The sequence below is a fragment of the Polaromonas sp. P1_E11 genome, from assembly GCF_056405995.1.
Genome location: NZ_JBFUBA010000004.1, coordinates 223,322 through 315,238, shown reverse-complemented (window position 1 = coordinate 315,238; position 91,917 = coordinate 223,322). Strand labels below are relative to the sequence as shown.

The 91,917-nt window shown below is 61.7% G+C and carries 103 protein-coding genes, 1 tRNA gene and 1 riboswitch (1 of these 105 running past the window's edge); of the genes, 59 read left to right on the top strand and 45 right to left on the bottom strand.

Annotated elements, in window-relative coordinates; translation table 11 throughout:
• From AC1D11_RS17085 to AC1D11_RS17025, 13 genes are all read left to right on the top strand, one after another.
• Positions 1-276, top strand: a 276-nt coding sequence (locus AC1D11_RS17085; protein ID WP_477651471.1) for an EF-Tu C-terminal domain-related protein, incomplete at its 5' end; no start/stop codon positions are given.
• Between the two features lie 25 nt (positions 277-301).
• Complete coding sequence (gene rpsJ / locus AC1D11_RS17080) at positions 302-616, top strand: 30S ribosomal protein S10 (protein ID WP_007838118.1); 315 nt, start codon at positions 302-304, stop codon at positions 614-616.
• A 216-nt stretch (positions 617-832) separates the two neighbouring features.
• Positions 833-1,516, top strand: coding sequence for a 50S ribosomal protein L3 (gene rplC / locus AC1D11_RS17075; protein ID WP_011481229.1), 684 nt, complete (start codon positions 833-835; stop codon positions 1,514-1,516).
• Positions 1,516-2,136: a 50S ribosomal protein L4 gene (rplD, locus tag AC1D11_RS17070; protein WP_011481230.1), complete on the top strand. Its 621-nt coding sequence runs from the start codon at positions 1,516-1,518 to the stop codon at positions 2,134-2,136. The genes rplC and rplD overlap by 1 nt, the downstream gene beginning before the upstream one ends.
• Positions 2,133-2,468 (top strand): 50S ribosomal protein L23, encoded by a 336-nt coding sequence (gene rplW, locus AC1D11_RS17065; protein WP_457281637.1) that lies wholly within the window; start codon positions 2,133-2,135, stop codon positions 2,466-2,468. The genes rplD and rplW overlap by 4 nt, the downstream gene beginning before the upstream one ends.
• Positions 2,468-3,292, top strand: coding sequence for a 50S ribosomal protein L2 (gene rplB / locus AC1D11_RS17060; protein ID WP_011481232.1), 825 nt, complete (start codon positions 2,468-2,470; stop codon positions 3,290-3,292). The genes rplW and rplB overlap by 1 nt, the downstream gene beginning before the upstream one ends.
• A 9-nt stretch (positions 3,293-3,301) precedes the next feature.
• Entirely contained in the window at positions 3,302-3,580 is a 279-nt protein-coding gene (gene rpsS, locus AC1D11_RS17055) for a 30S ribosomal protein S19 (protein ID WP_007866503.1), read from the top strand.
• 10 nt (positions 3,581-3,590) lie between these two features.
• Positions 3,591-3,920, top strand: a complete 330-nt coding sequence (rplV, locus tag AC1D11_RS17050) for a 50S ribosomal protein L22 (protein ID WP_007866508.1) — start codon at positions 3,591-3,593, stop codon at positions 3,918-3,920.
• Between the two features lie 12 nt (positions 3,921-3,932).
• Positions 3,933-4,841, top strand: coding sequence for a 30S ribosomal protein S3 (gene rpsC, locus AC1D11_RS17045; RefSeq protein ID WP_457281636.1), 909 nt, complete (start codon positions 3,933-3,935; stop codon positions 4,839-4,841).
• Between the two features lie 24 nt (positions 4,842-4,865).
• Positions 4,866-5,282, top strand: coding sequence for a 50S ribosomal protein L16 (gene rplP, locus AC1D11_RS17040; RefSeq protein WP_122954483.1), 417 nt, complete (start codon positions 4,866-4,868; stop codon positions 5,280-5,282).
• Between the two features lie 12 nt (positions 5,283-5,294).
• The gene (gene rpmC, locus AC1D11_RS17035; protein WP_431098894.1) at positions 5,295-5,504 is read left to right on the top strand and encodes a 50S ribosomal protein L29; all 210 of its coding nucleotides are present in this window, start codon (positions 5,295-5,297) and stop codon (positions 5,502-5,504) included.
• On the top strand, positions 5,501-5,770 hold the full coding sequence (rpsQ, locus tag AC1D11_RS17030; protein ID WP_007866526.1) for a 30S ribosomal protein S17: 270 nt from the start codon (positions 5,501-5,503) through the stop codon (positions 5,768-5,770). The genes rpmC and rpsQ overlap by 4 nt, the downstream gene beginning before the upstream one ends.
• A gap of 216 nt (positions 5,771-5,986) precedes the next feature.
• Positions 5,987-6,493, top strand: coding sequence for a redoxin family protein (locus AC1D11_RS17025; protein ID WP_477648231.1), 507 nt, complete (start codon positions 5,987-5,989; stop codon positions 6,491-6,493).
• Positions 6,494-6,653: 160 nt separating this feature from the next.
• On the opposite strand, the gene AC1D11_RS17020 is transcribed toward AC1D11_RS17025, so the two are convergent.
• A complete protein-coding gene (locus AC1D11_RS17020) occupies positions 6,654-7,142 on the bottom strand; it encodes a GNAT family N-acetyltransferase (protein ID WP_477648232.1) in 489 nt (162 codons plus the stop codon).
• Positions 7,143-7,224: 82 nt separating this feature from the next.
• Entirely contained in the window at positions 7,225-7,911 is a 687-nt protein-coding gene (locus AC1D11_RS17015; RefSeq protein ID WP_477648233.1) for a cytochrome b/b6 domain-containing protein, read from the bottom strand.
• A 190-nt stretch (positions 7,912-8,101) separates the two neighbouring features.
• On the opposite strand from AC1D11_RS17015, the gene AC1D11_RS17010 reads away from it, so the two are divergent.
• A complete protein-coding gene (locus AC1D11_RS17010) occupies positions 8,102-8,557 on the top strand; it encodes a c-type cytochrome (protein WP_477648234.1) in 456 nt (151 codons plus the stop codon).
• Between the two features lie 214 nt (positions 8,558-8,771).
• Here the strand turns inward: AC1D11_RS17010 and AC1D11_RS17005 are convergent, their stop codons facing one another.
• Positions 8,772-9,287, bottom strand: coding sequence for a TlpA disulfide reductase family protein (locus AC1D11_RS17005; RefSeq protein ID WP_477648235.1), 516 nt, complete (start codon positions 9,285-9,287; stop codon positions 8,772-8,774).
• Between the two features lie 15 nt (positions 9,288-9,302).
• On the opposite strand from AC1D11_RS17005, the gene AC1D11_RS17000 reads away from it, so the two are divergent.
• The 5 genes from AC1D11_RS17000 (at position 9,303) to AC1D11_RS16980 (ending at position 17,091) form a co-directional block, all read left to right on the top strand.
• A complete protein-coding gene (locus AC1D11_RS17000) occupies positions 9,303-10,016 on the top strand; it encodes a DUF4197 domain-containing protein (protein ID WP_477648236.1) in 714 nt (237 codons plus the stop codon).
• A 541-nt stretch (positions 10,017-10,557) separates the two neighbouring features.
• The gene (locus AC1D11_RS16995) at positions 10,558-11,592 is read left to right on the top strand and encodes a cytochrome-c peroxidase (RefSeq protein ID WP_477648237.1); all 1,035 of its coding nucleotides are present in this window, start codon (positions 10,558-10,560) and stop codon (positions 11,590-11,592) included.
• The gene (locus tag AC1D11_RS16990; RefSeq protein ID WP_477648238.1) at positions 11,589-13,397 is read left to right on the top strand and encodes a DAHL domain-containing protein; all 1,809 of its coding nucleotides are present in this window, start codon (positions 11,589-11,591) and stop codon (positions 13,395-13,397) included. The genes AC1D11_RS16995 and AC1D11_RS16990 overlap by 4 nt, the downstream gene beginning before the upstream one ends.
• Complete coding sequence (locus tag AC1D11_RS16985) at positions 13,394-14,689, top strand: sensor histidine kinase (RefSeq protein WP_477648240.1); 1,296 nt, start codon at positions 13,394-13,396, stop codon at positions 14,687-14,689. The genes AC1D11_RS16990 and AC1D11_RS16985 overlap by 4 nt, the downstream gene beginning before the upstream one ends.
• Positions 14,686-17,091: a response regulator gene (locus tag AC1D11_RS16980; protein WP_477648241.1), complete on the top strand. Its 2,406-nt coding sequence runs from the start codon at positions 14,686-14,688 to the stop codon at positions 17,089-17,091. The genes AC1D11_RS16985 and AC1D11_RS16980 overlap by 4 nt, the downstream gene beginning before the upstream one ends.
• A gap of 392 nt (positions 17,092-17,483) precedes the next feature.
• Here the strand turns inward: AC1D11_RS16980 and phnD are convergent, their stop codons facing one another.
• The 8 genes from phnD to AC1D11_RS16940 form a co-directional block, all read right to left on the bottom strand.
• The gene (phnD, locus tag AC1D11_RS16975) at positions 17,484-18,449 is read right to left on the bottom strand and encodes a phosphate/phosphite/phosphonate ABC transporter substrate-binding protein (protein ID WP_477651128.1); all 966 of its coding nucleotides are present in this window, start codon (positions 18,447-18,449) and stop codon (positions 17,484-17,486) included.
• 213 nt (positions 18,450-18,662) lie between these two features.
• Positions 18,663-19,196, bottom strand: a complete 534-nt coding sequence (locus AC1D11_RS16970) for a DinB family protein (protein WP_477648243.1) — start codon at positions 19,194-19,196, stop codon at positions 18,663-18,665.
• On the bottom strand, positions 19,196-19,402 hold the full coding sequence (locus AC1D11_RS16965; protein ID WP_477648244.1) for a DUF1737 domain-containing protein: 207 nt from the start codon (positions 19,400-19,402) through the stop codon (positions 19,196-19,198). Before AC1D11_RS16965 ends, AC1D11_RS16970 begins: the two co-directional genes overlap by 1 nt.
• Positions 19,403-19,495: 93 nt before the next feature.
• The gene (locus AC1D11_RS16960; RefSeq protein ID WP_477648245.1) at positions 19,496-20,809 is read right to left on the bottom strand and encodes a D-amino acid dehydrogenase; all 1,314 of its coding nucleotides are present in this window, start codon (positions 20,807-20,809) and stop codon (positions 19,496-19,498) included.
• 122 nt (positions 20,810-20,931) lie between these two features.
• A riboswitch (glycine riboswitch) is annotated at positions 20,932-21,053 on the bottom strand.
• 191 nt (positions 21,054-21,244) lie between these two features.
• Positions 21,245-21,787: a GrpB family protein gene (locus AC1D11_RS16955; protein ID WP_477648247.1), complete on the bottom strand. Its 543-nt coding sequence runs from the start codon at positions 21,785-21,787 to the stop codon at positions 21,245-21,247.
• A 197-nt stretch (positions 21,788-21,984) separates the two neighbouring features.
• A complete protein-coding gene (locus tag AC1D11_RS16950) occupies positions 21,985-22,467 on the bottom strand; it encodes a thioredoxin domain-containing protein (RefSeq protein ID WP_477648248.1) in 483 nt (160 codons plus the stop codon).
• Complete coding sequence (locus AC1D11_RS16945) at positions 22,464-23,198, bottom strand: alpha/beta fold hydrolase (RefSeq protein ID WP_477648249.1); 735 nt, start codon at positions 23,196-23,198, stop codon at positions 22,464-22,466. The genes AC1D11_RS16950 and AC1D11_RS16945 overlap by 4 nt, the downstream gene beginning before the upstream one ends.
• Before the next feature lie 30 nt (positions 23,199-23,228).
• The gene (locus AC1D11_RS16940) at positions 23,229-24,461 is read right to left on the bottom strand and encodes a CaiB/BaiF CoA transferase family protein (RefSeq protein ID WP_477648250.1); all 1,233 of its coding nucleotides are present in this window, start codon (positions 24,459-24,461) and stop codon (positions 23,229-23,231) included.
• Between the two features lie 120 nt (positions 24,462-24,581).
• Between AC1D11_RS16940 and AC1D11_RS16935 the strand changes: the two genes are divergently transcribed.
• From AC1D11_RS16935 to AC1D11_RS16925, 3 genes are read left to right on the top strand one after another with little or no spacing between them, the layout of a single operon-like run.
• Positions 24,582-24,980 carry a GFA family protein gene (locus AC1D11_RS16935; RefSeq protein ID WP_477648251.1) on the top strand — a complete coding sequence of 133 codons (399 nt, stop codon included), beginning with the start codon at positions 24,582-24,584 and terminating at the stop codon, positions 24,978-24,980.
• A gap of 53 nt (positions 24,981-25,033) precedes the next feature.
• Positions 25,034-25,417, top strand: a complete 384-nt coding sequence (locus AC1D11_RS16930) for a DUF1801 domain-containing protein (protein ID WP_477648252.1) — start codon at positions 25,034-25,036, stop codon at positions 25,415-25,417.
• A gap of 14 nt (positions 25,418-25,431) precedes the next feature.
• Entirely contained in the window at positions 25,432-25,755 is a 324-nt protein-coding gene (locus tag AC1D11_RS16925; RefSeq protein WP_477648253.1) for a hypothetical protein, read from the top strand.
• A gap of 34 nt (positions 25,756-25,789) precedes the next feature.
• On the opposite strand, the gene cynS is transcribed toward AC1D11_RS16925, so the two are convergent.
• The 8 genes from cynS to AC1D11_RS16885 all read right to left on the bottom strand — a co-directional run bounded on the left by cynS (position 25,790) and on the right by AC1D11_RS16885 (position 32,678).
• A complete protein-coding gene (cynS, locus tag AC1D11_RS16920) occupies positions 25,790-26,233 on the bottom strand; it encodes a cyanase (RefSeq protein WP_477648254.1) in 444 nt (147 codons plus the stop codon).
• Positions 26,234-26,278: 45 nt separating this feature from the next.
• On the bottom strand, positions 26,279-27,076 hold the full coding sequence (locus tag AC1D11_RS16915) for an ABC transporter ATP-binding protein (RefSeq protein ID WP_477648255.1): 798 nt from the start codon (positions 27,074-27,076) through the stop codon (positions 26,279-26,281).
• A gap of 46 nt (positions 27,077-27,122) precedes the next feature.
• Positions 27,123-27,986, bottom strand: coding sequence for a nitrate ABC transporter permease (gene ntrB / locus AC1D11_RS16910; RefSeq protein WP_477648256.1), 864 nt, complete (start codon positions 27,984-27,986; stop codon positions 27,123-27,125).
• The gene (locus AC1D11_RS16905; RefSeq protein ID WP_477648257.1) at positions 27,983-29,350 is read right to left on the bottom strand and encodes a CmpA/NrtA family ABC transporter substrate-binding protein; all 1,368 of its coding nucleotides are present in this window, start codon (positions 29,348-29,350) and stop codon (positions 27,983-27,985) included. Before AC1D11_RS16905 ends, ntrB begins: the two co-directional genes overlap by 4 nt.
• 312 nt (positions 29,351-29,662) lie before the next feature.
• Positions 29,663-30,082 carry a CBS domain-containing protein gene (locus tag AC1D11_RS16900; protein WP_477648258.1) on the bottom strand — a complete coding sequence of 140 codons (420 nt, stop codon included), beginning with the start codon at positions 30,080-30,082 and terminating at the stop codon, positions 29,663-29,665.
• A gap of 152 nt (positions 30,083-30,234) precedes the next feature.
• Positions 30,235-30,894, bottom strand: a complete 660-nt coding sequence (locus tag AC1D11_RS16895) for a response regulator transcription factor (RefSeq protein WP_477648259.1) — start codon at positions 30,892-30,894, stop codon at positions 30,235-30,237.
• Positions 30,891-32,066, bottom strand: coding sequence for a sensor histidine kinase (locus tag AC1D11_RS16890; RefSeq protein ID WP_477648260.1), 1,176 nt, complete (start codon positions 32,064-32,066; stop codon positions 30,891-30,893). The genes AC1D11_RS16895 and AC1D11_RS16890 overlap by 4 nt, the downstream gene beginning before the upstream one ends.
• A 12-nt stretch (positions 32,067-32,078) precedes the next feature.
• Positions 32,079-32,678: a hypothetical protein gene (locus AC1D11_RS16885; RefSeq protein ID WP_457281607.1), complete on the bottom strand. Its 600-nt coding sequence runs from the start codon at positions 32,676-32,678 to the stop codon at positions 32,079-32,081.
• Positions 32,679-32,895: 217 nt separating this feature from the next.
• Between AC1D11_RS16885 and AC1D11_RS16880 the strand changes: the two genes are divergently transcribed.
• The 10 genes from AC1D11_RS16880 to AC1D11_RS16835 all read left to right on the top strand — a co-directional run bounded on the left by AC1D11_RS16880 (position 32,896) and on the right by AC1D11_RS16835 (position 41,446).
• A complete protein-coding gene (locus AC1D11_RS16880; RefSeq protein WP_477648261.1) occupies positions 32,896-33,453 on the top strand; it encodes a hypothetical protein in 558 nt (185 codons plus the stop codon).
• A gap of 15 nt (positions 33,454-33,468) precedes the next feature.
• The gene (locus AC1D11_RS16875) at positions 33,469-34,776 is read left to right on the top strand and encodes an MFS transporter (protein WP_477648262.1); all 1,308 of its coding nucleotides are present in this window, start codon (positions 33,469-33,471) and stop codon (positions 34,774-34,776) included.
• Entirely contained in the window at positions 34,773-35,216 is a 444-nt protein-coding gene (locus AC1D11_RS16870; RefSeq protein WP_457281604.1) for a PTS sugar transporter subunit IIA, read from the top strand. The genes AC1D11_RS16875 and AC1D11_RS16870 overlap by 4 nt, the downstream gene beginning before the upstream one ends.
• The gene (locus AC1D11_RS16865) at positions 35,185-35,454 is read left to right on the top strand and encodes an HPr family phosphocarrier protein (RefSeq protein WP_477648263.1); all 270 of its coding nucleotides are present in this window, start codon (positions 35,185-35,187) and stop codon (positions 35,452-35,454) included. The genes AC1D11_RS16870 and AC1D11_RS16865 overlap by 32 nt, the downstream gene beginning before the upstream one ends.
• Before the next feature lies 1 nt (position 35,455).
• Positions 35,456-37,219: a phosphoenolpyruvate--protein phosphotransferase gene (ptsP, locus tag AC1D11_RS16860; protein WP_477648264.1), complete on the top strand. Its 1,764-nt coding sequence runs from the start codon at positions 35,456-35,458 to the stop codon at positions 37,217-37,219.
• 207 nt (positions 37,220-37,426) lie between these two features.
• Positions 37,427-37,885: a Spy/CpxP family protein refolding chaperone gene (locus AC1D11_RS16855; protein WP_477648265.1), complete on the top strand. Its 459-nt coding sequence runs from the start codon at positions 37,427-37,429 to the stop codon at positions 37,883-37,885.
• Positions 37,878-38,336, top strand: a complete 459-nt coding sequence (locus AC1D11_RS16850) for a DUF4260 domain-containing protein (RefSeq protein WP_477648266.1) — start codon at positions 37,878-37,880, stop codon at positions 38,334-38,336. The genes AC1D11_RS16855 and AC1D11_RS16850 overlap by 8 nt, the downstream gene beginning before the upstream one ends.
• Before the next feature lie 31 nt (positions 38,337-38,367).
• Positions 38,368-39,387, top strand: coding sequence for an alpha/beta hydrolase family protein (locus AC1D11_RS16845; protein ID WP_477648267.1), 1,020 nt, complete (start codon positions 38,368-38,370; stop codon positions 39,385-39,387).
• Between the two features lie 8 nt (positions 39,388-39,395).
• The gene (locus AC1D11_RS16840; RefSeq protein WP_477651126.1) at positions 39,396-40,082 is read left to right on the top strand and encodes a response regulator transcription factor; all 687 of its coding nucleotides are present in this window, start codon (positions 39,396-39,398) and stop codon (positions 40,080-40,082) included.
• On the top strand, positions 40,079-41,446 hold the full coding sequence (locus tag AC1D11_RS16835) for a sensor histidine kinase (protein WP_477648269.1): 1,368 nt from the start codon (positions 40,079-40,081) through the stop codon (positions 41,444-41,446). Before AC1D11_RS16840 ends, AC1D11_RS16835 begins: the two co-directional genes overlap by 4 nt.
• Positions 41,447-41,458: 12 nt before the next feature.
• Here the strand turns inward: AC1D11_RS16835 and AC1D11_RS16830 are convergent, their stop codons facing one another.
• Positions 41,459-42,304 carry a DMT family transporter gene (locus tag AC1D11_RS16830; protein WP_477648270.1) on the bottom strand — a complete coding sequence of 282 codons (846 nt, stop codon included), beginning with the start codon at positions 42,302-42,304 and terminating at the stop codon, positions 41,459-41,461.
• A gap of 224 nt (positions 42,305-42,528) precedes the next feature.
• Here AC1D11_RS16830 and AC1D11_RS16825 point away from each other — a divergent pair, with 224 nt between their 5' ends.
• On the top strand, positions 42,529-42,741 hold the full coding sequence (locus tag AC1D11_RS16825; RefSeq protein WP_477648271.1) for a hypothetical protein: 213 nt from the start codon (positions 42,529-42,531) through the stop codon (positions 42,739-42,741).
• 13 nt (positions 42,742-42,754) lie between these two features.
• Here the strand turns inward: AC1D11_RS16825 and AC1D11_RS16820 are convergent, their stop codons facing one another.
• The 7 genes from AC1D11_RS16820 to AC1D11_RS16790 all read right to left on the bottom strand — a co-directional run bounded on the left by AC1D11_RS16820 (position 42,755) and on the right by AC1D11_RS16790 (position 47,605).
• Positions 42,755-43,456, bottom strand: a complete 702-nt coding sequence (locus AC1D11_RS16820) for a helix-turn-helix domain-containing protein (RefSeq protein WP_477648272.1) — start codon at positions 43,454-43,456, stop codon at positions 42,755-42,757.
• 10 nt (positions 43,457-43,466) lie between these two features.
• Complete coding sequence (lipA, locus tag AC1D11_RS16815; protein ID WP_477648273.1) at positions 43,467-44,492, bottom strand: lipoyl synthase; 1,026 nt, start codon at positions 44,490-44,492, stop codon at positions 43,467-43,469.
• Positions 44,493-44,517: 25 nt separating this feature from the next.
• The gene (lipB, locus tag AC1D11_RS16810) at positions 44,518-45,228 is read right to left on the bottom strand and encodes a lipoyl(octanoyl) transferase LipB (RefSeq protein WP_477648274.1); all 711 of its coding nucleotides are present in this window, start codon (positions 45,226-45,228) and stop codon (positions 44,518-44,520) included.
• 41 nt (positions 45,229-45,269) lie between these two features.
• Positions 45,270-45,587 carry an HP0495 family protein gene (locus tag AC1D11_RS16805; protein WP_477648275.1) on the bottom strand — a complete coding sequence of 106 codons (318 nt, stop codon included), beginning with the start codon at positions 45,585-45,587 and terminating at the stop codon, positions 45,270-45,272.
• Between the two features lie 14 nt (positions 45,588-45,601).
• Positions 45,602-46,507 carry a D-amino acid aminotransferase gene (locus AC1D11_RS16800; protein ID WP_477648276.1) on the bottom strand — a complete coding sequence of 302 codons (906 nt, stop codon included), beginning with the start codon at positions 46,505-46,507 and terminating at the stop codon, positions 45,602-45,604.
• A 68-nt stretch (positions 46,508-46,575) separates the two neighbouring features.
• A complete protein-coding gene (locus AC1D11_RS16795; RefSeq protein ID WP_477648277.1) occupies positions 46,576-47,121 on the bottom strand; it encodes a DUF2062 domain-containing protein in 546 nt (181 codons plus the stop codon).
• A 37-nt stretch (positions 47,122-47,158) separates the two neighbouring features.
• Positions 47,159-47,605 (bottom strand): DUF4149 domain-containing protein, encoded by a 447-nt coding sequence (locus AC1D11_RS16790; protein ID WP_477648278.1) that lies wholly within the window; start codon positions 47,603-47,605, stop codon positions 47,159-47,161.
• A gap of 263 nt (positions 47,606-47,868) precedes the next feature.
• Here AC1D11_RS16790 and AC1D11_RS16785 point away from each other — a divergent pair, with 263 nt between their 5' ends.
• The 13 genes from AC1D11_RS16785 to pdeM all read left to right on the top strand — a co-directional run bounded on the left by AC1D11_RS16785 (position 47,869) and on the right by pdeM (position 61,648).
• Complete coding sequence (locus tag AC1D11_RS16785) at positions 47,869-48,384, top strand: ATP synthase subunit I (protein ID WP_477651470.1); 516 nt, start codon at positions 47,869-47,871, stop codon at positions 48,382-48,384.
• Positions 48,385-48,396: 12 nt separating this feature from the next.
• The gene (atpB, locus tag AC1D11_RS16780; RefSeq protein ID WP_477648279.1) at positions 48,397-49,287 is read left to right on the top strand and encodes a F0F1 ATP synthase subunit A; all 891 of its coding nucleotides are present in this window, start codon (positions 48,397-48,399) and stop codon (positions 49,285-49,287) included.
• A gap of 61 nt (positions 49,288-49,348) precedes the next feature.
• Complete coding sequence (gene atpE / locus AC1D11_RS16775; protein ID WP_007868969.1) at positions 49,349-49,612, top strand: F0F1 ATP synthase subunit C; 264 nt, start codon at positions 49,349-49,351, stop codon at positions 49,610-49,612.
• Positions 49,613-49,686: 74 nt separating this feature from the next.
• On the top strand, positions 49,687-50,157 hold the full coding sequence (locus AC1D11_RS16770) for a F0F1 ATP synthase subunit B (protein WP_477648280.1): 471 nt from the start codon (positions 49,687-49,689) through the stop codon (positions 50,155-50,157).
• Between the two features lie 13 nt (positions 50,158-50,170).
• Complete coding sequence (locus AC1D11_RS16765) at positions 50,171-50,701, top strand: F0F1 ATP synthase subunit delta (RefSeq protein WP_477648281.1); 531 nt, start codon at positions 50,171-50,173, stop codon at positions 50,699-50,701.
• Positions 50,702-50,760: 59 nt separating this feature from the next.
• A complete protein-coding gene (gene atpA / locus AC1D11_RS16760; protein WP_457281583.1) occupies positions 50,761-52,314 on the top strand; it encodes a F0F1 ATP synthase subunit alpha in 1,554 nt (517 codons plus the stop codon).
• Between the two features lie 63 nt (positions 52,315-52,377).
• The gene (gene atpG / locus AC1D11_RS16755) at positions 52,378-53,244 is read left to right on the top strand and encodes a F0F1 ATP synthase subunit gamma (protein WP_457281582.1); all 867 of its coding nucleotides are present in this window, start codon (positions 52,378-52,380) and stop codon (positions 53,242-53,244) included.
• A 60-nt stretch (positions 53,245-53,304) separates the two neighbouring features.
• A complete protein-coding gene (gene atpD / locus AC1D11_RS16750; RefSeq protein ID WP_293400292.1) occupies positions 53,305-54,708 on the top strand; it encodes a F0F1 ATP synthase subunit beta in 1,404 nt (467 codons plus the stop codon).
• Between the two features lie 128 nt (positions 54,709-54,836).
• Positions 54,837-55,256, top strand: a complete 420-nt coding sequence (locus AC1D11_RS16745) for a F0F1 ATP synthase subunit epsilon (protein ID WP_477648282.1) — start codon at positions 54,837-54,839, stop codon at positions 55,254-55,256.
• 194 nt (positions 55,257-55,450) lie between these two features.
• On the top strand, positions 55,451-56,500 hold the full coding sequence (locus AC1D11_RS16740) for a ligase-associated DNA damage response exonuclease (protein WP_477648283.1): 1,050 nt from the start codon (positions 55,451-55,453) through the stop codon (positions 56,498-56,500).
• A complete protein-coding gene (locus AC1D11_RS16735) occupies positions 56,497-58,152 on the top strand; it encodes an ATP-dependent DNA ligase (RefSeq protein WP_477651124.1) in 1,656 nt (551 codons plus the stop codon). Before AC1D11_RS16740 ends, AC1D11_RS16735 begins: the two co-directional genes overlap by 4 nt.
• Entirely contained in the window at positions 58,149-60,944 is a 2,796-nt protein-coding gene (locus tag AC1D11_RS16730) for a ligase-associated DNA damage response DEXH box helicase (RefSeq protein WP_477648285.1), read from the top strand. The genes AC1D11_RS16735 and AC1D11_RS16730 overlap by 4 nt, the downstream gene beginning before the upstream one ends.
• Positions 60,944-61,648: a ligase-associated DNA damage response endonuclease PdeM gene (gene pdeM, locus AC1D11_RS16725; protein ID WP_477648286.1), complete on the top strand. Its 705-nt coding sequence runs from the start codon at positions 60,944-60,946 to the stop codon at positions 61,646-61,648. The genes AC1D11_RS16730 and pdeM overlap by 1 nt, the downstream gene beginning before the upstream one ends.
• 145 nt (positions 61,649-61,793) lie before the next feature.
• Here the strand turns inward: pdeM and AC1D11_RS16720 are convergent, their stop codons facing one another.
• The 4 genes from AC1D11_RS16720 to AC1D11_RS16705 form a co-directional block, all read right to left on the bottom strand.
• The gene (locus AC1D11_RS16720) at positions 61,794-61,925 is read right to left on the bottom strand and encodes a hypothetical protein (protein ID WP_477651123.1); all 132 of its coding nucleotides are present in this window, start codon (positions 61,923-61,925) and stop codon (positions 61,794-61,796) included.
• Between the two features lie 364 nt (positions 61,926-62,289).
• The gene (locus AC1D11_RS16715) at positions 62,290-62,832 is read right to left on the bottom strand and encodes a TPM domain-containing protein (protein WP_477648287.1); all 543 of its coding nucleotides are present in this window, start codon (positions 62,830-62,832) and stop codon (positions 62,290-62,292) included.
• Between the two features lie 4 nt (positions 62,833-62,836).
• The gene (locus tag AC1D11_RS16710; RefSeq protein WP_477648312.1) at positions 62,837-63,715 is read right to left on the bottom strand and encodes a TPM domain-containing protein; all 879 of its coding nucleotides are present in this window, start codon (positions 63,713-63,715) and stop codon (positions 62,837-62,839) included.
• A gap of 63 nt (positions 63,716-63,778) precedes the next feature.
• The gene (locus AC1D11_RS16705) at positions 63,779-64,378 is read right to left on the bottom strand and encodes a LemA family protein (protein WP_477648288.1); all 600 of its coding nucleotides are present in this window, start codon (positions 64,376-64,378) and stop codon (positions 63,779-63,781) included.
• Positions 64,379-64,429: 51 nt separating this feature from the next.
• Here AC1D11_RS16705 and AC1D11_RS16700 point away from each other — a divergent pair, with 51 nt between their 5' ends.
• The 4 genes from AC1D11_RS16700 to AC1D11_RS16685 are packed head-to-tail and all read left to right on the top strand — an operon-like array spanning position 64,430 to position 67,415.
• Complete coding sequence (locus AC1D11_RS16700) at positions 64,430-65,284, top strand: hypothetical protein (protein WP_477651122.1); 855 nt, start codon at positions 64,430-64,432, stop codon at positions 65,282-65,284.
• A 9-nt stretch (positions 65,285-65,293) separates the two neighbouring features.
• Positions 65,294-65,740, top strand: a complete 447-nt coding sequence (locus tag AC1D11_RS16695; protein ID WP_457281576.1) for a YybH family protein — start codon at positions 65,294-65,296, stop codon at positions 65,738-65,740.
• A gap of 10 nt (positions 65,741-65,750) precedes the next feature.
• Positions 65,751-66,791, top strand: coding sequence for a YheT family hydrolase (locus AC1D11_RS16690; RefSeq protein WP_477648291.1), 1,041 nt, complete (start codon positions 65,751-65,753; stop codon positions 66,789-66,791).
• 57 nt (positions 66,792-66,848) lie between these two features.
• Positions 66,849-67,415: a DUF2946 family protein gene (locus tag AC1D11_RS16685; protein ID WP_477648292.1), complete on the top strand. Its 567-nt coding sequence runs from the start codon at positions 66,849-66,851 to the stop codon at positions 67,413-67,415.
• Between the two features lie 111 nt (positions 67,416-67,526).
• Here AC1D11_RS16685 and AC1D11_RS16680 read toward each other — a convergent pair whose 3' ends face one another.
• Positions 67,527-68,393 carry a c-type cytochrome gene (locus AC1D11_RS16680; RefSeq protein WP_477648293.1) on the bottom strand — a complete coding sequence of 289 codons (867 nt, stop codon included), beginning with the start codon at positions 68,391-68,393 and terminating at the stop codon, positions 67,527-67,529.
• A 232-nt stretch (positions 68,394-68,625) separates the two neighbouring features.
• Here AC1D11_RS16680 and AC1D11_RS16675 point away from each other — a divergent pair.
• Positions 68,626-68,701, top strand: a tRNA-Arg gene (locus tag AC1D11_RS16675).
• Between the two features lie 216 nt (positions 68,702-68,917).
• Here the strand turns inward: AC1D11_RS16675 and AC1D11_RS16670 are convergent.
• Positions 68,918-70,642 (bottom strand): phospholipase D-like domain-containing protein, encoded by a 1,725-nt coding sequence (locus AC1D11_RS16670; RefSeq protein WP_477648294.1) that lies wholly within the window; start codon positions 70,640-70,642, stop codon positions 68,918-68,920.
• A gap of 66 nt (positions 70,643-70,708) precedes the next feature.
• Entirely contained in the window at positions 70,709-71,719 is a 1,011-nt protein-coding gene (locus AC1D11_RS16665) for a ribonuclease T2 family protein (RefSeq protein ID WP_477648295.1), read from the bottom strand.
• 861 nt (positions 71,720-72,580) lie between these two features.
• Here AC1D11_RS16665 and AC1D11_RS16660 point away from each other — a divergent pair.
• Entirely contained in the window at positions 72,581-72,979 is a 399-nt protein-coding gene (locus AC1D11_RS16660; RefSeq protein ID WP_477648296.1) for a hypothetical protein, read from the top strand.
• A gap of 15 nt (positions 72,980-72,994) precedes the next feature.
• On the opposite strand, the gene AC1D11_RS16655 is transcribed toward AC1D11_RS16660, so the two are convergent.
• Both AC1D11_RS16655 and rsmI read right to left on the bottom strand, forming a co-directional pair.
• Entirely contained in the window at positions 72,995-74,227 is a 1,233-nt protein-coding gene (locus tag AC1D11_RS16655; RefSeq protein WP_477648297.1) for a multidrug effflux MFS transporter, read from the bottom strand.
• On the bottom strand, positions 74,224-75,072 hold the full coding sequence (rsmI, locus tag AC1D11_RS16650; protein WP_477648313.1) for a 16S rRNA (cytidine(1402)-2'-O)-methyltransferase: 849 nt from the start codon (positions 75,070-75,072) through the stop codon (positions 74,224-74,226). The genes AC1D11_RS16655 and rsmI overlap by 4 nt, the downstream gene beginning before the upstream one ends.
• 50 nt (positions 75,073-75,122) lie before the next feature.
• Here rsmI and AC1D11_RS16645 point away from each other — a divergent pair, with 50 nt between their 5' ends.
• From AC1D11_RS16645 to AC1D11_RS16635, 3 genes are all read left to right on the top strand, one after another.
• Positions 75,123-75,578, top strand: coding sequence for a YraN family protein (locus AC1D11_RS16645; RefSeq protein ID WP_477648298.1), 456 nt, complete (start codon positions 75,123-75,125; stop codon positions 75,576-75,578).
• An 89-nt stretch (positions 75,579-75,667) separates the two neighbouring features.
• Positions 75,668-76,267 (top strand): phosphoheptose isomerase, encoded by a 600-nt coding sequence (locus AC1D11_RS16640; RefSeq protein ID WP_431098788.1) that lies wholly within the window; start codon positions 75,668-75,670, stop codon positions 76,265-76,267.
• A complete protein-coding gene (locus tag AC1D11_RS16635) occupies positions 76,264-76,923 on the top strand; it encodes a BON domain-containing protein (protein WP_477648299.1) in 660 nt (219 codons plus the stop codon). Before AC1D11_RS16640 ends, AC1D11_RS16635 begins: the two co-directional genes overlap by 4 nt.
• Before the next feature lie 78 nt (positions 76,924-77,001).
• Here AC1D11_RS16635 and AC1D11_RS16630 read toward each other — a convergent pair whose 3' ends face one another.
• The 3 genes from AC1D11_RS16630 to AC1D11_RS16620 form a co-directional block, all read right to left on the bottom strand.
• Positions 77,002-77,904 (bottom strand): NAD(P)-dependent oxidoreductase, encoded by a 903-nt coding sequence (locus AC1D11_RS16630; protein WP_477648300.1) that lies wholly within the window; start codon positions 77,902-77,904, stop codon positions 77,002-77,004.
• Between the two features lie 173 nt (positions 77,905-78,077).
• Complete coding sequence (locus tag AC1D11_RS16625) at positions 78,078-78,458, bottom strand: tautomerase family protein (RefSeq protein ID WP_477651469.1); 381 nt, start codon at positions 78,456-78,458, stop codon at positions 78,078-78,080.
• Positions 78,459-78,541: 83 nt separating this feature from the next.
• Positions 78,542-78,964 (bottom strand): 4-oxalocrotonate tautomerase, encoded by a 423-nt coding sequence (locus AC1D11_RS16620; protein ID WP_477648302.1) that lies wholly within the window; start codon positions 78,962-78,964, stop codon positions 78,542-78,544.
• A 116-nt stretch (positions 78,965-79,080) separates the two neighbouring features.
• On the opposite strand from AC1D11_RS16620, the gene AC1D11_RS16615 reads away from it, so the two are divergent.
• The gene (locus AC1D11_RS16615) at positions 79,081-80,028 is read left to right on the top strand and encodes a LysR family transcriptional regulator (RefSeq protein ID WP_477648303.1); all 948 of its coding nucleotides are present in this window, start codon (positions 79,081-79,083) and stop codon (positions 80,026-80,028) included.
• On the opposite strand, the gene AC1D11_RS16610 is transcribed toward AC1D11_RS16615, so the two are convergent.
• The gene (locus AC1D11_RS16610) at positions 80,025-81,161 is read right to left on the bottom strand and encodes a PilT/PilU family type 4a pilus ATPase (RefSeq protein WP_477651121.1); all 1,137 of its coding nucleotides are present in this window, start codon (positions 81,159-81,161) and stop codon (positions 80,025-80,027) included. The genes AC1D11_RS16615 and AC1D11_RS16610 overlap by 4 nt on opposite strands.
• Positions 81,162-81,349: 188 nt before the next feature.
• Positions 81,350-82,393: a type IV pilus twitching motility protein PilT gene (locus AC1D11_RS16605; RefSeq protein ID WP_477648305.1), complete on the bottom strand. Its 1,044-nt coding sequence runs from the start codon at positions 82,391-82,393 to the stop codon at positions 81,350-81,352.
• A 48-nt stretch (positions 82,394-82,441) separates the two neighbouring features.
• Between AC1D11_RS16605 and AC1D11_RS16600 the strand changes: the two genes are divergently transcribed.
• Entirely contained in the window at positions 82,442-83,161 is a 720-nt protein-coding gene (locus AC1D11_RS16600) for a YggS family pyridoxal phosphate-dependent enzyme (protein ID WP_477651120.1), read from the top strand.
• Between the two features lie 154 nt (positions 83,162-83,315).
• Here the strand turns inward: AC1D11_RS16600 and AC1D11_RS16595 are convergent, their stop codons facing one another.
• The 3 genes from AC1D11_RS16595 to AC1D11_RS16585 form a co-directional block, all read right to left on the bottom strand.
• Positions 83,316-83,876: a DUF3617 domain-containing protein gene (locus tag AC1D11_RS16595; protein ID WP_477648307.1), complete on the bottom strand. Its 561-nt coding sequence runs from the start codon at positions 83,874-83,876 to the stop codon at positions 83,316-83,318.
• Between the two features lie 79 nt (positions 83,877-83,955).
• Positions 83,956-85,098: an ABC transporter substrate-binding protein gene (locus AC1D11_RS16590; RefSeq protein ID WP_477651119.1), complete on the bottom strand. Its 1,143-nt coding sequence runs from the start codon at positions 85,096-85,098 to the stop codon at positions 83,956-83,958.
• Positions 85,099-85,291: 193 nt separating this feature from the next.
• Positions 85,292-85,771 carry an Lrp/AsnC ligand binding domain-containing protein gene (locus tag AC1D11_RS16585; RefSeq protein WP_457281549.1) on the bottom strand — a complete coding sequence of 160 codons (480 nt, stop codon included), beginning with the start codon at positions 85,769-85,771 and terminating at the stop codon, positions 85,292-85,294.
• 109 nt (positions 85,772-85,880) lie between these two features.
• Here AC1D11_RS16585 and AC1D11_RS16580 point away from each other — a divergent pair, with 109 nt between their 5' ends.
• Positions 85,881-88,880, top strand: a complete 3,000-nt coding sequence (locus tag AC1D11_RS16580; RefSeq protein ID WP_477648309.1) for an L-glutamate gamma-semialdehyde dehydrogenase — start codon at positions 85,881-85,883, stop codon at positions 88,878-88,880.
• Positions 88,881-89,538: 658 nt separating this feature from the next.
• Here AC1D11_RS16580 and AC1D11_RS16575 read toward each other — a convergent pair.
• Positions 89,539-90,441 (bottom strand): LysR family transcriptional regulator, encoded by a 903-nt coding sequence (locus tag AC1D11_RS16575; RefSeq protein WP_477646759.1) that lies wholly within the window; start codon positions 90,439-90,441, stop codon positions 89,539-89,541.
• A 157-nt stretch (positions 90,442-90,598) separates the two neighbouring features.
• On the opposite strand from AC1D11_RS16575, the gene AC1D11_RS16570 reads away from it, so the two are divergent.
• Positions 90,599-91,917 carry the 5' portion of an MFS transporter gene (locus tag AC1D11_RS16570; protein WP_477646754.1) on the top strand. The gene runs 124 nt beyond the window's last position, so only the first 1,319 of its 1,443 coding nucleotides appear in the window; the start codon lies at positions 90,599-90,601; the stop codon falls past the right edge of the window.

Below are 91,917 nucleotides of genomic sequence, written 5' to 3'. Positions count from 1 at the left end.
CACTTCACCGGTGAGATCTACGTTCTCTCCAAGGACGAAGGCGGCCGCCATACGCCATTCTTCAACAACTACCGTCCCCAGTTCTACTTCCGCACGACGGACGTGACCGGTGCGATCGAGTTGCCAGAAGGCAAGGAAATGGTCATGCCAGGCGACAACGTGTCGATCACCGTCAAGCTGATCAACCCGATCGCCATGGAAGAGGGCCTGCGCTTTGCCATCCGCGAAGGCGGCAAGACCGTCGGCGCCGGCGTCGTTGCCAAAATCATTGCGTAATTTCCGCAAACCATAAGGAATTACCATGGCCACCAAGCAAAAAATCCGCATTCGCCTGAAGGCGTTTGATTACAAGCTGATCGACCAGTCGGCAGCTGAAATTGTTGACACTGCCAAGCGCACCGGTGCGATTGTCAAGGGCCCCGTGCCCCTGCCAACGCGCATGAAGCGTTTTGACATCCTGCGTTCGCCCCACGTCAACAAGACGAGCCGCGACCAGCTGGAAATCCGCACGCACCAGCGTCTGATGGACATCGTGGACCCTACGGATAAAACCGTGGACGCCCTGATGAAGCTCGACCTGCCGGCTGGCGTGGACGTCGAAATCAAGCTGCAGTAAGCAAGAAATCGGGGTTTCGGCCACAAGCCGGGCCCCAAAGCGACAGGTTTTAGCCCGGGTTTGCCATTTTTGGCAGCCTGGGCTATACTCTTGGGCTGTCCTTTGCATATTGGCTTCGTGCCTTTGTGGATTGGACAGTTTTATTAACTGTCTTTCACATCAAAACGTCTGTGGCCAATTGAAGTCGCAGCGGTGAAAGTTACGAAAGAACACATCATGAGTCTGAGCAACTCCCTCGGGTTGCTGGGCCGCAAAGTTGGCATGATGCGTCTGTTTACGGATGATGGGGACACAGTTCCTGTCACCGTGGTGGATGTATCGAACAACCGCGTGACCCAGGTTAAAACCGAAGCAAATGACGGCTACGATGCCCTCCAAGTGGCATTTGGCGCGCGCAAAGCATCGCGCGTGACCAAGCCGGCCGCCGGCCACCTTGCGAAAGCAGGCGTTGAAGCTGGTGAAATCCTGAAAGAATTCCGCGTGACGGCTGATGTCGCAGGCAAATACGCTGCCGGTACTGTTGTGCCCGCAGCCGACGTGTTTGCCGTGGGCCAGCTGGTGGACGTGCAGGGCACCTCCATTGGTAAAGGCTACGCCGGCACCATCAAGCGCCACAACATGAGCTCGCAGCGCGCGTCGCACGGTAACAGCCGTTCGCACAACGTTCCCGGCTCCATCGGTATGGCGCAGGATCCTGGTCGTGTGTTTCCTGGTAAACGCATGACGGGCCATCTGGGTGACGTCACCGTGACCACGCAAAACCTGAACATCGTGCGCATCGACGAAGCCCGTCAGCTGCTGATGATTCGCGGCGCTGTGCCTGGTTCCAAAGGCGGTTTTGTCACGGTTCGTGCCGCGATCAAGGCCAAGCCCACCACCGCTGCTAAAGGAGCGAACTGATGCAGGTCGAACTCCTGAATGACCAAGGTCTGGCCTCGTCCAAAGTGGATGTGCCTGATACCGTGTTTGGTCGCGAATACAACGAAAGCCTGATTCACCAGGTGGTCGTGGCCTTCCAGGCCAACGCCCGCCAGGGTACCCGGGCCCAGAAGGACCGTGAGCAGGTTCGTCACTCGACCAAGAAGCCTTTTAAACAAAAGGGCACCGGTCGTGCTCGTGCTGGTATGACGTCTTCGCCACTGTGGCGCGGCGGCGGTCGTATCTTCCCGAACATGCCTGATGAAAACTTCACGCAGAAGATCAACAAGAAGATGTATCGCGCCGGCATGGCGTCCATCTTCTCGCAACTGGCGCGCGAAGGCCGCCTGGCTGTGGTTGATTCGCTGGCTGTGGATTCACCCAAGACGAAAGTCCTGGCTGACAAGTTCAAGGCCATGAACCTCAACTCGGTGCTGGTCATCGCTGATGTGGTTGATGAAAACCTGTACCTGGCTTCCCGCAATCTGGTGAACATCCTCGTGGTTGAGCCCCGTTACGCCGATCCGGTGTCGCTGGTTCACTACAAGAAGGTTCTGGTCACCAAGGCTGCCATGGACCAACTCAAGGAGATGTTCGCATGAGCGCCCGTAACCCATCTTCTCCAAAACTGAAATTCGACGAAGGCCGCCTGATGCAGGTTCTGGTCGCTCCCATCGTGTCTGAAAAGGCGACGATGATTGCGGACAAGACCAATGCCGTGACCTTCAAGGTGCTGCAGGACGCTACCAAATTTGAGATCAAGGCTGCTGTGCAGCTGATGTTCAAGGTGGACGTCCAGTCGGTTGCCGTCCTCAACATCAAAGGCAAGACCAAACGCTTTGGCAAATCCGTGGGCCGCCGCGACAACATTCGCAAGGCTTACGTGACGCTCAAGCCAGGTCAAGAGCTCAACCTCGGTGGGGAGTCTGCGTAATGGCTGTCATTAAAATGAAACCCACCTCTCCCGGCATGCGCGGGATGGTGAAGATCTCCCGGGATCACCTGCACAAGGGTGAGCCTTACGCGCCGCTGCTGGAGCCACAATTCCAGAAGTCCGGCCGTAACAACAACGGGCACATCACTGTTCGCCACAAAGGCGGTGGTCACAAGCATCACTACCGTGTGGTCGACTTCAAGCGCAACAAGGACGCCATTCCGGCCAAGGTCGAACGTATCGAGTACGACCCCAACCGCACGGCCCACATTGCGTTGCTCTGCTACGCCGACGGCGAGCGCACCTACATCATCGCCCCTCGCGGCCTTGAAGTCGGCGCCACGCTGATCAGCGGTTCGGAAGCGCCGATTCGCGTGGGTAACACCCTGCCGATCCGCAATATTCCTGTCGGTTCGACGATCCACTGCATCGAGATGCAAATCGGCAAGGGCGCGCAAATCGCCCGTTCCGCCGGCACCTCTGCAACCTTGTTGGCCCGCGAAGGTACCTACGCCCAGGTGCGTATGCGCTCCGGTGAAGTTCGCAAGATCCACATCGAATGCCGCGCCACCATTGGTGAAGTCGCCAACGAAGAACACAGCCTGCGCCGTCTCGGCAAGGCCGGTGTGAAGCGCTGGATGGGTATTCGCCCGACCGTTCGCGGTGTGGTGATGAACCCGGTTGACCACCCGCACGGCGGTGGCGAAGGCAAGACCGGCGAAGGCCGTCATCCTGTCGATCCATGGGGTAACCTGACCAAGGGCTACCGCACCCGCAACAACAAGCGCACGCAAGTGATGATTGTTTCGCGTCGCAAGAAGTAAGGCTAACCCATGACACGTTCACTCAAAAAAGGTCCGTTTGTCGACCATCATTTGGTAGCCAAAGCCGACAAGGCCGTTACCAACAAGGACAAAAAGCCGATCAAGACCTGGTCGCGTCGCTCCATGATCCTGCCCGAGTTCATCGGCCTGACCATCGCCGTGCACAACGGCAAGCAGCACGTACCTGTCTACATCACCGATCAAATGGTTGGCCACAAGCTGGGCGAGTTCGCACTCACCCGGACTTTCAAAGGTCATCCGGCTGATAAAAAAGTTGTGAGAAAGTAAGGAAAAGACCATGGAAACACGTGCAACCCTCCGGGGCGTTCGTCTGTCGGTCGACAAGGGCCGTCTGGTCGCTGACCTGATCCGCGGCAAGAAAGTGGATCAAGCCCTCAACATCCTGAATTTCACGCAGAAAAAAGCTGCTGGAATCATCAAGAAGGTTGTGGAGTCCGCCATCGCCAACGCTGAACACAACGATGGCGCCGACATCGACGAACTGAAGGTGAAAACCATCTACGTCGAACAAGGTGCCACGCTCAAGCGTTTCTCCGCGCGCGCAAAAGGCCGCGGCAACAGCATCAGCAAGCCCACGTGCCATGTGTACGTGGTCGTTGGCAACTAAAGGCAGCAGGATATGGGACAAAAAATCAACCCAACCGGGTTTCGCCTTGCAGTTAGCCGCAACTGGTCTAGCCGCTGGTACGCAAGCAACCGTGACTTCGCCGGCATGCTGGCCGAAGACATCAAGGTTCGCGAGTACCTGAAGGCCAAGCTCAAGAACGCTGCGGTTTCGCGCGTTCTGATCGAGCGCCCCGCCAAGAACGCCCGCATCACGATTTTCTCGGCACGTCCGGGCGTCGTGATCGGCAAAAAAGGCGAGGACATCGAGAACCTCAAGAAAGAACTGAGCCGCCAGCTGGGTGTGCCGGTCGCCGTGAACATCGAAGAAGTTCGCAAGCCTGAAATTGATGCCAAGCTCATCGCTGACAGCATCACGCAACAGCTTGAAAAACGCATCATGTTCCGCCGTGCGATGAAGCGCGCCATGCAAAACGCCATGCGTCTGGGTGCCCTGGGCATCAAGATCATGTCGTCCGGCCGCCTCAACGGCATTGAAATCGCTCGCTGCGAGTGGTACCGCGAAGGTCGCGTGCCCCTTCACACCCTGCGCGCCGACATCGACTACGGCACCTCTGAAGCCAAGACCACCTATGGTGTGATCGGCGTCAAGGTCTGGGTCTACAAGGGCGACACGCTGGGCCGCAACGATGCACCAGGCGCCAAGATGGTGGAAACACCAGCCGACGAAGAACGCAAGCCGCGCGGCCCACGCCGTGATGCCCGTCCTGGCGATCGCCCTGGTTCCGACCGTCCTGCTCCACGCGGTGCCCGTGCACCACGAGGTGCGACCAACACCGCTCCGGTAGATGGAAGCGACAAGCCGGCTGAAGCTACTCCTGGTAGCGAAGCCCCGAAAACCACCGTTAAGCGCGTCCGTAAAGCCGCGCCAGCTGCAGCAGCTGACGGTGCCAAGACCGAGTAATCGGTCTATTAACGGAGAATCAAAATGCTGCAACCCGCTCGCAGAAAATACCGCAAAGAGCAAAAAGGCCGCAACACCGGCATCGCAACCCGGGGTTCCTCGGTTGCGTTCGGTGACTTCGGTCTCAAATGCACTGACCGTGGCCGTCTGACGGCCCGTCAAATTGAAGCCGCACGCCGTGCGATTTCCCGTCACGTCAAACGTGGCGGCCGTATCTGGATCCGTGTCTTCCCGGACAAGCCGATTTCCCAAAAGCCTGCTGAAGTGCGTATGGGTAACGGTAAAGGTAACCCAGAGTATTACGTGGCTGAAATCCAGCCCGGCAAGATCGTGTTTGAAATCGTTGGCGTGCCCGAAGAGCTGGCCCGTGAAGCGTTCCGCCTGGCTTCTGCCAAGCTGCCGCTGCGCACCACCTTCGTCAGCCGCATGATTGGCCAGTAAGGGGAAATGACCATGACCAAATCCACTGAACTCCGCCAAAAAGACGTTGCCGGCCTGAAAACCGAAGTCAAAGAGCTGCAAAAAGCCCACTTTGGCCTGCGCATGCAAAAAGCCACGCAGCAACTGACCAACCTTTCCACGCTGCGGTCCACGCGTCGCAGCATCGCTCGCGCCAAGACTATCCTGGCCGAAACCATCGTCAAGCAAGGAGCCAAAAAATGACGGAAGCTAAAAAATCCCTCAAGCGCACCTTGATCGGCAAGGTGGTCAGCGACAAGCGCGCCAAGACCGTCACGGTCCTGGTTGAGCGTCGTGTGAAGCACGAGCTGTATGGCAAGATCGTATCGCTGTCCAGCAAGTACCACGCCCATGACGAAAAAGGCGAGTACCACACGGGTGACGTGATCGAGATCACCGAAAGCCGCCCGATCTCCAAGACCAAGAACTGGGTTGTGACCCGTCTGGTTGAAAAGGCTGCGATCGTTTAAGTCTTGGGTTTACCTCAAGGCTGACGTCAAGTCACTCTCTAAAAAATGGCTCACCTTGGTGGGCCATTTTTGTTTGCGCCGGCGATGTGTACGCTGTGTTCCCTGGTATGCCCTTCAAGGTCAGGTCGGTTTTCGCACAGTGAGCGCACGCTTTTCAGCTCCGCACTAAACTGCGGGAGTTGATTTTCAACCCATTTATTATTTGAGGAGCACACCATGATCAAAGTAGGCGACACCCTTCCGGCCACCACGCTGATGGAATTTTCTGAAATTGAAGGCAACGGCTGCAGCATTGGCCCCAACCCGGTCGACGTGGCCAAGGCCACCGCCGGCAAGACCATCGCGTTGTTCGCGCTTCCCGGTGCATTCACGCCCACCTGCTCGGCCAAGCATGTGCCTGGCTATGTGGAGAAATTTGCCGAGTTCAAGGCCGCAGGTGTTGACGAGATCTGGTGCCTGAGCGTGAACGATGCGTTTGTCATGGGCGCCTGGGCGCGCGACCAGAAGACCGGCGACAAGGTTCGTATGCTGGCCGACGGCAGCGCGGAATTCGCCAAGGCCACGGGCCTGACACTGGACCTGACGGCGCGCGGCATGGGCGTGCGCAGCAACCGCTATTCCATGCTGGTCAAAGACGGCAAGGTCACCAGCCTGAATGTTGAAGGCCCCGGCAAGTTTGAAGTCAGTGATGCCGCCACGCTGCTGGCACAAGCCAAAGGCTGATCACGCTGCCCTGGCCCTCAAGGGCCTGCCAAAGCCGCTGTCTCCCGGTCAGCGGCTTTTTTGTGTCCTGCTGGTTATGGCGGGCTGACTTCGGTCCGTTCCTTGCTATCAATACCATAGCTGCTTGCGCCCGGCATTATTGGTCTGTAGCCTGTCCTGGCTACAAGTCGACCTTGAGATAGTGCGCGCCCGGGATCGGGTTGTGATAGTAGGGCGGTATCTCGGAGAATCCCAGCTCGGCATACAGGGCACGCGCTGACTCCATGTCGTCCAGCGTGTCCAGCAGCACCGAGGAATAACCCGCCACGCGCGCCGCGTCCAAAATCGCCTCTGCCAGCTGCCGGCCCAGGCCGAGGCGGCGAAAGGGCTGGCGTACATACAGCCGCTTCATTTCCCCGGCATTCGGGTAGTCGACCGAGTCCAGTGCACGCAGCGCGCAACAGCCGGCGACTTCGCCGTCGACCAGGGCCAGCAGCAGCGCACCCTCAGGGTCATCGTACTCCCCGGGCAGTTCGGCCAGTTCGGCCTCAAAGTTCTGGAAGCACAGGTCAATGCCCAGCTGCTCCGCATACTCGCGAAAAATCAGGCGCGTGGCAGCCAGCTGCTCCGGCGTGTCGGGCGTGATGAACTGGATGAAGGGGCGTTGCACGGATCGGCGGGGGAGAAGTCGATAACCAGTTTACCGTGATTTGCAACTGGAGAGCAGGCCCGGGACGCCCCGGCCGGAGGCATCAAAATGCAGGCGCGGCCAGTGTAGACACCCAGTAAGCCACGCCGCCGCAGACCGCCAGGATCAGCGCCGCAGCCAGGCGCGAGACCGTGTCGTCCCGCGATGGCGGGGCCGGCACCACCAGCTCCTTGTCACCGTGCAGCATGGCGCCGACCAGGTTGTGCTTGCGGGTCAGGTAATAAACGATGGCCGCGATGTGCAATACCACCAGGGCCAGTAGCACCCACTTGCCAATGTTCTTGTGATAGTTGGTTGCCAGGCCAACGGTGGCATTGGAGACAAAACGTGTCAGCGGGCCGGCAAAGGCAATTTCGTCGTCGCTCAGCAGGCCCGTGCCGACCTGGGCCACCAGAAATCCCAGCATGGCGAACACCGAACCAGCGCCGATCGGGCTGTGGCCGACACCGTGTTCGGGCTTGCCCTGGCCCTTGAGGTAGCTGATGACGCTTTGGGGCGCATAGATGAACGCCCCAAAACGAGACCAGCGCCCACCCACCAGGCCCCAGACAATGCGAAACAGCAGCAGGGCCAGCACGGTATAGCCAAACCGGAAATGCCAGACCATGGCGTTGCCACCGATGGTGCCGGTAATGGCCAGCCCCAACACACAAGCCACCAGCGCCCAGTGAAAAAACCGCGTGGGGAAATCCCAGACGCGCACCTTGTGAAGATTTTTATTGGTGTACATGCTCACTCCTCGTTCTTGCTGGTTGTTTTATGCAACGGTGCTCTTTATACGGCCTCGCTGCCACTTGGTGCTTTCCCGTAGCGCATAAGTTCCTGCGGAACTTATCAGGTCTGGCTAAACTCAGCCCTATGGCAACAGGCAAAGTGTGTTGCCATTGCCCCATCTTAAGAAAAAACCTACGAGGAACCCCATGAAAGCTTTTGCCTGTATCGCCGCGGCCGCCACATTGATGGCCATGGCTGCTCCGGCCTCCGCGCAGTTTGCCAAACCCGAAGACGCCATCAAATACCGCCAGAGCGCGTTGTTTGTCATGGCCCAGCACTTCGGACGCGTCGGCGCCATGGCCAACGGCCGTGTCCCCTTCGATGCCAAAGTCGCAGCGGAAAATGCAGAAATCGTGGCCGACATGGCCAAGCTTCCGTGGGCCGGCTTTGGCCCCGGCACCGACAAGGGTGGCAACACCAAAGCCAAGCCTGAAATCTGGGCCGAACAAGCCAAGTTCAAGGAAGGCCATGAAAAGCTCGTCGCAGAGACTGCCAAGCTGGCCGCCGCAGCCAAAACCGGCAACCTTGATAACCTGAAGACCGCATTCACGTCCACGGCCGGCACTTGCAAGGCTTGCCACGACGCGTTCAGGGCGCAGTAAGTAACCCCCTGTTGAAGCTCACTTCGTGTAGCTTCCTCTCCCCCTCAGGGGGACAGGCGCCTTGCGACCGGCGAAGCCGGATCGCGGCCCCTGCTGGCTGAAATCGGGGATGTAGGTTCTGCTATTAAATTTATAGCAGGTTGCCCCATCCCATATGGTAAAAAGGCCTGTTTCATTGCTGAAACAGGCCTTTTTTTCGGGCGGGGAACGCTTATCAGGTCTCTTTGAGAAGCTTTTCGATCAGCTGGTGCAGCGCCGCAAAGTCGGGCTCGCCCACGTACTGTTTGACGATCTCGCCGCGCTTGTTGACCAGGTAGGTGGTGGGTGTGAGCTGCACATCGCCCCATGCTTTGGCCACTGCGCCCGTGTTGTCGATGGCCACCTTGAAAGGAAGCTGGCGCGTCTGCGTGTAATTGACGACATAGCTGGGCGGGTCGTAGCTCATGGCCACGGCCAGCGTGTCGTAACCCTGGGATTTGTATTTGTTGTACGTCGAAATGACCTTGGGCATCTCAGCCACGCAAGTCACGCAACTGGTGGCCCAGAAATTGACGAGGGTGACCTTGCCTTTCAAGTCGGCGGTGGTTTGTTTGCTGCCGTCCAGCAGCACAAAGGTCGACTCCGGGGCGGCCTCAGCGCCGCCACATCCCGGCAGGCAGGCAAGGGCCGCCACAGCCAAAATACCGGCCAGTGCCGTGCGGCATACTGTCAGGCGGGATGTCAATTTCATTGGAAGGACCTCATCATGCAACGTCGCAATTTTAACCAGGCCGGCGTCAGCGCGTTGGGCGCACTGATATTGGCCACTTACCACCAGGCCCACGCACTCTCGCTCGGGGACTTGTCAGGCATCAGCAATGCCGACGCCAGCGCCGGCCTGAAAACAGCCCTCGAGAAAGGCGCTGTCGCCGCCGTCGCCCTGCTGGGCAAGACAGATGGATTCCTCGGCAACCCAAAAGTTCGCATTCCTTTGCCCGGATATCTTGAAGACGCGTCGAAAATTCTGAAAACCCTCGGCAAGGGCAGGCAAATCGACGAGCTGGTCACCTCCATCAACCGCGCCGCCGAAGCCGCCGTGCCCATGGGCAAGGACTTGCTGGTCAGCGCCGTCAGGGGCATGAACGTCTCCGACGCCAAGAACATCCTGACTGGCGGTGAAACCTCTGTGACCAGCTTCTTTGCTGAAAAGACCCGCGCCCCGCTGGGCGTGAAGTTTCTGCCCGTGGTGACCAAGGCGACCGAAAAAGTCGGCCTGGCTAACAAGTACAACGAATTCGCCGGCAGGGCCGCCGGCTTTGGCCTGGTCAAGAAAGAAGACGCCAACATCCAGCAGTACGTGACCGGCAAATCGCTGGATGGCTTGTACCTGATCATCGGCGAGGAAGAAAAGAAGATCCGGCAAGACCCGGTAGGCACGGGCAGCGCCATCCTCAAGAAGGTCTTCGGATCCATGAAATAACGGTTTTGCTGAAGTATTGCAGCGCAAATCGGCTTTCAGCCCATATAGGGCGGGCACAAGCAGCTATCAAAAAGTGAGCGGTATAGAGGGCAGGGCGGCGGGATCTGATTCAGGAACAGGACGGCGTTCGCATTGGGGCGGGCGGCTCCGAAAAAACGCATTTGCTTACATGCGGTTGGTAAATATGACCACGCGGGAAATGCCTTAACAGCCTCGCCGATAAACGTGCTCTGATCAGGTTGCAGCGAACGGTCTGGAGCGGCTGCAGATACCGCGGATTACCGACGGTATGTGAAGAATGCCGCTCAAGCCGCCAAGCTGGGTTATGCAGGCTTCATCCCGCGGCTGGGGGGCAACGGATGGACGCCGGCATGAAGCGCCGCCACGTCAGCAAATCCGACAAATGCCGAAACAAGGATTTATCATCAAGAAGGACAGCCATCGCTTCCCGGTGTGTGGCAACCTTGCGGTTCACGCTTCGGGGTTGTGTCCGGTTCGGATTCGCGCTTCGCACTCCCGCACGAAACCCACGAGGTGAGCCATGAACGAGCACCCCGATCCATGCCCCAGAGGCGCCGGCCCAGACCCTTCTGCCGCCACGGTGTCGGCAGTCACGGGATCGGGTGTGCGGCGGAAGTTATTGCTGGCTGTGCTGATGTTCGCCTCTCATGCCGGCTTCGCGGCCCCCTTGCTCAATGAGCCCATCCAGCCAATCCCCCTCACGCTGAAGCAGGACCCGGCCCGTGCCGAAATCGGGCGGCAGCTGTTTCACGATCCACGCCTGTCCGGAAACGGGCGCGTGTCCTGTTTCAGCTGCCATGACCTGACAAAGGGCGGCGGTGACGGCCGTGACCGCTCCGTCGGGCTCAACGGCGGGCTGACGGGCGTCAATGCCCCAACGGTGTTCAATGCGGCGCTCAATTTCAGGCAATTCTGGAACGGTCGCGCCGAATCGCTGGAGTCCCAGGTGGACCACGTCATGCTGAACCCGATCGAGATGGGGTCGAAGTGGGAAGAAGTGGTTCGCAAGATAGCGGACGACACGAAATACAAAAGCGCGTTTGCCGCGGCCTACAAAGACGGCGTGACCAAAGCAAACATCCAGAACGCCATCGCGACATTCGAGCGGACGCTGATCACACCCAACTCACGCTTTGACAAATATCTGCGCGGCGACGCCAGCGCCATTACCGACGCGGAGAAGGTTGGCTACGCCAGGTTCAAGCAGTACGGGTGCGTCGCCTGCCACCAGGGCGTCAATGTGGGCGGCAACATGTTCCAGAAGTTCGGTGTCATGGGCGACTATTTCGCAAAGAGGGGCAACCCGACGGAGGCCGATCTTGGCCGGTACCTCGTCACGAAGGTGGAAAGCGACAAGCACGTCTTCAAGGTGCCGAGCCTGCGCAACATCGCGCTGACGGCGCCTTATTTTCACGATGCCTCGGCCAAGACGCTGGAAGATGCCGTCGATGTCATGTTCAGGTACCAGCTCGGGCGCGTTGCCTCCAGGGAAGACAAGGCGTCCATCGTCAAATTCCTCAATACGCTCACCGGCGAACGGGACTTCAAACCGTGAAAAAAAAGAATCAACTTGCCCTGGCGCCTATGGCGACGATCACTGCCGTGCTGCTGCTCATCCTGGTGTTCCTGTATAGCAAAACCCAAAGCTTCGACGAGTCGCACTACTTTGAGGATATGGCCGTGATGCGCCACCTGAAGCAGCTGGACGCGCAGTGGGAGCTGGATGTGCTGAAGTCCAGGATCGGGATTAACACGCACTACGATGCGCTGGCCGATAACCAGGGCGAGATGGCCCGGCTCATGGAACAACTCGAGTCGGGTACCGACGCCCACAAGCACGATGCATCCGGACAGGCGGACAAGCTCGCGGCGCTGGAACGCGCTGTGCAGGACAAAGCCGTCCTGATCGAGCAATTCAAGTCGCACAACTCTGTGCTGCGAAACTCGCTGGCCTTTCTTCCCACCGCAGCGGAAGATGTCCAGCAGTCGCTCGGGCCCGGCCGCGGTACCACAGAGCTGGCACTCCGGCAGATTTCGTCTGACGTCAGCAGGCTGCTGCTCGCGAGCATGCTGTACAGCCAGAGCCCGACCGACGAAAAGGGTGCCGAGATAGAAGAGGAACTGGGCCGGCTTGACGGCAAGCTGCGCCATACTCCGCCGGGCATTGCCGACAGGCTGGGGATCTTCCGCGCGCATGTGCAGACCATCCTGCGCGAACAAAAAACAGTCAATGAACTTCTCGCGGGTATTTCCTCGGCACCGACCGCCAAATTGCTCGATGCGGCCAACGATGCATCGACGATCGAGCAGCAGCGCGCGGGGGTGGAGGGCGAGCGCTACGGCCGCTACCTGCTGATTTTCTCGGCGGTGCTGGTGGCCCTGCTGCTGTATGCAGCCCTTCACGTGTTTCGCAGCCATGCCGTGATCCGGCGCGTCAACACGGAACTCCAGGCGGCCAATGAACACCTCGAACAGCGCGTGCAGGAACGGACGCAGGAGCTGCGCCAGGCGCAAAGCGAGCTGATGACCACTGCGCGCCAGGCGGGCATGGCCGAGATCGCCACCAATGTGCTGCACAACGTGGGCAACATCCTCAACAGCGTCAACGTCTCGGCCGACCTCATCGGCAGCACCTTGCACAAATCCAGGGTGCAGGGGCTTTCCCGGGGCGTGCAGCTGATGAACGAGCACGCCGCAGACCTGGCCCATTTTCTGGTTCACGACGAGAAGGGCAAGATACTGCCGGGCTATTTGAATGGAATCTCCCAGACCCTGGTGCAGGAGCAACAGGGCATGCTCAAGGAGCTGGAACTTCTCACCAGAAGCATCGACCACATCAAGGACGTCGTCGCCACCCAGCAATCGTACGCAGGCGGGAGCAGCATCGTTGAGCCGGTGCAGATCAGCGACCTGGTGGAGGACGCGCTGCGGATGAACGGTGTCTCACTGGCGCGCCACGGAGTCACTGTGGTGAAGGAGTTCGCGCAGGTGCCAGAAGCACTGCTGGACCGCTCACGGGTCCTGCAGATTCTCGTGAACCTGATCAGCAACGCCAAAAATGCCATGGCAGGCATGTCGCCCGGATCGCACAAGATCACGCTGCGGGTGGAGCCTGTTGGCGACTCGACCTTGCGGGTCTCCGTCATGGATGTGGGAGAGGGAATACCGGCAGAAAACCTCACGCGGATTTTCTCGCACGGATTTACGACGCGCAAAACAGGCCACGGCTTTGGGCTGCACAGTTGCGCGCTGGCGGTCAGCCAGATGGGCGGGACACTTTCCGCTCACAGCGACGGGCCGGGCCGGGGCGCCACCTTCACACTGGAGCTGCCAATGGATATTGCGCAGACTAAATCATGACGCAGCTCCAGAACCAGCGCATCCTGCTGATCGACGACATGCCGTCGATCCATGAGGACTTTCGCAAAATCCTCGCAGCGAAACCGCCGGCGCGTGATCTGGACGCTGCCGAAACCGAGTTGTTTGGTGAGGCCACGCAGATTTCCTACGGTGATTTTGAACTGGACTCCGCTTATCAGGGCGCTGAAGGTGTTGCCAAGGTGGAGGAATCCATCCAGACCGGGCGGCCCTATGCCATGGCTTTTGTGGACATGCGCATGCCGCCGGGCTGGGACGGTGTGGAAACCATCGAGCGGCTTTGGCGTGTCGACCCGCATGTACAGATCGTGATCTGCACCGCGTATTCCGACCACCCTTGGGAAGATGTGCTGGCGCGGCTGGACGTGCAGGACCGTCTGCTGGTGCTCAAAAAGCCATTCGACATGATCGAAGTCAGCCAGCTCGCGAGAACACTGACCGCCAAATGGGAACTCGCGCGGCGGGCGGCAGCGCAGGTGAGCAGCCTGGAAGATACCGTGCAGGATCTCAGGGCAACCGAAGCGGCTTTGCGCCAGTCCAACAAGGAACTCGAAGCCTTCTCGTATTCACTCGCGCATGACCTGCGCTCTCCCCTGAACTCGATTGACGGCTTCAGCCATTTGCTTCAAAAGGCCGTCAGCGGTGATGCGGCGGAACGCGCGAGGCATTACCTGAGCCGGATACGCGAGGGGGTCAGGCAAATGGGTGAGCTCACGGACGGCCTGCTCTTGTTGGCCCAGGTGTCCCGTACCAACCTGAAGGTCGAGACAGTCGACCTCACGGCAATAGCCGAGCGCGTGCGCGTTGACTGCCAGAAACGCAATACCGCGCGGGATGTGAAAGTCCACATAACGCCCAACCTTACCGCTGTGGGTGACTCCGCGTTGCTGTGCCAGGTAATGGAAAACCTTATTTCCAACGCATGGAAGTTCACCGCCCATGCCACTGCCCCCGAGATCTGGGTTGGGGCGCAGCAGCCCGACAACGAAAGTACGGTTTATTTCGTCCGTGATAACGGTGCCGGGTTTGACATGATGTATGCAGACAAGCTGTTCGGTACCTTCCAGCGCCTGCATTCGCCGGGTGAGTTTGCAGGAATGGGAATCGGGCTGGCAAGCGCTCACCGGATCATTTCCCGTCACGGCGGTCGTATCTGGGCCGAAGGCGCGGTGGGGCAGGGCGCCACATTCTTCTTCACCATACCATCGCCTGTGCGGCAACATTCGCCCGATGAAAGCCCGGCTGATGCGAAAAAACACAGGAGCCAGCCATGACTCAACTGCAGAACCGGCGCATTTTGCTGATCGACGACATGCCGTCCATCCACGAAGACTTCCGGAAAATTCTTGCGTCCAGGCCGGTTGCGCATGAGCTGGATGATGCCGAAGCCCTGTTGTTTGGCGACGCCGCGCCGGTGTCCGATGATGGCTTTGAGCTGGACTCGGCCTACCAGGGACGTGAAGGTCTGGACAAGGTCGAGGCATCCGTTCGGGCCGGGCGACCCTATGCCATGGCCTTTGTGGACATGCGCATGCCGCCGGGCTGGGACGGTGTGGAGACCATCGAACGGCTCTGGCGTGTAGATCCACAGATACAGATCGTCATCTGCACCGCCTATTCCGACCACGCCTGGGAAGACGTATTCGCACGGCTGCAAGCACGGGATCGCCTGCTGATTCTGAAAAAACCGTTTGACCCTGTTGAGGTCAGCCAGCTGGCAAGAATGCTGACCACCAAATGGGAGCTGGCGCAGCAGGCGGCCGCGCAGGTGAGCGGCCTGGAGGAAGCCGTGCAGGAGCGCACCCGCGCCTTGCATGACAGCGAATCACAACTGCGCCAGATCACGGACAGCGTGCCCGCCCTGATTGCCTATATCGACGCCGGGCAGCGCTTTCAGTTCCATAACCTTGCCTACGAGGAAGTTCTTGGCCTGAAGCATGGTCAGATTCACGGCAAGACCATGCGCGAGCTGATGGGCGACGAGCTCCACGAAAAAGAGCGGGGCAAGATTGAAGAGGCGCTTGCTGGTTACGCGGCGCAATACGACCGCACGCAGGCCACGTCGGATGGCCAGCTGCGCGACTACGTCATGCAGTACTTTCCACGCTACGGCGAAAACGAGGACGAAGGCAAGGTCGTCGGCTTTTTCTCGCTGGGTACCGACGTGACCGAACTCAAGCGCATTGACCGCATGAAGAGCGAGTTTGTCTCTACCGTCAGTCATGAGTTGCGCACCCCGCTGACCTCCATTCGCGGCTCACTGGGCCTGATCGCCGGCGGCGTGGCCGGAGAGCTGCCGGCCATGGCCAAAAACCTGGTTGGCATCGCCACCAGCAATTGCGAGCGGCTCATCAGGTTGATCAACGACATTCTGGACAGCGAAAAAATCGAATCCGGAAAAATGCGTTTTGACTTCCAGCAGATGGAACTGCAGCCTTTGCTGGCGCAAGCCCTGACAGCCAACGAAGGCTTCGCAGGCCAGCACAATGTCAAGCTGGTTCTGGATGCCCCGGCAGAAGCGGTAAGGGTTAGCGTCGACAGCGACAGGCTGACCCAGGTCATTACGAACCTGTTGTCCAATGCCGTGAAATTCGCGCCAGCCCAGTCCCGCGTGGAAGTCCGGCTGCTGTGCAAGACCGGCAGGGTTCGGGTGGAAGTCGCCGACAGCGGCCCCGGCATTCCCGAAGAGTTTCGAAAACGCATCTTTCAGAAATTCTCGCAAGCCGACACATCGGACACCCGAAAAATGGGTGGCACAGGCCTGGGCCTGAACATCTCGCGCGCCATCGTGGAGCGGATGGGCGGCCAAATCGGGTTCACGACGGAAACCGGCGTCGGAACTGTTTTCTTCTTTGAGCTGCCCGAGGCGGTGCCGGCGCCGATTCAAACCAGCATCAGGTCCGGCGCAGCGACCAGGCCGCTTATCCTGGTCTGCGAAGACGATCCCGACATTGCCCGCCTGATCAACCTGATGCTTGATAAAGGCGGCTTTGACTCGGACATGGTGCACAGCGCAGGGCAGGCGCTGGAGCAAGTCATGCTGATGCCCTACGCAGCCATGACGGTCGATCTGAACCTGCCCGACCAGGACGGCATCAGCCTGATCCGGGCACTGCGCCGCGAAGAGGCGACGAAAGACCTGCCGATCGTGGTGGTCTCGGCCAACGCCGAAGAAGGCGAGCTCGAGTTCAATACCCAGCCGCTGGCGGTTTCAACATGGCTGGAAAAACCCATCGACGAGAACCTGCTGATCCTCAGTTTGCACCGTGCCATCGGAAACATGGCCGAAGGCCGGCCGCGCATTTTGCACGTCGAGGACGACCTCGATATCCAGCGCATTGCCGCAGCCATTGCCCAGGACTTTGCCACCTTTGAATTTGCCGCCACGCTGCGCGAGGCACGCGACCAGCTGGCGCGCCGCCGCTACGACCTGGTGCTGCTCGACCTGACGCTGAAGGACGGCTCGGGCTGGGGGTTGCTGGACACCATTGAAGCGCTGGACATCGTCCCGCCAGTGGTCGTGTTTTCTGCGCACGATGTGGAGTCGAAGCAAAGCCAGCGCGCCGAAGCAGTGCTGGTCAAGGCACACACCTCCAACGAAGAACTGATTCGAACCCTGCAGCGAGTGCTTGATGAAAGCTTGTGGGGAACGGTTCACCCACCTCTAAGTATCTGATCCCCCTGTCCAAGCTCACTGCGTGTAGCTTGTTTCCCCTCAAGGGGACGGCGCCTAGGGCCGGCGAAGCCGGACCCGCGGCCCCCGCTGGTGGAATACCCCCGTTAGTTACGCCATCGGACTCTTCAAGCCAGCGGATGCCGCGGAACCGGCTTTGCCGGGCCGCAGGCGCCGTCCCCTGCAAGGGGAAAAGGGCTACACGCAGTGAGCCCGATAGGGGTGTGCCCATTGTGCGGCTTTGCCAGACCGCAGGCGGGCGGCCCCCGAGGGGCTGGAGCCCGCGGCTCCAAGCCTGCCTGCGCAGGCTTGGACGGGCGACAGAGGCGAAGCGTCTCGCGAGCCGCGGCCTGCAAGGCCTCGGGAGCTACACGAAGTGAGCGACCGTGGGGGCTCTACTTCTTTTGACTGGCGCGGTAGACCTGCATCACCGTCGCGAAGTCGCGATCAAAGTTGATAGGCAGGAAGGTGTCGTTGCCGGGCAGCTGCTTTTTCAGTGTGGGCGAGAAGCCGTAGCTGAACGAGCACTTTTTGACGCGTGCCTGCAGTTCGGGCGAAACGTCCTTGCTCATGGTCCAGGTTTCCGTCATGAAAGGCGGGCTTTCCCAGATGGTGCGGATGCTTGAGCCTTTGACGTCGCCCTTGACGACCATGCGCTGGTACAAATCGCTGGCCACGGCTGCGGCCGGATAAAAACCATGCATCACGCCCGTGACGGAGCGCTCGTGGCCGTTGGAGAACACGACTTCGTAGTCCTTGTCCGGCGTCAGGCCCAGCGCCGGGAACAGCGCGCGCGGCGCGAGGTTGCCCGAGTTCGAGGTTGGCGTGGTGTGCGCGATTTTCTTGCCGATCAGGTCCTTGGGCTCCCTGTACGGGCTGTCGATGCGGGTGATCAGAATCAGTTTGTAGGAGTTGCGCAGGCCCGTGGCCTTGTTGCCGGGAACGCCAAACGGCGCCGGCTGGCCGGCGGTGACCAACTGCGCAGCCAGGCCGGGGTTGACCTGTGCCAGTTGAACCTTGCCGGTCGAGATACCTTCAATCAGCTCTTTTTCACCGAGGATGTCGATGTTGCTGGTCTTGTCCATCGATTCGCCTTGCGCGTTTTGCAGGTCGATGTTTCCGCAGCGTGACAGGTGGCTGAAGTAGTCGCCCCACAAGGCCATGGTTTCGCTCTTGCCGTAGGTTTTGGGCATGGCCACGACCATTTTTTCGCGTGGGCCGGAATATTTTTCGGGCGCGGGGGTAGCAGCCGCTGCTTTCGCCTTGCGTGCAGGCTTCGCCTCGTCGGTCTGGGCTGTTGCCGAACCCAGGGCGCAAGCGGCGCTGGCCAATATTGCTGCGTGGCGCAGATAAAACTTCATGTTGATCATCCCGGTAGTTGTGGATAGAACCGCATTTGCGGTCGCGCGGCAGAGACGCCGGTTAACCCCAGTGTGCTTCCAAACTAACGTTTACTTACAGGTAGACCGACTCTAAAGGGTCATAAAGTGGGATTGCGTCAGAAAGTTTGTGGTTTTTTCGTTGAACGGAGGGCGCTGAGGTAGCGCGCAAAATGCCTTTCCTGATATGCGGCGTTACAAATCGCCCCCGGCATCCGCCATGCGAGCAGCATCCACCTTCCCGAGCAGCCATTGCAGACCGGCCAGGTGTTGCTGGTCATGGCTGCACAGGTAATGCACCAGGCTGCGCAAGGTGAGCGCGCCGTAACCTTCGAATTCCGCCGTGCGGCCCAGTTGTTCGGGCGTGATGCCCGACAGCATGGCCATCGTCCGGGTGCGCGCTGCGCGAAACGCCGCGATGGCCTCTTGCGCATCAGCGGCCGCATAGTTGCGTTCCTTTTCCACCACATAGCCGTCCAGTGACTCCAGCACCGGATTGGTTTCCGACAAGGTGCGCTGAAACCGCACGTGATAGCCGTCGGTCTCGATGTCCCTGATGTGGCAGACCTGCGCAATGGCCGTGAAGTGTTCGCTCGGAATGCCTTCCCACGACGGCGGCGTCCAGGCCTTGTGGCTTTCAGGAATTGCGTCGTAGAACTGCTCCAGCTGGCGCGGAAAATCCGCCATGGCTTGAAGCGTTGCGGGGTTCAGGGGCAGGGCAGGGCTCATCAGCCGGCCTTGCGCAGCGAAGGCCACAGCACCGCCTGCGCCACGATCACGTTCTCGCCATTGAAGGTCGCCGCCGGCGAGCCGTAAAGCTCGTAACCCCGCGCCAGCGCCTCGCTCACGCGGCGGCAAAAGCTCGCGTCATCCGGGCCGGTAAGGAGCCTGTAGGTGGGGAGACCGTCGGGGGGCGTGGTGGCGGGTGATGTCATGGCGGCAAGCGGCTGATGAACGGAGGGCGATATTACCGTTTCCGCCCACCTGCTGCAGGACGCTGTGCTCCAGACCCCCTTTTCAGGCCTTGCTCAGGCCTTCGCCATCCCCGGCAATGCCATCACACGCTCCGGCGCCGGCATCCCGGTAAACGCAAAGTCGACCTCCGGCACGCGCCCGCTCACGATGTCGGCAATCGCCGCGCCTGAGCCGCAGGCATGCGTCCAGCCCAGCGTGCCGTGGCCCGTGTTGAGGAAAACATTGGAGGCCTTGCTTTTGCCGATGTAAGGCACATTGCTCGGCGTGGCCGGCCGCAGGCCCGTCCAGAACTGCGCGCCTTCGCCGTCCGTCATGTCGGGAAAGAGTTGTTTTACACGGCGCACGATGGCGTTGCAGCGCACCAGGTTCAGCTCGGTGTTGTAGCCGTTGAGCTCGGCCGTGCCGGCAATGCGCAAGCGGTTGCCAAAACGCGAGAACACCAGCTTGTACTCGTCGTCGGTCAGGCTGACCTGATAGGAAGCGGCTTCGTTGATCACGGGCAGCGTGACCGAGTAACCCTTGGCAGGGTAGATGCGCAGGCTTTGCCCCAGCACCTTGGCCCACTGCGCGCTGAAGGCGCCCAGGCACATCACATACGCATCGGCTTTCAACATCGCGACTTTGCCGCCGGCCTCGCCGCTGCCCATCGCCACCTGCACGCCGTTCAGTTGCCCCTCTGCGGCATCCAGGCCCAGCACCGTGGTGTTGTACAAAAATTTCACACCGGCCTGTTCGCAGCGCGCGGCCAGCGCGGCGGTAAACGCGCGGGCGTCACCCGATTCATCGCTGGGCGTCATGCTGCCGCCCACGATGCTGCCGCGGCATTGCGCCAGCGCGGGCTCAATCGCCACACATTCGTCGGCCGTCTTCATGTCGAGTTCGCAGCCGTGTTCGCGCATGATGCGTGCGGGCTCCTGCGCCGCGTCGTACTCGGCCTGGCTGGTATAGAAGTGCAGGATGCCTTTGGTCTGCGCGTTGTACAGCAGGCCCAGCTCGGCGCGCAGCTTTTGCAGCGCGCCGCGGCTGTACATGCCCAGGTTCACGATCTGCTGGATGTTCTGTGCCGTGCGCGCCGGCGTGCAGTTGCGCAAAAACTCCAGCCCCCACAGCCACTGGTTCACATCGGCGCGCAGCCTGAAGAGCAGCGGCGCGTCTTCACGCGCCAGCCATTGCAACACCTTGAGCGGTGCACCCGGGTTGGCCCAGGGTTCCGCATGGCTCACGGATATTTGCCCGCCGTTGGCAAAACTGGTTTCCATCGCGGCTGCGTTGCGGCGTTCCACCACTGTCACCTCATGGCCGCGCTGCGCCAAATACCAGGCCGTGGTGATACCCGTGACACCAGCCCCCAAAACCATGACTTTCATGGCGATTCCTTTTCATTCAAGCAGAACATTGCAGTTGCGCAAGTGCTGCGGTACCTTGGGGGTGCTTGAATCAAAAAAGAAACGTGGCAACCGCCAAGCATCGCCTGTCAGCATGCTTGCGGCCGCTTCCACTGTCCTTGTTACCTGAGAGATTCAGCCGCAGCTTCCATGTCGATGAAAGGTCTCGGCTTTGCTCCTTCGGTGCGCTGCACCTTGCGTGCGGCGTCTCTCCAGACGGCTGTGTGTTCCGGGCAGTACGGGACCTGAGCGATTATGGAAGTTTGCGCCTTCGGTGGCTGCCTTGTGGGGGCAGCGCTCTCCTGCTTGAACGGGTTTGAATTTACCACCGAAGCCTGTTTTGCCAAGCGTGAATGCGGCGTTCAGTACAGGTCTAGCGGGTTGATTCAGCGGCTTAATAGTAGGAAGCAGGGAGGTTTAGCCTTCGCTCGCTGCGTTCACAAACGCGGCTTTGGCATCGGTGTAGGCCTCCCGGTCACCCGGGTGCCTGGCTGCCAGTTCCGCCTTGAGCGCGGCATAGCGCGCCGCCAGTGCCGGGTCCGAACGCAGGGCGTCGCGAAAATGCAGGCGCTGCGCCCACACCTCGCCGCCGTGCACCACGACGTGCAGGTGGTGGGTGCGCCGTCCGTTCGCCCAGCGCATGAACCACTTGCGGTCGGTCAGTGCCGCGTTGAATTTAGCGGAGGTCGTGTAACCGTTGGCGCACAGTGGCGCTGCAAGAGCTTCGGCCGCCACCATTGATTCGACGCCGGCCAGCATATCAATCACCGGCTTGGCCGCCAGGCCGGGCACGGCCGTGCTGCCGATGTGCTGGATGTCGATCAGGCGGGCCGGCAGCTGGGGGGAGAGTGCAAGCAGGCGGTCCCGCTCAGCCACAAACTGCAGGGGCCAGGCCGGGTTGTAGGCCTGCAGGGCCACCTCCTCGTGGATAGCGGCAAGCAGCGATTCCTGGTCAGTCATGCGCGTGACGGCGGGCAGGTTGTTGTACAGGGGCGAAACACGCTGCGCAGCACGCCAAAATCCTTTGCGGGGCCATTTTTAGGGCATTTTTGAGCATGAAAAAGGCCTTCAGCCCAATAAGAACGGGCGCGAGTAGCTACCAAAACAATAGCAACCAGAAATCCCCACGCCTGCGAATTTGGCGGCCCGCATTTCATTTACCTGAGAGCCAGCACAGCTTTGCGCGCCTGTGCCAGCCGCTCTTCCAGGTAGGCGCCATAAAAGTCGGTAGACGCCAGGCCAACCAGCCGTTCCGCCAGGTCTTGCCCGGCCGGGCTCAGAAACAGCACCGTGGGGGTGAAGCCGGCCTTCCATGCGGCCACTTGCGCCGCAGCCGTCGTCACCTGGCCGTCAAAGCCGGTCAGCGGCGTCGTGCGGTCGCTGATGTTGAGCTGCCAGGCGTGCAGGCTGCCATCGCGTTGCCCCGGCAACAGGTAGTTGCGCCGCACCAGTTCGCAAAAAGGGCAACCGGGCAGACTGACCAACAGCACGAGTGGTTCATTTTTGGCGAAGGCGATTCCCGCCGCAGCCCGCAAAGAGGCCGGCACAGGCAAGGCCGTGTCTTTGGCCAGCGCAAGCTGGGGCACGGCCAGCCCGGCTGCCAGCGCGGCAGTGAACTGGCGGCGGCCCACCTGGCTCATTCAGCGCTTTCCAGCAAAATCTTCGTCAGCGCAGCCGGTTCGCTGATCATGGGGTCATGGCCGGTCTTGATCTCCACCACGCGCGAATTCGGCAGCCATGCACCGTCCCAGAACTTTGCGTCCTTCACGCGCAGCCGGCTGGGTTCGATGGTGGCCAATGCGGGCTCGGTGCAATTCACAAAAGTGCGCGGCACGGCGGCTACGCGCTGCATATCAAAGTGCAGCGGTGCCTGGTAGGTGTTGCCGGGGTGCGGCGTCTGCCGGCGCTTTACCCATTCACGGTCGGCATCGTGCAGGCCGAACACCTCCGGGTCGGGCGCCGGAAAGCTGAAGCTGGGCGAAGCCTGCGCCGCCGCCATGCGCTGCTGCTGCGTGGCGCTGGCCTGCGTGCTGCTCCAGCTCTCGCCGGGCTTGGGCACCACCGCATCCACGTACACCAGGTGCTTGATGCGGTCGGGCATGCGGTCAGTGACAGCCGTGCCGATCATGCCGGCATAGGAATGCACCGCGAGCGTCACCTCATGCAGCTCTTCCGCCTCGATCAGGTTGATCACGTCATTGATGTGTGTGTCGAGGTTGATCGCAGGCGAGAGCAGGTGGGCGCGCTCGCCCAGGCCGGTCAGTGTCGGCGTGAACACCTTGTGGTGGTCCAGCTGCAGTGCCTGCGCCACGCGCCGCCAGCACCAGCCGCCATGCCACGCGCCGTGCACCAGAACAAAATTGTGTTTCATCGAGTCACCTCTTTGTGGAAGGTTGCTGCATCAAATGGTTTTGCCACTCTTCAGTTCAGATAGCTGGGCGTCTGAATAGTTCAGTACCTCGCGCAGCACTTCATCCGTATGCTGGCCCAGCAACGGCGGCGGCAGGTCGGTGCGCACCGGCGTGGCGCTCATGCGGATGGGGCTGGAGACCAGCTTCAAATCATCCTTCACCGGGTGCTTCCACTCGGTCACCATCTTGCGCGCCTCGATCTGCGGGTCAGCGAACACCTCTGCCAGGCTGTTGATCGCACCGCACGGCACTTTTGCCGCCTCCAGCGCACCCAGCCAGTCGGCCTTGCTGCGCGTTTTCATCACCGCTTCCAGAATCGGCACCAGCTGGCCCCGGTTCTGCACGCGGTTGCGGTTCGTGGCAAACAGTGGGTTGGTCGCCAGCTCCGGGATGTTGGCCACCGCGCAAAACTTCGCATACTGCGAGTCATTGCCCACCGCGAGGATTAAGTGATCTTTGCTGCCATCCGCGGCCGCGGCCACTTCAAACACCTGGTAAGGCACGATGTTCTGGTGCGCATTGCCCGCCCGGCCTGGCGCCTTGCCGCTGACTAAATAGTTGGCGCCCAGATTGGCCAGCATGGCCACTTGTGTATCCAGCAGCGCCATATCCACCTGCTGGCCCTCGCCGGTTTTCTCGGCATGGCGCAGCGCGGCGAGGATTGCCACCGTCGCATACATCCCCGTCATCAAATCCGCCACCGCAACACCCACCTTTTGCGGCCCGCCCCCCAGATCGTCGCGCTCGCCGGTCACGCTCATCAACCCGCCCATGCCCTGGATCGCATAGTCATAACCCGCGCGGTCGGCATAAGGCCCGTTCTGCCCAAAGCCGGTGACAGAGCAATACACGATGCGCGGGTTGATGGCCTTGAGCGACGCATAGTCCAGCCCATAGCGCGCCATGTCGCCGACCTTGAAGTTCTCCACAAACACATCGCAATGCGCCGCCAGCTCACGCACCAGCGCCTGGCCCGCAGGCTGTGCGATGTCGCAGGTCACAGAGCGCTTGTTCCGATTCGTGCCCAGGTAATAAGCGGCTTCGGTATCGGCCCCCTGCGCATCCTTCAAAAACGGGGGACCCCATGTGCGCGTGTCGTCGCCCGTGCCGGGCCGCTCAATCTTGATGACATCCGCGCCCAGGTCGGCGAGCGTCTGGGTACACCAGGGGCCCGCGAGCACGCGGGAGAGGTCGAGGATGCGGATGCCGTCTAAAGAGTTCATGAGGGCATTTTGCCTTTAGCTCTGGGCGCTATCGGCCCCCATTCACTCACGCTCCTCTTGATGTGTGCCTGTATGTTTGTACAGTATCGTCCTGACGTAAACAATAGGGGAGAAAGAAAGATGATCAAAGGAAGCTGCTGCTGCGGCGCCATTCAGTTTGAGTTGTCAGAGGTTCCGAGCATGATGGGCACGTGTCATTGCTCCCGCTGCAGGAAAGTAGGTGCGAGCACTTTTGTTTTTGTCAAAAAGAACGCTTTTCACTGGATTCGAGGCCGCGAGTTGGTATCCCGTTATGAGCCGGAACCGCCGTTCAAGTACGCGAGGTGCTTCTGCCAGAAGTGCGGTACGGCGCTCGGTGAAGTGGAATCGCAGCAGGACTCCTTTCCCGTTGCCGCCAACAGCCTGGATGACGATCCTGTGGTTCGCAACATGTTTCACGAGTTTGTTGCGAACAAACCGGCCTGGTATGAGATTTGTGATGTCGCCAGACAGTTTCAAGAGCATCCGGTCAAGGCCTGAGTGAGCTGCACGGGCACAAAATAAGCGATGGACAGATAACTTTGGAATTCGCCATGATGAAAAAGACCGTCCCTGCTTCGAGTCCTGATGCTTATGTCGCCGCACTGTCCGGCTGGCAGCGCGCGACGGTTGAGCAACTACGGACCGCTGTCCTGGGTGGCGCCGCGTTGGAAGAAGTCATCAAGTGGGGCCACCTGGTCTATCTGTCGGACGGCCCCGTGCTGCTGATCCGAGCTGAGGAAACCCGCGTGCTGTTCGGCTTCTGGCGAGGGCAGCGCCTTTGCGAGATGGACCCGCTGCTAAAACCCGGCGGCAAGTACGAAATGGCGACGAGAGAATTTCACGAAGGTGATGAGGTCAACACCGCCTTGTCTCGCCGCCTCGCCAAAGAGGCGGTGCGACTTAACAAGACGCTTGGCGACCCGACAAAGGGTTAACAGTGGACCGACCTGTGAAATCTTTGAAACCCCTGTCTCCAAGAGTCTTTGCGATCCTCGTTCTGGTGATCGTCGGGTGCATCTATGTTGCGCTACTCAAACCCGTCGCCTGGTTGGTGGATGCGGGCTACTTGCGACCCGGGCGCGGGCGTGGGTTGCAGGCAATCCCGCTGTATTTCATCCCTTACTTCGTCATTCAACTGGCCACGGGTTTGACCTTTGATCAGATTTGTGACGGGTGGCAACGCCTTTCAAGTCTTCTCAAGGTTGTTGCGGCAGTGGTCCTGGCTTGCACCGTTGCCGCCGTTGTCTTTGTTTATCTGACTTTTCTGGCGTAAGCGCGGCTTAGATGACGGGCCACACGCCGTCGGCTCAATACGTCTTGTACGGCAAGAACTTCCCCGACAACACCACATTCACCCGATCCCCCTTTGGGTCCGGCTGCCGCACGATGTCCATGCTGAAGTCGATGGCGCTCATGATGCCGTCGCCGAACTCTTCGTGGATCAGTTCCTTGATCGTCGTGCCATAAACGCTGACGATTTCATACCAGCGGTAGATGAGTGGGTCTGTGGGCACGGGGGTGGGCAGTGAGCCTTTGTAGGGCACGACTTGCAGCCATTTTTGTTCTTCAGCCGTCAGGCCAAAAATCTTGCCAATCACTTTGGCCTGTTTGGCGTCAAAGGTCATCTGGCCCAGGCAGCCGGCGGTGACCCATTCCTTGCTGAGGCCGACCTTCTTGGCAACGGACTCCCAGGTGATGCCTTTGCTGACTTTGACGGTGATGATTTTTTCGGTGATGTCGTTGCGGTTCATGGTTTGCTCCTGTATGTGAGATGGGTGAAGTGAAAGCGGAAATAGTCAATGCGCCTTGGCGCGGGTGACCAGGAAATCGACGATGTGGTTGCGCAGGTCGTAGTAGCCGGGCAGGTGGTGCAGGCCGGCGCGGGTGCGTTCGCGTGGCAGCGGGTTGATGACTTCTTCGGCGATGCGGCCGGGCGCGTAGACGCCGTCGTTGTCGGTGCCGTTGCTCATCAGCAAGATGCGGTCGGCCAGCAGAATGGCTTCGTCCACATCGTGGGTGATCATGAAGACGGTTTGTTGCGTCTCGCGCACGATGGCCATGAGTTCGTCCTGGATGGTGCCGCGCGTCAGCGCGTCGAGTGCGCCGAAGGGTTCGTCGAGGAGCAGCATCTTGGGCTGGATGGCGAAGGCGCGTGCGATGCCTACGCGTTGCTTCATGCCGCCTGAGAGCTGCGACGGTTTTTTGTCGATGGCGGGTGTCAGGCCCACCATGGCGACGAACTTCTCCACATGCGCATTGACTTGCGCCGAAGTCCAGTCGGCCCAGCGTGACACCACCGCAAACGCGATGTTCTTTCGCACGGTGAGCCAGGGCATGAGTGCATGGCTCTGGAACACCACGCCGCGCTCCAGGCTGGGGCCGCCGATCTCGCGGTTTTCCATGAAGATGTGGCCGGCGGTGGCGCTGTCGAGTCCGGCCAGCACATTGAGGATGGTGGTCTTGCCGCAGCCCGAGTGGCCGATGATGCAGACGAACTCGCCTTTGCTGATGGTGAAGGACACGTCGGCAAACACCGGCCGGGCGGGCGTAAAGGCTTTGCTCAGGCCTTCGATCTTGAGGAATCCCTGCTGCATGTTGTGTTCTTTCATTGGCGTGGCGACAGGGGCGCGCGCAATAGGCTCACTCCACATAAGTGACGACCTTCTGTAGTTGAGCAAAAGCCAGGTCCAGCAGCATGCCGACGATGCCGATGACCAGGATGGCGAAGATCACGTTGGTGAGTGAGAGGTTGTTCCACTCGTTCCAGACGAAGTAGCCAATGCCGGTGCCGCCCACCAGCATCTCGGCCGCCACAATCACCAGCCAGGCAATGCCCATGGAGATGCGCATGCCCGTCAGGATGGTGGGCGCCGCCGCCGGCAGGATCACCTGGAAGGCCTTGCGCAGTGGGCCGACTTCGAGTGTGCTGGCTACGTTGAGCCATTCACGTTTGACTGAAGCCACGCCAAAGGCGGTGTTGATCAGCATGGGCCAGACCGAGCAGATAAAGATCACAAAGATGCCCGAGATCGATGAGTCCTTGATGGTGTAGAGCGCCAGCGGCATCCACGCCAGCGGCGAGATGGGTTTGAGTACCTGGATGAAAGGGTCAAACGCCCGGCGCAGCAGCGGCGACATGCCGATCACAAAACCCAGCGGCACCGCGACCGCACACGCCAACAGAAAGCCCAGGCCCACGCGTGCCAGCGAATGGCCCAGCTGGATCAGGATGCCCTTGTCGTTGGGGCCGTTGTCATACAGCGGGTTGGACACCTGCTTCCAGATCGCTGTGCCCATCTGCCCCAGCGTGGGGAAACCGGTGGTCTTGGTGTTGCCCGGGTCCTTGCCCATCATCTTCTGGTATTCGATCTGCTCGGCGCTCAGGCCCGCCGTGCTGGCTGCCGGCGTACCGGATGCGGGCAGCGTGGCCACGTACCAGATGCCCAGGAAGGCGAAAAAGATAAGCAGCGAGACCAGACCCGCCTTGAGGTTCAGGGATTTCATGAAAGCTTGTTGATGCTGAAGCTTTTTACGTACTCGTCAGGCTTGGCCGGATCAAACTCCTTGCCCATCACCTTGAATTTTTTGTACGCGCCTTCGGGCGGCTTGAAGCCGGCCAGCGCCATCTGCTTCTTGGCATCGGTCAGCATGAAGACCTTTTCGGCGATCTGTTTGTAGTTAACCTCGCCCTTCACATAACCCCAGCGCTTCATCTGCGTGAGCATCCACACCGCCATGCTCTGCCACGGCACAGGGTCGAAGTTGGCGCGGTCCGGCACGTTGCGGATATTGCCCAGGCCGTCGGCGAACTTGCCGGTCAGCACCTGCTGCAGTACGGCCTCGGGCTGGTTGAGGTATTGCGTAGGCGCGATCACCTTGGCGATCAGGTCGCGGTCTTTCGGCTGGCTGGCCATGAAGGAGGCACCCAGCACGGCGCGGTAGAGCGCGGCAAAGGTGTTGGGGTTCTTCTGGATGAACTCGTCGCTGACGCCAAAGGCGCAGCAGGGGTGGCCGTCCCAGATTTCCTTGGAGAGGATGTGGATGAAACCGACCTCGTCGTACACCGCGCGCTGGTTGAAAGGATCAGGGCCGAGGAAGCCGTCGATATTGCCGGCGCGCAGGTTGGCCACCATCTCGGGCGGCGGCACAACCCGCAGCTGCACGTCGGTGTCGGGGTTCAGGCCGTTCTCCGCGAGGTAGTAGCGCAACAGGAAGTTGTGCATGCTGTACTCGAACGGAATCGCGAACTTGAACCCTTTCCAGTTCTTCGGGTCGCGGTTGTTCTTGTGCTTCACATGCAGCGTGATGGCCTGGCCATTGGTGTTCTGGATGCTGGCCACATTCATGTTGACCTGGTTGGAACCGAGGCCCATGGTCATTGCCAGCGGCATGGGTGACAGGAAGTGCGACGCGTCATGCTCTTTGTTGATCATCTTGTCGCGTATCAGCGCCCAGCCGGCGGTTTTGTTGAGCTGGACGTTCAGGCCTTCTTTTTTGTAAAAGCCCAGCGGGTCGGCCATGATGAGCGGGCTGGCGCAGGTGATGGCGATGAAGCCGATCTTCAGATCCTTCTTTTCCAGGGGCACGCGGTCTTGCGCCATGGCCTCCAGCGCGCCGAGCGGTAGCACCGAAGCAATCGCCGCGCGCGCCGTGTTGGCACCTACTGCGCGCAGGAAGTTGCGGCGCACGCTGTCAACCGGGAACAGCGCCTTCACCAGGCTGGCCTCCATAAAGCTGTGCGAGAGCGCTTGCGGGCAGGCGGCAGACGCATCGGCGGCAGGGTGATCGGCCGCGCTGTGGTCCCTGCCGCAGCTGCATTTGAGCATCAGGGGCTGGTCGGCGTCGTAGGGAGAAAAGAGGTCAGACATGGCGCGCACCTTTCTTTGGAAGATGCGGCTGTCTTGCAAGCAGCGGGCCAATTTTGGCCAATTGGGGCGAAAGCGCGGCAGGTGCCGCATTTCGCTGTGGATGCCATGACAGGGTGTAGGGCGTCCACTACAAAAACCGGCCCGCAAGCAACAACAACGGTGCCGCCATACTGGTTATGGCAGCGCGCAGGCCGATACGTCAGCTGGTTTCTTTCACCTTCAGCAGCGTTGCGCCGGGCTCACGGTGGCGCACAGTTTTCGTCACGCACCAAATTCGCGCAGGGCGCGGGCCCTGCCTCTACCTCTGCTGGCTCAGGCCGGAGACGAGATGTCGGCCAGTGACTGGCCCACATCCTCTTCGTCCTGTCCCTTGACCGCGATATCGCCGATGGAAATGATGCCGGCCAGGCGCTTCGAGCCGTCCAGCACCGGGAGACGGCGAATCTGGCGGGACGCCATGTCTGCAAGGACCGTGTCGAGGTCGTCAGTTTCACGTGCGGTATGGATGTCGGTGCTCATCACGGTAGACAGCGGCGTGCCGCCGTTCAGGCCCTCCGCGACGGCGCGCAGCACGATGTCGCGGTCGGTCACCATGCCGAGCAGCTTGTCGCCCTCGCACACTGGGATCACGCCCACGTCGAGCTCGCGCATGGCTTTCGCGGCGTCTGCCACGGTATTGCCGGGGGCCATGGTTCGCACGTTGCGGGTCATCACGTCGGTGACGGTCGTCATAAAAATACTCCTTGGATGGGTGAGCTTGGGTCTGGGCTGAGCGATATCGGAACGACATCGCCGTCTGCAGCCAGCATGCCCTGTGCGTGCGTGTTTTTTCGGGTCATGGGCACCCGAGCGGCCGTAGGACAAGGCCGTTTGACGTGTTGCGGTCAGCTGTCGGCAGGCGCCCTGCCATGGCGCTCGGCATACAGTGCCAGTTCCACGTCGTTTTTGGCGCCGGTTTTTTCCAGGATGCGCAAGCGGTAGGTGCTCACGGTGTTGGACGCCAGGCCCAGTTGCGTGCCGATCTCGCCCACGGACTTGCCGGCCGTGAGCAGGCGGAACACCTGGTGTTCACGGTGCGACAGGGCTTCTGCGCCGCTGCGTCCCCCGCTGCCGCCGATGGCGCTGGCCAGCGCTTCGGCCGTGGCGGCTGAAACGTACAGGCCACCGGCCGCCACCTTGCGCACCGCGGCAATCATGTCATCGGGGTTGGCGCTTTTATTCAGGTAGCCTGCCGCCCCCAGCTTGATGCAGCGCACGGCGTACTGCTTCTCAGGGTAGGTGCTGAGCATCAGCACCGGCAGGCGAGGCCATTTTTTTTTGAGCGCCTGCAACACGTCCAGGCCGTCGCGCTCGGGCAAGGCAATGTCCAGCAGCACGGCGCTCAGGCCTTTGTCGCCGCCCAAAGCGTCGACCCGCTGCAGGATGTCGGGGCCGGTTTCCGCTTCGGCCACCACTTCGATCTCGGGTGCGTCGGCCAGCACCTGCTTCAGGCCCTCGCGCACGATGCGGTGGTCGTCGCCGATCAGGATTTTGAGGGTGCTCATAACTGGATCCGAAGGTGAAGAAGAGAGCCGTGGCCGACCTGGCTGGTGATCTCCAGGCTGCCGCCCAGGTGGCGCGCGCGCTCCCGCATGCCCATCACGCCATAAGCATTGGCCGCTTCAAAGGCGGCGGCTTCGGCGCCGCGGCCGTTGTCCTGCACGGCGATGCTGATGTCTTTGGCCGTGGCCCGTATGGTGATAGCTACACGACTGGCGGCTGCATGGCGGCCTACATTGCTGAGCATTTCCTGGAAGATGCGGAAGATGGCAATCGCTGAAGGCTCGGGCAGTGGTGCCGCATTGGCCACGTCCATTTGCCAGTCCAGCGCCAGTTCGGCCGACTGCACGAATTCATGCGCCTGCCAGTCCAGCGCCGCCCACAGGCCCTGGTGGTCCAGGATGCTGGGGCGCAGGTCGGTGATGATGCGGCCCACGTTGTCGACCGCGCTTTCAATCAGCCGGCCCATGTTCTGGCATTTGCTGCGCATGGTGTCTCGCATGGCTTGCGCGGCGATGGGCTCGCGCTGCTGCTGTTCACCCAGGCGTTTGTCGAGCCAGCCCACGTCCATCTTCAGCGCCACCAGCAGGCTGCCCAGCTCGTCGTGTACCTCGCGCGCGATGCGCGTGCGTTCTTCCTCGCGCACAGTGTGGGTGTAGGCGGTGAGCTCGCGCAGGTGCTGCAGCGCTTCAGACAGCGCCTGCGTGCGCTCGCTCACGCGCTGCTCCAGCACGGCGTGCGCCTGGCGCAGCGCGTCTTCAGCCTGGCGGCGCGCCGAGATGTCGACGAAGGTGACCACCGCGCCCTGTACCACGCCACCTTCGACGATGGGGTGCGACGAATATTCGACCGCAAACGCACTGCCGTCCTTGCGCCAGAAGAATTCTGTGTCGATGCGGCAGGGCAGCGCCTTGCGAAAGGCGTTAAAGATGGGGCAGAGGTGCTCGGGGTAGTGCGCGCCGCCGGCATGGGAATGGTGCGCCAGCTCATGCATGTTGTGGCCCAGCACGTCGGCGGGGGCATAGCCCAGTTGCTCGGCGCCGGCACGGTTGATGAAAGTGCAGCGGCCGTCCATGTCGATGCCGAAGATGCCCTCGCCGGTGGACTCGAGCAGCTGCGATAGTTTGTCGCGCCAGACGGGCTGATTGGTGCCGGGAAGGTGTGCAGGCGAGGGCATGGCGTAGTTCGGTTAACCGCCGTAATCCGTAAATTCGGTAAACATCTTGTCAGGACAACGCCCGCCGGAGCCACTGCGCTCGTAGTAGTTCCAGCGGTAAGCCATTTCCGTGTTGTCCTGGCAAGCCACGCCCTTGTAGAGCTTGCCGTAAGTGGCTCTGGCGCCCGAAGATGACCGGAAGCTGTCAAGGCTTTCAACGACCAGCACACCATCCTTGGGGTAAACCTTCAGCACGCCAAAAGACGCATTGCTCGGTATGTCGTAATCAACATAGAGTTCGGTCCGCTCAGGGTTCGGGCGCGCCTTCTCTACCAATATAAAAACCGCCTGTTGCTGCTCAACCAGCTCCTGCTGCGTCAGGTGGATAAACGATTGGGACTGCATTTTTTTGCCGAACTTCAGCGCCGGACCCAGCACCAGCAAAGGTTTTCGCTCATCCGTAGAGGCAGGGTTGAACCGGTGTTGAAGCGGCTTTTTAAACCGGTTAACGACAGCCGAGAAAATTTCGTCGTCGCTAAAGTTTTGATTCTGCAGCTCCAAAGCCCAGACAGGGTTTGCAGCACATAGCAGCAGAGCAGCCAGTAATCGGTGTGTTTTGAAATCCATCATCATTGAACGGTTGTGATTGTTGGACCGCATCATGGCATGGCAAAGCCTGAGTTCTTTCCATACTGCACATGCGGGCATGAGCAAACATCGTGCCCAGCTTGGTGCGTGGCCGGGACTGTATCAACCCAAAATCGGTACTGAAGCGGGCTGGACGGAGCGGCTTGCCCCAGGTTCGCCCCAAAACGGGCTGCTTTTTTTGATTCCCTGTAAAGTCCAAGGCATGCTTACGATTTTCGGGGGCGCTGCGCACCTCTCTCCGCGGCCGGTCGCCGCCTTTTTCCTGTCAGTACTGGTTTTGCTCGTGGCCTGTAGCCCCACGCTGAACTGGCGCGAAGTGCGGCCCGAGGGCACGCGCCTGGCGCTGCTTTTGCCCTGCAAGCCTGACAAAGCCGAAAAAGTGGTTCCACTGGGCGGCCCGGCAACTACCTTGCGCATGCTGGGTTGTGATGCCGGCGGCGCCACTTTTGCTGTGGCGGTGGCCGACCTCGGCGACGCGTCAAAAGCGGCGCCCGTGCTCGCACAGTGGCAAAGCCTCACGCTGGCCAACATGAAAGCCGGGCCTGTGCCGCAAGTGTCGCCGCTCAAGTTACCCGGCGCCGCCGCCTTGCCGCCGGCCTCGCTGGTCAAGGCCGAGGGGCGGGGCCCCGACGGCAAACCGGTGAGCGGGCAGGCCGCCTACTTTGTGCAAGGCCCGCAGGTGTTCCAGGTGGTGATGTATGCCCCGCGCATCGCGCCCGAGGTGGCCGAGACATTTTTCTCCAGCCTCAAGTTTGAATAAAGTGGCTTGCCTTTCATGACCAGCGCAGAAGCTTCCTTGCCGACCTCCCCGAATACCGCTGCGCCGGCTGCCAGTTCCCACCCGGGCCGGTTGGATGCAAAAACCGGCGCCATTGTTTTCCTGGCGTTTGCCGCCGCGTATTTCTGCTCGGCGCTGGTACGTGCCATCACCGCCACGCTGGCGCCGGTGCTGACGCAGGAGTTTTCGCTGCATGCGCGCGACCTCGGCCTGCTGGCGGGTGGATATTTCCTGGGCTTTGCCGCCACGCAGCTGCCGCTGGGCACCTGGCTGGACCGCCATGGCCCCAAGCGCGTGATCCTGTGCTTTCTAGCGCTGTCGGTGCTGGGCTGCCTGGCTTTTTCGTTGAGCACCAGCTTTGCCTGGTTGCTGGCGTCGCGTGTGCTGGTGGGCATGGGCGTCAGCGCCTGCCTGATGGCACCGCTCACGGGTTACCGCCGCTGGTATGAGCCGGCCACGGTGCTGCGCGCCAATTCGTGGATGCTGATGACTGGTTCGCTCGGCATGCTGGCGTCTACCCTGCCGGTGCAGTGGCTGATGCCCTTGACGGGCTGGCGGCCCCTCTTCTGGATACTGGCCGCGATGATCTTGCTGTCGATGGCCGCGCTCGCCTGGGTGGTGCCGACATGGCACCTCAACAGAAAGCATGAAAGCACAGAGGCCGCCGCGCCGGCGGTACCGGCCGAAGCTGGCTATGCGCCTATCTGGCGCAGCCGCTACTTCCGCAAGATGACGCCGCTGGCTTTCTTCAATTACGGCGGGCTGGTGGCGGTGCAGACCCTGTGGGCCGGCCCCTGGATGATCAGGGTCGCGGGCTATACGCCGCTTGAGGCCGCCACCGGTCTCTTCTATATCAATGCTTCCATGCTGGTGACCTTCTGGAGCTGGGGCATGGTGAACCCCTGGCTGTCGCGGCTCGGCTGGGGCGCCACCCGTCTGATCACCTGGGGTGTGCCCTTCAGCCTCACGGTGCTGGCGGTCAATATCGCGGCCGGCACCTCCACCGGATGGCTGGGCTGGGCGCTGTTTTGCATGGGTTGCAGCGTCATGGGGCTGGCGCAGCCCGCGGTGGGCATGGCGTTCAGGGCCTCGCTCGCCGGCCGGGCGCTCTCGGCCTACAACCTGATGATTTTTGCCGGCGTGTTCACCGTGCAGTGGGGAATCGGCTTGCTGATTGACGTGTTTGCCGCCATGGGCCTGGCACGGGTGGCCAGCTTTCAGGCGGCGATGTCCGTGTTTTTGTGTTGTTGTATCGCCTCATATGGGTATTTCCTCAGTGTGAAAGCTGATAATTCACCGCAATGAACGGCATTTTCATCATCGCTCACGCTCCTTTGGCCTCTGCCCTGCGCCAATGCGTGTTGCATGTGTTTCCGGACAACGCCGCGGGTATTTCCGCGCTGGACGTTCAGCCCAACATGCCGCCCGAAGAAACCCTGGCCCAGGCGCGCATCATGCTGACGCAGCTCGGCACCTCGCATGCCCTGGTGCTGGTCGACGTGTTCGGTGCCACGCCCTGCAATGTGGCGCAAAAGCTGGTGGACGGCGTTCATTCCAAACTCATCACCGGCATCAACCTGCCCATGCTGCTGCGCACCGTGTCTTATCGCCACGAGTCGCTCGATGCGCTGGTGGCGCGCGCGCTGATCGGCGCCACGCAGGGCGTGATGCAGGTGGCCATCACCGCACCGCAAAATCAGGTACGCCGAAATCATGATAAAGACCAGCACGAACATCAGCAATAAGCTGGGCCTGCATGCCCGCGCCTCCGCCAAGCTCACCAAACTCGCCGGCAGCTTTGGCTGCGAGGTCTGGATGAGCAAGGGCGAGCGCCGCGTCAACGCCAAAAGCATCATGGGCGTGATGATGCTGGCTGCCGGCGTGGGCAGCATTGTCGAGGTTGAGACCAACGGCAACGACGAACAAGCCGCAATGGATGCAATCCTTGCGTTAATAGCAGACAAGTTCGGCGAGGGAGAGTGATTTGACTTTCTCGGTCCACGGCTTGGCGGTCTCGCGTGGCATTGCCATTGGCCGTGCCGTGCTGGTGGCTTCCAGCCGTGCCGACGTGGCGCACTATTTTGTGGACGATGCCAAGACGGCGGATGAGATCACGCGGGTCAGGGTGTCGCGCAATGCGGTGATGGAAGAAATCACGCGCCTGCAGCAAGACCTGCCCAAGGACGCGCCGCACGAGCTGGCTGCGCTGCTCGACGTGCACCTGATGCTGCTGCAGGACGAGCAGCTGATCAGCGGCGTGAAGCACTGGATCGTCGACCGCCACTACAACGCCGAATGGGCGTTGACCACGCAGTACGAAATCATTGCGCGCCAGTTCGACGACATGGAAGACGAGTACCTGCGCGAGCGCAAGGCCGATCTGGAACAGGTGGTCGAGCGCATCCTGCGCCACATGAAAGGCGTGGCCTCGCCGGTGCAGCCCGCGGCCCAGGCCGGCGCCAGCCGCAAGCAGTCGCAGCAAGACCTGCTGCTGGACGACACCACCGACGTGCCGCTGGTGCTGATCGCGCACGATATTTCCCCGGCTGACATGCTGCAGTTCAAGCAGAGCCTCTTTGCCGGCTTTGCCACCGATGTGGGCGGCAAGACCTCGCACACCGCCATCGTGGCGCGCAGCATGGACATCCCGGCGGTGGTCGGGGCCCGTAGCGCAAGCCAGCTGATCAAGCAGGACGACTGGGTCATCATCGACGGCGAGGCCGGAGTGTTGATCGTCGACCCGTCGCCCATCATCCTGGCCGAATACGGTTTCAAGCAGCGCCAGGGCGAGCTGGAACGCCAGCGCCTGAACCGGCTCAAGCACACCGCGGCGCTGACCATCGACGGGCAGAAAGTCGATCTGCTGGCCAACATTGAAATGCCTGAAGACACGGCCGGCGCGGTGGCTGCCGGCGCCGTCGGCGTCGGGCTGTTTCGCAGTGAATTCCTTTTCATGGGCCGCAGTGGCAAGCTGCCCGACGAGGAAGAGCAATACCAGGCCTACCGCAAGGCGATTGAAGGCATGCACGGCCTGCCCGTCACCATCCGCACCGTGGATATCGGCTCCGACAAGCAACTGGACCGCCACAAAGCGCAGGACACCCACCTCAACCCGGCGCTGGGGCTGCGCGCGATTCGCTGGAGCCTGGCCGATCCGCCGATGTTTTTGACGCAGCTGCGCGCCATTTTGCGTGCGGCCGCCCATGGCAAGGTCAACCTGCTGGTGCCCATGCTGGCGCACGGCAGTGAAATCCGCCAGACCATGGCGCTGATCGACCGTGCACGCGCGTTGCTCGACAACAAGGGCGTGCCGTACGGGCCGGTGCGGCTGGGCGCGATGATCGAAATCCCGGCCGCGGCGCTGACGCTCAAGCTGTTCCTGAAGTACTTCGATTTCCTGTCCATCGGTACCAACGACCTGATCCAGTACACGCTGGCCATCGACCGCGCCGACGAGGCGGTGTCCCACCTGTACAACCCCTGCCACCCGGCCGTGCTGCGGCTGATTGCCGACACCATCAACGAGTGCAACGCGCAGGGCAAGGGTGTCAGCGTTTGCGGCGAGATGGCCGGTGACGTCACCATGACGCGGCTGTTGCTGGGCATGGGCTTGCGCAGCTTTTCCATGCACCCTTCGCAGATCCTGGCGGTCAAGCAGCAAATCCTGCGCGCCGATGCCGCCAAGCTGCAGCCCTGGGCCGAGCAGGTGCTGGCCTGCGAAGATCCGTCGACGATGCTGCAAGGCTGACGGCTGCCAGGTTGCTGTTGCTATTAAAAACATAGCTGCTCGTGCCCGCCCTGATTGGGCTGAGGCCCGAAAACATTGCTAAATCTCGCCCATCTGCCCATTCAGGGCGGCTGAAACAAAGCGAAACACGCCGCAACCGCGCTGCAAACAGCCCCGGGCCCCCCGCAGGCACCATGAGGAACCTTCACTCCTTCTTCGAGGCTCTTCATGAAACATCGCGTTAAAAAAATCCTGCTCGGCCTTTTCGGCGGGGCGCTCATCGTCGGCAGCCTGGGTGCGTGCTCGCACGGCGGCCATGGCTGGCGCGGCGATGCCGGCTCCCCTGAGGCGCGCGCCCGCATGGTCGAAAAAATCGGCTCGCGCCTGGACCTGGACGCTGCGCAAAAGCAAAAACTCGCCGTGCTGGCCGACAAGCTGCAGGCACAGCGCGCGGCCCTGCGTGGCAGCGGTGAGCCACGGGAAGCCGTTCGCGGCCTCTTTGCCGGCAACAAGCTGGACCAGGCCGGCGCCAAAAAGCTGATCGAGGAAAAAACCGCCGCGATCCAGTCCGGCAGCCCGGAAGTGATCGCCGCAGCGGCGGACTTCTTTGACAACCTCAAACCTGAGCAACAGCAAAAAGTGCGCGACTTCATGGAGCGCGGCCGCCGCTGGGGTTACCGTGGCTGAGGCACTGTTCTTCCCGGTGGGCCGAACGGCGGCAACCGCTGTGCGCCGCATCGCCAAGGTGGCTGCCCCGGGCAGCGCCAACGGCGGGGTGCGCCTGATGCTGCGCGCCGAAGGGCTGGTGGTAGTGGCCGCCGCTGCGGCGGCCTACGCCCAGTTCGGCGCGGGGTGGGGCTGGTTTGCGGCGCTTTTCCTGGTGCCCGACCTGTCTTTCCTGGCTTACCTGGCCGGGCCGCGTATTGGGGCTGTGGCCTATAACGCCATGCATTCCTACTTCGGCGCCGTTGCCCTGCTGGCGGCTGGCGTTTTGGGCGCTGCACCCATGCTGGTGGCGGGTGGCCTGGTCTGGTGTGCGCATATCGGCTTTGACCGTGCGCTGGGCTACGGGCTCAAGTACGCGGCGGGTTTTGGCCAGACGCACCTCGGGCGCATCGGAAGGGCCGATCCGTGGTGAACAGCGCCTTTCTCCGCTTCAAAGGAACCCGATGCTGAAATCGCTGGCTTGCAGCATGTTCGTTGCTTTGGCGTCGATCGCCGGCGTGGTGGACGCCACGGAACTTTCCAGTGGCGCCGGCTTTCGTTTGATTCAGCTTCCCGATCCTGTCACGCAGCAACCGATGCAGGCGGCGGTGTTCTATCCGGCAGCGCCCACGTCTGAAACAACCAGGATGGGGGCTGTCGTTGTGTCCGCCGTGAAGGATGCGGCGCCGATGGGTGCGCGCCATCCTCTGGTGCTGCTCTCGCATGGCAATGGTGCCGGCCGGTTCAGTCACCACGATACAGCGACATTCCTCGCGCGTCATGGCTACGTGGTGGCCGCAATCGAGCATCCGGGCGACAATTTTCGCGACAGCAGCGGGGTCGGCACTGATCGGGTGCTGATTGGAAGAGCGCTGCAACTGTCCGCACTGCTGGATTTCCTGTTGCAGGCTCCAGCCTCTGCGGGCCTGATCGATCCCCGGCGGGTGGGCGTCGCGGGTTTTTCGGCAGGCGGCTATTCGGCCCTCTTGCTGATGGGCGCCAAACCGAAGTTCGAGCTGCTGAGTGCCTATTGCAAAGCCTTGCCGGCAAGTGTTCTATGTGCCGGTGGCGCAAAGGTTTCCCTGTCGTCTCCCCCGCTGATCGCGAAGACCGATGACCGCATCCGCGCCGCGTTCGTCATGAGCCCGCCGGGAGCCTTCTTTGACCGCGAAAGCCTGTCGCAGGTCTCAAGGCTGGTGAATCTGTACGCGGCCGGCGCCGATTCCGTGCTCCCGGTCAAGGAGAACGCGATCAAAGTGAAAGAACTGCTCCCCTCATTGGCCCAATACACCGAGATCCCCGCAGCCGACCACTTCGTGTTTCTCGCGCCGTGCACGTCGGAGATGCGCGGCGTCGCGCCCGCTCTGTGTACGGATCCACAAGGCGTCAATCGGGCTGCTGTGCATGACAATGTGAACCGCGATGCATTGATGTTTTTTCAGGAGCAACTCCAGGTCGATGCGAGTTTTCCGAAGCGAATGTAGCCAATCCCATGCCCCATATCCTGCTGATCGACGACGACGAGCACCTGGCTGCGCCGCTGGCCGCCTACTTTGCCCGTTTTGACTTTGTGCTCGAAAGCGCGCTGCGCCCCGGTGAAGGCCTGGCCATGCTGCGCGCCGGCGCGTATGACGCGGCCATCCTGGACGTCATGCTGCCCGAGATGGACGGCTTTGCGCTGTGCCGCGAGATCCGCAAGGAAAGCGACATTCCCATTGTGATGCTGACGGCCCGCGGCGACGTGATGGACCGTGTGGTCGGACTGGAGCTGGGCGCCGACGACTACCTGCCCAAGCCTTTTGAGCCGCGCGAGCTGGTGGCGCGCCTGCAGACCATTTTGCGGCGCCAGCGCAGCGCACCGGCTGCGGCTACCCAGCGCCATGTGTTCCAGGGGCTGGTGGTCGATGTGGAAACGCGCGAGGTGCTGCGCCTGGGTGAAAAGGTCGAGCTGACCGGCACCGAGTTTGAATTGCTGGCCCTGCTGGCGGCCGAGCCCGGCAAGGTGTTCAACCGCGACGACATCCTCAACCGCCTGCGCGGCCATGAGGCCGAGCTGTACACGCGCGCCGTCGACATCGTGGTGAGCCGGCTGCGAAAAAAACTCGAGCCGCTGGACTGCATCAAGACCTTGCGCAACGCGGGCTATGCCCTTGCCGCCGGCAAGGCGGGTACGCCATGAGACGGTGGAAAACACGCCGGGACTGCCGGGCCCGCGAACGCTCACGGCCCGAGCGCTGGCGCCACCGCTGGAAGCATTCGCTGCGACTGCGGCTGATCACCGTGTTCCTGCTGCTGGCGCTGGCCATGGGCGCGGTGTTCATGAGCGGCATGCAGCGGGCGTTTTCAACCGGCTGGCGCGACGCAGCCAAGCCGCTGATCAGCGACTACATGGACCGGCTGGTGGCCGACCTGGGTTCGCCGCCCGATGTGGGCCGCGCCCAGGCGCTGGCCGCGCGGCTGCCGATTTCCATCCGCATTGAAGGCCCGCAGGTCAACTGGCAGTCGCATCCCGACAGGCCCGACCGCAAGGTGTTCGACGCCCGCGCCAAAGACTGGCTGAGCCGGACCACGCCCGACGGCCATCGCGTGATTTTTGGCCCCGGCACCGCGCCCTGGCAGACGGCGCCCCACGGCGTGTTTGGCTGGATCACGCTGGCGCTGCTGCTGGGTTTGCTCATAGGCGCGTATGCCTACGTGCGGCGCCTGCTCCGTCCGCTGGACGACATCCGCGCAGGCGCCGAGCGTTTTGGCCGCGGCGAGTTCGCAACGCCGATTCCCCTGCGCCGCCGCGACGAACTCGGCGACCTGGCCGGGCGCATCAACACCATGGCGCACGATATTGAAGGCATGCTGAACGCCAAACGTGCCTTGCTGCTGGCGCTGAGCCATGAGCTGCGTTCCCCACTCACACGCGCGCGGCTCAATGCCGAGCTGCTGCCCACCACGCCCGAGGGTACCGGTGCCGGCGAGCGTGAGCGCGAGGCGCTGCTGCGCGACCTGGGCGAAATGCGTGACCTGATCAGCGACCTGCTCGAAAGCGAGCGCCTGGCCAGCCCGCACGCCGCGCTGCAACGCGAGCCGGTGGACCTGGCGGCGCTGGTGCGCGAGACGGCCACTGAGGTGCCGGGTGCGTCGGAGATGGTGCTGGACCTGGCGGCCGGCCTTGCGCCGCTGGCGCTGGACCGCATGCGCGTGCGCCTGCTGGTGCGCAACCTGATGGACAACGCCCTGCGTTACAGCAGCGGCGCCGGTCGGCCGCCGCAGGTGTCGTTGCAGCCGGCAGAGAGCGGCGTGATGCTGGAAGTGCGCGACTTCGGCCCGGGCGTGGATGCCGCGCAACTGGCGCATTTGACCGAGCCTTTTTACCGAACCGACGGCGCACGCCAGCGCGCAACGGGCGGCGTGGGGCTGGGCATGTACTTGTGCCGGCTGGTGGCTGAAGCACATGGCGCCGAGCTGCAGGTGCGCAATGCGGAGCCGGGCCTGGCCGTGTGTGTGCTGTGGCCTGCTATTGAATCAGGAGCTGCTCGCGCTCATATTTAAAGGGCTGCAGGCTTATTTGGCTCTTGTTCCCAGTAGCGCGGCGCCGATGATCATCACCGCCGCCAGGGCGATGCTCCAGCTCAGCGCGCGGCCGCTTACCCCCATCAGCAGGGCAGTCGAGCCCAGTGGCGTGAGGTAGCTGAGGATGCCGATCTGCTGCGCGTCGCCCAGCTTGAGGGCCTTGTCCCAGAGAAAAAACGCCGCGCCCAGCGGCCCCACGCCCAGCACCGCCAGCAGCAGCCAGTCTTGCGCCGACAGTGTGGCGGCAGGCTCCAGCGCCCAATGGCACAGCAGCGAAAGCACGCCGGAGACCAGGCCGAAGAGGCCGATGGCTGCAGTGGGAAAGGCCGGCACGCGTTTTGTCAGCAGCGAGTAGCTGGCCCAGATGAAGGCCGAGCCCAGCGCCGGCAGGTAACCCCACGACCAGCCTGCCGCGGGAGCTGCACCGCCACCGCCCGCGCCCAATATGGCAATGGCGGCGCCGGCAAATCCCAGCAGGCCCGCAGCCACATGCACGGCGCGCAGTTGCACGCCACGAAGAAACAGCGGCGCCAGCACCACGATAAAAAGCGGCCAGAGGTAGTTCACCAGGTTGGCCTCGACCGCCGGTGCATGCCGCAGCGCGATGAAAAGCAGGAAGTGATAGCCGAAGAGGCCGTATACGCCGAACGCCAGCGTGGCGGCCGGTATCTTCCATTGCCTGCGATCCCGCAGCACAAAAGGCAGGGCCAGCAGGCTGCCGGTCAGCAGCGCAACGCCAGTGAGCAGAAAGGGCGGAACGTGTTTGAGCGAGACCCCGAGCGAGGCGAGCAGGGTCCAGAGGGCGATGGCGCCCAGTGCGTACAGATTGGCTGGCATGGCGGCAAGCATAGGGGCGCGCGCCGGGCGCGTCGTCGCAGGGCAACGCTTTGTGGTCGCGCAACGACGGTTTCAGGGATTCAGGCGTATGTCCTACGCGCAGGCCTACATCCGGTAACCAGCTTCACGTGCGAGGGGTGCCGCAGACACTTTTCCGGCACGGGCTTCAGTTGCAATGGCATGGCAGATTTCACCGAAATCGCATGAAACCCAAGGAGACACTCATGAAAAAGCTTTCCATCCTCTTGCTGGCCCTGGCCGGCATGGCCGCCCTGTCGGGCTGCGTGGCTTACCCGGTGGCCTATGACAACGGACCGCAATACCGTGTCATGCCCGCCCCTGCGCCGGGCTACGGCCCCGGCTACCGGGGTGACCGCGATGGCGACGGTGTGCGCAACCGCTACGACCGCCGGCCGAACGACCCGAGCCGCTATTGAAAATCCGTAAAGGTCAGGCGCTGCCCGGCCCGGCGCGCCGCATCGCGGCCGTCAGGGCTGAGGGCGACTGGTAGCCGCAGTGCAGCGCGGTGTCGGCCACGCTCATGCCGCGGCTGCGCAGTTGCATGGCCAGCGCCAGGCGTTGCCGGCGCAGCCACTGCATCACGCTGAGGCCCGTCTCGCGCCGGCAGCGTGCGGCAAACTGAGTCGGGCTTAAAAACACCTGCGCGGCCAGCTGCGCGACGCTCAGTGGTTCGTGCAGGCGCTGCTGCGTCCAGGTGGCCAGTTGTTCCCAGTGGATGGGCCGTGCATGGCGCAAGGGCGTTGATGCAGGTGTTGTGGGTTGCCAGGCTTCCAGCAACAGCGCCGGGCCATGGCGCTGGGCCAAGCCGCCGGGTTGCTGCAGTGCTTCGGCCAGGTAATGGGCCAGCGCCAACGCTTGCCCGGTTCTGGCGGGGTCCGCTGCGCAGCGGGCCCAATCAGGTTGTGCGGTGTCCAGCACCAGGCAGCGGCTGCCTTCACGTGATTCGAAGTCATGCCGGTCGCCGGGTGTGATCACGCAGCCCTGGCCAGCCGCGATGCGCCGCCCGCGTCCGCGTACTTCCAGTTCCAGCACACCACTCAGCCCCAGCAGTACCTGGAAATGATCATGCGCATGGCTGCCGTGCGACGCGCCGTAGTGGCGCAGCGACAGGGAGCCTTGCGGCAGATTCATGGTGCGTGGATCAAAGGGCGGCGATGGCCGCGTCTGCCTTGTCGGCCACGCCTGCCGCGTGGGCCTGCTGGTCGGCGTGGTAACTGCTGCGCACCATGGCGCCCACGGCGGCGTGCGTGAAGCCCATCTTGTAGGCTTCTTCTTCAAACATCTTGAAGGTGTCGGGGTGCACATAGCGGCGCACCGGCAGATGGCTGGTGGAGGGCGCCAGATACTGGCCGATGGTCAGCATGTCGATGTTGTGCGCGCGCATGTCGCGCATGACCTGCAGAATTTCTTCGTCGGTTTCGCCCAGGCCGACCATGATGCCGCTCTTGGTCGGCACATCGGGGTGCAGGGCCTTGAACTTCTTGAGCAGGTTGAGGCTGAAGTTGTAGTCGCTGCCGGGACGCGCTTCTTTATAAAGGCGCGGCGCGGTTTCGAGGTTGTGGTTCATCACGTCGGGCGGTGCGGCCTTGAGGATTTCAAGCGCGCGGTCGTCGCGGCCGCGGAAGTCGGGCACCAAAATTTCAATGGTGGTGGCGGGCGAGAGCTCGCGGATCTTCTGGATGCATTCGACAAAGTGGCCGCTGCCGCCGTCGCGCAGGTCGTCGCGGTCCACGCTGGTGATCACCACGTATTTGAGCTTGAGCGCTGCGATGGTTTTGGCCAGGTTCAGCGGCTCGTTCACGTCCAGCGGGTCGGGTCGGCCATGGCCCACGTCGCAAAACGGGCAGCGGCGCGTGCATTTGTCGCCCATGATCATGAAGGTGGCCGTGCCCTTGCCGAAGCATTCCCCGATGTTGGGGCAGCTGGCTTCTTCGCACACCGTGTTGAGCTTGTTTTCGCGCAGGATCTGCTTGATCTCGTAAAAGCGCGTGGTCGGGCTGCCGGCCTTGACGCGGATCCAGTCGGGCTTCTTGAGCATTTCGCCCTGCACCACCTTGACGGGGATGCGCGACAGCTTGGCCGCGGCCTTTTGCTTGGCCAGCGGGTTGTAGTCTTCCTGGCTCTGGATGTCGCGAACAACAGGATTGACGGTTTCTGGGGTGCTCATGGTGTATTTCTTTGAAGGAATATGCTCAGGGCGCCAGGTAGGTGACGAGCTTGCGGCCCAGCACATCTGCGGCTTCCTGCCAGCTTGCCGATACCCCGATTGTAGAAAGGTCTGTGGTTTTGAGCCCCACATACCCGCAGGGGTTGATCCGCGAGAAGGGTTCCAGGTCCATCGCCACATTGAGCGCGACCCCGTGGTAGGTGCAATTACGGCTGACTTTGATGCCCAAAGCGGCGATCTTGCCCAGGCCGCGAAAAGGGTCGGCAGGGTGCATCGGGCCGGTCAGGGCGGCGTGAGAGGCCGGGTCGTCCAGCCGCACATAAATGCCGGGCGAGCCGGCCACCCGGTGCCCAGTGACGCCGAAATGCGCCAGCGTCTTGATGACCGATTCCTCGATGCGGTAGACGTATTCCTTGACGTAATAGCCGGCGCGCTTCAGGTCAATGAGCGGGTAAGCCACCACCTGGCCGGGGCCGTGGTAAGTCACCTGGCCGCCGCGGTTGGTCTGAACCACCGGGATGCTGCCGGGGTTCAGTACATGGTCGCTTTTGCCCGCCAGCCCCTGGGTGTAGACCGGCGGATGCTCACAAATCCATAGCTGATCGTGCTCGTCCTGATTGGGTTGCAGCCCGTTTTCGCTTGAAACCCCGGCGCTGCGCGCCGCCGTGAAGGCCTGCATGGCTTCGTAGGTGGGCAGGTAATCGACCCGGCCCAGCATGCGTGTTTCGGCTTGCATGTGCGTTGCTTTGCGGGTCCTGCTGGAGGCGGAGTCGGTGATTAAAGGACGACCTTGACCATCGGGTGCGTCGACAGCGTGCGGTAAAGCTCGTCGAGCTGCTCGCGGCTGGTGGCTGTGACGGTGATGGTGACGCCCAGGTACTTGCCGCCCTTGCTTTCACGCAGCTCGATGGTGGAGGCGTCGAAGGCCGGGTCGAACTGGTGTGCGATGGACGTGATGGCCGCGACCATGCCATCGACCTTTTCACCCATCACCTTGATCGGGAACTGCGAAGGGTACTCGATCAGCGATTCCTGGCGCGAGGGCTCCGTGCCGGGAACACCGATGATTTTGGGAATGTTGGGGGAAGTCGTCATGGCAATGGGTCCTTTCAGGCCGCTTTGGCACGCTGGTATTGGGCGTACAGCTTTGCATAAATGGGGCCAGGTTTACCTTTTTCCACTCCGTGGCCGACCGGCTGGCCATCCAGCAGGGTGATGGGCAGAACCTCCTTGGTGGCCGACGAGAGCAGCAGCTCGTCCGCTGCCAGCACTTCAGCGCGGGTGATGCGGCGCAGCTCAAAAGGAATACCCGCCGCGCGGCACATCTCTTCTATCAGGCCAAATCGGATGCCTTCGAGGACCAGATTGTCCCTGGGCGGCCCCATGACTTTGCCGTCCTTGACGATCCAGACGTTGCTGGAAGCGGCTTCGCTCAGGTAGTCGCCGCGGAACATCACGGTCTCGACCGCGCCGGCGTCGACGCTGATCTGGCGCGAAAACACCGCGCCCAGCAGGCTGGTGCTTTTGATATGGGCTTTTTCCCAACGGAAGTCGTCGGCGGTGACGCAGGCCACACCTTTTTCGCGCGCCTGGTCGCTGGGCAGCTTCATCGGGTTGCACATCACAAAGACGGTGGGCGTGAGGCCCGGCAGCATGGGGTGGTCGCGCATGGCCACACCGCGGGTGATCTGGATATAGACGAGTTGATTGCCTTTTTCGGTCGGAACGCCCGCAGACTGAGCGCAAGCAGCTATCAATTTCAGAGCAATAGTCAGCCACTCGTCGCGGGTCAGCGGGTTGGTGATGCGCAGCTCGGTGAGGCTGCGTTCCAGCCGTGCCATGTGCTGCTCAAAACGAAACGGCTTGCCTGCATACGCCGGCACCACTTCATAGATGCCGTCGCCGAAGATGAAACCGCGGTCCATCACGCTGATCCTGGCATCCTTGAGCGGGGTGAATTCGCCGTTCAGGTAGCAGGGGGTGTCGGGAAGGGCGTTGGCGAGAGGCGTTGTCATGGATCGGTTTGAAAAGGAAATGAAAGTGCGTCGGAACGGTTGCTGGTGGACGGCCTGTACCGGATTGTCTAACGTCTGGCCGTTTGCCGGTTGCGGCGTTTGAACCAGATGCGAACGCGCCAGCCCAGCTTGACCAGCAGATAGCCGGTAATCGAGCCCAGCACGGCAAAGATGCCCATGCCCAGAATGGCAGGCCCGCCGAAGGAGGCTGCCCACGCCACGATGCCTGCGCCTTCCGAAATGCGGATGGGCGGCGGTGCGTCCAGCAGCAGATCGCCCACCTGATAGGCCAGCCAGAGCCAGAAGCCGACGGTAAAAGGGTTGGTAATGAAGGTGATGCCGGCGGCCACCGGAATATTGGCGCGCCACCAGACGCTGTGGGCGGCGGCCGCCACGGTTTGTGCAAACGGCAGGGCAAATGCCCAGAAGATGCCGATGGCCACACCGCGCGCCACGGCCTCGTGCTGCAGCCGCCACAGCTGCGGCTCCAGCAGCCGGTGGGCCAACGGCTTGAGCCACCGGTTTTGGGCCAGGACTTCACGTGTCGGCACGGATGCTTTCAGCCGGTCCGTCCAGTGCCGGTGTTGCGGCGCCTTCTTTTTAGGGACGCTCATGCCAGGCTGCGTTCAAGATGACCGGTTCGCTCCGGCATCAGGCAATAAAGATAACGGCGGCGATCGCCAGCGCGCCCAGCACCAGGTTGACCATGGCCAGGGTGGCGATCTGCCCGACGCGGCGCCCGCCCTCGGGCCAGTCGGATGCGCTGACGGCGAGCTTCAGGCGCCGGAAAGGGCCGAAATACAGATGCCCGAACAGCGCGAACATCAAGAGGCCGATGCCGAACATCAGGTGCCAGCCCAGTGGGGCGGTTTTCATGCCCACGACCAGCAGCATGGCCAGGCCTGTCACCAGCAGGACGCCGATGGTGACCCAGACCAGAGCGAAAAATCGCTGCATGACCTTTGTGATGAGCGGCAGGCGTTGGGGTGGCGCCAGCTGTTCGGCGACGGCAGGCCGCAAGGCGAACAGCATGAAGACCACCCCGCCCAGCCAGGCAATGGCGGCGGCAATGTGCAGGAATTTCATCAGGGCGGGCATGGCATCTTTCGGTGAATGGGAGGTGACGATGCGGGGGCTTGGGCCATCGTGGAGCATCACGTGCAACTACGTAGGAGGGTCGGCGCGCCGCAGTCGCCGGACAATTGTGAACCACCCGCTGCGAGCCGCACCCAAATGATGCGAATCGCCCCTAATTCATATGCAAGCCGGGGGTTTTGTCGGATACGCAGGGGTTTCTACGTATAATCAAGGGCTTTGCTGATAACGGCCCCGTAACTTTTCCGTAATTTGTGACGACCAAAATGGCAAATTCGGCGAAGTCAGTGAAAAACCCGGGAAATCCGGGTGCGACAGGGCGAAGTGTCACAGAAGAGATGGAGACTGGCGATGAGGGTTTCAAGCCCTTGACGCGTGAAGAGGCCCAAAAGCTTCGTGAAACGAGCCCGTCTATCTCGCCCTGGTCGGTATTGGCAGGGCAATTGGTGGTTGGAGTTCTGGTGGCATGTGCCGCCTGGGCGCTGACCGGCCAGCGGTCAGTGGGCTGGTCGGCACTCTACGGAGGGCTGGCGGTCGTGGTTCCGGCGGCGCTGTTTGCGCGCGGCCTGACCGGCAAGGTGTGGTCAATGAATCCAGGCACTGCGGTGGCTGGATTCTTTTTGTGGGAAATGGTCAAGATCGCCTTGACGGTGGCAATGCTGTTTGCCGCGTCAAGGGTGGTTTCGATGCTGAGTTGGCCGGCCATGCTGGTCGGCCTGGTGGTGACAATGAAAATGTCCTGGCTTGCGCTGTTGTTCGCGGTCAGGAAAAATAAACTTTGAGGCGAGCAATAAATGGCTGCTGAGAATGCTGCTGGACATGGCGGTCCAACCGCTGGTGAATACATCCTTCACCATCTGACGCACTGGCGCAACAAGGAACTTGTTGGCCCGTTCGATCTGAGCGTTATCAATATTGACTCCACCATCTTCACCATTTTGCTGGGTGTGATTGGTTGCTTCCTGCTCTGGAAAGCAGCCCGCAAAGCCACTTCCGGCGTTCCCGGCCGTTTCCAGGCTGCGGTTGAAATCCTCGTCGAAATGGTCGACGCGCAAGCCAAGGGCATCGTGCACAACGCCGAAAGCCGCAAACTGGTCGCTCCTCTGGCGCTCACCGTGTTCGTCTGGATTTTCCTGCTGAACGCCATGGACTTGCTGCCGGTCGACCTGCTGCCGGTGCTGTGGGGTTGGGTTTACGGTGCTGCCGGCCATGATGCGCACCACGCTTACATGCGTTCCGTGCCCACCGCCGACCTTTCCATCACCATGGGCCTGTCCATGGGCGTGCTGATCACCTGTTTGGTCTACAACGTCAAAATCAAGGGCGTGGGTGGTTGGTCACACGAACTCGTTACAGCGCCATTCGGCACCAGCAAGAACCCCATCTTTGCGCTGATTCTGGGTGTTCTGAATCTGGCCATGCAGATCATAGAATTCGTCGCCAAGACCGTCTCCCATGGCATGCGACTGTTCGGCAACATGTATGCCGGCGAACTGATTTTCCTGCTGATCGCCTTGATGGGTGGTGCCTGGTCGCTCTCTGCGACTGGCATTGGCCTGGCCATCGGCCACATCATCGCGGGCTCGGCCTGGGCGATTTTCCACATCCTGATCATCACGCTGCAGGCGTTCGTGTTCATGATGCTGACCCTGGTGTACATCGGCCAGGCGCACGATCACCACTAATCAGTTGTCACCGTTTTCGTTTTTTCTTTTTCTCTCGTAACCAAAGTCCTAAGGAGTCATCATGGAAGTTATTAGTTTTGTCGCTCTGGCCGCCGGCCTCATCATCGGCCTCGGCGCTGTTGGCGCCTGTATCGGTATCGGCATCATGGGCAGCAAATACCTCGAAGCAGCTGCACGCCAGCCTGAGCTGATGGGCGAACTGCAGACCAAGATGTTCCTGCTGGCCGGCCTGATCGACGCTGCTTTCATTATCGGCACGGGTATCGCGCTGTGGTTCGCCACTGCCAACCCATTCCTGGCGCAAATCGCCAACCTGCCCAAGTAAGCAATCATCAAAGTCCCAAGAATGTCATTCCTTCGGGCCGGCTTTTGGCTGGGCCCCAAGGGAAAGGATGAGCAGTGAGCATTACCGGTACCCTTATTGTCCAGCTGATCGTGTTCCTGATTTTGGTCGGGTTCACGATGAAGTTTGTGTGGCCACCCATTGCGGCGGCCCTGGACGCGCGTGCGCAAAAAATCGCTGACGGCCTTGCTGCTGCCGATAAAGCCAAATCTGAACTCTCCGTCGCCAACAAGCGCGTGGAAGAAGAGCTGGCCAAGTCGCGCAACGAAGCGGCCGTGCGCCTGGCTGAAGCCGAACGTCGGGGCCAAGCCCTGATTGAAGAGGCCAAAGCCCGCGCAACCGAAGAAGGCAGCAAGATCATTGCCGCCGCCAAGGTTGAAGCCGAGCAGCAATCCGTCAAGGCCCGCGAGACCCTGCGTGAGCAGGTCGCCGCACTGGCCGTCAAGGGTGCAGAGCAGATTCTGCGCAAGGAAGTCAATGCCGGTGTGCATGCTGACTTGCTGGGTCGCCTGAAGACCGAACTTTAAGCGAGCGTAAAACATGGCCGAACTAGCCACCATTGCCCGTCCCTACGCTGAAGCGTTGTTCAAGGCCTCTGGTTCCGACCTGGGCGGTACTGCCGTCTGGCTCGATGAGCTTGCAGCCATTGCCGCCAACGCGCAGTTGCAGCAGTTTGCCGGCAACCCGAGCGTGACGGTGAACCAGACGTTCGACGTGATTTCCGGTGTGGCCAAGACGAAGCTGCCGGAAGCCGCCAAAAACTTCCTGCGGACCGTGATCGAGAACGGTCGCATCAGCGTCCTGACGGAAATCGCCGCACAGTTCCGCGCATTGAAGAATGCGCAGAGTGGTTCTTCGGACGCCACCGTTTACAGCGCATTTCCGCTGGAAGGTGCTGCATTGGCCGATTTGGCAGCGACGCTGGAAAAGCGGTTTGGCCGCAAGCTCAACCTTTCGGTCGAGCTTGAGCCGGCGCTGATCGGTGGCGTACGTGTCGTGGTGGGTGACGAGGTGCTGGACACCTCGGTGAAAGCCCGTTTAGAGCAAATGAAAGTGGCGCTGATTTCCTGAGCTTGCGTTCAGGCGCGACCCCGGTTTTTAGCCAACAACATAGAAAGAAGGAAAGAGTCATGCAACTCAATCCCGCAGAAATTTCTGAACTGATCAAGAGCCGCATCGAAGGCCTGACAGCCAGTGCCGATGTCCGCAACCAGGGCACCGTGGTGTCTGTGACCGACGGTATCGTCCGTATCCACGGCCTGTCCGATGTGATGCAGGGCGAGATGCTGGAATTCCCCGCAACCGCCGACGGCACCCCCACCTACGGCCTGGCGCTGAATCTTGAGCGCGATTCCGTCGGCTCCGTGATTCTGGGCGAGTACGAGCACATCGCCGAAGGCGACACCGTGAAGTGCACGGGCCGTATTCTGGAAGTGCCTGTGGGTCCTGAGCTGCTTGGCCGTGTGGTCAACGCACTGGGCCAGCCGATTGACGGCAAAGGCCCGATCAATGCCAAACTCACCGACGTGATTGAAAAGGTTGCGCCCGGCGTGATCGCCCGTAAATCCGTTGACCAGCCCCTGCAGACCGGCCTGAAGTCCATTGACTCCATGGTGCCTGTCGGCCGCGGCCAGCGCGAACTGATCATCGGCGACCGCCAGACCGGCAAGACCGCTGTGGCCATCGACGCCATCATCAACCAAAAGGGCAAGGGCGTTTCCTGCGTCTACGTCGCGATTGGCCAGAAGGCCTCGTCGATCAAGAACGTGGTGCGCTCGCTGGAGCAAGCCGGCGCGATGGAATACACCATCGTCGTGGCAGCTTCCGCTTCCGAATCCGCCGCCATGCAATATGTGAGCGCCTACTCTGGCTGCACCATGGGCGAATACTTCCGCGACCGCGGCGAAGACGCGCTGATCGTGTATGACGATTTGTCCAAGCAGGCCGTGGCTTACCGCCAGGTCTCGCTGCTGCTGCGCCGTCCGCCAGGTCGCGAAGCCTATCCCGGCGACGTGTTCTATCTGCACAGCCGCCTGCTTGAGCGCGCAGCACGCGTGAACGAAAAATACGTTGAAGACTTCACCAAGGGTGCGGTCAAGGGCAAGACCGGTTCACTGACCGCGCTGCCGATCATCGAAACGCAGGCCGGCGACGTGTCCGCTTTCGTGCCAACCAACGTGATCTCGATCACCGACGGCCAGATTTTCCTGGAAACCAGCCTGTTCAATGCCGGTATTCGTCCCGCCATTAACGCCGGTATCTCGGTGTCCCGCGTCGGCGGCGCTGCCCAGACCAAGCTGATCAAGAACCTGTCCGGCGGTATCCGTACCGACCTGGCCCAGTACCGTGAACTGGCTGCCTTCGCGCAGTTTGCTTCCGACCTGGACGAAGCCACCCGCAAACAGCTGGACCGCGGTGCCCGCGTGACCGAACTGCTCAAGCAGGCCCAGTACTCGCCTTTGTCCATCTCCAACATGGCCGCTACGCTGTTCGCAGTGAACAAGGGCTTCATGGACGACATCGAAGTCAAGAAGGTCCTGGCTTTCGAACACGGCCTGCATGCCTTCCTGAAGGACAAGAACGCGGCCCTGATGGCCAAGCTCGAAGCCAACAAGGCCATGGACAAGGATGCTGAGGCTGAACTGAACGCGGCTGTGGCCGAGTTCAAGAAGTCGTTTGCTTGATCTCGCCTGACGTATCGTCAAGCAAGTAATTAAGCAACCCTCAGGAACCCCTTAGGAACCCATATGGCAGCAGGCAAGGAAATACGCGGCAAGATCAAATCGGTGGAAAACACCAAGAAGATCACCAAGGCCATGGAGATGGTGGCCGCCTCCAAGATGCGCAAGGCGCAGGAGCGGATGCGCGCTGCCCGTCCTTACAGCGACAAGATCCGCAACATCACGGCCAACCTGAGTCAGGCCAACCCCGAATACACCCATGCGTTCATGGAGTCCAACGACGCCAAGGCCACCGGGTTCATCGTGGTGACGACTGACAAGGGCTTGTGCGGCGGCATGAACACCAACGTGTTGCGCGCCGTCACCTCAAAGCTCAAGGAAGTACAGGCCGCTGGCCATGATGCGAAGGCTGTGGCCATCGGCAACAAGGGCCTCGGTTTTCTGAACCGTGTGGGCGCCAAGGTGGTGTCGCACGCGACACAATTGGGCGACAAGCCTCACCTGGAAAAGCTGATCGGCCCCGTCAAGGTGCTGCTCGATGCCTACAGCGAAGGCAAGATCAATTCGGTGTACCTGTGCTACACCAAGTTCATCAACACCATGCGCCAGGAGCCTGTGGTCGAGCAACTGCTGCCTTTGACGGCCGCACACTTGCAAGCCGACAAGGACCAGCACGGTTGGGATTACATCTACGAGCCTGACGCACAGACCGTAATCGACGATCTGCTGATCCGTTATGTGGAAGCGCTGGTCTATCAGGCGGTTGCCGAGAACATGGCGTCCGAGCAGTCTGCCCGCATGGTGGCCATGAAGGCTGCCACGGACAACGCCGGCAGCGTGATCGGCGAACTCAAGCTGGTGTACAACAAAACGCGTCAAGCGGCGATCACGAAAGAACTTTCGGAAATCGTTGCCGGTGCTGCAGCGGTCTGATCGTGGTTTAGGCCGCCACACCCGATTTAAAGATTTAAAGAAACGAAAGAGGATTCAATCATGGCTCAAGCTCAAGGCAAGATTGTTCAGTGTATTGGTGCGGTGGTTGACGTGGAATTCGCGCGCGACCAGATGCCCAAGATTTATGACGCGCTGAAAATGGAAGGCTCCGCGCTGACGCTGGAAGTCCAGCAGCAGCTGGGTGACGGCATCGTGCGCACCATCGCGCTGGGTACCTCCGACGGCCTGCGCCGCGGCAACATGGTTTACAACACCGGCGCCAACATCACCGTTCCCGTGGGTAAGGCCACGCTGGGCCGCATCATGGACGTGCTGGGCGCACCCATCGACGAACGTGGTCCAGTGGATCAGACCCTGACTGCCCCTATCCACCGCAAGGCGCCTGCTTATGACGAACTCTCGCCATCGCAGGAACTGCTGGAAACCGGCATCAAGGTGATTGACCTTGTTTGCCCGTTCGCCAAGGGCGGCAAGGTGGGCCTGTTCGGCGGCGCCGGCGTCGGCAAGACCGTGAACATGATGGAACTCATCAACAACATCGCCAAGGCGCACTCGGGCTTGTCCGTGTTCGCCGGTGTGGGTGAACGTACCCGCGAAGGCAATGACTTCTACCACGAGATGGCCGATTCCGGTGTTGTGAACCTCGAGAACCTCGGCGAGTCCAAGGTTGCGATGGTTTACGGCCAGATGAACGAGCCCCCAGGAAACCGTCTGCGCGTGGCGCTGACCGGCCTGACGATCGCCGAATCTTTCCGTGACGAAGGCCGCGACGTGCTGTTCTTCGTGGACAACATCTACCGCTACACGCTGGCCGGTACCGAAGTGTCCGCACTGCTGGGCCGTATGCCTTCCGCCGTGGGTTACCAGCCTACGCTGGCCGAAGAAATGGGCCGCCTGCAAGAGCGTATTACCTCCACCAAGGTCGGCTCCATCACCTCCATCCAGGCCGTTTACGTTCCTGCCGATGACTTGACCGATCCGTCGCCTGCCACGACCTTTGCCCACCTGGATTCCACCGTGGTGCTTTCGCGTGACATCGCTTCGCTGGGTATCTACCCTGCGGTCGATCCACTCGACTCGACCAGCCGCCAGCTCGACCCGAACGTCGTGGGCGAAGACCACTACGCCACGGCCCGCGCCGTGCAAGGTACGTTGCAGCGCTACAAGGAACTGCGCGACATCATCGCGATTCTGGGTATGGACGAACTGGCTCCTGAAGACAAGCTGGCCGTGGCCCGCGCCCGCAAGATCCAGCGTTTCCTGTCGCAGCCTTTCCACGTGGCTGAAGTGTTCACCGGCTCCCCCGGCAAGTACGTCAGCCTGGCTGAAACCATTCGCGGCTTCAAGATGATTGTGGCCGGCGAGTGCGATCACCTGCCAGAGCAGGCGTTCTACATGGTCGGCACCATCGACGAAGCATTCGAGAAGGCGAAAAAAGTTTGATAAAGCAGCACATTTGGGCGATCCGCGTTGTTGCTGTGCTCAATGTGCATTTGCACATTTCCGCGCAGCGCCTAGCGGCTCATCCCAATTGTTTGCTTTCTCCAAACTTTTAAAGTTAAGGAACGTTTATGTCAACCACCATTCACGTCGACGTGGTCTCCGCGGAAGAGTCCATCTTCTCCGGTGAAGCGCACTTTGTCGCTTTGCCAGGCGAGGCCGGCGAGCTGGGCATTTACCCGCGCCACACCCCGCTGATCACCCGTATCAAGCCGGGCGCCGTGCGCATCGAAAAGGCCGATGGCAGCGAAGAATTCGTGTTCGTGGCCGGCGGCTTGCTCGAAGTACAACCTAACTGTGTCACCGTGCTGTCCGACACCGCGATTCGCGGCAAAGACCTGGACGAAGCCAAGGCGATGGAAGCCAAGGCTGCCGCTGAAGAAGCGCTTAAGAACGCGAAGAGCGACATCGACATCGCTATGGCCCAGTCTGAACTGGCCGTCATGGCCGCGCAGATTGCCGCCTTGCGCAAGTACCGCCAGAAGAAATAAAAATGCCTTTCCGGTTTTGCCGGACTGCATCAAGCCCCTGCCGCAAGCCAGGGGCTTTTTTTATGGCGCGGCCGTTGCAATGTAAGCCCTTGCTGACAGCGTAAACGCCTGACGCCGTTCAGCATGCCCCGGCAGGCGCGTTTAGGATGGCTGCTCATCCGGCTTTTCCGGGCCGGCACGGAGCAAGCGCAAGCATGGACCTGATCGTGGCGAGGCCGGAAGGCCTGTATTGCACAGCGGGTGATTTTTACATCGATCCCTGGCGGCCCGTCGGCCATGCCGTGATCACGCATGCCCATTCCGACCACGCGCGCACCGGCCATGGCCACTATCTGGCGCACACCGACAGCGAGGGCACGCTGCGTACGCGGCTCGGCGAGATCACTCTGCAGACCTTGCCCTATGGCGAAGTGCAGGAGCGCAACGGCGTGAAGATATCGCTGCACCCTGCCGGCCATGTGCTCGGCTCGGCGCAGGTCCGGGTGGAGCATCGCGGCGAGGTGTGGGTCGCCTCGGGCGACTACAAGCTAGACGCCGACGGTACCTGCACGCCCTTTGAGCCCGTACCCTGTGACACCTTTATCACCGAGTCCACCTTCGGCCTGCCGATCTACCGTTGGCCCACGCAGCAGGTGCTCTTCGCCGGGATCAACGCATGGTGGCGGCGCAATGCGGATGAGGGTCGCGCGTCTGTGCTGTTTTGCTACGCCTTCGGCAAGGCGCAGCGCATCCTGCACGGTGTAGACCATGCCATTGGTCCCATAGTTGTGCACGGCGCTGTGGAGCCGCTCAATGCCGTGTATCGCGCGGCCGGCGTACCCCTGCCAGAAACTGTGCGTGTGACCGATGCGGGCGTCACTCCGCAATTGCTCAAGCGCGCCCTCGTGCTGGCGCCACCTTCAGCCCAAGGCACGCCCTGGATGCGCCGCTTCGGCAGCTACTCGGACGCCTTTGCCAGCGGCTGGATGCAATTGCGCGGCACGCGGCGGCGGCGCGGCGTGGACCGCGGCTTTGTCATGTCCGATCACGCCGACTGGCCAGGCCTGCAAAGTGCGATCGCGGGCACCGGCGCAGCGCGTGTGATGGTCACGCACGGCAGCGTCGCGGTGCTGGTGCGGTGGCTCACAGAAAACGGCTTGCAGGCCGAAGGCTTCAAGACCGAATACGGAGATGAGGATGTGAGTGACCAGGCAGCCACCGCACCTCAACCTGAGGCCGCTCCTGTAAATGAAGCCGGCGCATGAAAGCCTTTGCGGCCCTCTACAGCGAACTGGACGCCACCACGTCCAGTCTCGCCAAGCAGGCGGCGCTGCAGCGTTATCTGCAAAGCGTGCCACTTGCCGACGCCGCTTGGGCGGTGTATTTTCTGGCCGGTGGCAAGCCGCGCCAGCTGGTGCCGACCAAGCTGCTGCGTCTGCTCGCGCAAGAGGCTGCAGGCTTGCCAGAATGGCTGTTTGATGAAAGCTACGAGGCGGTTGGGGACCTGGCCGAAACGATCTCCCTTCTTTTACCCCAGCCTACAGAGCAGCACGATCTCGGACTCGCTGCCTGGGTGGAGGAGCACCTGTTGCCTTTGCGCTCACTGGGAAAAACTGATCCGGGAAAACTGTCCGATACATTGCGTGCGCAGTGGCGCCGCCTCGCGCCCGAGGAGCGTCTTGTCTACTTCAAGCTCATGACCGGCAGCTTCCGTGTCGGTGTCTCGCGCCTGCAGGTGACGCAGGCGCTGGCAGCCGTGGCCGGTATCGACGCCAAGCGCGTGGCCCAGCGGCTCATGGGCTACACCCACATCAGCGGCCAGCCCACGGCCGCCGACTATGCCGCGCTGGTCTCCGCCGAAAGCAGCGGCGAGCTGAACCAGAAGACCAGCGGCCAGCCTTACCCCTTCTTTCTCGCGCACCCTTTCAACGTCGGCGTCGAGCAGTTCGATGCCTTGCTGGGTCCGCCCGCCGGCTGGCTGGTTGAATGGAAATGGGACGGCATACGCGCACAACTCGTCAAGCGAGCAGGCCAAGTCTGGTTGTGGTCGCGCGGGGAGGAACTGGTGACCGAGCGTTTTCCCGAACTCGCGGCCATGGGCGAAGCGCTGCCTGACGGCGCGGTGCTCGACGGCGAGATCGCGGTGTGGCGTGAAGACAAGGTCAGGCCCTTTGCCGAACTGCAAAAGCGCATAGGCCGCAAGACGCTGAGCCCCAAGCTGCTGCGCGACATCCCGGTGGTGCTGCTCGCTTATGACCTGCTTGAGTGGCAGGGCCGTGACCTGCGCGCATTGCCGCAGGCCGAGCGCCGTGTGCTCATGGATGATCTCGTCACGCAGCTGCAGCATCCGCAACTGATCGCCAGCCCCATGCTAAGCGGCGAGAGCTGGCAGGACTTGGCGCGCCAGCGCGAGGCCGCGCGCGATATGGGCGTCGAGGGCATGATGCTCAAGCAGCGGCAAGCCGCCTACGGTGTGGGCCGCACCAAGGACGTCGGCACCTGGTGGAAGTGGAAGATAGACCCGCTCAGCGTAGACGCCGTGCTGATCTATGCGCAGCGCGGCCACGGCCGGCGCGCCAGCCTCTACAGCGACTACACCTTTGCTGTCTGGGATGCGCCGCCCGAGGCGCCCGGGCGCAAGCTCGTCCCCTTTGCAAAGGCGTATTCGGGCCTGACCGACGAAGAAATGGGCCGCGTCGACGCCGTCATCCGCAAGACCACGGTCGAAAGCTTTGGCCCGGTGCGCAGCGTCAAACCCACGCTGGTGTTCGAACTCGGTTTTGAAGGCATTGCACGCAGCACGCGCCACAAGAGTGGAATCGCGGTGCGCTTTCCCCGCATGCTGCGCTGGCGAGAAGACAAGCCGGTGGAAGAAGCCGACACCCTGGAAACGCTGGCTGCGTTGCTGCCGTCATGAGCACCGGCCGTTCCGCTGCCAAAGCCGCGCTGGACGCCTGGTTCGCGGCGCGCGGCTGGAGACCCTTCAAATTTCAGCGCGATGTCTGGAAAGCCGTGGCGCAAGGACAATCAGGCCTGCTCCATGCCACCACCGGCGCCGGCAAAACCTATGCCGTATGGTTGGCTGCCCTTATGAGTTTTAGGGCTCTGGCGCCCAATGGTCGCGCGCGAGCAGCTATGAAAATGATAGTGAATGCCGGTGCCCCAGCCACCAAGGCTGCACCCGCCCAAGCGCTGACGGTGCTCTGGATCACGCCCATGCGTGCATTGGCGGCCGACACGCTGCGCGCATTGCAGCAGCCTCTGGAGCTTCTCAACGCCCTGGAGAACGACGACGGTACGCGCGTATTTACGCCGTGGAGTGCCGGTGCACGCAGCGGCGACACCGCCTCGGCCGAGCGTAGCGCGCAGAACCAGCGGCTGCCCACTGTGCTGGTGACCACGCCGGAAAGCCTGTCACTTCTGCTTGCGCGGGCCGATGCGAAAGATGTCCTCGGCGGTGTGAGGATGGTGGTCGTCGATGAATGGCACGAACTGCTCGGCAACAAGCGCGGTGTGCAGGTGCAACTCGCCCTGGCAAGACTCAAAGCGTGGAAGCGCACGGAAGCCCCGCCTTCATCAGCCGGGGCCGCGGAACCGGCTTCGCCGGGCCGCAGGCGCAGCGCCCCCTTGGGGGGCAGCGCATTACACGAAGTGAAAAGCGTGGGGGCCTTATGTGTTTGGGGAATGTCCGCCACGCTGGGAAATCTCCAGGAGGCCATGCATACCTTGTTGGGCAGTGGTGAGGGCACCTTGGTCCAGGGACAGGTGCCCAAGAAGCTGGTGATCGATTCGTTGCTGCCGGGCCGCGCCGAGCGCTTTCCCTGGGGCGGTCACTTGGGCCTGACCATGCTGCCGCAGGTGATTGAAGAGATTGCCGGCAGCAGCACCACGCTGGTCTTCACCAACACGCGTTCGCAATCGGAAATCTGGTACCAGGCCCTGCTGGAGGCCAGGCCCGAATGGGCCGGGCTGATTGCGCTGCACCACGGTTCGCTGGACCGGGAGGTGCGTGAGTGGGTGGAGGCCGGCCTCAAGAAAGGCGAGTTGCGCGCCGTGGTCTGCACGTCAAGCCTGGACCTGGGCGTGGACTTCCTGCCAGTGGAGCGCGTGCTGCAGATTGGCTCACCCAAGGGCGTGGCGCGGCTGCTGCAGCGTGCCGGGCGCTCGGGCCATGCGCCGGGCCGGCCTTCGCGCATCACGCTGGTTCCCACACACAGCATTGAGATTGTCGAAGGCGCTGCGGCACGCGCAGCCATTGCCGCCGGCCACATCGAAGCGCGCAACTCTCCCCAGCAGCCGCTCGATGTGCTGGTGCAGCATCTGGTCACGGTGGCTCTGGGCGGCGGCTTTGTGCCGGATGAGCTCTATGAGGAAGTGCTCGGTACCGCGGCCTATGCCGGGCTGTCGCGGGAGAACTGGGAATGGTGCCTGTCCTTCGTGCGTCAGGGTGGACCTTCCTTGGCGGCCTACCCTGATTACCGGCGCGCTGTACCCGACGAGGGCGGTGTCTGGCGCGTGCCCGATACGCGGTTGGCGCGGCGCCATCGCATGAACATCGGCACCATCGTCAGTGACGCCAGCATGTCGGTGCAGTACCTGGGCGGCGGCCGCATCGGCACCGTCGAGGAAAGCTTTGCCGCGCGTCTCAAGCCTGGTGACTGCTTCCTTTTTGGCGGCCGGCTGCTGGAGCTGGTGCGCATCCACGACATGACGGCCTGGGTGCGGCGTGCCAGTGGCAAACGGCCGGCCGTGCCGCGCTGGAACGGCGGGCGCATGCCGCTGTCGACCACGTTGGCCGATGCGGTGGTGCAGCAGCTCGCTTTGGCTGGCGAAGGGCGCTACGACACCCCTGAACTGCAGTGCGTGCGGCCGTTGCTGGACATCCAGCAACAGTGGTCTGCCCTGCCCACGCCGCAGACCCTGCTGGCCGAGACGATCAAGACACGCGAGGGCTGGCATTTGTTCCTGTATCCGTTTGCAGGCCGGCATGTGCATATGGGCCTGGCCAACCTGATCGCCTGGCGCGTGGCCCAGCATGCGCCGCGCACTTTTTCCATTGCGGTCAACGATTACGGCTTTGAGCTGCTGAGCGCGACCGGGGTCGATTGGCCCACCCTGCTGCCGCAGGTGCTCAAAACCGGACCCGATGCGCAGCTGCTGCATGAAGTGCTGCAAAGCCTGAACGCCAGCGAACTCGCGCAGCGCCGCTTTCGTGAAATCGCGCGCGTGTCGGGCCTCATCTTCCAGGGCTACCCCGGCGAAAAGCGCAGCAACAAACAGCTGCAGGCTTCTTCATCCCTGTTCTGGGAGGTGTTCCGCAAATATGACCCGGCCAATCGCCTGCTGATGCAGGCCGAACAGGAATTGCTGGCGCAGGAGCTTGAAATCGGCCGGCTGCGCGCCAGCCTGGCGCGCATCAATACCCAGCAACTGGTGTTGCAGACGCTGGAGCGGCCCACCCCTTTTGCGTTTCCATTGATGGTGGAACTGTTTCGTGAAAAGCTCAGCAATGAAAACCTGGCTGACCGCATAGCGCGCATGGTGGCGCTGCTGGAGAAAGCTGCTGGCGGTACTGTCGCCGCAGGCAGCGTGGAGCAAGTCAAGGGCTCCCTGGCCTTTGGGCAAGAGAGCGCTCTCTCCAGTAACGGCAAGTCAAACGGTCGCCCGCGTCGTGAGCGCAAGCCTTCCCGGCCGCTACCATTGCTGTGATGAATGAAGAGGACCACACGCCGCCGGGTACGCCGTTGCCTGTGACCTACGCGGACGAAACGGTCTGGCTGCTGCCGGAACGTGCGCTGTGGTGGCCCGCCGGCCGTGTGCTGTTTGTGGCGGATCTTCACCTGGGCAAAGCGGCCACTTACCGCGCCCTGGGCCAGCCCGTGCCTTCGGGCACCACGCGTGAAAACCTGGCCCGCCTCAGCCGGTTGCTGCGGCACTACCGGCCGGTGCAGCTCGTATTCCTGGGAGACTTGCTGCACGCCGCCCAGGCTCGCACGCCTTCGGTTTTGGGGGCGCTGGCCGACTGGCGCGAAAACTTCGCCGCACTTGACTGCGTGCTGGTGCGCGGCAACCACGACAGCCGCGCCGGCGATCCGCCAGCCTCGCTCGGTATCCAGGTGGTCGACGAGCCCTTTGTGCTGGGCCCATTTGCCGCCTGTCATCATCCGCAGCGTCATGAGACGCTGGCTGTGATCGCTGGTCATCTGCATCCGGCACTGAGCCTTCGGGGCCCTGGACTTGATCATGTGCGGCAGCCCTGTTTTTCCATGGAAGCCGGCCAGGCCATCCTGCCGGCCTTCGGCGAGTTCACCGGTGGCTGGAGTGTGCCGCGTCAGCCCGGCCGCCGCCTGTACCTCGTGGGTGACAGTCGAGTTTGGCCGATTCCACGCTGGACGGGCCGCACAGCTTCCTGACGCACGGGCCCCCCTGGCTGTGTCTCTCGGCGCGGCGGGCCCCGAAGCCTTCATTGAAGCCTTTGCCAATATCTACCGTGGATGGCGGCCAACATCCACGCGCTCGGCGCGGACCATCCGCGTGTTGAAAACGGAGCCGCGGCGTTCACATCACCGAGAAGGTGGTGCAATCGGCGCGCAGCGAGCGGAAGGGGACGGCGATGGACTCGCCATGAGTGGCTGCGGCGCGACGTTCCCATTGCGCCATGCGGAAACCAGACGCACTTCCAATACTCAAGGGAAAAGGTCGCCAGCTCATACGGCACGGGCGCAAGCAGCTATCAAATAGGGAGCGTTTTCCGGAAAAACGCTTGGCCCGAGTTGGCAAGGTAACAACTGGACACGCTAAATGACAGCCATGGCCCAGGCTGCTCCCTTATCGTTGTGGTGGGTTCAAGCCAGCAACGAGGTGCGAAATGGACAGTCTTTTAGACAGCCTGATATGGGGAGAAGAAGCGTCGCCGGAGCGTCGGGCCAGACGCGCGCGCAAAGCCTGGCTGACGCGGGTTGTCCTCGCGGCAGTCGCCCTCTTTGTGTTGGTCGTGGTTCTGGCACCCTGACGCGGCCTTGGCGACGCCAGGCCTGCGATACCTGCCAACCGGCTATTGCAGCCAGGGCGCGTCGGGCAGTTCGTTGGGATTGTGGGGTGCCTCACCCTGCACTTCGTTGATCGCAAAGTGCGCCATCAGCAGCGCCGAAGTTTCTTCCAGTGCCTGTGTCAATCCGTCCTCGTACCGGTTCTCCCTGAACGCCTGGGCCATGCGCGCCACCATGGCCTGCCACTGCGCCTGATCCACATGGCGCGCCAAGCCGCGGTCCGTCACGATTTCAATGGCGTGTTCGGCCAGCAGCAAATAAATCAGCACGCCGTTGTTGTGTTCGGTGTCCCACACCCGCAGCTTGCCAAACATCGTGACCGCACGCTGGCGCGTGAGCTGGCCGATTGACTGGTGTTTGCCCAGCCGCCACAGGTAGCTCATGGGCAACGAGGCCTCCACGCATATCCGTATTTCGCCGCTGTGCCGCCGCTCGCTGGCCGCCACCCGGCTGGCGAGCCGGTTGAGCATGTCGGGCGCAATCGCGCGCTGGGCGTCGGAGGCATCCAGCCAGAGGTGCTTGAGGATGGTCTCGAGTTTGTTGAGCATGTGCCTACCAGTCCCCTGATGCGCCGCCGCCGCCGAAATCACCGCCACCGCCGCTGCTGAATCCGCCGCCACTGCCGCCCCAGCTTCCCCCACTGCCACCGCCAAAGCCGCCGGTGGTCCAGCCACCCGAAGAGCGGCCGCCCCGGCCCAGGGCACCCAGGCTGGTCACCAGCGCGAACACCATACCCGCCACAGTCGCCAGGCCGGCCACAATCAGGCTGCTGGTGAACACCCAGGCCAGCACGCCGACGGCGCCGCCGGTGGCGATGGAGCCCAGCTTGCGCCCCAAGACGCCGGCTGCCAGACGCCCGCCTATCGGCACGGCAAAAAACAGGAACACCGCGAGGTCGGTCCACTCGAAGCCGCTGTCAGCTATGCCCGAAGCACTTTTTTGCGCAGGCGCTGGGAGGTTTTCGCCGCTGATCAGCGCCATGATCTGGTCGGCCGCGGCATTCAGCCCACCGGCAAAGTCACCCTGTTTGAAGCGCGGCGTGATGGCGGTGTCGATCACCTTGCGCGCTGCAAGGTCGGGAATGGCGCCTTCCAGCGCTTTGGTGGTTTCAATGCGGACCTTGCGGTCGTTTTTGGCGACCACCAGCAACAGTCCGTCGCCTACGCTCTTGCGCCCGATCTTCCAGGTGTCGCCCACGCGCTGGGCATAGGCGGCGATATCTTCGGGCTGGGTGCTGGGAACAATGAGGACCACCACCTGCGCGCCGCGGCTTTGTTCAAACGCAGCGAGTTTGGCTTCCAGTGCCGCGCGCTGGGTGGCGTCCAGCGTGCCGGTGCTGTCCATGACATGGGCCGTGAGGGCCGGCACCGGCTGAACGTCTTGCGCCCATGCCGCAAGGGGCAGCCACACGGCCAGCAACAAGCCCGCCATCCAGCGTAGGTCGCGGCCCGATGTCCAACCCGCTAATTGCTGCACGGCAAGTTTCGCAAAGACTTATTTCTTGGTGAAGTCCACCACGGGCGGTGCGGAAATCTGCGCCTCGTTGGCCACGGTGAAGTTCGGCTTGACGTTGTAGCTGAACATCATCGCCGTCAGGTTGCTGGGGAAGCTGCGTGTCAGCACGTTGTATTCCTGGACCGCCTGGATATAGCGGTTGCGCGCTACCGTGATGCGGTTTTCGGTGCCTTCCAGCTGCACGCGCAGGTCGCGAAAGCCCTGGTTGGCCTTGAGGTCGGGGTAACGTTCGCTAACGACCATCAGACGGCTCAGTGCACTGCCGAGTTCGCCCTGCGCCGCCTGAAATTTCTGGAAGGCGGCCGGGTTGTTGAGGGTTTCCGGTGTCACCTGGATGGAGGTGGCCTTGGCGCGTGCTTCAATCACCTTGGTCAGGGTGTCCTGTTCAAAGGCGGCTTCGCCTTTGACGGTAGCCACAATGTTGGGCACCAGGTCGGCACGGCGCTGGTACTGGTTCAGCACTTCAGACCAGGCCGATTTGGTTTGTTCGTCAAGGCGCTGAAAGTCGTTGTAGCCGCAACCCGTGAGAAGCAGGCCCAGCATGCTGACAAGGAACAGGTTTAAAAAGCGGGATTTCATGGCGATGTCTTTCGAAAATGCAAGCCGCAACACTAACATAGTCGAATGCCGATGACGCCTCATTCCCCCGGTTCCGTGCAGGCATTGCGAGCCCTGCAGGCCAACCTGCGCCCCTTGGCGGCGGCAGCCGCGAAACCGCGCCTGATGATTGCCGGCGCGACCGGCGTGCTGGGCAATGAAGTGCTGCGCCGCCTTGTGGGCAGCGGCCGTTATGCGCACACAGAGGTGCTGGCTACTGAAACCATGACCACGGGGATGGCCGGTGTGGGGATTGTGCTGGCAGGTGATGCTTCAGCGATCGAGGCATGGCCCGCGCGGCCTCAGCCGGTTCATACCGGCCTGGTCATGTTTGAGCCGCCGCGGCTTTTTTATGGGCGTGAGCGCACACTGTGGACGCCCGTGCCGGGACAACTGCCGGTGCTGGCCCACTGGTTGAAACGCTGCGGCGCACAGACACTGGTTGTCGTGGTGCCTCACGCTTCGGGGCGTTTACCCGATGCCCTCAAGCGCGGACTGGCCGATCTCGATGAGCAAGCCGTGGCTTCGCTGGGTTTTGAACGCGTGTTGTTGGTGCGCTCGGCGCGCAAGGCCGAAGGTATTGCGGGTGCCAATTTTTTCGAGAAGACGGCGTCGTGGATGCTGTCGACCCTCAAGTTCATGATTCCCGCAGCCGAACAGCCGGTGCGCCCCGCCAAGCTGGCGGAATTTATCGACGCCGCGCTGCAGGTTTTGCCGCCTGGCACCCATGTGGCCGCTCCTGAGCTGCTTTGGCAGGCTAACCAGAGCGGTGGAAACGGCCGGCGCGCCGGGCCGCAAGACAACAGCATGCAAGGTGTCGTACGCTCGTGGCTTGCTGCAAGGCTCAATCCCGAGCAGAATTCACCACCCAACGCCAAGCCGGACTGACGCCTTCCCATGCCCAAACCCAAAGTCCCGCCCGCCAGCAGCGGCAACGCCGATGACATCGAGGCGGCTTTTTATGAGGCGCTGCAAAGCGGCGACATCGAAAAACTCATGGCCTGCTGGGGCGATGACGACGACATCGTCTGTGTGCACCCGGGTGGCGCCCGGCTGGTGGGCCCGGCGGCCATACGCGCCACTTTCGACGCCATGTTTGCCAATGGCACCATCAATGCCCAGGCCATCAAGGTGCGAAAGGTCGAGACCATGAGCGCCTGCGTGCACAGCGTGCTGGAACGCATCGAAGTGCTGACCGATGAAGGGCCACGGCATGCCTACGTGATTGCCACCAATGTGTATCACAAGGGTGCGCAAGGCTGGCGCATGGTGGCCCACCATGCCAGTCCCGGCACGCCGCGGGAAATGCAGGAAGTGTCGGAAACACCGACCGTCCTGCACTGAAGGGCCTGCGATGAAATACGCAGCACCCTGGTGGCTGCCGGGCGGCAATTTGCAAACCATCTGGGCTGCGCTGCGGTCACGCCGCTACCTGGGCCCGCCGCCGGTGTTTCGCCGCGAGCGCTGGGATACCCCCGATCAGGACTTTGTCGACGTTGACTGGATGCTCGATGGAAACGAGCCTTCGTCGGGGCTTATGGCGGGTTCTCCTGCGGGAAGCGAATCCATCGAGGTGAGACGCAAGGAAGCGCGCAAGGAAGTGCCGCTCCTTGTGGTATTTCATGGGCTTGAGGGGTCATCCGCCAGCCACTACGCCGAAGCGCTTGCCGATGTGGCCCGCGAACGCGGCTGGGGCTGCGCCATTCCGCACTTCCGCGGCTGTTCCGGTGAACTGAACCTGGCGCCGCGCGCCTATCACTCCGGGGATTTTGCGGAGATCGACTGGATACTGCGGCGCTTTGCGCAGGCCCATGCCGGGCCGGTCGTTGCCGTGGGCATTTCATTGGGCGGCAATGCGCTGATGCGCTGGGCCGGCGAGCTCGGCGCGCAGGCCTGCCAGGTGGTCAGCGGCATTGCGTCCGTCTGTTCGCCGCTGGACCTGACGGCCAGTGGCTGGGCCATTGGCCGGGGGTTCAACCGGCAGGTCTACACACGCATGTTCCTGAGAACCATGGTGCCGAAGGCGCTGAAAAAACTGGAGCAGCACCCAGGCCTTTTTGACCGCGACCAATTACTGGCCGCGCGCGACTTGTATGCTTTCGACAATGTATTCACTGCGCCTGTCCATGGGTTCAAGGATGCGGACGACTACTGGCTGCGTGCCTCTGCCAAGCCGCATTTGCGCAGCATTGCCGTGCCGGCGCTGGCCCTGAACGCGTTGAACGATCCCTTTGTGCCGGCCGGCAGCCTGCCGCAAGCTGTGGACGCCGGCAGCCATGTCACGCTTTGGCAGCCGGCACAGGGCGGTCATGTCGGGTTTCCTTCTCCGCCATTTCCCGGCCATGTGCGTGCCATGCCGGAGGCGGTTACCGGTTTCCTGGCTGCGCATCTCTGATGCTTACCCATAACCCTGCCCACATCGCACCTGCCGTGCGCAGCGCAAAATAGCGGTATGGATGACATCGTCAGGCAGGCCATTGCCAAATGGCCCAATGTTCCCGACTGCTACGGCTGGCTGGGACTGGACGCCCGCGGCAACTGGTACATGCGTGATGACAGGGCCCAGGCCGCCGGGCCTTTTGGTGGCGCACCTGGCCTGGATGCCGCGCGCCATGCGGCCAGCAAGGGATCGCTGCTCAGGCACGACAAGCTGATCGATTTCATTCAGCGGAATTATGAAAGCGACGCTGCCGGCCAGTGGTTCTTCCAGAATGGGCCACAGCGCGTGTATGTGGAGCTCGAAGCGACGCCGCTGATCTGGCGCGTCGCCCCCGCACCTACGTTTGAGGTTACGGCCCATTCCGGTCAAACGGCGCGGCCGCAGCGCTGCATCGTGGACGAATCCGGCAGGGTCTACCTGGAAACCGACCTGGGTTTTGGCCTCGTTCATACCCAGGACATGACGCATGCGGCCGACGCGATAGAGCAGGGCCTGTGGGTGCCCGAGGAAGTCCTGGCCAGCGATTTATCGCGCCGGTTCGGCTATGTGCGAAGCCCGCAGTTGCTACAAAAAAAGTAGCTGCTCGCGCTGGTCACGATTGGTTGCAGCCCATTTCCTTGTGAATTTTCATCAAATTCTCATTAAAAAAGCCGGTCATTGACCGGCTTTTTTTGGAGTGCACGACAGCGGTTACTTGGACGCATTGACCATGTACTGCACCACGGCCTTGATTTCACCATCGGAGGCGGCCGAGCCGCCCTTGGGAGGCATGGCACCCTTGCCTTTGATGGCGCTGGCTGTCAGCGCCTCGACACCTGCGGAAATCCGGGGACCCCATGCGGCCTTGTCGCCCAGTTTGGGCGCATTGGCAACGCCGGCCGCGTGGCAGGCCGCGCAGACCTGGCCATACAGCGCAGGGGCGGCACCACCGGCAGCAGCCGGCGTTGCGCCGGCGGCCGGCGCTGCCGTCTTGTTGGCTGCAGCGAGTGCGGCGACCACATCTGCCGACGGTGCGGCTGCTGCTGCGGGTGCCGAAGCGGAAGCAGCTGCCGGGGCGGCTGGCTCTGCAAACTTGCCGCCTGCGGCAGCCGTCATGTAAACCACTGCGCGGCCAATTTCGACGTCTTCAAAATCACCGCCGCCCTGGGCTCCCATGGCGCCTTTGCCCTTGAGGGCCGAGTGCCAGAGCGCGTCAAAACCGGTCTTGATGCGGGCTGCCCAGGCACCCGTATCGCCAAACTTCGGCGCACCGGCCGCGCCCGTGCCATGGCAAGTCACGCATTGGGCCTTGTAGACCTCTTCGCCGGATTTCAGCGGGCGATTGGCATCACGGATTTCAACCGCGCCGATCTTCTGGATGCGCTGCGCAACCGCCTTGGCGCCTTCGTCCGCACCCGCAGCTGGCTTGTTGGCCGAAGCGACGTAATACACCAGGCCGATGATGGCGAAAACAGGAACGACAAAAGAGAAAAAAACCGCAGCCAGCAGTTGCTGGGGGGTCTTGATGGGGCCAGTATGGGCTTCTTCGTGGGCCGTGGTGTGGTCGTTTGCGCTCATGGCGTCCTCAAAAAACTAAGAATCGGGGGGCTATCGCGTGGTGATATGGCGCTCTTGGGCAGCGCTTGCTCAGCAACCTCACATTATAACTGGGGGCTTGCGGAGGCCGGGGAGCGCCGTGGCTGGCTGGTAGAATCGGCAACGTTGCGCGGCGTGAAGCGCCCGCGCAGTGCAAATTGCCCTGATTTCGCGCCCTTGGCCGCGTATTCCGGCGCAAACCGTTTCCAGCGTTGCGGCTGTAGCTCAGTGGATAGAGTATTGGCCTCCGAAGCCAAGGGTCGTGGGTTCGATCCCCGCCAGCCGCACCAATCATGTCTTTCAATCGCATGCCCTGTGTCCCTGGAGGCATAACTGTGCCGTTTCGGCATGCTTATGCTTCGTCCTCAACCGGCACGGCTATGTTTCCGACGGGTTTTGGTGGAAAACCGGGTTCCGATCTGTTCTCGCAATGGCTGATGAGACTCAATGTCGTCAGGCCCAGACTGTGTTACGTGCCTCCAATCCCAAGTGCCATTTTTGGGTTGTCACGCGAACAGCTTTCGGTCGAGGACCTTGCGCGGGTCCGTGTAGTCTTCATCCCACCACGGTTTCTGGCCGGTCTTTGGTGCTTTCTGTAATTGGATGGGCTTGCCGGAAGTGTGGGCCCTGGCCTGGAGGACTCGGAAATGGTAGTGGTCAAAGATGGTCAAGGCCTGGATCATGTAGGACACCGCGATGCGGCGGTCCTTTATGAGGAGAAGGTTCTCGCCGTTTTCGTTGTCGGCCGGCTTTGAGAAGTTGTAGGAACCCGTATAGACGCGGGCCGTGGGTTTGTCGAAGTCGATGACGACAAACTTGTGGTGCATGCGCGTGCCTCCTCCCTTGGCGTTCAGCGCAGTGGGCTCGCTCTTGAAAGGCTCGGGAAGATTTTCGCTGAGGTTGGCGGCGAAAACGGGGGCAATTTTGCCGTCAGGCAGATGAACGTCCAGGCCACCAGTTCTCTTGTCGGAAATGCCATAAACGAAGATGCCCTGCCTCTTGGTAACCTCCTTAATAGCGTCGGTCACGGCACCGCCAGTCTGATTCAGGAATGCCAATGAATAAAAGACCGAAGACTTCGCGCTGAGAATGTCATCGGCAATGGATTGCAGCACGCCGTCATCCTTGGCGTGGGGCGAGAAAGTGATTTTGGCGTCTATGTCGGCGAACTCGAGGCTGTGCCAATCAGTGGACTCCGTCGGACCGAAGCCTTTGACGAAATCGTTCTCCCAATAGTTTTCGAAGGCTTCAATGAACGGTTGAATGGCCTTCCTGCCGCGTACGATAACGGCGTTGTTGGACTGCACAAATTGACCGCGCCAGGTGAAATTGGTGGAGCCGCAGATAGCAGCTTTCACGTCCTTGCCGCTGACCACAATTGTCTTGTTGTGCTGCAGGTTGCTCATGTGCTGGCGTTTGACTTGATCGGCTCCGGCCGTGACGACAAGGCGATCTGCAGATTGGGATTCGGCAGAGCTGTCGGGCTTGTGATCCTTGCTGTTGTCGATGATGATGCGCAACCGCGTCTTGAGTTTCTCCAGGCGAGAAACTATCGCAGGGTCATTGAGGTCATAGCAAACCACCTGAACAAGTGCGGTCCTGTCGGCGATGGCGGCATCGAGGACTTCGAGAATTGCACCGCGGGCTTCGAATCCCATCCATTCAAGGGCTTCGTTTGCTTTCGGATGGGTAGGCACGAATTGGAGACCCTCGTCGGCTGTAGCGGGGATGAGAGTCTCCATTCCATAGATTGCAGTAACGTAGCGATCAACGAAAGCTTGTGAAGAGACGAATCCTCGAGTGAACGCGACGTTCAGTTTCCCGGGATAAGTTTCACGAGCCAGGACAATGCCTGTCTCTTGAGCCTCGCCGTAACTGAGCTCGTTTGAAGCACTCATGAACACTGGCGTGACCCGGTATATGAATTGCCCTTCCTTTTCAGCGTTCACGGGGAAGTGGGCCCAGCGGAATTTTTGAATGGGCGAGAGGCGGCTTGAGGTGCGCTCCTTATTCACGCTGCCGTCGGGATTCGGGAAGTTGATGCGGTTCTTGATCGTCCAGAAGCGGTCGCCGCCAGGCTCTTTGTATTCGAGAGCGAAGCCAACGAAATCGCGTGGGGGTTTTGCCTGCTTCCAATTCATGGCGAGGAGAACCATGCCATCGCCGCGGTGAAGTTTCAAGGTAAACGGGGCGCTGGCGTTCTTTGCGACTATTTGGAAATCACCGGACATACTTGACTCCTTTGAAACGTCTTGCCATGCTTGTTCTCGCGTGCTGAGCCTTGGTACCAGGCGGCTTTAGTTCCTGCCGCTGGCCTCGATACGGATGTCTTCGGGACACGAGGCACCCATGCCTTCCTCGCTGGTTGATGCCCCGACCAGCTCGCGGATGCCGGCATCCTCTCGGAAGTTCAGCGGCAGACGGATGCGGACTTCTTGCAGGTATTCGCCCGCGCATAGCAGGCCAACGTGATCCTGTGGACCGGGAAGCCCTGTTGCTTCCCCGAAGCGCTTCAAGAACTCGGCCCGGGAAATCCTGCCGCCGATGTTGGCGCGAATGTATTGACCCACTACGGAGTCATTAACCGTACGGACGGCGTTTACCGCGCGTCGGAAATAGCTGTTTGCGTCCATCGTGGTCTGGCAGGTGCCGTGCTTCTTCCATTCGTAGTTTCCGAAAGTCCTTTCGAAGAAAAAATTCGGCATCCATGGCGCAATGTAGGACACCGTGTCTTCGGACAGGACAGGCGGAGTATTGCCGCAATCCGCATAGGTTGTGCCGCACTGTTTGCGGTTGGGCCAGAGCCCGTGCAGTGTCAGGTTGGAAACCACCAGGCGGCCGTCAGCCATGTTGTCGCATTCGGGTTTGGTTCCGTTGTACTTGAAGTGCTCGCAGAATCCAGGCTGCCAGGTCACGGCCAGCACGTAGCTGTCATGCAGGCCTGGCTGGTGGCTGCAGGACCCGCCCGCAGTCGGTGCGCTGCCGAACGCGAAACCGCTGACTACGCCGCACTCCGCGGCCACCCAGCGCAGCGGTTCGTTGACGTCCGGAATCCGGATGCGCAACCAACGCGCTTCGCGCGTGTTGACCTCGCGAATCTCGTAGTCCGCACCGGGCGCTACCTTGACCAGGCCTGGGTTGGTACCTTTGGTAAAGGAAAGGTAGGCGTCACAGGAACGGGAGGCGCGGAACTGGCCATTGGCCGCTTCGCTGGCCGAAGCAGGTGGCGCACCCAGTGACAACAGCATGAGCAGCGCCGGGACAAGACCGCCCCTGCGGTCGGCGATGTATTGAATTAGGCCACCCATAGTCAGGCGTCCAGGGAAAGCGACGGCCCGGATGTGGGCGCTTGATTTTGACTTGAGCATCTCCCCCCTCTTCGAGAAGCTGCGCCAACCCCCGATCACGTATGTACTTGCCTGGTCGCGCTTTGTCCTCTGGTGGAAGCCTATCCATTCAGGGTGGTTGACGCCATCCTCCATTTGGGGGAGGGCAACTCAGCGACGCGAAGTGGCAACCGGACGCGGATGGCTTTCTTGTCCGAACGGCACGGCGATGCATCCCAAACCTGGCTGCTGCGATGTCCGTTTTCCTGAAGCAACATCCGCAGATGCAAGTTGAGTTGGTTGCGCTGGAACTGACGTGAATCTGGTCGAAGCGCGTAAGCGCACGGGGTGGCGCCAGCCTGCATTCCAGCATTGAAGCCCAGACACGTCCCGCGCCGAATGTGCGCTGAACGTCCATTGCGTGTCGTGCTGATCCCGTTGCCGGATTCCCGCTCGGAGGATACTTTTAAAGTATCAACATATAAGAATCAAAATATTTTACAGACGGCAACTGCTTTCCTAGAATTGCCAACAACACCGTGAGTTGCCTTGCGCCATGGATGCCAGAAACAACGATAGCGGCGGTCCATACGGCTTCGGTGAGAGCGGCATGATGCAAAAATCCGTTACTCGGCCCGCGCAGGACGATCGGTCGGGCTCAACCTTAAGGCAGAGACTACGGTGCCATCCAGCGGGAACGTTCTGGCCGTGATGGAGTCCCAAGTCTCGTGATCAATTCAATTTCAGGCAGGAGTAACCGTGAGGGCATTTAAATTAGTTTCCGGTCTTGTTGCCGCGGCGGTGTGTGCCGCCGGCTGCGCGCTGACAGCAATAAAGCCCGGCATGACCCGCGATGAAGTCATCGCGCTTCGCGGGGCGCCGTCCCGGGTGGTGCCGCTGGAAGCGGGAACCCGGCTGCAGTATTCGGGCCAACCGCTTGGCCAGTTCGCCGCGATGGTGGATCTGGATGCCGCTGGCAAGGTGGTCAGCGTCCGCCAGGTCTTGACGCCAGCGGAGTTCTCAAGAGTCCAACCGGGCAAGTGGACACGCTCGGATATGGAACGCGAATTCGGCCGGCCGGCAAAGATTGACCGTGTAGCGTCATGGTCCGGCGACATCATGACTTACCGCTGGCGAGACAGCGATCAACCCATGTTTTTCTGGGCTTACCTGGACGGCAACAACGTGGTGCAGCGCATCGGGCAAGGCATGGAATTTCCCATGCGGGTCAATGATCGCTGATGGGAGTATTGCACGCTAGTCGGGTGTTGCAGAGCGGCCGATATCCGGCCACCGGTGATGCAGATACACCCAGGCAACCAACCCGATGCACATCATACCGAGCGAGACTGCCGCCAATGCCCGGGTGGAGTGCATTGCGAGCGGGGCGATGACACCGGCAACAATTCCGTTGGCGGTTGAGCCCACGAAGGCCTGTAGGGAAGAAGCCATGCCGCGCCGCTCAGGATAAAGGTCCAGCACCAGCAGCGTCACAACCGGCACCATCAGCGCCCACCCGAATGCAAACACTGCAATCGGAAAGAGGGACCACGAAGCATGCGGAGCGAACAGTATGTTGGCAATCAGGTTAAGCACCGAAGTGACCAGCATGATGACAAAGCCGTGCCGTATTTGCTGCTTGGGGGCAATTTTTCCTGCCAGGCGGCCGCTCAGCCACGCGCCGGACATGATGCCGGAGATTGTCAGGATGAAAAACCAGAAAAATTCGGTAGGCTGCAGTGCCAGGTGTTCCCCCAAAAAAGCGGGCGCCGACAGCACATACAAAAACATGCCGTTGAATGGCACGCCGCTGGCCAGCGCCAGCAATAAAAAGCGGGGGCTGGAACCTAACTGCCAGTAGCCCCGCATCAGGTGCCTGACTTCAAACGGCTGGCGTTCCAGCGGCGGAAGTGTCTCGGGCAGGAAACGGAAGTTGGTGGCCCACAGGATCACGCCCACCCCCGTCAGAAACCAGAAGATGCTGTGCCAGCCCAGGTGCACAAAAAGCCAGCCGCCGACAATGGGCGCCAGGGCTGGGGCCACCCCGAAATAGATGGTGACCTGGCTCATGACCTGTTGGGCCTGAGCCGGCGGGTACATGTCGCGTATGACGGCGCGCGACACCACAATGCCCGCACCTGTCGACAAGCCCTGCACGGCACGAAAAAAAACCAGTTGCCCGATGCTTTGCGACAGCGCGCAACCGGCCGACGCCAGAGTGAACAGCGCGATTCCCCACAACACTACCGGCCGGCGGCCAAAACTGTCGGCCAGCGCGCCGTGAAACAGGTTCATGAAAGCAAAACCGAACAGGTAGGCCGACAGCGTCTGCTGCATTTCTACCGGCGATGCGCCCAGCGACCGCGCCATGCCGGAAAAGGCGGGAATGTAGGTGTCGATGGAAAACGGCCCGAGCATCCCGAGCACAGCCAACAGGGCGGCAAGCGTCCAGCGTGGGGCGCGCCAGAGTTCGTCGGCGTTGGGGTTCATTCTTTTTTCAGCTTGAGTGCGGTGTCATAAAGCTCGTTGCGCCCCACGCCGGTGATTTCTGCCGCGACCTTTACGGCGGTCTTGAGTGGCAACTCCGCCAGCAACAACTGCAGCACCCGTGTGCCATCCTCAGGGCTGTCGGCAGCGGCGCAAGGATGCAGCACCAGCGCAAATTCGCCGCGTGTACGCTGGGCGCCAGCAGCCAGCCAGCCGGCAAAATCCTGCGCCGGCACGGTTGCAATCTCTTCGAACTGCTTGGTCAGCTCGCGGCCAACGGTGACCAGGCGGTCTTGCAGCACCGCCAGTGCTTTCGCAAGCGCCTCGATGCGGTGCGGCGCTTCCAGAATCACGATGGCCCGGGTATCGGTTTGCAGCTGCTGGATGGCCTGGTCGCGTTCGCCGGCCTTGCTTGGCAGGAAACCGGCAAATACGAACCCGGTGTCACCGCCCGGGCTGCTGAGCCCGGCCACGCTGAGCACCGCGGTGACACTGCTGGCGCCCGGCAAGGGCATGATGGCCAGTCCAGCAGCACGAACGGCGGCGACCAGGCGGGCGCCGGGATCGCTCACGGCCGGCGTGCCGGCGTCGCTGATATAGGCCACGCGTTCACCCCGCTGCAGGCGTTCGATCACCAAGCCTGCGGCCTCAGCTTCATTGTGTTCGTGCACTGCCAGCAAGGGTTTGTCGATGCCGTATTGACGCAGCAGGGGTTGCGAATGTCGTTTGTCTTCGCAGGCTATGGCGTCTACCAGTTGCAGTACTTGCAGGGCGCGCAGGCTGATATCGGCCAGGTTCCCGATCGGAGTCGCCACCACATAAAGCGCTCTTTCCGGATAATGCTGCATGCCTGCTGCGGCGCGTGCCGCATCCAGAGCCAGGTCGAAGGAAGCGTTCAATGTGGTTTTCCAGAAAACAGGTTGCCGGGACGGTGTCAAAAGCGATGGCCCTTCAGGCTCAAGCCTCGCCCGGGCAGGTTACCACCAAGTCGAAGGGCGATGCTGCGGAAGCTGCCGCGCGAGCCTATCTGGCCAAGGCCGGGCTGATGCTGGTCGATGCCAATTATCGGACGCCGGGCCGCGGTGGTGGCGAGATCGACCTGGTCATGCGCGCACCTGACGGTACTCTGGTGTTTGTGGAAGTGCGCCAGCGCACCGGCGTCTCGCATGGCGGCGCCGGCGCCAGCATCAGCCCCGCCAAGCAACAGAGAATCATCTTTGCCGCGAGGCACTATCTCATGCGTTTCGGCAGCCCACCGCCTTGTCGATTCGACGTGGTACTGGTCAACGGACCGCAGGACGACGGGGCGGCCCCTGTCATTGAATGGCTCCCCGGGGCTTTCGACGCCTCCTGACGGACGGCGGAATTTGTAACCATCCATTGCCGGCCAGCGCAAACCCCTCCGGAACCGGCGGCGCAGTCCGACCCGGTATCATTGACCCCATGCTTGAACAACGTATCGAACAGCAGTTCATTGACAGCGCCGACCTGAAATACCAGGCGGCACAGGTCTTGTCCAAACCGATTGCGGCCGCCGTGCAGGCCATCCTGGCCAGTGTCACCAGCGGCGGCAAAGTCCTGGCCTGCGGCAACGGCGGCTCGGCAGCGGATGCCCAGCATTTTGCGGCGGAGTTCGTGGGGCGCTATGAGCGCGAGCGGCCCGAGTTGGGTGCGATTGCGCTGACGACCGACAGCTCCATCCTTACCGCCATTGCCAACGACTATGACTTCACGGTCATCTTCTCGAAGCAGGTGCGTGCCCTGGGCGGCGCCGGTGACGTATTGCTGGCCATCAGCACCAGCGGCAATTCGGCCAACGTGCTGGCCGCCATCGAAGCCGCCCATGAGCGCGAGATGACCGTGGTGGCTCTGACAGGGCGCGGCGGCGGCAAGATGACCCATGCGTTGCGCGAAACCGATGTACATATCTGTGTGCCGCATGAGCGGACCGCGCGTATCCAGGAAGTGCACCTTCTTGTCCTCCATTGCATTTGCGACGGTGTGGACACCCAGTTACTTGGCGATCAGGAGACCTCTGTATGACATATGCCCCGTTGAAACGACTCACTCTGGCCATTGGTACGTCGGTATTGCTTGGCAGCGCCCTGACAGCCTGCTTTCCTTTGGTGGTGGGCGGCATGGCGGGCGGGGCGCTTGTTGCCACCGATCGCCGCACGTCGGGTGCGCAGCTGGAAGACGAAGGCATTGAATTGCGCGCGCTGAGCCGGATTCGCAGCAATGTGGGCGATCGTGTTCACGTCAACCTGACCAGCTACAACCGGCAGGTCTTGCTGACAGGTGAAGTCCCCAGCGTCCAGGACAAGCAACTCGTCGAGCAGATTGTTTCGCGCGTGGAGAACGTGAATTCCGTGGTCAATGAACTCGCCATCATGGGCAGCTCCACCCTGACGCAGCGTTCGTCCGACACCCTCGTCACCGGCCGTGTCAAGGCGATGCTGGTGGATGCCCGCGACCTGTCGTTGAATGCCTTCAAGGTGGTGACTGAGCGTGGTACGACCTACCTGATGGGACGTGTTACGCAACGCGAGGCGGATCGCGCCACCGAAGTGGTCCGTTCCACCCCGGGCGTGCAAAAAGTCATTCGCATGTTTGAAATCATCAGCGAGGAAGAGCTGGCACGCATGCTGCCGTCAAAACCCGTAGAACCGTCCGCAGGCGCCAAACCCGCCGGGAGTTGAAGCTACGGCCGGCAGTGCTGGCCACGTCAGTACTGCCGTCCTGCTTTCCGCCCGCTTTTTCCGGGTCTGGCCCAGTTTTTATTTCAGGCGCTTGATCAGGCTCGATGTGTCCCAGCGCTGGCCGCCCATGGCTTGTACGTCGGCATAAAACTGGTCGACCAGGGCCGTCACGGGCAGGCGCGCACCGTTGCGCTTGGCTTCGTCCAGAACCAGGCCCAGATCCTTGCGCATCCAGTCCACGGCAAACCCGAAGTCAAACTTGTCGGCCACCATGGTTTTTCCGCGGTTGTCGAGCTGCCAGCTTTGCGCTGCGCCCTTGCCAATCACGTCCAGGACCTGGTTGACATCCAGGCCGGCTTTCTGGCCAAACGCCACCGCTTCGCTCAGGCCTTGCACCAGGCCGGCTATGCAGATCTGGTTGACCATCTTGGTGAGCTGCCCTGCGCCGCTTGGGCCCATCAGCGTGAAGGCTTTTGAAAAAGCCATGCCCGCTGGTTTCGCGGCATCAAACGCTGCGGTGTCTCCGCCGCACATCACGGTGAGCGCGCCATTTTGCGCGCCGGCCTGGCCACCCGACACAGGCGCATCGATGAAATGCAGCCCCAGTTTGGCGGCCGAAGCATGGAGTTCGCGCGCCACATTGGCCGAAGCCGTGGTGTGGTCCACGAAGATGGCGCCCGGTTTCATGCCGGCCAGCGCGCCGTCGTTGCCCAGTACCACGCTGCGCAGGTCGGCATCGTTGCCAACGCAACAGAAAATGATGTCTGCGCCCGCAGCCGCCTCGCGCGGTGTGGCGGCTGCACGGCCCTTGAACTCGCTCGTCCAGGACGCAGCCTTGGCGGCACTGCGGTTGTAGACCGTGACGTCGTGGCCCGCCAGCGCCAGGTGGCCGGCCATGGGGAAGCCCATGACGCCGAGGCCCAGGAAGGCGACGGTACGTGAATCGGAAGTTTCGTAGGTTTTGGGGTGAATTGATGACACAGTTAAATCTCTTGAGGCCCGTCGGGCAAGGGGGTTTGGCAGGAATGATTATGGCTTGATTGCGCGCTTTGCCCAGTGAACCTCCCTGTTCTCCCATGAAGGAGCAGCTTCACATTCATGACGCATCTCAGTGCGTTTTGGGGTATGCAAAACAGGCCATCCCGCCCCATTCATTAACTGAATTGCATCATGCCGTTTCCAAAAGACCAGTTCTCACGCGACGTTTCGACCAGATTGATGATGACGTCGGCCGCACTAAAGCTGCAATTCGACGAGATTTGTTCTCCGATTTCCGAGAAGAGCGCTTTCTTCATGTCCAGCGACCGGCCGGGCGCACAGAATATTTGAATAAAGACCACGTGGGCGGAGTGCGTGACCCCAAGGAATTCTTCGGAGCAAATGAGCTGGCGCGGTGTATGGCGCGTGAGCGTCTGGAAACGATCCGGCGCCGGCACATTGAAAGTGTCTACCAGGGCTTGGTGCACAAGGCCCGACACGGCCGAAAGCTCTTCGTCCGGCGTGGTGTCAGGAAGGTCAATTCGTACGAGAGGCATGAAGTTTCCTTTTGGGTTAATCGGTGGGTGCGCTGTGCGGGTGACGAAGGTGAACGTGGGACGCATGCCGGTCCCGCACTTGCCTAGCCTGCGGCAGCTCCAATGGCAATTCCCAGGTCGGCATTGGTATAGGCTTTGCCGGCAATTCCCCATGCGCCCTCCACCGCGTAGGTCACGTTGACGAAGGTGCGCTCTCTCGGGTGTTTCCCCGCCTTGAGGTCGTCAATGATGTCTGTTGCCGCCTTGACGAAGTTGTCTTTTACCGATTGATCGGGGAAGGTGACAGAGGGGACCTTAATCTCTATGACCGCAAGCGACTGGGGTTTGCCGCCGGCATAGCTGTGCTCTTCAGGGTAAATGTTGACATGCCCGATGACTGCGGGAGTCATGAAGGCGTTTCCGCTGAGGCCGTGTACCTGCAGCAAGGCATCCGCGACTCTGGAGAAAACCTCGCGCTCGCCGGCCGGCGTTAAAAGTCCCTGCGATAGCTGGATGGAGATGGGCATAAAAATCCTTTAATGAACGACGGCGCAACATGTCCGTGCGAAGTGAACTGTGCCCAGGATGACGGCGGCTGGAAATCCCTCTGAATGCATAATGCTTGTGTCAAATCTGCACAAGCATGAAAAACCTCAGCCTTGACGACTTCTCGCTGTTTGCGCAGCTTGCATCTGCCCAGTCGCTCTCGACAGTAGCGAGGGAGCGCAACGTCGCGGCCAGCCATATGTCGCGTTCGCTCGCGCGCATGGAGGCTCAATGCGGCCTGCGGCTGATGCACCGCACCACTCACAGCCTCTCTCTCACTGACGAAGGTGAGGTCTTCCTTGAATATGCCCAGCGCATCCTTGCCGAACACAGGCAATTGCAAAACAGCTTCGCCAGCCGAAGCCGTTCAGTGGTGGGAACGGTCCGCTTGAGCATCAGCCAGATTCTTGCTGAATACGTACTGATTCCCCGGCTGGGCAAGCTGCGAGCCTTGCACCCGGAATTGAAAATAGACCTGCATCTGGATGATCGGCTTGTCAGCATGGCCGATGAGGCGATGGATATCGTCGTGAGGGCGGGTGTTGCACCTGCGCAGACGGCCGTTGCCCGCAATCTTGGAAGCCATGGGCGTGCCTTGTACGCCTCACCCGGGTATCTCAAGAAGCATGGCGTTCCGCGTGCGCCGGCAGATCTTCAATTGCACAGTCTGATATCAAATACCACTTCGATTACCCACAATCAATGGACCTTCGAAGAAAACGCAGTCGTCATCCCGCTGGCGGTGCAGGGGCAGTTGCGCGTCAATAGCAGCGCCGCGGTGGTTTCACTGGCCTTGGCGGGAGCCGGCATTGCCCGGATCAACGACGTTATCGGCCGCGAGCTGGTGGCGCAAGGCCGGTTAAAGCCAGTGCTGGCCCGGCACACGGTGAGCGGTGCCTATTCTATTGATGCGGTGATTCTGGCCGAACGACATCGGGCTCCCAAAATCCGGGCCACTATCGATTACCTTCAGGTCTGCTTCGCGGCCTTTAGCCCTTCCAACTCAGCCTCTGGCCGGAACAACGCCGGCAGTTCAGCGGCTTAGACGATAGCGAAGTTTTCTGTGCCTGCAGCCAGGTCGACGGACTTGGCGCGTTGCGAGTTGAGCTTGATCTGCAGGCGCAGGTCGTTCACCGAGTCGGCGTTGCGCAAGGCATCTTCGTAGGTGATGAAGTGGCTCTCGAAGGCGTCGTACAGCGCCTGGTCGAAAGTCTGCATGCCCAGGTTGCGGCTCTTTTTCATGATCTCCTTGATTTCGGAGACTTCGCCCTTGAAGATCAGGTCGGAGATCAGCGGCGAGTTGAGCATGACCTCCACCGCCGCAAAACGGCCCTTGCCGTCCTGCTTGGGCACCAGCCGCTGCGAAATCATGGCCTTGAGATTGAGCGAAAGGTCCATCAGCAGCTGGGTGCGGCGCTCTTCTGGGAAGAAGTTGATCACGCGGTCCAGCGCCTGGTTGGCGCTGTTGGCGTGCAGGGTGGCCAGGCACAGGTGGCCGGTTTCCGCGAATGCGATGGCGTGTTCCATGGTTTCGCGATCGCGGATCTCTCCCATCAGGATTACGTCGGGCGCCTGGCGCAGCGTGTTTTTCAGGGCCGCTTCCCAGCTGTCGGTGTCCAGGCCCACTTCACGTTGCGTGATCACGCAGTTCTTGTGCGCATGGACAAATTCCACCGGATCTTCAATCGTGATGATGTGGCCGAACGACTGCTCGTTGCGCCAGTCGACCATGGCCGCCAGCGTGGTGGATTTACCCGAACCGGTAGAGCCCACCAAAATGGTCAGGCCGCGCTTGCTCATCACCACTTCCTTGAGCACCTGGGGCACGCCCAGCCCGTCGATGGTGGGCAGCACGGCCGGAATCGTCCGCATCACCATGCCGACCTTGCCCTGCTGAATGAACGCGTTAACACGGAAGCGGCCCACGCCGGGCGGCGAGATGGCGAAATTGCATTCCTTGGTGCGTTCGAATTCGGCGGCCTGCTTGTCGTTCATGATGGAACGGGCAAGGGCGAGCGTGTGGTTGGCGTTCAGCGGCTGCGGCGACACCTTGGTCACCTTGCCGTCGACTTTCATGGCCGGCGGGAAGTCGCCCGTGATGAACAGGTCGCTGCCATTGCGGCTGACCATGAGTTTCAGCAGATCATTGATGAATTTACTGGCCTGGTCGCGTTCCATTTGCGACTCCTTTCAAACAAACTCTGTCGTTGCCGGAAACTCGGCAGGATGGGTGACGGTGGTTCTCTCTTTAATCAAGCAGGGGCCGCGGAACCGGCTTTGCCGGGCCGCAGGCGCAGCGGCCCCATGCGTAAGGAAAGGGGCAGCGCGCCGTAGGCTCGAAGTGAAAAGCGTGGGGGCCATAGCTTCTAGCCGGGGAAGTTTTCCGGGATTTTTGCCTTGCCGCGAGCTTCCGCAGCGGAAATCACATTGCGTTTCACCAGCTCCGTCAAATTCTGGTCCAGCGTCTGCATGCCCACGCTGTTGCCGGTCTGGATGGATGAATACATCTGGGCGACCTTGGCCTCGCGGATCAAATTGCGGATGGCGCTGGTGCCCAGCATGATTTCGTGTGCGGCCACGCGGCCCGTACCGTCCTTGGTTTTGCACAATGTCTGCGAAATCACGGCCTGCAGCGACTCGGACAGCATGGACCGGATCATTTCCTTTTCTTCAGCCGGGAACACGTCGATGATCCGGTCGATGGTTTTGGCGGCGCTGGAAGTATGCAGCGTGCCGAAGACCAGGTGGCCCGTTTCGGCGGCTGACATGGCCAGCCGGATGGTTTCCAGGTCACGCATTTCACCCACCAGGATGGCGTCCGGGTCTTCCCGCAGGGCCGACTTCAGCGCGGCGTTGAAGCTCAGGGTGTGCGGGCCGACCTCGCGCTGGTTGATCAGGCATTTTTTGGATTCGTGCACGAATTCGATCGGGTCTTCCACCGTCAGGATGTGGCCGTACTCGTTTTCGTTCAGGTAGTTGACCATGGCGGCCAGTGTGGTCGACTTGCCCGAGCCGGTAGGGCCGGTGACCAGCACCATGCCCCGCGGCTTCATGGCCAGGTCGCCAAAAATCTTGGGAGCGTTGAGCTGCTCCAGCGTCAGGATTTTGGATGGAATGGTCCGCAGCACCGCACCGGCCCCGCGATTCTGGTTGAAGGCATTGACGCGAAAGCGCGCCAGTCCGTCAATTTCGAACGAGAAGTCGACCTCCAGGAACTCTTCGTAGGTTTTGCGCTGGGTGTCGTTCATGATGTCATACACCATGGAATGCACCTGCTTGTGGTCCAGCGGATCGATGTTGATGCGCCGCACGTCGCCGTGAACCCGGATCATGGGCGGCAAGCCTGCCGACAAATGCAAGTCAGACGCCTTGTTCTTGACGCTGAAAGCCAGCAACTGCGTGATATCCATCCCGGGACCCTTTGAAAATGGTTTTCAAACTAAGTTTACAGTTCGATTATGACCACGATTGTGCGCAATCTCCAGCTTGTCCGTGACCGGATAACCACGGCCTGCGTAGCCGCCGGGCGCAATCCGGCGAGCGTGCGGCTGCTGGCGGTCTCCAAAACCTTCGGTGCGGACGCCGTGATCGACGCCGCGTCGGATGGGCAGCGTGCCTTCGGCGAAAACTACGTCACGGAGGGCGTAGAGAAAATTGCCGCCCTCCGCGCCTGGCAAGGCGCCGGGGCGCAGGGCACTGCGATTGCGCTGGAATGGCATTGCATTGGCCCGGTTCAGAGCAACAAGACCCGTCTCGTGGCTGAGCATTTTGACTGGGTGCAGTCGGTCGATCGCCTCAAAATCGCCCAGCGGCTGAGCGAGCAGCGGCCGCCTGATTTGCCGCCGCTCCAGATCTGCCTGCAGGTCAATGTGGATGGCGGCGCCAACAAATCGGGCGTGGCGCCCGAGGATGTCCTGGCGCTGGCGCAGGCGGTTGTGCAGCTGCCGAACCTCACCTTGCGCGGCTTGATGGCGATACCGGAGCCTGCTATCGATTTTGTAGCTGCCTGCGCCGTCCACGAGCGGACAAAAGCCATTTTTGACGAAATCAATGCTTCAGGGGCGTTGCCTGCACCCATGGATACGCTGTCAATGGGCATGACCGCCGACCTGGAGGCCGCCATCCATTCGGGCAGCACCATGGTCCGTGTAGGCACTGCGATCTTCGGCAAGAGATAGGTCCCCACGGTCGCTCACTTCGTGTAGCTCCCTGCCCCCCGAGGGGGCCGCTGCGCCTGAGGCCCGGCAAAGCCGGTTCCTCGGCCCCTGCTGGTGAAGACATGCCCTGTGGATTCGCTGCTGGCACAGCGTCCCATGCGATCTTCTGATCAGGCTATTTCTTGGGTGGCGCGATGGGTTTGATGTTGCCGCAGTCAGCTGACAGCCATTTGCCTGCAGCATCCATGGTCATCTTCTCGGGCTTGCCTTTGACGGTGGTCGTGGTGTTCATCTTCATGGTGTAGGCGGTGTCGCCGTTGAAGGTCATCACGCCTTCGCCGCTGGAAGGGGGTTGGGTGCACACATAAGAGATCTTCACGGTGTTGCCGCTGCGCGGCGACTGGGTGGTCTTGCAGTCGCCTTGCTGCTGCTGGGGCATTTCGTTGCGCTCGGCCATTTCCCTGGTGATGCACATCTTCATGCTCATGCCGCCGCCGGGGCCCATGGACATGCCCTGTTTGCCCATCATGTCCTGCATCTGCTTGCGCTGCTCGGGGGACATGCTGGCCAGCTGCTTTTCCATGTTGGCCATGGCTTTTTCCATCTCGCCGGAGCTTGACTGCATCTTGCTCGTCATTTCCCACAGGCCTGGTTTGGTGGTCTGTGCAGAAACCCCGGCGGACAGGGCCAGCGTGAAAGCGGCAAGGGCGGCTGGAAAGGGGGTGGAAAGCTTCATGGGTGTTCCTGGTGAATGGCAAACAGGGGATGAGCCCGCATTATTGCCAGCATGGGCCGTTTTGCAAGCTCGGGTGCCGTCAGCGCATGAATTTTCCGCCGCGCCCGATGATGGTGAGGTCGGTGAAGCGGGAGCCCTCGTGATTTTGGGGGCTGTAATTCACGGTGAAGCCACCCATGTTGTAGTCGCGCATGGACTCCAGCGCCGTCACCAGGCTCTCACGGGTCAGGTTCTTGCCGGCGGCCCGGCGCAAGCCCTCGGTAAAAACCTTGGCCACCAGAAAGCCTTCCATGCTGGAGAAGTCAAAGTCCTTGTGGCCACCCTCAGCCATGCGTTGCTGGTATTCACGCACGATGGCCGATGAGGGTGTGTAAGGGAATGGCATCACCTGCGAAATGGTCACGCCCGCCCCGGTGTCGCCCAACTCTTCAGCGAGCGCCTTCGAGCCGACAAAACTCACGTTGAAAAACTGGCCGCCGTAGGCCTTGGCCCGTGCCTGCCGGATCAGCGCGGCGCAGGACCTATAGGCACTGATCTGGATCACGGCCTCGGGCGTGACCTTGAGTATTTCTGCCAGCGGTGCGGCAACATCCACGCTGTTGCGCTCGACCGTGACGCTGGCAGCCGGCTTGAGGTTGCGCCGGGTCAGCGCCCGCATCACGCCTTCCAGCCCGGCCTTGCCATAAGAGTCGTTCTGGTAGAAGACCGCGATTTTGGTGATGCCGACGGTGCTCAGGTGCTGCACGATGCGCTCGGTCTCGTCAAAGTAGCTGGCGCGCACGTGGAACAGGTTCCGGTTGAAAGGCTCGCGCAGGCCCTGTGCGCCGGTGAACGGGCCCACCAGCGGGATGCCTGCCGCGTTGATGGCCGGCACCGCGGCCAGGGTGGTGGGTGTGCCGACCGAACCGATCAGCGCGAACACCTTGTCTTCTTCGATCAGGGCCTTGACCGCGGCAGCGGCCTTTTCAGGTTCATAACCGTCGTCCCGTGAAACGAGCTTGAGGGTGCGGCCGTTAATGCCGCCGGCGGCATTGACGGCATTGAAGTGCGCCAATATGCCCAGCTGCATGCGCTTGCCCAGTTCGGCGGCGGGGCCGGTCTGGGCGGCGAATTGCCCGACCCGTATTTCGGTATCCGTCACGCCGACTTCCGCCGACTGCACTGCGGTGGCGACAAGCACCCCCAGCATTGCGCCCAAACGCCACCATGGCTTGTTTTTCATCAGGGACCTCCGTTTTTTTGTGGCGATGGTTTCGCCATCTATATATGCAACTCATTGCATATGTGTGCATTGCAAGGTAGTCCAATGCGCACGGCTTGGCAACGCGGTTAGTCCGGGTGCGGCTGGATTTGCGCGGGAATTCGTGAGAAAAGTGCTGCCAATACGGCTTTTTCAGGCGGGCACGGGTGTCGGCTTAGACCCCCAGCGCCAGCCGGGTGGTATTTTTCACCTCTTCCATCACCGCATAAGTGCGGGTTTCGCGCACACCCGGCAGCTGCCACAGCACGGTGCCGGCAAAAGAGCGGTAGGCCACCATGTCGGCCATGCGGGTTTTGAGCAGGTAGTCAAAGCCGCCGGCCACCATGTGGCATTCGGAGATCTCCGGGTGGACCTGTACGGCCGCCTTGAAGGCTTCAAACACGTTGGGCGTGGTGCGGTCCAGCAGCACTTCGACAAACACCATCATTCCGGCGCCCAGCTTGAGGGGGTTGAGCAGGGCTTCATAACCCAGGATGTAGCCGTCCCGGCTCAAACGCTGCACGCGGGCCAGCACGGCAGTGGGCGACAGAGCCACGCTCTCGGCGAGCTTGAGGTTGGAAATCCGGCCGTCCTGCTGCAGGACATTCAGGATTTTCAGGTCAATGCGGTCAATTTCGGGTGAGGCTTCAAACATGTGTAGTGAATTATTCGGTGAATTTCGTAAATTTAGCGGGAAATTCAGCAACATTCAACAGAACATCATCGTATTGACTGAATAACCGCCATTTACCGTGAAAACCTCCATGAACCACTTGAAGCCTGCATCTCCGCGCCTGCCCTTCCCGTACCGCCCCGAAGCCGACATCGTGGCCGCGCACCTGCAGCGCCTCGCCGGGGCGCTCGACTGGGCGGCCGCGGCGCACTCCGCCCAGCCCTGGGTGCAAGCCGTGCGTGACAACCCGCCACCGTTCTGGGCGATGGAAAGCCTGCTCAAGGAATACCCGATCTCCAGCGCGGAGGGCCTGGCCCTGATGCGGCTGGCCGAAGCCTTGTTGCGTGTGCCGGACGCCGAAACCGCGATTGCCCTGACGGCTGACCAGCTCGGCCGGGCCGATTTCGACAGCGCTGGCGACGGAGTGATGGCCCGCCTGTCGGCCTCGGCCATCGCCATGTCCAAGAAATTCCTGCCGGAAGGCGGCCAACCCCACATCATGAGCAAGCTGGGCGCGCGCACGGTGGTGGCGGCGACCTTGCGTGCCGTGCAGCTGCTCGGCCGGCAGTTTGTGCTCGGGCAAACCATTGCCGATGCGATGGCCGAGGCCGATGACAGCCGCAAAAAAATTCCCAACCTGCGTTTCAGCTACGACATGCTGGGCGAGGGCGCGCGTACCGATGACGACGCGTTGCGCTATCTCGCCAGTTACACAAACGCTATCAAATCAATAGCTGCTGGCGCTCGTCCGGCGGGCGCTACCGAGCAAAACGACGGTATATCCATCAAGCTCAGCGCGCTGCACCCGCGCTACGAAGATGCCCAGCGCGAACGCGTGATGGCGGAGCTGGTGCCGCGCGTCTGGGGGCTGTGCGAGCTGTCAGCCCGGGCCAATATCAACCTCACCATCGACGCCGAAGAGGTCGACAGGCTGGAGCTGTCGCTGGATGTGTTTGAGGCTTTGGCCGCGCTGGTGGCCCAGCACCACCCTCAGTGGCAGGGCTTCGGCCTGGCAATGCAGGCCTACCAGACCCGCGCGCTGGAGCTGATCGAACACATCGCTGCCATTGCCCGTAAATACAAACTGCGCCTGATGTGCCGCCTGGTCAAGGGTGCGTACTGGGATTCGGAAATCAAGCGCGCCCAAGAGATGGGCCTGCCGCACTACCCGGTGTTCACGCACAAGCACCACACCGATGTGTCGTACCTGGCCTGCGCGCAGGCCTTGCTGGCCGTGCCGGACGCTATTTACCCGCAGTTTGCCGGCCACAACGCTGCGACTATCGCGGCGATTTTGCAGATGGCGTCGCGCAACGCAGTTCCCTTCGAGCTGCAGCGCCTGCACGGCATGGGCGAGGGCGTGTTTCGCGAGGTGCTGAAGAATCCGCTGATCAGCTGCCGCGTGTACGCGCCCGTGGGCGCGCACCGCGACCTGCTTGCTTACCTGGTGCGCCGGCTGCTGGAAAACGGCGCCAACTCCTCGTTTGTGCACCAGCTGGCCGACGAGTCGGTCGGCATGGGCGAGCTGCTGACGTCGCCGCTGCGGCTGGAGCCCGAATCTTCACTGCCGCTGCCACCCGCGCTGTACGGCCCGGCCCGGCCCAACAGCCTGGGGCTGGACCTCACGGTCGAGAGCATGCGCGCACCGCTGCTGGCCGCGTTGGCGACCACGCCGGCTCCCGTGGTGCCGGAGTTTGATGCTAAATCGGCCGCCAAGGCAATAATGACGGGCGCAAGCAGCTATCAAAAATGGAGCAAAGTACCCGTTGCCGAGCGTGCCGCCATCCTGCGCCGGGCCGCCGCCGCGATGGAGCAGCAGATGCCGAAGTTCTGCGCGTTGCTGGTGAAAGAGGCCTTCAAGACCTGGGGCGATGCGGTGTCTGAAGTGCGCGAGGCGGTGGACTTCCTGCGCTACTACGCCAATGAGGCCGAGCGCATCATGCAGCCGGTCGCGCTGCCCGGCCCCACCGGTGAAACCAACGAGCTGCGCCTGTCGGCGCGCGGCGTCTGGGTCTGCATCAGCCCCTGGAATTTCCCGCTGGCCATCTTTACCGGCCAGGTCGCGGCGGCGTTGGCTACCGGCAACGCTGTGCTGGCCAAGCCCGCCGAGCAAACGCCCGGCGTGGCCTGGGAGGCGGTGAAGTTGCTGCACCAGGCCGGCGTGCCCGAAGGGGCGCTGCAACTGGCGCACGGCGCTGGCGACACCGTGGGCGCCGCGCTGGTGGCTGCACCGCAGGTGGCCGGCGTGGTGTTTACCGGCTCCACCCAGGTCGCCAAGATCATCAATCGCGCGCTTGCCGCCAAAGACGGCCCCATCGTCCCGCTGATTGCCGAGACCGGCGGCATCAACGCCATGCTGGTGGACAGCACGGCCCTGCCCGAGCAGGTGGCCGACGCGGTGGTGCAGAGCGCGTTCCGCTCTGCCGGCCAGCGCTGCTCGGCGCTGCGCCTGCTGTGTGTGCATGAGGGCATCGCCGACCACGTGATCGAGATGATCAAGGGCGCCGCGCAGGAGCTGGTGGTGGGCGAGACGGCCGACCTGGCAACGGACGTCGGCCCGGTGATCGACCGCGAAGCCTTTGACAACATCCAGAAGCATCTGGAACGCCTGGGTTCAACGTCAAAAGTGCTTGTGAGCCATGAAGGACGGGCACAAGCAGCTCCTGATTCAATAGCAAATGTCATCCCGCCCGCAGCCTTTGAAGTGCGCAGCCTGGCCGAAGTGAAAGACGAAATCTTCGGCCCCGTACTGCAGATCGTGCGCTGGGGCAGCGGCGAGCTGGCCACGCCGGAGGCCGTGATCGCACAGATCAACGCGCTGGGCTACGGTCTCACACTCGGTATCCAGACCCGCATCGACTCGCGTGCACAGGCACTCGCGGCCAGCGCCCACGTCGGCAATATTTATGTGAACCGCAACATGATCGGCGCGGTGGTCGGGGTGCAACCTTTCGGCGGAGAAGGCCTGTCCGGCACGGGCCCCAAGGCGGGTGGACCGCATTACCTGTATCGCTTTTGTGCCGAGCAGACTGTCACTGTGAATACGACGGCTGCGGGGGGGAATGCGGCGCTGCTGGCTGGAGGGGCTTGACGGCGGGTCGCTGCTTGTTCTGACGGGGCGTACTTTGCTGAGGGTGGTTGGCCGGGGGTAGCCCGGCAGCTACTCACTTTTCTTTGCTTCGCCAAAGAAAAGTAAGCAAAAGAAAGGCGACCCTGGTTCCTGCGTCCCTGCGCTTCGCTACGGGCAACCTGCGGTGCTCGGTCCAGCCGGGGTCAAAAACAACTCGCTTCGCTCAAACAAGTTTTTGCCCTGATCCGTCTGGACCTCCGCTCCTCGGCGCATCCACAAGGGGGTGGAGACAGGAATACCAAACAGCCAAAGACAAAACCGAATACCAGAAGAAACAAGGACACGCCATGGCGTGTCCTTGTCGGTATTGGTATTGGAGTTGGTATTTGTCTTCAGTCCCGATCACCCCTTCTGTCTGCGCCGAGGAGCGCAGGTTCAGGCGGATCAGGGATCGCGATTGTCTGAGCGAAGTGCAACGTAGCGAGTTCGAGCGAGACCCCGCCTGGACCGAGCACCGCAGGTTGCCCGCAGCGAAGCGGAGGGACGCAGACAGCAGGGTCGCCTTTTCTTTTGCTTACTTTTCTTTTGGCGAAGCAAAAGAAAAGTGAGTTGCCGCCGGGCAACCCCCGGCCAGCAGCTCTCAGAAAAAAGCGCGGCCACAACATCACCAACCGCTCGATCAGGCGAGGGGCCGCCCCCCACAAACCTCCTGAACACACCCCCGCAGCCACCGATGCCCCGGATCCGCATCCAGCCGCGGATGCCAGAGCAACGACACCGTGATCTCCGGCGTGGAGACCGGCAGCGCAAAACTGTGCATTCCGGCGCGCAGGTTTCCGGTGTGCCGTTCAGGAACCGTGGCGATCAGGTCGGAAGCCCGGGCCAGTGCCAGTGCCGCCGCAAAGCCGCCGACGATGGTGGCGACCTCCCTTTCGAGCCCGAACGGGTGCAAGGCTTCATCCGCCGGCCCCTTGCCCTGGCCCCGCCGCGAGACGTCGATATGCCTGCCGGCGGCGTAGCGGGCGGGCGTGACCTCGCCCTCGCCCAGCGGGTGTCCCATTCGTACGACGCCGATGAACCGGTCCCGGAACAAGGCCTGCACGCGCAGCTCCGGTGCCGCCGTCTTTCCCACCACGCCGGTTTCCAGGTCGACGGTCCCGTCGCGAAGCGGCGTGCTGTCCTTGTCAAGCTTCTGTACGAAGCACAGCCGTACGCCGGGTGCTTCATTCGCAACGCGTGCAATAAGCTCTGGCCCGAAGTTCTCCACAAAACCTTCACGCGTGCGCAGCGTGAACGTGCGGACCAGCTGTTTGAGTTTGAGCTTTTTGGCGGGGCGCAGCACCGCTTCTGCGTCTTGCACGAGCCGACTGACGCGCTCACGGAGTTCGACGGCCCGCGGCGTGGGAACAAGACCGCGCCCAGCCCTGACCAGCAGCGGGTCGCCGGTCGTTTCGCGCAATCGGGCCAGCGCCCGGCTCATCGCTGACGGGCTCAGCCGCAGGCGCCGGGCTGCGCCCGCCACGCTGCCTTCCGCGAGCAGCACATCCAGGGTGACAAGAAGGTTGAAATCGGGCGCAGCCATGCATCGACCATAGCGCAATTTGGCCATGACATGGCGTTAAACGCACTCATAAAGTGCAAATGGTGCGTCTTCCGCCATGTCAGGTAAAGAACTACGCTCCCGGAGAGCTCCATTTCGGGGAGCCACAACCCCTTTACCGCTTGCCCACTGGACTACCTTGACCACTCCCCTTGCACCCACCCGCCCATCAACAAGCGCCAACGCGGAACCGGCGCCGTCGGTCCGATGGGTGCTGGCCAGTCTTTCGCTGTCCATGCTGCTGTCCTCGCTCGGCACCAGCATCGCCAACGTGGGTTTGCCGGCGCTGGCTCAGGCGTTCAACGCCTCTTTTCAGGAAGTGCAGTGGGTGGTCCTGGCTTACCTGCTGTCCATCACCGCCCTGATCGTCAGCGCCGGACGGCTGGGGGACCTGATAGGCCGAAGGCGCTTGCTGCTGGCCGGCATCTTCCTGTTCTCGGTGGCCTCGGTCCTGTGCGGTGTCGCGCCCACGCTCTGGCTGCTGGTTGCCGCCCGGGCTGCGCAAGGACTGGGGGCGGCCGTGATGATGGCGCTCACCATGGCGTTTGTCGGCGAAGCGGTTCCAAAGGCCAGAACCGGCAGTGCCATGGGGCTGCTCGGCACGATGTCCGCTGTTGGCACCGCGCTGGGGCCATCGCTGGGCGGTGTCCTGATCGCCGTATCGGGCTGGCAGGCCCTATTTTTCATCAACGTACCGCTGGGCATCCTGACTTTTTTCCTGGCGCGTCGCTACTTGCCTGCTGACCGCAAGGAAGGGAAGAAGGATCGCCCCCATTTTGATCACCCGGGCACACTGCTGCTGGCCCTGACGCTCGCAGCCTACGCCTTGGCCATGACAACAGGGCGCGGTCATTTCGGTCCGCTCAACATGGCGCTGCTGCTGGCGGCTGTCATCGGCGTTGGCTTTTTCGTGCTCGTCGAGTCGAAAGCGAAATCCCCTCTGATCCGGCTCGCGACGTTCCGCGCTCCAGGCTTGAGTGCAAGCCTCGCCATGAACACGCTCGTTGCGACTGTGATGATGGCGACGCTTGTCATCGGCCCGTTTTACCTGTCCCGTGCCCTCGGCCTCAACGCCGCGCTGGTCGGCATCGTCATGTCGATGGGGCCTGTCATTTCCGCATTGAGCGGTGTTCCGGCCGGCCGCATGGTCGACCGCCTGGGTGCGCCGTTCATCGCCCTTGCCGGGCTCATCGCCGTGGCCACCGGCGCAGCGGCGCTGGCCGCGCTTCCGGCGATGTTCGGTGTTGCGGGCTACGTGGCTGCCATCTTCATCCTGACCCCGGGATATCAGCTGTTCCAGGCCGCCAACAACACGGCTGTCATGACGGACATTCCTTCGGACCAGCGGGGTGTTATTTCCGGCATGCTCAACCTGTCGCGCAACCTGGGGCTCATGACTGGGGCCTCCGCGATGGGGGCCGTGTTCGCGTTTGCCTCGGCGGCGGACATCACCACCGC

Bases quoted from the DNA above. Each gene is read 5' to 3' on its own strand.
- rpsJ (WP_007838118.1), top strand. From the start codon at position 302: ATGGCCACCAAGCAAAAAATCCGCATTCGCCTGAAGGCGTTTGATTAC.
- rplC (WP_011481229.1), top strand. From the start codon at position 833: ATGAGTCTGAGCAACTCCCTCGGGTTGCTGGGCCGCAAAGTTGGCATG.
- rplD (WP_011481230.1), top strand. From the start codon at position 1,516: ATGCAGGTCGAACTCCTGAATGACCAAGGTCTGGCCTCGTCCAAAGTG.
- rplW (WP_457281637.1), top strand. From the start codon at position 2,133: ATGAGCGCCCGTAACCCATCTTCTCCAAAACTGAAATTCGACGAAGGC.
- rplB (WP_011481232.1), top strand. From the start codon at position 2,468: ATGGCTGTCATTAAAATGAAACCCACCTCTCCCGGCATGCGCGGGATG.
- rpsS (WP_007866503.1), top strand. From the start codon at position 3,302: ATGACACGTTCACTCAAAAAAGGTCCGTTTGTCGACCATCATTTGGTA.
- rplV (WP_007866508.1), top strand. From the start codon at position 3,591: ATGGAAACACGTGCAACCCTCCGGGGCGTTCGTCTGTCGGTCGACAAG.
- rpsC (WP_457281636.1), top strand. From the start codon at position 3,933: ATGGGACAAAAAATCAACCCAACCGGGTTTCGCCTTGCAGTTAGCCGC.
- rplP (WP_122954483.1), top strand. From the start codon at position 4,866: ATGCTGCAACCCGCTCGCAGAAAATACCGCAAAGAGCAAAAAGGCCGC.
- rpmC (WP_431098894.1), top strand. From the start codon at position 5,295: ATGACCAAATCCACTGAACTCCGCCAAAAAGACGTTGCCGGCCTGAAA.
- rpsQ (WP_007866526.1), top strand. From the start codon at position 5,501: ATGACGGAAGCTAAAAAATCCCTCAAGCGCACCTTGATCGGCAAGGTG.
- AC1D11_RS17025 (WP_477648231.1), top strand. From the start codon at position 5,987: ATGATCAAAGTAGGCGACACCCTTCCGGCCACCACGCTGATGGAATTT.
- AC1D11_RS17015 (WP_477648233.1), bottom strand. From the start codon at position 7,911: ATGTACACCAATAAAAATCTTCACAAGGTGCGCGTCTGGGATTTCCCC.
- AC1D11_RS17010 (WP_477648234.1), top strand. From the start codon at position 8,102: ATGAAAGCTTTTGCCTGTATCGCCGCGGCCGCCACATTGATGGCCATG.
- AC1D11_RS17005 (WP_477648235.1), bottom strand. From the start codon at position 9,287: ATGAAATTGACATCCCGCCTGACAGTATGCCGCACGGCACTGGCCGGT.
- AC1D11_RS17000 (WP_477648236.1), top strand. From the start codon at position 9,303: ATGCAACGTCGCAATTTTAACCAGGCCGGCGTCAGCGCGTTGGGCGCA.
- AC1D11_RS16995 (WP_477648237.1), top strand. From the start codon at position 10,558: ATGAACGAGCACCCCGATCCATGCCCCAGAGGCGCCGGCCCAGACCCT.
- AC1D11_RS16985 (WP_477648240.1), top strand. From the start codon at position 13,394: ATGACGCAGCTCCAGAACCAGCGCATCCTGCTGATCGACGACATGCCG.
- AC1D11_RS16980 (WP_477648241.1), top strand. From the start codon at position 14,686: ATGACTCAACTGCAGAACCGGCGCATTTTGCTGATCGACGACATGCCG.
- phnD (WP_477651128.1), bottom strand. From the start codon at position 18,449: ATGAAGTTTTATCTGCGCCACGCAGCAATATTGGCCAGCGCCGCTTGC.
- AC1D11_RS16970 (WP_477648243.1), bottom strand. From the start codon at position 19,196: ATGAGCCCTGCCCTGCCCCTGAACCCCGCAACGCTTCAAGCCATGGCG.
- AC1D11_RS16965 (WP_477648244.1), bottom strand. From the start codon at position 19,402: ATGACATCACCCGCCACCACGCCCCCCGACGGTCTCCCCACCTACAGG.
- AC1D11_RS16960 (WP_477648245.1), bottom strand. From the start codon at position 20,809: ATGAAAGTCATGGTTTTGGGGGCTGGTGTCACGGGTATCACCACGGCC.
- AC1D11_RS16955 (WP_477648247.1), bottom strand. From the start codon at position 21,787: ATGACTGACCAGGAATCGCTGCTTGCCGCTATCCACGAGGAGGTGGCC.
- AC1D11_RS16950 (WP_477648248.1), bottom strand. From the start codon at position 22,467: ATGAGCCAGGTGGGCCGCCGCCAGTTCACTGCCGCGCTGGCAGCCGGG.
- AC1D11_RS16945 (WP_477648249.1), bottom strand. From the start codon at position 23,198: ATGAAACACAATTTTGTTCTGGTGCACGGCGCGTGGCATGGCGGCTGG.
- AC1D11_RS16940 (WP_477648250.1), bottom strand. From the start codon at position 24,461: ATGAACTCTTTAGACGGCATCCGCATCCTCGACCTCTCCCGCGTGCTC.
- AC1D11_RS16935 (WP_477648251.1), top strand. From the start codon at position 24,582: ATGATCAAAGGAAGCTGCTGCTGCGGCGCCATTCAGTTTGAGTTGTCA.
- AC1D11_RS16930 (WP_477648252.1), top strand. From the start codon at position 25,034: ATGATGAAAAAGACCGTCCCTGCTTCGAGTCCTGATGCTTATGTCGCC.
- cynS (WP_477648254.1), bottom strand. From the start codon at position 26,233: ATGAACCGCAACGACATCACCGAAAAAATCATCACCGTCAAAGTCAGC.
- AC1D11_RS16915 (WP_477648255.1), bottom strand. From the start codon at position 27,076: ATGCAGCAGGGATTCCTCAAGATCGAAGGCCTGAGCAAAGCCTTTACG.
- ntrB (WP_477648256.1), bottom strand. From the start codon at position 27,986: ATGAAATCCCTGAACCTCAAGGCGGGTCTGGTCTCGCTGCTTATCTTT.
- AC1D11_RS16905 (WP_477648257.1), bottom strand. From the start codon at position 29,350: ATGTCTGACCTCTTTTCTCCCTACGACGCCGACCAGCCCCTGATGCTC.
- AC1D11_RS16900 (WP_477648258.1), bottom strand. From the start codon at position 30,082: ATGACGACCGTCACCGACGTGATGACCCGCAACGTGCGAACCATGGCC.
- AC1D11_RS16895 (WP_477648259.1), bottom strand. From the start codon at position 30,894: ATGAGCACCCTCAAAATCCTGATCGGCGACGACCACCGCATCGTGCGC.
- AC1D11_RS16890 (WP_477648260.1), bottom strand. From the start codon at position 32,066: ATGCCCTCGCCTGCACACCTTCCCGGCACCAATCAGCCCGTCTGGCGC.
- AC1D11_RS16885 (WP_457281607.1), bottom strand. From the start codon at position 32,678: ATGATGATGGATTTCAAAACACACCGATTACTGGCTGCTCTGCTGCTA.
- AC1D11_RS16880 (WP_477648261.1), top strand. From the start codon at position 32,896: ATGCTTACGATTTTCGGGGGCGCTGCGCACCTCTCTCCGCGGCCGGTC.
- AC1D11_RS16875 (WP_477648262.1), top strand. From the start codon at position 33,469: ATGACCAGCGCAGAAGCTTCCTTGCCGACCTCCCCGAATACCGCTGCG.
- AC1D11_RS16870 (WP_457281604.1), top strand. From the start codon at position 34,773: ATGAACGGCATTTTCATCATCGCTCACGCTCCTTTGGCCTCTGCCCTG.
- AC1D11_RS16865 (WP_477648263.1), top strand. From the start codon at position 35,185: ATGATAAAGACCAGCACGAACATCAGCAATAAGCTGGGCCTGCATGCC.
- AC1D11_RS16855 (WP_477648265.1), top strand. From the start codon at position 37,427: ATGAAACATCGCGTTAAAAAAATCCTGCTCGGCCTTTTCGGCGGGGCG.
- AC1D11_RS16845 (WP_477648267.1), top strand. From the start codon at position 38,368: ATGCTGAAATCGCTGGCTTGCAGCATGTTCGTTGCTTTGGCGTCGATC.
- AC1D11_RS16840 (WP_477651126.1), top strand. From the start codon at position 39,396: ATGCCCCATATCCTGCTGATCGACGACGACGAGCACCTGGCTGCGCCG.
- AC1D11_RS16835 (WP_477648269.1), top strand. From the start codon at position 40,079: ATGAGACGGTGGAAAACACGCCGGGACTGCCGGGCCCGCGAACGCTCA.
- AC1D11_RS16830 (WP_477648270.1), bottom strand. From the start codon at position 42,304: ATGCCAGCCAATCTGTACGCACTGGGCGCCATCGCCCTCTGGACCCTG.
- AC1D11_RS16825 (WP_477648271.1), top strand. From the start codon at position 42,529: ATGAAAAAGCTTTCCATCCTCTTGCTGGCCCTGGCCGGCATGGCCGCC.
- AC1D11_RS16820 (WP_477648272.1), bottom strand. From the start codon at position 43,456: ATGAATCTGCCGCAAGGCTCCCTGTCGCTGCGCCACTACGGCGCGTCG.
- lipA (WP_477648273.1), bottom strand. From the start codon at position 44,492: ATGAGCACCCCAGAAACCGTCAATCCTGTTGTTCGCGACATCCAGAGC.
- lipB (WP_477648274.1), bottom strand. From the start codon at position 45,228: ATGCAAGCCGAAACACGCATGCTGGGCCGGGTCGATTACCTGCCCACC.
- AC1D11_RS16805 (WP_477648275.1), bottom strand. From the start codon at position 45,587: ATGACGACTTCCCCCAACATTCCCAAAATCATCGGTGTTCCCGGCACG.
- AC1D11_RS16800 (WP_477648276.1), bottom strand. From the start codon at position 46,507: ATGACAACGCCTCTCGCCAACGCCCTTCCCGACACCCCCTGCTACCTG.
- AC1D11_RS16795 (WP_477648277.1), bottom strand. From the start codon at position 47,121: ATGAGCGTCCCTAAAAAGAAGGCGCCGCAACACCGGCACTGGACGGAC.
- AC1D11_RS16790 (WP_477648278.1), bottom strand. From the start codon at position 47,605: ATGCCCGCCCTGATGAAATTCCTGCACATTGCCGCCGCCATTGCCTGG.
- AC1D11_RS16785 (WP_477651470.1), top strand. From the start codon at position 47,869: ATGGCAAATTCGGCGAAGTCAGTGAAAAACCCGGGAAATCCGGGTGCG.
- atpB (WP_477648279.1), top strand. From the start codon at position 48,397: ATGGCTGCTGAGAATGCTGCTGGACATGGCGGTCCAACCGCTGGTGAA.
- atpE (WP_007868969.1), top strand. From the start codon at position 49,349: ATGGAAGTTATTAGTTTTGTCGCTCTGGCCGCCGGCCTCATCATCGGC.
- AC1D11_RS16765 (WP_477648281.1), top strand. From the start codon at position 50,171: ATGGCCGAACTAGCCACCATTGCCCGTCCCTACGCTGAAGCGTTGTTC.
- atpA (WP_457281583.1), top strand. From the start codon at position 50,761: ATGCAACTCAATCCCGCAGAAATTTCTGAACTGATCAAGAGCCGCATC.
- atpG (WP_457281582.1), top strand. From the start codon at position 52,378: ATGGCAGCAGGCAAGGAAATACGCGGCAAGATCAAATCGGTGGAAAAC.
- atpD (WP_293400292.1), top strand. From the start codon at position 53,305: ATGGCTCAAGCTCAAGGCAAGATTGTTCAGTGTATTGGTGCGGTGGTT.
- AC1D11_RS16745 (WP_477648282.1), top strand. From the start codon at position 54,837: ATGTCAACCACCATTCACGTCGACGTGGTCTCCGCGGAAGAGTCCATC.
- AC1D11_RS16740 (WP_477648283.1), top strand. From the start codon at position 55,451: ATGGACCTGATCGTGGCGAGGCCGGAAGGCCTGTATTGCACAGCGGGT.
- AC1D11_RS16735 (WP_477651124.1), top strand. From the start codon at position 56,497: ATGAAAGCCTTTGCGGCCCTCTACAGCGAACTGGACGCCACCACGTCC.
- AC1D11_RS16730 (WP_477648285.1), top strand. From the start codon at position 58,149: ATGAGCACCGGCCGTTCCGCTGCCAAAGCCGCGCTGGACGCCTGGTTC.
- pdeM (WP_477648286.1), top strand. From the start codon at position 60,944: ATGAATGAAGAGGACCACACGCCGCCGGGTACGCCGTTGCCTGTGACC.
- AC1D11_RS16715 (WP_477648287.1), bottom strand. From the start codon at position 62,832: ATGCTCAACAAACTCGAGACCATCCTCAAGCACCTCTGGCTGGATGCC.
- AC1D11_RS16710 (WP_477648312.1), bottom strand. From the start codon at position 63,715: ATGGCGGGCTTGTTGCTGGCCGTGTGGCTGCCCCTTGCGGCATGGGCG.
- AC1D11_RS16705 (WP_477648288.1), bottom strand. From the start codon at position 64,378: ATGAAATCCCGCTTTTTAAACCTGTTCCTTGTCAGCATGCTGGGCCTG.
- AC1D11_RS16700 (WP_477651122.1), top strand. From the start codon at position 64,430: ATGACGCCTCATTCCCCCGGTTCCGTGCAGGCATTGCGAGCCCTGCAG.
- AC1D11_RS16695 (WP_457281576.1), top strand. From the start codon at position 65,294: ATGCCCAAACCCAAAGTCCCGCCCGCCAGCAGCGGCAACGCCGATGAC.
- AC1D11_RS16690 (WP_477648291.1), top strand. From the start codon at position 65,751: ATGAAATACGCAGCACCCTGGTGGCTGCCGGGCGGCAATTTGCAAACC.
- AC1D11_RS16685 (WP_477648292.1), top strand. From the start codon at position 66,849: ATGGATGACATCGTCAGGCAGGCCATTGCCAAATGGCCCAATGTTCCC.
- AC1D11_RS16680 (WP_477648293.1), bottom strand. From the start codon at position 68,393: ATGAGCGCAAACGACCACACCACGGCCCACGAAGAAGCCCATACTGGC.
- AC1D11_RS16670 (WP_477648294.1), bottom strand. From the start codon at position 70,642: ATGTCCGGTGATTTCCAAATAGTCGCAAAGAACGCCAGCGCCCCGTTT.
- AC1D11_RS16665 (WP_477648295.1), bottom strand. From the start codon at position 71,719: ATGGGTGGCCTAATTCAATACATCGCCGACCGCAGGGGCGGTCTTGTC.
- AC1D11_RS16660 (WP_477648296.1), top strand. From the start codon at position 72,581: ATGACCCGCGATGAAGTCATCGCGCTTCGCGGGGCGCCGTCCCGGGTG.
- AC1D11_RS16655 (WP_477648297.1), bottom strand. From the start codon at position 74,227: ATGAACCCCAACGCCGACGAACTCTGGCGCGCCCCACGCTGGACGCTT.
- rsmI (WP_477648313.1), bottom strand. From the start codon at position 75,072: ATGCAGCATTATCCGGAAAGAGCGCTTTATGTGGTGGCGACTCCGATC.
- AC1D11_RS16645 (WP_477648298.1), top strand. From the start codon at position 75,123: ATGTGGTTTTCCAGAAAACAGGTTGCCGGGACGGTGTCAAAAGCGATG.
- AC1D11_RS16640 (WP_431098788.1), top strand. From the start codon at position 75,668: ATGCTTGAACAACGTATCGAACAGCAGTTCATTGACAGCGCCGACCTG.
- AC1D11_RS16635 (WP_477648299.1), top strand. From the start codon at position 76,264: ATGACATATGCCCCGTTGAAACGACTCACTCTGGCCATTGGTACGTCG.
- AC1D11_RS16625 (WP_477651469.1), bottom strand. From the start codon at position 78,458: ATGCCTCTCGTACGAATTGACCTTCCTGACACCACGCCGGACGAAGAG.
- AC1D11_RS16620 (WP_477648302.1), bottom strand. From the start codon at position 78,964: ATGCCCATCTCCATCCAGCTATCGCAGGGACTTTTAACGCCGGCCGGC.
- AC1D11_RS16615 (WP_477648303.1), top strand. From the start codon at position 79,081: ATGAAAAACCTCAGCCTTGACGACTTCTCGCTGTTTGCGCAGCTTGCA.
- AC1D11_RS16610 (WP_477651121.1), bottom strand. From the start codon at position 81,161: ATGGAACGCGACCAGGCCAGTAAATTCATCAATGATCTGCTGAAACTC.
- AC1D11_RS16605 (WP_477648305.1), bottom strand. From the start codon at position 82,393: ATGGATATCACGCAGTTGCTGGCTTTCAGCGTCAAGAACAAGGCGTCT.
- AC1D11_RS16600 (WP_477651120.1), top strand. From the start codon at position 82,442: ATGACCACGATTGTGCGCAATCTCCAGCTTGTCCGTGACCGGATAACC.
- AC1D11_RS16595 (WP_477648307.1), bottom strand. From the start codon at position 83,876: ATGAAGCTTTCCACCCCCTTTCCAGCCGCCCTTGCCGCTTTCACGCTG.
- AC1D11_RS16590 (WP_477651119.1), bottom strand. From the start codon at position 85,098: ATGAAAAACAAGCCATGGTGGCGTTTGGGCGCAATGCTGGGGGTGCTT.
- AC1D11_RS16585 (WP_457281549.1), bottom strand. From the start codon at position 85,771: ATGTTTGAAGCCTCACCCGAAATTGACCGCATTGACCTGAAAATCCTG.
- AC1D11_RS16580 (WP_477648309.1), top strand. From the start codon at position 85,881: ATGAACCACTTGAAGCCTGCATCTCCGCGCCTGCCCTTCCCGTACCGC.
- AC1D11_RS16575 (WP_477646759.1), bottom strand. From the start codon at position 90,441: ATGGCTGCGCCCGATTTCAACCTTCTTGTCACCCTGGATGTGCTGCTC.